General features: G+C 45.4%; 106 protein-coding genes, 1 pseudogene and 1 riboswitch (1 of these 108 running past the window's edge). Of the genes and pseudogenes, 36 read left to right on the top strand and 71 right to left on the bottom strand.

The features are described 5' to 3' along the window. The 10 genes from EV210_RS06985 to pgm form a co-directional block, all read right to left on the bottom strand. Positions 1-190: the start of a TRAP transporter substrate-binding protein gene (locus EV210_RS06985; protein ID WP_132077675.1), read on the bottom strand. 830 nt of this gene lie to the left of the window's left edge; the window shows 190 of its 1,020 coding nt (coding positions 1-190); it begins with the start codon at positions 188-190; its stop codon lies beyond the left edge, outside the window. A 36-nt stretch (positions 191-226) separates the two neighbouring features. Then, entirely contained in the window at positions 227-1,519 is a 1,293-nt protein-coding gene (locus EV210_RS06980) for a TRAP transporter large permease (protein ID WP_132077672.1), read from the bottom strand. After that, complete coding sequence (locus tag EV210_RS06975) at positions 1,519-2,019, bottom strand: TRAP transporter small permease (protein ID WP_132077669.1); 501 nt, start codon at positions 2,017-2,019, stop codon at positions 1,519-1,521. Before EV210_RS06975 ends, EV210_RS06980 begins: the two co-directional genes overlap by 1 nt. A 175-nt stretch (positions 2,020-2,194) precedes the next feature. Beyond that, positions 2,195-3,517, bottom strand: coding sequence for a TIGR00366 family protein (locus EV210_RS06970; RefSeq protein WP_132077666.1), 1,323 nt, complete (start codon positions 3,515-3,517; stop codon positions 2,195-2,197). A gap of 4 nt (positions 3,518-3,521) precedes the next feature. Beyond that, positions 3,522-4,169 carry a 3-oxoacid CoA-transferase subunit B gene (locus tag EV210_RS06965; protein WP_132077663.1) on the bottom strand — a complete coding sequence of 216 codons (648 nt, stop codon included), beginning with the start codon at positions 4,167-4,169 and terminating at the stop codon, positions 3,522-3,524. Further along, the gene (gene atoD / locus EV210_RS06960; RefSeq protein ID WP_132077660.1) at positions 4,170-4,829 is read right to left on the bottom strand and encodes an acetate CoA-transferase subunit alpha; all 660 of its coding nucleotides are present in this window, start codon (positions 4,827-4,829) and stop codon (positions 4,170-4,172) included. A 166-nt stretch (positions 4,830-4,995) separates the two neighbouring features. Further along, positions 4,996-6,366 carry a sigma 54-interacting transcriptional regulator gene (locus tag EV210_RS06955; protein WP_132077658.1) on the bottom strand — a complete coding sequence of 457 codons (1,371 nt, stop codon included), beginning with the start codon at positions 6,364-6,366 and terminating at the stop codon, positions 4,996-4,998. Next, the gene (atoS, locus tag EV210_RS06950; RefSeq protein ID WP_132077656.1) at positions 6,329-8,212 is read right to left on the bottom strand and encodes a two-component system sensor histidine kinase AtoS; all 1,884 of its coding nucleotides are present in this window, start codon (positions 8,210-8,212) and stop codon (positions 6,329-6,331) included. Before atoS ends, EV210_RS06955 begins: the two co-directional genes overlap by 38 nt. Positions 8,213-8,378: 166 nt before the next feature. Continuing rightward, entirely contained in the window at positions 8,379-9,107 is a 729-nt protein-coding gene (locus EV210_RS06945) for a DUF2225 domain-containing protein (protein WP_132077653.1), read from the bottom strand. 76 nt (positions 9,108-9,183) lie between these two features. Continuing rightward, entirely contained in the window at positions 9,184-10,836 is a 1,653-nt protein-coding gene (pgm, locus tag EV210_RS06940) for a phosphoglucomutase (alpha-D-glucose-1,6-bisphosphate-dependent) (protein ID WP_132077650.1), read from the bottom strand. A gap of 201 nt (positions 10,837-11,037) precedes the next feature. Between pgm and EV210_RS06935 the strand changes: the two genes are divergently transcribed. Then, positions 11,038-11,508, top strand: a complete 471-nt coding sequence (locus EV210_RS06935) for a universal stress protein (RefSeq protein ID WP_132077647.1) — start codon at positions 11,038-11,040, stop codon at positions 11,506-11,508. A 66-nt stretch (positions 11,509-11,574) separates the two neighbouring features. Here EV210_RS06935 and EV210_RS06930 read toward each other — a convergent pair whose 3' ends face one another. Next, a complete protein-coding gene (locus tag EV210_RS06930; RefSeq protein ID WP_132077644.1) occupies positions 11,575-12,252 on the bottom strand; it encodes a TVP38/TMEM64 family protein in 678 nt (225 codons plus the stop codon). Between the two features lie 41 nt (positions 12,253-12,293). Here EV210_RS06930 and EV210_RS06925 point away from each other — a divergent pair, with 41 nt between their 5' ends. After that, positions 12,294-13,010 (top strand): YaaW family protein, encoded by a 717-nt coding sequence (locus tag EV210_RS06925; RefSeq protein ID WP_132077641.1) that lies wholly within the window; start codon positions 12,294-12,296, stop codon positions 13,008-13,010. 95 nt (positions 13,011-13,105) lie between these two features. On the opposite strand, the gene EV210_RS06920 is transcribed toward EV210_RS06925, so the two are convergent. The 8 genes from EV210_RS06920 to EV210_RS06885 all read right to left on the bottom strand — a co-directional run bounded on the left by EV210_RS06920 (position 13,106) and on the right by EV210_RS06885 (position 22,323). Continuing rightward, positions 13,106-14,191 carry an ABC transporter ATP-binding protein gene (locus EV210_RS06920; protein WP_132077638.1) on the bottom strand — a complete coding sequence of 362 codons (1,086 nt, stop codon included), beginning with the start codon at positions 14,189-14,191 and terminating at the stop codon, positions 13,106-13,108. 32 nt (positions 14,192-14,223) lie between these two features. After that, a complete protein-coding gene (locus EV210_RS06915; protein WP_132077635.1) occupies positions 14,224-15,042 on the bottom strand; it encodes a carbohydrate ABC transporter permease in 819 nt (272 codons plus the stop codon). Positions 15,043-15,071: 29 nt separating this feature from the next. Beyond that, entirely contained in the window at positions 15,072-15,944 is an 873-nt protein-coding gene (locus tag EV210_RS06910) for a carbohydrate ABC transporter permease (RefSeq protein ID WP_207900678.1), read from the bottom strand. A 115-nt stretch (positions 15,945-16,059) separates the two neighbouring features. After that, positions 16,060-17,379 carry an ABC transporter substrate-binding protein gene (locus tag EV210_RS06905; protein ID WP_132077632.1) on the bottom strand — a complete coding sequence of 440 codons (1,320 nt, stop codon included), beginning with the start codon at positions 17,377-17,379 and terminating at the stop codon, positions 16,060-16,062. A gap of 155 nt (positions 17,380-17,534) precedes the next feature. Beyond that, on the bottom strand, positions 17,535-18,626 hold the full coding sequence (cobT, locus tag EV210_RS06900) for a nicotinate-nucleotide--dimethylbenzimidazole phosphoribosyltransferase (protein WP_132077629.1): 1,092 nt from the start codon (positions 18,624-18,626) through the stop codon (positions 17,535-17,537). A gap of 23 nt (positions 18,627-18,649) precedes the next feature. After that, positions 18,650-19,708 carry a nicotinate-nucleotide--dimethylbenzimidazole phosphoribosyltransferase gene (cobT, locus tag EV210_RS06895; RefSeq protein WP_132077626.1) on the bottom strand — a complete coding sequence of 353 codons (1,059 nt, stop codon included), beginning with the start codon at positions 19,706-19,708 and terminating at the stop codon, positions 18,650-18,652. Positions 19,709-19,806: 98 nt separating this feature from the next. Further along, positions 19,807-20,001, bottom strand: a riboswitch (cobalamin riboswitch). Positions 20,002-20,061: 60 nt separating this feature from the next. Continuing rightward, a complete protein-coding gene (locus tag EV210_RS06890; protein ID WP_132077623.1) occupies positions 20,062-20,916 on the bottom strand; it encodes a DUF6385 domain-containing protein in 855 nt (284 codons plus the stop codon). 75 nt (positions 20,917-20,991) lie between these two features. Further along, entirely contained in the window at positions 20,992-22,323 is a 1,332-nt protein-coding gene (locus tag EV210_RS06885; RefSeq protein ID WP_132077620.1) for a DUF6385 domain-containing protein, read from the bottom strand. A 177-nt stretch (positions 22,324-22,500) separates the two neighbouring features. Here EV210_RS06885 and EV210_RS06880 point away from each other — a divergent pair, with 177 nt between their 5' ends. Genes EV210_RS06880 through EV210_RS06860 form a run of 5 tightly spaced genes read left to right on the top strand, consistent with a single transcriptional unit; the run spans position 22,501 to position 29,680 of the window. Beyond that, positions 22,501-24,471, top strand: coding sequence for a TPR domain-containing glycosyltransferase (locus tag EV210_RS06880; protein WP_132077617.1), 1,971 nt, complete (start codon positions 22,501-22,503; stop codon positions 24,469-24,471). Beyond that, positions 24,468-26,198 carry a tetratricopeptide repeat-containing glycosyltransferase family 2 protein gene (locus EV210_RS06875; protein ID WP_132077614.1) on the top strand — a complete coding sequence of 577 codons (1,731 nt, stop codon included), beginning with the start codon at positions 24,468-24,470 and terminating at the stop codon, positions 26,196-26,198. Before EV210_RS06880 ends, EV210_RS06875 begins: the two co-directional genes overlap by 4 nt. After that, positions 26,195-27,721: a glycosyltransferase gene (locus EV210_RS06870; RefSeq protein WP_132077611.1), complete on the top strand. Its 1,527-nt coding sequence runs from the start codon at positions 26,195-26,197 to the stop codon at positions 27,719-27,721. The genes EV210_RS06875 and EV210_RS06870 overlap by 4 nt, the downstream gene beginning before the upstream one ends. Then, on the top strand, positions 27,690-29,240 hold the full coding sequence (locus EV210_RS06865; RefSeq protein ID WP_207900677.1) for a glycosyltransferase: 1,551 nt from the start codon (positions 27,690-27,692) through the stop codon (positions 29,238-29,240). The genes EV210_RS06870 and EV210_RS06865 overlap by 32 nt, the downstream gene beginning before the upstream one ends. Positions 29,241-29,269: 29 nt before the next feature. Further along, complete coding sequence (locus EV210_RS06860; RefSeq protein WP_132077605.1) at positions 29,270-29,680, top strand: OsmC family protein; 411 nt, start codon at positions 29,270-29,272, stop codon at positions 29,678-29,680. A 55-nt stretch (positions 29,681-29,735) separates the two neighbouring features. Here EV210_RS06860 and EV210_RS06855 read toward each other — a convergent pair whose 3' ends face one another. From EV210_RS06855 to glgB, 15 genes are all read right to left on the bottom strand, one after another. Continuing rightward, the gene (locus EV210_RS06855; RefSeq protein ID WP_132077602.1) at positions 29,736-31,163 is read right to left on the bottom strand and encodes a sodium:solute symporter family protein; all 1,428 of its coding nucleotides are present in this window, start codon (positions 31,161-31,163) and stop codon (positions 29,736-29,738) included. Between the two features lie 225 nt (positions 31,164-31,388). Next, positions 31,389-31,748 carry a hypothetical protein gene (locus EV210_RS06850; RefSeq protein ID WP_132077598.1) on the bottom strand — a complete coding sequence of 120 codons (360 nt, stop codon included), beginning with the start codon at positions 31,746-31,748 and terminating at the stop codon, positions 31,389-31,391. Positions 31,749-31,829: 81 nt separating this feature from the next. Further along, positions 31,830-32,162, bottom strand: coding sequence for a YtxH domain-containing protein (locus EV210_RS06845; protein ID WP_132077595.1), 333 nt, complete (start codon positions 32,160-32,162; stop codon positions 31,830-31,832). A gap of 165 nt (positions 32,163-32,327) precedes the next feature. Beyond that, on the bottom strand, positions 32,328-34,052 hold the full coding sequence (cydC, locus tag EV210_RS06840) for a thiol reductant ABC exporter subunit CydC (RefSeq protein WP_132077592.1): 1,725 nt from the start codon (positions 34,050-34,052) through the stop codon (positions 32,328-32,330). Then, positions 34,049-35,773 (bottom strand): thiol reductant ABC exporter subunit CydD, encoded by a 1,725-nt coding sequence (cydD, locus tag EV210_RS06835; RefSeq protein WP_132077589.1) that lies wholly within the window; start codon positions 35,771-35,773, stop codon positions 34,049-34,051. The genes cydC and cydD overlap by 4 nt, the downstream gene beginning before the upstream one ends. Positions 35,774-35,791: 18 nt before the next feature. After that, positions 35,792-36,796: a cytochrome d ubiquinol oxidase subunit II gene (gene cydB, locus EV210_RS06830; RefSeq protein ID WP_132077586.1), complete on the bottom strand. Its 1,005-nt coding sequence runs from the start codon at positions 36,794-36,796 to the stop codon at positions 35,792-35,794. After that, positions 36,787-38,169 carry a cytochrome ubiquinol oxidase subunit I gene (locus tag EV210_RS06825; RefSeq protein ID WP_132077583.1) on the bottom strand — a complete coding sequence of 461 codons (1,383 nt, stop codon included), beginning with the start codon at positions 38,167-38,169 and terminating at the stop codon, positions 36,787-36,789. Before EV210_RS06825 ends, cydB begins: the two co-directional genes overlap by 10 nt. 56 nt (positions 38,170-38,225) lie before the next feature. Beyond that, on the bottom strand, positions 38,226-38,678 hold the full coding sequence (locus tag EV210_RS06820) for an RrF2 family transcriptional regulator (RefSeq protein WP_243650461.1): 453 nt from the start codon (positions 38,676-38,678) through the stop codon (positions 38,226-38,228). Between the two features lie 171 nt (positions 38,679-38,849). Continuing rightward, entirely contained in the window at positions 38,850-40,691 is a 1,842-nt protein-coding gene (locus EV210_RS06815; RefSeq protein ID WP_132077580.1) for an APC family permease, read from the bottom strand. A 38-nt stretch (positions 40,692-40,729) separates the two neighbouring features. Next, the gene (malQ, locus tag EV210_RS06810) at positions 40,730-44,203 is read right to left on the bottom strand and encodes a 4-alpha-glucanotransferase (protein WP_132077577.1); all 3,474 of its coding nucleotides are present in this window, start codon (positions 44,201-44,203) and stop codon (positions 40,730-40,732) included. 24 nt (positions 44,204-44,227) lie between these two features. Next, positions 44,228-46,672 carry a glycogen/starch/alpha-glucan phosphorylase gene (locus EV210_RS06805; RefSeq protein ID WP_132077574.1) on the bottom strand — a complete coding sequence of 815 codons (2,445 nt, stop codon included), beginning with the start codon at positions 46,670-46,672 and terminating at the stop codon, positions 44,228-44,230. A gap of 66 nt (positions 46,673-46,738) precedes the next feature. Further along, positions 46,739-48,163 carry a glycogen synthase GlgA gene (gene glgA, locus EV210_RS06800; RefSeq protein ID WP_132077572.1) on the bottom strand — a complete coding sequence of 475 codons (1,425 nt, stop codon included), beginning with the start codon at positions 48,161-48,163 and terminating at the stop codon, positions 46,739-46,741. Between the two features lie 2 nt (positions 48,164-48,165). Beyond that, the gene (gene glgD, locus EV210_RS06795) at positions 48,166-49,287 is read right to left on the bottom strand and encodes a glucose-1-phosphate adenylyltransferase subunit GlgD (protein WP_341539049.1); all 1,122 of its coding nucleotides are present in this window, start codon (positions 49,285-49,287) and stop codon (positions 48,166-48,168) included. A gap of 13 nt (positions 49,288-49,300) precedes the next feature. Next, complete coding sequence (locus tag EV210_RS06790; RefSeq protein WP_132077569.1) at positions 49,301-50,473, bottom strand: glucose-1-phosphate adenylyltransferase; 1,173 nt, start codon at positions 50,471-50,473, stop codon at positions 49,301-49,303. Between the two features lie 27 nt (positions 50,474-50,500). Further along, complete coding sequence (glgB, locus tag EV210_RS06785; RefSeq protein WP_132077566.1) at positions 50,501-52,405, bottom strand: 1,4-alpha-glucan branching protein GlgB; 1,905 nt, start codon at positions 52,403-52,405, stop codon at positions 50,501-50,503. Positions 52,406-52,666: 261 nt separating this feature from the next. On the opposite strand from glgB, the gene EV210_RS06780 reads away from it, so the two are divergent. The 3 genes from EV210_RS06780 (at position 52,667) to EV210_RS06770 (ending at position 56,590) form a co-directional block, all read left to right on the top strand. Beyond that, positions 52,667-54,052 carry a sensor domain-containing protein gene (locus EV210_RS06780; protein ID WP_132077563.1) on the top strand — a complete coding sequence of 462 codons (1,386 nt, stop codon included), beginning with the start codon at positions 52,667-52,669 and terminating at the stop codon, positions 54,050-54,052. A 191-nt stretch (positions 54,053-54,243) separates the two neighbouring features. Next, complete coding sequence (locus EV210_RS06775) at positions 54,244-55,086, top strand: methyl-accepting chemotaxis protein (protein WP_132078271.1); 843 nt, start codon at positions 54,244-54,246, stop codon at positions 55,084-55,086. A 127-nt stretch (positions 55,087-55,213) separates the two neighbouring features. Further along, positions 55,214-56,590, top strand: a complete 1,377-nt coding sequence (locus EV210_RS06770; protein ID WP_132077560.1) for a hypothetical protein — start codon at positions 55,214-55,216, stop codon at positions 56,588-56,590. A 22-nt stretch (positions 56,591-56,612) separates the two neighbouring features. On the opposite strand, the gene EV210_RS06765 is transcribed toward EV210_RS06770, so the two are convergent. Continuing rightward, a complete protein-coding gene (locus tag EV210_RS06765) occupies positions 56,613-57,695 on the bottom strand; it encodes a M48 family metallopeptidase (protein WP_207900676.1) in 1,083 nt (360 codons plus the stop codon). A gap of 154 nt (positions 57,696-57,849) precedes the next feature. Between EV210_RS06765 and EV210_RS06760 the strand changes: the two genes are divergently transcribed. The 3 genes from EV210_RS06760 (at position 57,850) to EV210_RS06750 (ending at position 62,168) form a co-directional block, all read left to right on the top strand. Beyond that, positions 57,850-58,362 (top strand): hypothetical protein, encoded by a 513-nt coding sequence (locus tag EV210_RS06760; protein ID WP_132077554.1) that lies wholly within the window; start codon positions 57,850-57,852, stop codon positions 58,360-58,362. A 104-nt stretch (positions 58,363-58,466) separates the two neighbouring features. Beyond that, the gene (locus EV210_RS06755; RefSeq protein ID WP_132077551.1) at positions 58,467-60,266 is read left to right on the top strand and encodes an MASE3 domain-containing protein; all 1,800 of its coding nucleotides are present in this window, start codon (positions 58,467-58,469) and stop codon (positions 60,264-60,266) included. 102 nt (positions 60,267-60,368) lie between these two features. After that, complete coding sequence (locus EV210_RS06750; RefSeq protein WP_132077548.1) at positions 60,369-62,168, top strand: sensor domain-containing diguanylate cyclase; 1,800 nt, start codon at positions 60,369-60,371, stop codon at positions 62,166-62,168. Positions 62,169-62,218: 50 nt separating this feature from the next. Here the strand turns inward: EV210_RS06750 and EV210_RS23305 are convergent, their stop codons facing one another. Further along, the gene (locus EV210_RS23305) at positions 62,219-64,030 is read right to left on the bottom strand and encodes a sigma-54 interaction domain-containing protein (protein WP_279388493.1); all 1,812 of its coding nucleotides are present in this window, start codon (positions 64,028-64,030) and stop codon (positions 62,219-62,221) included. Between the two features lie 205 nt (positions 64,031-64,235). Here EV210_RS23305 and EV210_RS06740 point away from each other — a divergent pair, with 205 nt between their 5' ends. From EV210_RS06740 to EV210_RS06730, 3 genes are all read left to right on the top strand, one after another. Next, a complete protein-coding gene (locus EV210_RS06740) occupies positions 64,236-65,540 on the top strand; it encodes an L-cysteine desulfidase family protein (RefSeq protein ID WP_132077545.1) in 1,305 nt (434 codons plus the stop codon). A gap of 129 nt (positions 65,541-65,669) precedes the next feature. Beyond that, a complete protein-coding gene (locus EV210_RS06735; RefSeq protein ID WP_207900675.1) occupies positions 65,670-67,073 on the top strand; it encodes an FAD-binding oxidoreductase in 1,404 nt (467 codons plus the stop codon). 15 nt (positions 67,074-67,088) lie between these two features. Further along, positions 67,089-67,388: a putative quinol monooxygenase gene (locus EV210_RS06730; protein ID WP_132077539.1), complete on the top strand. Its 300-nt coding sequence runs from the start codon at positions 67,089-67,091 to the stop codon at positions 67,386-67,388. 51 nt (positions 67,389-67,439) lie between these two features. Here the strand turns inward: EV210_RS06730 and EV210_RS06725 are convergent, their stop codons facing one another. From EV210_RS06725 to EV210_RS06680, 10 genes are all read right to left on the bottom strand, one after another. Next, positions 67,440-68,663: a DUF438 domain-containing protein gene (locus EV210_RS06725; RefSeq protein WP_132077536.1), complete on the bottom strand. Its 1,224-nt coding sequence runs from the start codon at positions 68,661-68,663 to the stop codon at positions 67,440-67,442. 145 nt (positions 68,664-68,808) lie between these two features. Continuing rightward, complete coding sequence (locus tag EV210_RS06720; protein WP_132077533.1) at positions 68,809-69,630, bottom strand: beta-keto acid cleavage family enzyme; 822 nt, start codon at positions 69,628-69,630, stop codon at positions 68,809-68,811. Between the two features lie 18 nt (positions 69,631-69,648). After that, positions 69,649-70,881 (bottom strand): MFS transporter, encoded by a 1,233-nt coding sequence (locus EV210_RS06715; RefSeq protein WP_207900674.1) that lies wholly within the window; start codon positions 70,879-70,881, stop codon positions 69,649-69,651. 24 nt (positions 70,882-70,905) lie between these two features. Further along, positions 70,906-71,697: a cyclase family protein gene (locus EV210_RS06710; protein WP_132077530.1), complete on the bottom strand. Its 792-nt coding sequence runs from the start codon at positions 71,695-71,697 to the stop codon at positions 70,906-70,908. Between the two features lie 248 nt (positions 71,698-71,945). Then, positions 71,946-72,557, bottom strand: coding sequence for a helix-turn-helix domain-containing protein (locus EV210_RS06705; RefSeq protein WP_165898821.1), 612 nt, complete (start codon positions 72,555-72,557; stop codon positions 71,946-71,948). A 129-nt stretch (positions 72,558-72,686) separates the two neighbouring features. Further along, entirely contained in the window at positions 72,687-72,872 is a 186-nt protein-coding gene (locus tag EV210_RS06700; RefSeq protein ID WP_132077524.1) for a hypothetical protein, read from the bottom strand. Positions 72,873-72,887: 15 nt separating this feature from the next. Next, on the bottom strand, positions 72,888-73,163 hold the full coding sequence (locus EV210_RS06695; protein ID WP_132077521.1) for a metal-sensing transcriptional repressor: 276 nt from the start codon (positions 73,161-73,163) through the stop codon (positions 72,888-72,890). Positions 73,164-73,215: 52 nt separating this feature from the next. After that, positions 73,216-74,019 carry a DUF362 domain-containing protein gene (locus EV210_RS23300; protein ID WP_132077518.1) on the bottom strand — a complete coding sequence of 268 codons (804 nt, stop codon included), beginning with the start codon at positions 74,017-74,019 and terminating at the stop codon, positions 73,216-73,218. 4 nt (positions 74,020-74,023) lie between these two features. Continuing rightward, on the bottom strand, positions 74,024-74,347 hold the full coding sequence (locus EV210_RS23295; RefSeq protein WP_132077515.1) for a DUF362 domain-containing protein: 324 nt from the start codon (positions 74,345-74,347) through the stop codon (positions 74,024-74,026). Between the two features lie 184 nt (positions 74,348-74,531). Continuing rightward, entirely contained in the window at positions 74,532-74,849 is a 318-nt protein-coding gene (locus EV210_RS06680; protein ID WP_132077512.1) for a hypothetical protein, read from the bottom strand. Between the two features lie 223 nt (positions 74,850-75,072). Here EV210_RS06680 and EV210_RS06675 point away from each other — a divergent pair, with 223 nt between their 5' ends. The 6 genes from EV210_RS06675 (at position 75,073) to EV210_RS06655 (ending at position 81,180) form a co-directional block, all read left to right on the top strand. Further along, a complete protein-coding gene (locus EV210_RS06675; protein WP_165898820.1) occupies positions 75,073-76,464 on the top strand; it encodes an AAA family ATPase in 1,392 nt (463 codons plus the stop codon). Continuing rightward, the gene (locus EV210_RS06670; protein ID WP_132077506.1) at positions 76,445-77,311 is read left to right on the top strand and encodes a DUF4435 domain-containing protein; all 867 of its coding nucleotides are present in this window, start codon (positions 76,445-76,447) and stop codon (positions 77,309-77,311) included. Before EV210_RS06675 ends, EV210_RS06670 begins: the two co-directional genes overlap by 20 nt. A 549-nt stretch (positions 77,312-77,860) precedes the next feature. After that, a complete protein-coding gene (locus EV210_RS06665) occupies positions 77,861-78,187 on the top strand; it encodes a hypothetical protein (RefSeq protein ID WP_132077503.1) in 327 nt (108 codons plus the stop codon). Positions 78,188-78,568: 381 nt separating this feature from the next. Then, on the top strand, positions 78,569-79,375 hold the full coding sequence (locus EV210_RS06660) for an ABC-three component system protein (protein WP_132077500.1): 807 nt from the start codon (positions 78,569-78,571) through the stop codon (positions 79,373-79,375). After that, entirely contained in the window at positions 79,359-79,586 is a 228-nt protein-coding gene (locus tag EV210_RS23445) for an ABC-three component system middle component 7 (protein ID WP_424218035.1), read from the top strand. The genes EV210_RS06660 and EV210_RS23445 overlap by 17 nt, the downstream gene beginning before the upstream one ends. Next, a complete protein-coding gene (locus tag EV210_RS06655) occupies positions 79,576-81,180 on the top strand; it encodes a DUF2326 domain-containing protein (protein ID WP_132077497.1) in 1,605 nt (534 codons plus the stop codon). Before EV210_RS23445 ends, EV210_RS06655 begins: the two co-directional genes overlap by 11 nt. Positions 81,181-81,276: 96 nt before the next feature. On the opposite strand, the gene EV210_RS06650 is transcribed toward EV210_RS06655, so the two are convergent. Continuing rightward, positions 81,277-82,665, bottom strand: coding sequence for a recombinase family protein (locus EV210_RS06650; protein ID WP_132077494.1), 1,389 nt, complete (start codon positions 82,663-82,665; stop codon positions 81,277-81,279). A 188-nt stretch (positions 82,666-82,853) separates the two neighbouring features. Here EV210_RS06650 and EV210_RS22555 point away from each other — a divergent pair, with 188 nt between their 5' ends. Then, positions 82,854-83,030, top strand: a complete 177-nt coding sequence (locus EV210_RS22555) for a hypothetical protein (protein ID WP_165898819.1) — start codon at positions 82,854-82,856, stop codon at positions 83,028-83,030. A 179-nt stretch (positions 83,031-83,209) separates the two neighbouring features. Here the strand turns inward: EV210_RS22555 and EV210_RS06645 are convergent, their stop codons facing one another. The 4 genes from EV210_RS06645 to EV210_RS06630 form a co-directional block, all read right to left on the bottom strand. Next, entirely contained in the window at positions 83,210-84,004 is a 795-nt protein-coding gene (locus tag EV210_RS06645; RefSeq protein ID WP_243650460.1) for a penicillin-binding transpeptidase domain-containing protein, read from the bottom strand. Between the two features lie 150 nt (positions 84,005-84,154). Then, complete coding sequence (locus tag EV210_RS06640; protein WP_132077491.1) at positions 84,155-84,868, bottom strand: FHA domain-containing protein; 714 nt, start codon at positions 84,866-84,868, stop codon at positions 84,155-84,157. A gap of 421 nt (positions 84,869-85,289) precedes the next feature. Beyond that, positions 85,290-85,829, bottom strand: a complete 540-nt coding sequence (locus EV210_RS06635; protein WP_132077488.1) for a nitroreductase family protein — start codon at positions 85,827-85,829, stop codon at positions 85,290-85,292. A 49-nt stretch (positions 85,830-85,878) separates the two neighbouring features. Continuing rightward, positions 85,879-86,769 carry a LysR family transcriptional regulator gene (locus tag EV210_RS06630; protein WP_132077485.1) on the bottom strand — a complete coding sequence of 297 codons (891 nt, stop codon included), beginning with the start codon at positions 86,767-86,769 and terminating at the stop codon, positions 85,879-85,881. Between the two features lie 130 nt (positions 86,770-86,899). Between EV210_RS06630 and EV210_RS23440 the strand changes: the two are divergent. The 5 genes and pseudogenes from EV210_RS23440 to EV210_RS06605 all read left to right on the top strand — a co-directional run. Next, positions 86,900-87,261 (top strand): annotated as a pseudogene (locus EV210_RS23440) (DMT family transporter); the annotation flags it as partial. Between the two features lie 24 nt (positions 87,262-87,285). Then, positions 87,286-87,819 (top strand): DMT family transporter, encoded by a 534-nt coding sequence (locus tag EV210_RS06620; RefSeq protein ID WP_424218036.1) that lies wholly within the window; start codon positions 87,286-87,288, stop codon positions 87,817-87,819. Positions 87,820-87,934: 115 nt separating this feature from the next. Further along, positions 87,935-88,369, top strand: a complete 435-nt coding sequence (locus tag EV210_RS06615) for a MarR family winged helix-turn-helix transcriptional regulator (protein ID WP_132077475.1) — start codon at positions 87,935-87,937, stop codon at positions 88,367-88,369. 133 nt (positions 88,370-88,502) lie between these two features. Next, entirely contained in the window at positions 88,503-89,918 is a 1,416-nt protein-coding gene (locus EV210_RS06610) for a DHA2 family efflux MFS transporter permease subunit (protein WP_132077472.1), read from the top strand. Positions 89,919-89,933: 15 nt separating this feature from the next. Continuing rightward, positions 89,934-92,471, top strand: coding sequence for a PEP/pyruvate-binding domain-containing protein (locus tag EV210_RS06605; RefSeq protein WP_132077469.1), 2,538 nt, complete (start codon positions 89,934-89,936; stop codon positions 92,469-92,471). A 247-nt stretch (positions 92,472-92,718) separates the two neighbouring features. On the opposite strand, the gene EV210_RS06600 is transcribed toward EV210_RS06605, so the two are convergent. After that, positions 92,719-93,573: an NAD-dependent epimerase/dehydratase family protein gene (locus tag EV210_RS06600; RefSeq protein ID WP_132078259.1), complete on the bottom strand. Its 855-nt coding sequence runs from the start codon at positions 93,571-93,573 to the stop codon at positions 92,719-92,721. A gap of 340 nt (positions 93,574-93,913) precedes the next feature. Next, the gene (locus tag EV210_RS06595) at positions 93,914-94,501 is read right to left on the bottom strand and encodes a DJ-1/PfpI family protein (RefSeq protein ID WP_132077466.1); all 588 of its coding nucleotides are present in this window, start codon (positions 94,499-94,501) and stop codon (positions 93,914-93,916) included. A 307-nt stretch (positions 94,502-94,808) separates the two neighbouring features. Here EV210_RS06595 and EV210_RS06590 point away from each other — a divergent pair, with 307 nt between their 5' ends. Together EV210_RS06590 and EV210_RS06585 are read left to right on the top strand one after the other, a co-directional pair. Then, positions 94,809-95,159 (top strand): GIY-YIG nuclease family protein, encoded by a 351-nt coding sequence (locus tag EV210_RS06590; RefSeq protein ID WP_132077463.1) that lies wholly within the window; start codon positions 94,809-94,811, stop codon positions 95,157-95,159. A 1-nt stretch (position 95,160) separates the two neighbouring features. Further along, on the top strand, positions 95,161-95,433 hold the full coding sequence (locus EV210_RS06585; RefSeq protein ID WP_132077460.1) for a DUF2087 domain-containing protein: 273 nt from the start codon (positions 95,161-95,163) through the stop codon (positions 95,431-95,433). Between the two features lie 98 nt (positions 95,434-95,531). On the opposite strand, the gene EV210_RS06580 is transcribed toward EV210_RS06585, so the two are convergent. The 8 genes from EV210_RS06580 to EV210_RS06550 form a co-directional block, all read right to left on the bottom strand. Beyond that, the gene (locus EV210_RS06580) at positions 95,532-96,317 is read right to left on the bottom strand and encodes an amidohydrolase family protein (RefSeq protein ID WP_132077457.1); all 786 of its coding nucleotides are present in this window, start codon (positions 96,315-96,317) and stop codon (positions 95,532-95,534) included. Then, positions 96,307-96,708, bottom strand: coding sequence for a MerR family transcriptional regulator (locus EV210_RS06575; RefSeq protein ID WP_132077454.1), 402 nt, complete (start codon positions 96,706-96,708; stop codon positions 96,307-96,309). The genes EV210_RS06580 and EV210_RS06575 overlap by 11 nt, the downstream gene beginning before the upstream one ends. Positions 96,709-97,025: 317 nt before the next feature. Beyond that, positions 97,026-97,508, bottom strand: a complete 483-nt coding sequence (locus EV210_RS06570) for a DinB family protein (RefSeq protein ID WP_207900673.1) — start codon at positions 97,506-97,508, stop codon at positions 97,026-97,028. After that, on the bottom strand, positions 97,489-97,707 hold the full coding sequence (locus EV210_RS22855; protein ID WP_207900672.1) for a hypothetical protein: 219 nt from the start codon (positions 97,705-97,707) through the stop codon (positions 97,489-97,491). Before EV210_RS22855 ends, EV210_RS06570 begins: the two co-directional genes overlap by 20 nt. A gap of 51 nt (positions 97,708-97,758) precedes the next feature. Next, positions 97,759-98,289, bottom strand: a complete 531-nt coding sequence (locus tag EV210_RS06565) for a flavodoxin domain-containing protein (protein WP_132077451.1) — start codon at positions 98,287-98,289, stop codon at positions 97,759-97,761. 1 nt (position 98,290) lies between these two features. Further along, a complete protein-coding gene (locus EV210_RS06560) occupies positions 98,291-98,896 on the bottom strand; it encodes a DJ-1/PfpI family protein (RefSeq protein ID WP_132077448.1) in 606 nt (201 codons plus the stop codon). A gap of 149 nt (positions 98,897-99,045) precedes the next feature. Further along, positions 99,046-99,321, bottom strand: a complete 276-nt coding sequence (locus EV210_RS06555) for a thioredoxin domain-containing protein (protein ID WP_132077445.1) — start codon at positions 99,319-99,321, stop codon at positions 99,046-99,048. 77 nt (positions 99,322-99,398) lie between these two features. Beyond that, positions 99,399-100,031, bottom strand: a complete 633-nt coding sequence (locus EV210_RS06550) for a class I SAM-dependent methyltransferase (protein ID WP_132077442.1) — start codon at positions 100,029-100,031, stop codon at positions 99,399-99,401. A 380-nt stretch (positions 100,032-100,411) separates the two neighbouring features. Between EV210_RS06550 and EV210_RS06545 the strand changes: the two genes are divergently transcribed. Both EV210_RS06545 and EV210_RS06540 read left to right on the top strand, forming a co-directional pair. Then, entirely contained in the window at positions 100,412-100,687 is a 276-nt protein-coding gene (locus tag EV210_RS06545; RefSeq protein ID WP_132077439.1) for a CD3324 family protein, read from the top strand. Between the two features lie 134 nt (positions 100,688-100,821). Further along, the gene (locus tag EV210_RS06540; RefSeq protein WP_132077436.1) at positions 100,822-101,547 is read left to right on the top strand and encodes an SAM-dependent methyltransferase; all 726 of its coding nucleotides are present in this window, start codon (positions 100,822-100,824) and stop codon (positions 101,545-101,547) included. Between the two features lie 138 nt (positions 101,548-101,685). Here the strand turns inward: EV210_RS06540 and EV210_RS06535 are convergent, their stop codons facing one another. From EV210_RS06535 to EV210_RS23030, 10 genes are all read right to left on the bottom strand, one after another. Then, positions 101,686-102,312: an HXXEE domain-containing protein gene (locus tag EV210_RS06535; protein ID WP_132077433.1), complete on the bottom strand. Its 627-nt coding sequence runs from the start codon at positions 102,310-102,312 to the stop codon at positions 101,686-101,688. Between the two features lie 115 nt (positions 102,313-102,427). After that, on the bottom strand, positions 102,428-102,868 hold the full coding sequence (locus tag EV210_RS06530) for a MarR family winged helix-turn-helix transcriptional regulator (protein ID WP_132077430.1): 441 nt from the start codon (positions 102,866-102,868) through the stop codon (positions 102,428-102,430). Positions 102,869-103,031: 163 nt separating this feature from the next. Then, positions 103,032-104,573: a citrate lyase subunit alpha gene (gene citF / locus EV210_RS06525; RefSeq protein ID WP_132078256.1), complete on the bottom strand. Its 1,542-nt coding sequence runs from the start codon at positions 104,571-104,573 to the stop codon at positions 103,032-103,034. Next, the gene (locus EV210_RS06520; protein ID WP_132077427.1) at positions 104,573-105,445 is read right to left on the bottom strand and encodes an HpcH/HpaI aldolase/citrate lyase family protein; all 873 of its coding nucleotides are present in this window, start codon (positions 105,443-105,445) and stop codon (positions 104,573-104,575) included. The genes citF and EV210_RS06520 overlap by 1 nt, the downstream gene beginning before the upstream one ends. Then, positions 105,436-105,732, bottom strand: a complete 297-nt coding sequence (gene citD / locus EV210_RS06515; protein WP_132077424.1) for a citrate lyase acyl carrier protein — start codon at positions 105,730-105,732, stop codon at positions 105,436-105,438. Before citD ends, EV210_RS06520 begins: the two co-directional genes overlap by 10 nt. Positions 105,733-105,752: 20 nt before the next feature. Continuing rightward, a complete protein-coding gene (locus tag EV210_RS06510) occupies positions 105,753-107,069 on the bottom strand; it encodes a 2-hydroxycarboxylate transporter family protein (protein WP_132077421.1) in 1,317 nt (438 codons plus the stop codon). A 173-nt stretch (positions 107,070-107,242) separates the two neighbouring features. Beyond that, the gene (locus EV210_RS06505) at positions 107,243-107,911 is read right to left on the bottom strand and encodes a response regulator (RefSeq protein ID WP_132077418.1); all 669 of its coding nucleotides are present in this window, start codon (positions 107,909-107,911) and stop codon (positions 107,243-107,245) included. Continuing rightward, positions 107,889-109,508 carry a DcuS/MalK family sensor histidine kinase gene (gene dcuS, locus EV210_RS06500; protein WP_243650459.1) on the bottom strand — a complete coding sequence of 540 codons (1,620 nt, stop codon included), beginning with the start codon at positions 109,506-109,508 and terminating at the stop codon, positions 107,889-107,891. Before dcuS ends, EV210_RS06505 begins: the two co-directional genes overlap by 23 nt. A gap of 305 nt (positions 109,509-109,813) precedes the next feature. Beyond that, positions 109,814-110,131 carry an MFS transporter gene (locus EV210_RS23035; protein ID WP_243650458.1) on the bottom strand — a complete coding sequence of 106 codons (318 nt, stop codon included), beginning with the start codon at positions 110,129-110,131 and terminating at the stop codon, positions 109,814-109,816. Beyond that, positions 110,092-110,763, bottom strand: coding sequence for an MFS transporter (locus EV210_RS23030; RefSeq protein WP_243650457.1), 672 nt, complete (start codon positions 110,761-110,763; stop codon positions 110,092-110,094). The genes EV210_RS23035 and EV210_RS23030 overlap by 40 nt, the downstream gene beginning before the upstream one ends. 411 nt (positions 110,764-111,174) lie before the next feature. On the opposite strand from EV210_RS23030, the gene EV210_RS06490 reads away from it, so the two are divergent. From EV210_RS06490 to EV210_RS06475, 4 genes are all read left to right on the top strand, one after another. Beyond that, complete coding sequence (locus EV210_RS06490) at positions 111,175-111,729, top strand: TetR/AcrR family transcriptional regulator (protein ID WP_132077415.1); 555 nt, start codon at positions 111,175-111,177, stop codon at positions 111,727-111,729. Positions 111,730-111,916: 187 nt separating this feature from the next. Then, entirely contained in the window at positions 111,917-112,942 is a 1,026-nt protein-coding gene (locus EV210_RS06485; protein ID WP_132077412.1) for an HlyD family secretion protein, read from the top strand. Further along, positions 112,942-114,105, top strand: coding sequence for an ABC transporter permease (locus tag EV210_RS06480; RefSeq protein ID WP_132077410.1), 1,164 nt, complete (start codon positions 112,942-112,944; stop codon positions 114,103-114,105). Before EV210_RS06485 ends, EV210_RS06480 begins: the two co-directional genes overlap by 1 nt. Then, the gene (locus EV210_RS06475; RefSeq protein ID WP_132077407.1) at positions 114,102-115,274 is read left to right on the top strand and encodes an ABC transporter permease; all 1,173 of its coding nucleotides are present in this window, start codon (positions 114,102-114,104) and stop codon (positions 115,272-115,274) included. The genes EV210_RS06480 and EV210_RS06475 overlap by 4 nt, the downstream gene beginning before the upstream one ends. Positions 115,275-115,343: the final 69 nt, after the last annotated feature.

Here is a 115,343-nt window from a genome sequence, read left to right as displayed (position 1 = left end):
CGGCAAACTTTTTATCACCTAACGTAGTTGGGTAATCTGGTGGATGAGTTTCTGCCAAACGAAGCGTAAATTTAGCTCCTTCTTTTTTCTCACCAGCAGGTGCAGCTTGTTTTTGACCACAGCCGGCGAACAGCAGTGATCCGGCAACCAGTAAGGACAGGACAGCAGTTGCTAGTTTTTTTGATCTCATATATTCATCCCCCTAAGAATTTTTGGGAATATCCCCTTATTTAAACATAGTAGGCAGCCACATTGAAATTTGCGGAATATACGTTATGAGCATCAGTACAACTATCATAGCATAAAAGAACGGCAGCATGGCTTTAGTACCTGCGTGCACCGAGATTTTACCGATTGCACAGCCGACAAACAGGACCGTCCCAACCGGTGGAGTCAATAACCCCATCCCGGAATTTAAAATCAACAGAATCCCGAAGTGAACAGGATCCATTCCCAGTTTAGTTGCCACCGGCAGAAGTATGGGCGTCATGATGAGGATCATTGGCGCCATGTCCATAGGCCCGCCCAGAATGAGCAGCAAAATGTTGATGAGCAGCAAGATGACAAAAGGATTATTAGATACTTCCAGGAATATCTGCGTAATCAAATCGGGTATCTTTAAATAAGCAAGCATCCAGCCAAAAGCATTCGAGGCGGCAATCAGGAAAAATACCATCAGCACAATCCGGAAAGTCCGTTTGAGTACCGTCCACATCCGGTGAATCGGCACTTCCCGGTATCCAAGGAAGGCCAGTACAAAAGCATAAGTTGCCGCCATCGCTCCCGATTCGGTCGCGGTGAACCAGCCGGTAATGATACCGCCCAGGATAATAACCGCCGGTGTCATGGATAATATACCATGAGTCAGAATACCGGGGATTTCACTGCGGGGAACAGGGTCACTTTTTTGATAGCCCCGCTTTACGGCAATCACATAGCCTGTCACCATAAGAGAGGTGAGCAGTACAAAGCCGGGAACAATACCTGCTAAAAATAAGGCTTTAATCGAAATTCCGCCGGCAGCAATCGAGTACAGTACCAGGTTATGGCTGGGAGGCACAACGACGCCTTGAATAGCGGAAGAAATGGTTACACCTACGGAATAATCGGCATCATATCCTTTTTTCTGCATCATCGGAATCATTACAGAACCGACAGATGACGCATCAGCTACAGCCGAGCCTGAAATATTGCCGAAAAACATACAGGCTACACTGTTAACCAGCGCCAAACCGCCCCGCACCCGGCCGACCAGCAGATTGGCCATATTTACCAGCCTTAAAGCTAAGCCGCCTTCGCCCATGATTTGGCCCGTTAAGATAAAGAACGGTATTGCCAGCAGCGAATAGCTGCTGATGCCTTGAATCATTTGCTGGCCAACGACCGGCAGCGGAATATCCAAGTAGAGAACCGTAAGCATTGTTGACCCGACCAGTGTGAGCGCAATGGGAAACCGGAGCAGAATGAGTACTAAGAAGCTTACTCCCAATAAAATTGATGCTATTGCTTGATCGTCCATTATTCAGCCCCCTCTTCCAGTCCCTGATGCCGGCGGGTATCAATTCCGCAAAACTGCAATGCCGCATAGGCACACACCATCAACCCGCTTACCGGCATAACAGCGTAGACTACGCTGGAAGGCAATTTCGTTGCAGGCATTGTTGATTCATTCATCAGCAAAGTAAAATCAAAACCTTGAATAATTAAATAAAGTCCAAAAGCAAACGTACAAATTTCAATTAAACGATCCAGCACAAGAATCAGTTTAGACGGTAAAAAACTGTCGATCGTGTCCATTGCCAGATGAAGTCCTTCACGAAATCCAATAGCCATCCCCATAAAAGCAAACCAGACTAGAAGCAGCAAAGTAACTTCTTCCGACCAGAAGAATACAAAGTTAAATAATTTTCTGGTCACGACCTGCATAGTAACAATGAAGATCATTGACAGCAGCGCTAGCAAGGCGAATGTTTCCAGCCAGGTATCCACAGTCACTACAAATTTGCGCAGCAGTTGCACTCTTTCTACCCCCTTTGTTAGAATATTCTCTCCCTTACTATTGTAACGGCATGCCAGCAAAATGCGTCATATTGTTTTTTTTGAATTTTTTGTGTTTTTTTTAGATGTTTTAAAAAATAAAGCTGCTTACTTTGCCAAATGGCAAAAGTAAGCAGCTTACGGAAGTTTGTTTTACTTATAGGAAGTGCAGTCCAACGATGAAAATAATTCCTGACCAGATAAGTGACGTTACGCAATAACCCATGATATCGCGAACGCCAAGCCCGGCAATCGCCAGCGCCGGCAGAGCCCAGAACGGCTGCGCCATATTCATCCACGCTTCTCCATAGGCGATAGCCATGGCAGCTTTTCCTAAGTCGGCACCCAAAGCCTGAGCGGCCGGAATAACGAAAGGCCCCTGAACAACCCAGTGACCACCGCCGGAAGGCACTGCGAAATTAATGATACCGGAACTAAAAAATGCCAGGACTGGGAAGGTTTCCTTGGTAGCGATATTCACAAACCAGTTGGTGATAATACCTCCCAGGCCGGAATGTTCCATCATGACCTGAATAGCCGCATAAAGCGGGAATTGCACCAGAATACCGGCTGTGCCGCGGGCAGCGTTGGTCACGGCCCGCATATACGACATTGGCGTTTTGTGCAGCACAATGCCTGCCGTAAAGAAGATCAGGTTAACGGTGTTAATATTCATATTAAAGCCGTTTTTCATGAAATACATAATAAGATATACGGTGCCAAAAACGCCGATAACTAAGGATAATAACGGACTTTCTTCTAATTTCTCTGCAAAAGTGGCATCAGGACCAAGCTTTTTAGCAGTAGACGGCTCTTCTGCCAACAGAGCAGGATCAACGGCAATAACATCACTTTCCTTAGGCATCATCATACGGCATAAGAAAGGCAGCGTTACAATAAGTGCAACGGTAATAAAAATGTTATAGGGAGTAAAAATCGTTTGGGATAACGGAATAATCCCTGCCAGCTTTTCCATAGGATTGCCTTTGGTGGCAGCGACTAAAGGTACAGAGCCTGATAAGCCGCCATGCCAGGTAAGAAAACCAATATAAGCGCTTGCAATCAGCAGGCGGTAATCCGATTTCGGTACACGCCGCGCAACTTCACGGGCAAAGAGTGCACCAACAACGAGACCGAAGCCCCAGTTAATAATGCAGCAGATGGCTGACATAAACGTAACAAGCATGACTCCCTGTGCCGGAGTCTTAGCCAAAGAGGCTAAACTGCTCATGCCTCTGCGCAGCAAGGGGGAGCTGGCCAGCGCATGGCCGGTAACCAGCACCAGCGCCATTTGCATGGAAAATGCGAGCAGATTCCAGAAGCCGTCACCGAACATGTTGACCATATCCATGGGAGTGCTGGGTGTCAGCGTGATTCCCAGGATAAAGGTCAGGATAATCAGAAGGATAGCAAAAACCAGCGGGTCAGGCAAAAAGCGGCCGACAAAAGCGGTCAGGCCTCGTGATATTGCTTGTATCATCGTATTACATTCCTTTCATTGTTGCTAATTCAGAGTGAATAATAAATTCCGCATCCGTACCGGCTTTAACAGCCTCAACGTCAACACCTGGAGCAAGTTCCTCCAGAATCAGCTTGCCTTCGCTAACGCTAAAGACAGCCATTTCGGTAACAATCAGGGAAACCACACCTTTGCCAGTGAGTGGCAGCGTGCACTCCTTCAAGATTTTCGGTGCACCTTTAGCGGTATGCTCCATGGCAACGATTACTTTTTTAGCACCTGCTACCAGGTCCATTGCTCCGCCCATACCTGGTACCATTTTACCCGGCACCATCCAATTGGCTAAATTGCCATGCTGGTCAACCTGCAGTCCGCCAAGGACAGTTACATCCACATGTCCGCCCCGTACCAGCGTGAAAGACATGAGACTGTCGAAAACTGCTCCACCGGGAATAATCCCTGCCGGTTTTCCACCTGCATTCACAAGATCAGGATCAGGCTCACCCTGAACAGGGCCAAGACCGGTAAAGCCATTTTCCGAATGCAGGGTAACGGTGATTCCCGCTGGCAAATAGTTAGTTACAAGCGTGGGAAGGCCGATGCCGAGATTGACTACATCACCGTCTTTGAGTTCTGCCGCAACACGGCGGGCGATAATCTCTTTTGCTTCCATTTACTTCGCCTCCCCAGAAACGATGATTTTATCAACTAAAATGCCCGGAGTCATTACTTCATCAGGGTCTAGCTGACCGACTTCGACAAGTTCTTCCACTTCTGCAACTACCAGGTCGGCAGCCAGGGCCATTACCGGATTAAAGTTGCGGGCCGCTTTGTTGTAAATGAGATTGCCCGCTTTATCGGCCTTTTTGGCCTTAAGTAAAGCCAAATCCGCTTTCAGCGGCTTTTCCAGCAAATATTCCTTGCCGTCGACTGTCAATTTTTCTTTTCCTTCTTCCACAATCGTCCCGACACCGGTAGGGGTAAGTACTCCGCCCAGTCCCGCGCCAGCTGCCCGGATTCTTTCGGCAAGCGTGCCCTGTGGTACCAGCTCGACCTGCATTTCGCCTGCCATCATTTGCCGTCCGGTTTCAGGGTTTGTGCCGATGTGAGACACAATTGCTTTTTTCACTCGCTTATTAACGACCAATACGCCGACACCGCTGTCTGGAAAAGCCGTATCATTGCCAATGATGGTTAAATCACCGGCACCGGAATCGAGCAAGGCATTCACCAAACCGGTCGGCGTACCAACTGCCAGAAATCCCCCGATCATCACGGTCATTCCAGGCTGAAATGAGGCAGCAACTTGCTGAATGGTTGTTAACTTATCCATATACGCACCTCCTAAAATATTGTGATAATTATCGCTATTGTTCATACATTACGCAAGATTCATGCCAATAAAAGAAAACATAAAAAAACCGGCTTTTGTTGTTTTCAAAAGCCGGAAATCCAGTAAATAAGCAGCTATTTTTTGCACAGTGACTACTATTTATACACTAGCAAAGCTCATATTCTTCAATTTTATAAAGCAGCGCCCTTCGGCTCATTCCTAAATCCTTGGCCGTCTTGACCTTGTTGCCGTTATTATGGGCAAGCGCCTGCTTAATAACATTGCGCTCAACCTGTTTAATAATTTCCTTCAAGGATTGTCCCGTATAATCACTGCTTGCTTCCATGGCGACAATTTGCTGCCGGCTAAGTGCCTGCGGCAAATCTTCCGGAAAAATAACACAGCCGGTGCTCATAATAACGGCCCGTTCCACAACATTGGCCAGCTCGCGTACATTGCCGGGCCAGTTGTAGTCAGCCAGCAGCGAAGAAGTCTCCGGATCAAACATGGACATTGTCCGGTTGTTTTCCTGCGCATATTTGTGCAAAAAGTAGTCAGCCAGCAGCGGGATGTCTTCACGCCGTTCACGCAGGGGCGGCACATGGATGGATACGACATTCAGCCGGTAGTACAAGTCCTCGCGAAATGTCCCTTTGGCCACCATATCTTCTAAATTGCGGTTAGTAGCAGCAATAATACGAATATCGGTTTTTACCAGTTCCGTACCGCCTACACGCTCAAACTCCCGCTCTTGCAGCACCCTGAGCAGCTTAACCTGCAGTGACTGTGAGACTTCGCCGATTTCGTCCAGAAAAATCGTACCCTTGTTAGCTAGTTCAAAACGCCCTAGTTTACGGGCTGCCGCGCCGGTAAAGGCACCCTTCTCATGGCCGAATAATTCACTTTCCAGTAAGGACTCCGGCAAGGCACCACAATTGACTTTAACCAGCGGACCATGACTTCGCAGGCTGTTATAGTGAATGGTATTCGCGATCAGCTCCTTGCCGGTACCGCTTTCACCGGATAGTAATACGGTAGCACTGGTACTGGCAACCTTGCCGATAATCCGGTAGAGTTCCTGCATTTTCGGACTATTGGTCAAAAGCTTGTCCAGCCGGTAATTACTGTACAATTCCTCGCGGAGTACCTTTACTTCTTCCGTAAGCGTTTGCACCTGCATAGCCCGCTTAATCAACAGCTTGACTTCATCTATATTGAAAGGCTTAATGATATAATCATAAGCCCCAAGCTTAACAGCTTCCACTGCTGTTTCCACTGCGGCAAAAGCAGTCATCAGAATAACAAGGACTTCTTTGTTTTCCTCTCTGATCGCTTTGAAAGCCGATAAACCGTCCAAATTGGGCATGCGGATATCCATAATAACTAAGGCCGGTTTGATAAGCCGGGCTTTTTCAACTGCCTGGCGTCCATCCTCGGCTGTTTCTACCGTATACCCCTCTTTTTTCAACACCGCCGTCAGCAGCTTGCGCACACTTTCTTCATCGTCTACTACTAAAATCGTCCAATTCGATCGCATGATCCTCATCCTCTCCTCTCTGCCGCAGGGGAACAGTCACCGTTATCATCGTTCCCTGGCCAACGGTGCTGTCTACCTTGATTTGCCCGCCGTGAGCAGTAACGATGCGATGCACTACCGGCAAGCCCAGTCCGGTGCCTGTTTCTTTGGTCGTATAAAAGGGATCAAAAATTTTAATGGCATCTTGCTCAGCAATTCCTACTCCAGTATCTGCAAACGAAATACAGACACGGGATGCTGCCTGATTCCAGGCTGTCCTGATCGTAATAACTCCTTGCTTCGGCATTGCTTGTATGGCATTAATCACCAGGTTGAGGAAAACCTGTTTAAACTGCTCCGCATCCATTTCAACGTGCGGAAGATCGCTGGCAAGTTCCAGATTAAATTCGACCAGATTGCGGACCGTTTTGTTCTTGACTAGTACCAGCGTTTGTTCCAGCAGATTATTGACATCTACAATAGTAATGGATGCCTGATTCGGCCGGGCAAAATACAGCAATTCCTCAATAATCCGGTTAACCCGGTCCACTTCCCGGATAATAATCGGCGTATATTCACGACGCTCTTCTTCACTATCCGAATCGGCGAGATACTGAACAAACCCTTTGATACTGGTAAGCGGGTTTCGCACTTCATGAGCGACTCCTGCCATTAATTCCCCCAAGGCGGCCAGCCGGTCAGCCCGCTTAACCTGCTGCTCCAGACGATGGTTGGCAGTAAGATCGCGAAAAACAACAACTGCACCAATAATCTCCTCATTTGAATTGCGTAAGCGGGTTGTACTGGTGCTGATATGGATGGTCCCCGTCCGTACCGGATAATCCGTCTCCTGTCCGAGGTGACTCTCACCTGTCCTCAGTGTATCAAGCAGCAGACTATTGAACCGTTTGCCATGGCAGAATACCGTTTCATATGCTACACCGACAACTTCCTGCGCTGCATAACCTGTTAGGCGCTCAGCCGCCTGATTAATCGAGGTGATCACTCCGTGGTTGTCTACGGTAATAATCCCATCCGTCATGCTGTCCATGATATGCTCCGTCAATGTCCGGGCCTCCAGGAGCGACTTGGCCATATTATTAATAGCGCCGGCAATCTCACCGATTTCACCGGTCGGTCCATCTATGGGAATCCTAAGGTCCTTTTCCATTCGCCGCAAGCCATCTTTTATCGTATTTACGCCGCTCACAATCGTATCGGCAAACCACAGAATTAAGATAATGCTCAGGGCCATGCCAACACCAACCGACCAGAAAATATTGCGCTCCATATCAGCAATTTGCATTTGAATATCGTCGGTTAATTCGTTGGCCCACACATAGCCGATTACCTGCTCATTCCGGATGATCGGCACCATGGCGTTCATGATGCTGCCCCGTACTAACGGCCCTACCTCCACCCGGCTTTCACCCGTTTGCATAACCTTCATGCCCGGATGCTGTTCCCCGATCACTACACCCACCTTACCTGCATATAGACTGCTTGGCCCATAAGTTACAATGCCTTGCAGCGCCGGTGTATAAACATAATAACCGGCTCCGACCCCGGGATACACGGCAGCCACCTTATCGGTAAAACCTGCCAATGTCCTGTTCAGCACAGTGAGCTGCGTAGCACGGTCCGCCTGCTCAACTCCCTGTTCCCGCAAAATTTCTTCAAAGCCGCCGCCAAGGTATTGCTCCAGCAGCCTGGCAGCCCCAAACAGCTTGCGTTCCTTTTCCGCCAGCAAGGCTGCTTCTGCGTCAGTTTTCATAATATATCCGGCTACCATCATGGGTATCGTAACAACCAGCAGCGTAAGAATGATCATCTTGCCACGCAAATTAGCGGGCCAAAATCCCTTCATGTTTTTCTCCTTCATTCGTCTAAGCGCATTGTATAGCCTTATTGTAAGCTTATTGCAATTAGTATGCCAATGGTACAAACTTCCAAGTTATGCACAATTGGCTCTCTCCTGCTCGAATAAAAAAAGGATGACAGTTTTCCTGTCATCCTTCCACCCGGTCTTAGTATCAATTGGCAGACACCTGCTGCGCTTCCTGTCCGCTTTCTTTTGCTGTCGCAGCTAGCTGTTTCTTAGTATCCCTGGCCTGATGCCAGGCAGCTTTTGCCTGTTGCAGCACCCGGTTTTCCAGTTTTGCTAATGGATTCCCCACTACCTTGCCTAAATAAGTTAAGGCCATATCCACTTTACCGGTGCGCCGCAGCAGTTCACCAATTAAATATTCCAAAGCCATCTGGCTCATATTGCCGATCGGCAGCCGTTCCTTCAAAAGTGCCTGTTCATAATAAGTGCGGGCTTTATCGAGTGCCAGCTGCTCCTGTTCCTGCTCCTCGCCTTCCCGGTACAGCCACGCTAAGCGGAGGTACAATGCCCCTAAGCGGCTATTTTGGGCACTGCTTAGTTCAGCATAAAAAATCGCCAGCTTATAGGTGGCAATCGCCTGTTCACGGGTACGGCGGCCAGAGAAATTAACATTCACCTCTCGTCCGGTAAGAAATGCTCGTATTTTTTCAACTGCCGCAGCTGTCTGTTCGGCAAAGTACGTATCCATTGCCGCATATCCGCAATGCGGACAAACCCAAATAGCATAGAAATTAGGATTTACTTCTTTATAGTAAGTGCAATAATCGCTGTCCTGCTTAATCATGGTTAACCGGCTGCGCGCCATCGTGGCGGCGAAAGTTTTCTTGCAGATCGGACAATCCTTGTCAGTTGTAAAAATCGGCTCTACAGCCATGAAACATCCCTCCCTGGTAATATAACCATACCATAAAAGCAAATGTTTTTACAGATACCTGTCTCTTTTTTTCTTCTTAAGCATCTGCTGTCTGAAAAGCGGCACTGACAATCGCTTGTGCTTCCTGCTGAATCTGCTGCAGATGCGCCTCGCCCTTAAAGCTCTCGGCATATATTTTGTAAATATCCTCAGTTCCTGACGGACGCGCTGCAAACCAGCCGTTCTGCGTACATACTTTTAACCCGCCGATCGCCTCGCCGTTATAAGGTGCTTTCGTAAGCTTTGCGGTAATTGCTTCACCTGCAAGGTTATCTGCTTTAACCTGGTCGGGAGAAAGCTTAGCTAATACGGCCTTCTGCCTTGCATTAGCGGCAGCGTCAATCCGGGCATAAACAGGCATACCAAAACGTTCCGTCAATTGCCGGTAATGTTCACCGGGATCCCGTCCTGTTTTAGCAGTAATCTCAGCGGCCAGCAGACAAAGCTGAATTCCATCTTTGTCTGTAGTCCAGACCGAACCGTCCTTTTTAAGAAAAGCCGCTCCGGCACTCTCTTCACCGCCAAAGCCAAAAGAACCGTCCACCAGGCCGTTGACAAACCACTTAAATCCTACAGGTACTTCAGCTAAAGTCCGGTTCAGGTCTTGAGCCACACGGTCAATCATCGACGAACTGACAACTGTCTTGCCAATTGCTGCATCTTTGCGCCAGCCGGAACGCTGCCGGAACAAATAGTCAATCGCCACAGCCAAATAATGATTGGGATTCATTAGTCCGCTGCTGGGAGTAACGATGCCGTGCCGGTCAAAATCGGGATCATTGCCAAAAGCAAGGTCATACCTATCCTTTAAGTCAATTAAGCCCGCCATAGCATACGGGGAAGAACAGTCCATCCGAACTTTACCGTCACTATCCAGATTCATAAAGCTGAAGGTCGGATCGGCATACCTGTTGAGCACATCAATCGAAAGGCCGTAAACTTCGGCAATCGGCTGCCAGAAGCCAAGACCGGCCCCGCCGAGAGCATCAGCACCAATTTTCAGACCTGCCGCCTTAATACTCTCCATATCAATGCAGTTCTTTAAATCCTGTACATACGGCATAATAAAATCGTATTCCTGTACATTAGACGCTTTTATGGCTTGCGCATAAGGCCGCCGTAGTACCCCAGAATTGTCCGTCCTTAAAAACTGGTTAGCCTGTTCGGCAATCCATTTTGTCGCCCCGGCATCAGCAGGTCCTCCCTGGGGGGGATTATATTTAATACCTCCATTGTCTGGTGGATTATGTGAAGGCGTAATAACAATCCCATCTGCCAGCCCCTGTTTTCTATCCTTGTTATAGCTAAGAATTGCATGAGAAACAGCCGGTGTTGGCGTATAGTTCATTTCCTGGGAAATTCTTGTTTCCACCCCGTTGGCGGCCAGAACTTCTACTGCCGAAATAAAAGCAGGCTCCGACAAGGCATGGGTATCAAAACCAATAAACAGCGGTCCCGTAACGCCTTGCAGCTTACGATAGCAGCAGATTGCCTGCGTAATTGCATAAATATGAGCTTCATTAAAGCTGTACAAAAACGAACTGCCCCGGTGACCGGAAGTTCCAAAAGCGACTTGCTGTAACGGGTCATCGCCATCAGGCTTGTTCGTATAATAAGCGCTAATCAAACGCGGTATATTAACCAAATTAGACTTTGGTACCTTTTTGCCGGCTAATGGGTGAATTGACATACTCGCTACACCTCTTTCGTCAATTTGTATTCTTATTATGTCTTACCCGTATTTTCCATTATTTTCTATGTTATCATGCTCTCTGTATAAGAAGCAAGAGAAGATAGTTAAGAAGAATTATCCAAAAGAATCTTTCGGAAAAAGGGACCTGTCAACTTTTATCGAATAAGAATAAAAAGCAAGAATACTGGAGGATTGATTATGAAAAAAAACCTTCTGGTACCCTTTGACGGTTCAAAAAATGCGATTGAAGCACTGCAATTAGCTATCACCTGGTCAAAAGTGATGCAAGAGAAGATTATTTTACTTAATGTCCAGCATAGTTTTCGCACCGTTCATACGAAAATGTTTTTCAGCGATCACGCTATTCATGAATATCAGGAGCAGCTATTCACGGAAGCTGTAGCGCCGGCAAAAAAAATACTGGAAGAATCCGGTGTTGAATACGAGATCAAACTAAGAATCGGGGATGCCAAAGAGCAAATCTGCCTGGAAGCAACCCTTGATCAGCCTTATGAGCCGGGACAATGCCTGACAGAAGGAGTTCGGATGATCATCATGGGCTCCCGCGGTATGAACCCCGTCCTTGGCGGCTTACTGGGAAGTGTCAGCTATGGCGTTGTCAATGCTGCCCCCTGCATGGTGACGATTGTACCATACTCGTGCGAATAGCAGCGTCATATAACAAAAATAAAGAAGCATTTCTTTGCCTGGCAAAGAGTGCTTCTTTTATACTATTTACTCTTCCGTCGACGATGGTCGTCTTCGCTGCTGATAGTATTTCCACCCGCCGTACAATACGCCGGCCACTACAACCCAGAGCAGAATCCGGGTTGTATGATCCGCAGCAAATAACAAATCTCGTCCTAAATACACTTCGGCAATAATTGACGGTATTTTCCCTAATGCCGTAGCCGCAATATAATCCCGGAATGAAATCTTTCCCGCCGCTGCAGCCACATTAATCAAGCCGGATGGGGAAAATGGCAGCAGCCGGGCAATAAAGACCGCCCAGAACCCGCGCTTGGCGGTAAAATCATAGGCCTTCTGCCACCCGGGACGACCTTCCATTACCCGGGAAGTTCCCTTTTCCAGCAGTGGCCTTGCCAATAAAAAGGCTGCAACAGCCCCCAGCACCTCTGATACCCAGGACAGTACCACTCCCGGCCAAAAGCCGAAAATAAGACCATTGGCTCCGGAAAATACAACTGTCGGCAGTCCCGATATATTAATAATCGTTCCTAAAAGAATACTAACCACAATTGACCAGCTTCCATAGCTCTTAATATGTCGCGACAGCTCACTAATATCGCTGCTTGCGGCAAGTTCAATCAGCTTACTGAAAAAACCAGGATCGGCAAGATAAATACCGGCAAAGATGACTACAGCAGCAACAATAACGATGATCCTCTGCATAACAGGCTCCCTTCAAAAATAGGTAAAGGATGTGAAAATGAATGGATAAGAAAATGGTACAGTCCTCTGAGCGTCTGCTGAAACTGCTGGAGAGTGCCGATAAGCAGGATATCGATATTCTTATTCGGTATAATTACGGTGAATACCGCAATGTCTCTCCCGAAGAACTTACAAAAGCCATCTTGGCTAACGGCAGCCACGACATCGGCCGCCAGCTATGGGGACAGGCACATTACCTGGAAGTCGTACGGGATGTAGCCGACCGCTTTCAGGTAAAATGGCAGCCAAATGATGATGAACACATAATAGAAAGCCGACTGATTGCAGAGGTCTTCCAGCAATCGTGGCAAAAAATGGCCCCGGCAGACCAGGCGGCATTTCACGAGGCCTTCGGCCATTCCCGGACGGACAGCGAACGTCTAAGCCGTGCTCTGGTTGATGGAGCCTTCTACGATTTTCTGCCGGCAACCGGCTATCTGGTTATTTGGAATGTTACCAGGATGATCGCTGCTGCAGCGGCAAGAGAAGCCGGCATTTTTACCTTGGAAGGCCTGATGGGAAGCTTCGTTTCCGGGTTGCTCGGACCACTTGGAATCGTAGCAGGTGTGGTTATTCTCATGACAAGTCTGGCCGGTCCGGCCTACCGTAAGACCATTCCTTCTGTTATTCAGATCGCCTATATCCGTCAAAAAGGCATCTTACAGGAGAAAACAGATGCTGTGACTAATTCGTCACCGGAAGCCGAATCTCCTCGGTAAAATTTTTCCTGTCATCTTTTTGCTTACATACACACAAAAAAGGAGGGTGCCGCATTTGCTTTTTCATAAGCATTTTGCAGCATCCTCCTCAGCGTTTAGACAATGACAACTCCTGTTTCCTTATTAAACAAATGTGCTTTTTCCATATCAAAGTGCAGTTGAATCATTTCACCGACCGTTGGTTTATAGTCGGGAGCCGCCTTAATGATGGCCGAATCCTCACCGATTTTTACATTGATCAGCGTTTCTGAGCCTAGTACTTCCACCAGATCAACTGTCGCGGCAGCCTGGTCTTTGGTCAAGCTGCTCGGGCACATGTTTTCCGGTCTTACACCTAGTGTCACAGTCTGCCCTTCATACACAGCGATCTTGTCCGCCCACAAAGCCGGAGCAAGAACATCTACAAATTGATTAACCAGATGGAATCCATCCTGTTGTTTTTGCAGCTGGCAGGCCACAAAGTTCATTGGCGGAGTGCCAATAAAGCTGGCAACAAACTGATTTGCAGGGTGATCATACAACGTTTGCGGATCGGCAATTTGTTGGATCACGCCGTCTTTCATCACGATAATGCGATCAGCCATTGTCATTGCTTCCACCTGGTCATGCGTAACATAGATGGTGGTAATCCCCAAACGGGCCTGCAGCTTAGCGATTTCAGCCCGCATTTGCACGCGCAGCTTCGCATCCAAATTGGATAACGGTTCATCCATTAAAAATACTTCCGGTTCCCGTACGATGGACCGGCCGAGAGCAACCCGCTGCCTCTGACCGCCGGACAGCTCTTTGGGTTTGCGCTGCAAATAATTGGTGATTCCCAGTATTTCCGCCGCTTCCTTTACCTTACGGTCAATTTCCTCACTGGGGACATTGCGCAGCTTAAGGGCAAAGGCAATATTATCATATACATTCATATGCGGATACAACGCATAATTTTGAAACACCATGGCAATGTTGCGGTCCCGCGGCGGCTTATCGCTGACAAGCTGTTCGCCGATATAAATATTGCCTCCCGTCTGGCGTTCCAGTCCGGCAATCATGCGCAGCGATGTCGATTTACCGCAGCCTGAAGGCCCTACAATAACAACAAATTCCTTGTCGTTAATTTCTACATTAAAGTCATTGACGGCGATAACATCACCGAATCTTTTTTCTATGTGCTCACACACGACACGTCCCATTACTTCAAACCCCACTTTTCATAAAATACCGGCTATCCTTTTACAGCTCCCATGGTCAAGCCTTTGATTACGTAACGTTGGAATACCATTGTTAAAATAATAGCCGGTGCAATGATAACAATTGTTGCTGCCATAACCGGTCCCCAGCTGACATCGGCGTAAGACACAAAATTGTATACGGCGATTGGCAGGGTCTTTGTTTCTTCAGCACTCAGCACCAAAGAAAACATAAAATTATTCCAGGAGAAAAGGAAGGATAACGTGGAAGCGGTAATGATTCCCGGCCCTGACAGCGGCAGGACGATTTTGAAAAATGCCCCTTGCAGCGTACAGCCGTCGACCTGTGCCGCTTCTTCCAATTCATGCGGCAGTCCGTCAAAGTAATTGACCATGATCCAGACGATCAAGGGCAGCCCTACCAGCATATGGCTGGCAATCAGCGTTGTAAAGGTATCGATCATCCGCAATTTTGAAAAAAGGATATACCAGGGTATCAAATAAGAAATACCAGGCATCAGCCGGGCTATCAGGATGAAGACGCCCAGACCGTTTTGTTTATAACGGGAAATTGTATAGGCAGCCGGCAGGCCAATCAGCAAGGATAATACGGTTGAGCCAACCGCAATAATCGAGCTGTTTAACAAAAAGCGCCCAAAGTCCTGTTCAACGAAAACCCTTGCATAGTTTTCCAGGGTAGGCGTAAATATCCAGACAGGCGGCATTGCCACAATTTGTGCCTGTGTCTTAAAGGAAGCTGACAAAATCCATAAAAAGGGGAACAAGAAGGGAATCAGCACTAAAACAACGAGAATGCCCCAAAGAATCTTACTTACTAACGATTCATTTTTCATCTTACACCACCTCAGCTAATCCGATAAAATTACTGTTCTGTCCTTTTCCGCGTCCATAATACCAGCAGGTTGAAACCGAGTACCAAGGCCAAAAGAGCCACCAGCACGGAAGATGCGGCACCAAAGCGGAAATAGCCGAAGGCCAGGTTATATCCGTAAATATTGAGTGTTTCTGAAGCAAAACCCGGCCCGCCGGCCGTCATTGTATAAATAATGTCAAATGTCTTAAAGGCGTCGATACTACGCAATATAACAGCAATCAGAATCGTGGGCAGCAGTAAGGGTAGTGTTACATAACGAAGTACCTGCCAGCGGGAGGCACCATCGACTTCTGCCGCTTCAAAAGGGTCGGTCGGCAAGGAAGCCAGACCGGCAAGAACAATTAGCGTTACCATAGGTGTCCATTCCCATATATCAACAATTGCCAACGCCGGAATTACGCTATCTTTTGATGCAAGCCAGCTAGATTCAGGTAAGCCTAACAGCTTAAGGGCATAATTACCTAACCCGATTGTCGGTTCATAAAATAACGTCCAGGCCAAGCCGATTGCAACAGGTGTAGCTACCATCGGCAGCAATAGAATTGTCTTAGCAATATTTTGGCCTTTAAAGTCCCGGTTCAGGATCAAGGCAATCGCCACTCCCAGGACAGTTTCAACGCCAACAGCCAAAATAGTAAAATAGCCGGTTAACCATACTGAATTATAAAACCGTTCATCTTTCATCAACGCGATATAATTGCTTAACCCAACAAAATTTGCTTCTCCGCCCGAGGCCATCGACCAATCGGTCAAACTCACCCAAAGCGTATACAATACGGGAAACCCCATCATTGATACAACAAAGACAACAGCCGGTAGCGGGAAAATCCAATGTATATTGCGCTCTATATAGTGATTCACGCTTAACTTCCTCCTACAAGCACACTTGTCCTAAAATTTACAGTCTGCTCAAGTGCAGTGATTAAGATGGTGCGGCTAGCAAGAAGCCGCACCATCTCTATTCTTTTTAAAACAGTTATTTACCTTCGCCGGACTTTTGCAGCAACTCGTTTACTTTCGCATTTGCTTCAGCAGCCAGGCTTTGAATATCGGCAGTACCGCCGGACTCAATCGATTTGACCAGTACGTCGCCAATGGCGTCACGTGCTTCTACAACAGCCGTCATAAGCGGACGGTCATAAGGAGTTGCTGTTGCTGCCGTTTTCTTGGCAATGTCAGCAAGACCAGGTTGCAGCTTGGCAATAATTTCCGGGTCACCCCAGATGGAATTACGGGCAGTTGTATTGCCTGCTAACTGAGCTTTTTTCATGGTTTCTTTGCTGGATAACCATTTTACAAATTCCCAGGCAGCATCTTTGTTCTTAGATTGAGCCGATACAGATACGGCCCAAGGCACTACGTTGAAAGGTTTAAAGCCTGCGGGACCAGCAGGGAATGGAGCCAGTCCGACTTTGTCGGCAATCTTCGATTTTTGTGGATCAAGCAGTCCAGGCAGCAGCGTGCTGGCATCCGTCCACATGGCAACCTTACCGCTCGCCATTAAAGCTTGCGCTTGGGGCCAGCTCATATTGGTCACACCGGGAGGTCCGTATTCTTTTAGAATTTTTCCATAGAATTGAATCGCTTTTACAGCTTCCGGCGTATCAATAACGGATTTACCATCTTTCAGGAAATCCCCGCCAAATTCAAACAAATAACTGGAGAACTGCGTTACAGCCGCACCACGCTGACCACGTGAAACGATACCATAAATATCTTTTTCAGGGTTATGTAGTTTTTTTGCTGCCGCTTCTAATTCTTCCAATGTGGCAGGCGGCTTCAGGCCTGCTTGTTCAAACAGGTCTTTGCGGTAGAACAGCATTTGCCATTCGCTTACAATCGGCACAGCATACACAGTGCCATTTAAAGTAGTTGCTTCAACAGCAGACTTCTGGAAATCTGCCCAGTCCCAGGCTGCAGGAGTCTTGTTTGCATCACTGAGATACGGGTTCAGCGGCTCATACCATTTATTTTTGGAGAACAGCCGGCCTTCTTGCAGCGGCCGTGTCATAAATACGTCGATGGTGGAAGAGCCGGATGTCATTTCAACAGTCAGCTTCTGAGTCAATTGATCCTCAAAATAGCTTTCCATGTTTACTTTAATACCGGTTTGTTTCTCAAATTCAGGAATTAGAGCTTTAATTGCTTCGGGATAAGGATGGTTTGTTGCGACAAAACGAATTGTTTTGCCAGCAAATTTTTGTCCTTCCTGCTGTGCTTCCTGTTTTTTACCTCCACAGCCGGTAAATAGCAGGGCTAGCGACAGCAGCATAATCAATAATGGCCACCGTTTCATTTTGGAAATCCCTCCTGTTGTCTTTGTTGGCAAATTTACTGCTTGTCCTCCAGAAACGCAGAGAACATGCAATTTCAGAATATTATATTCTGTATTTTTTCCAACCTACCTGCTTAATGTGAAAATTAATTTCTAAAATGATGACATTTTTTTTATTAATCTATCACATTTTGTGTTTGCTTCAATGCACCTGGACCATCTTGGGCTACCGCTACCGCAGCCTCGCCAAAGGTCTTCATATCATTAATAACATGCAGCGCCGCATTAATGAGCGACATTCCTAATGCAGCACCTGTTCCTTCTCCCAGGCGCATATCCAAATGCAGATGCGCAGGAACACCAATGATATCGAGTGCAACTTGATGGGCAGGCTCAGTGGAAATATGTGACCCTATTAGATAGTCTTTGACATTTGGAGCAATTTTAACCGCAATAAGAGCGGCGGCTGTTGTAATAAGACCATCAAGGACAACTGCAGCCCCACCTGAAGCTGCCCCCAAAATCACCCCTGCCAGTCCGGCAATCTCCAGCCCGCCAACTTTGCTGACTACGTCGATAGGATCGTTAGCGTCCGGCTGATTAACTTTCAGAGCCCGTTCAATCACGCTGATTTTTGTGGCAAATATTGCATCGGATATTCCCGTCCCTCGGCCACACAATTCCTGAGGGGTTTTGCTGCTGTAGCAGGCAACTATAGCTGTGCCGGAAGTAGTATTGGCAATTCCCATTTCTCCCAGTCCCAGAACTCGCGCGCCTTTTTCAATCTCCTGCCGGGCTAGCCGGATACCCACTTCAATCGCTTTACACGCCTGCTCCCGGGTCATTGCCTGACCGGCTGCAATATTGCCTGTGCCATAGGCAATTTTTTCCTGATACAGTCCAAGCGCTGGCGGCACTTCAGTTGCTACGCCGATATCCACCAGCACAAGCTTAGCGCCCACATGGCCGGCAAATATTTCAATGGCAGTTCCACCATTTAAGTAACTCTTAACCATTTCAGCAGTTACTTGCTGCGGATAAGCGCTGACTCCCTCGGCTGCTACCCCATGATCGGCTGCCATTAGAATGATACTCTTTCCAATATTGCGCGGACGGGGATTCCCGGTAATACCTGCCATTTGCAGCGCCAAATGTTCAAAAGAATGTAGGCTGTTCAGTGGTTTCGTTAAATTATCCAGCCTAAGCTGGCATTTTTCCATCGCCTCTTTATTTAATGGCCGTATGAGTGAGACAGCTTCTTCAATCATATTTATATCCTCCTGAGGAAAAATTACATTTGTTTTGATACTCCCGCACTTTCAAATGTTTTCATGTTATTTACCATTTTAACTGAGATTGTCAGCATATCCACAACTACCGAAGCGCCTATTGCCTCACCTAAGCGGACGCCCATATTGACGCAGGCCTCAAGGTCCAGGTGCCGCAAAGCCAGAATATGCGCCGGTTCACCGGATAAATGAGACGCGAGCATGTAGTTTTTGCATACAGGGTGGATGGCATTCGCTATCAGAGCGGCAGCAGTCGTATTTAAACCGTCAATAATAACCGCACATCGATTAGCAGCAGCGCCCAGCACAACTCCGGCCAAAGCTCCGATTTCAAAACCGCCCACTTTTGCCAGGACATCAATACCATCTCGTCCGTCAGGCTGATTCACCTCCAACGCACGGCGAACAGCATTAATTTTCACCAGCATTCGCTGATCGGAGATGCCTGTGCCGCGCCCGGTAACCTGCTCGGGCGAAAAGCCGGTAAAAGCAGCAACAATTGCTGCACTGGCTGTGGTATTGCCAATGCCCATCTCCCCCAGGCTGAAACTATTATAACCCAGCTTAACCCGGTCATTCACAATTTCAATGCCTGTCTCTATCGCTTGAATCGCTTGCTGGCGCGTCATTGCCGGACCTTGCGTAAAGTCCTCCGTACCATAAGCAATTTTACGCTGTAAAAGACCGGGAACATGCGATAAATCACCGGCGACCCCCATGTCTGCGACTACCATGTCGGCGCCGCAGTAATTCGCAAAAGCATTTGCGCTGGCCCCTTTGGCTACGAGGTAATTTGCTGTCATACCCAGTGTTGTTTCTACCGGATAAGCACTGATACCCTGTCTGGCGACACCATGATCGGCACAAGTAATAACCATGCAGTTGCGGGGAAGCTCCGGCTGGGCCTGACCGATAATACCGGCATATTGTCTGACCATACTTTCCAAACGGCCAAGGCTGCCGCGAGGTTTAATAAGGCTGTCCAGACGGACTTGCACTTCTTCCATGATCTTCGTATCAGGCTGGGAAATTTTCAACAACGTATCTTGCAATAAATTCATAACTGTCCTCCATTATCCTGATTTGCTGCATGTTAAGTGGAAAAAAATAAAAGGCTCTTTTGGCAACAACTCCAAAAAAGCCTTCTTTTCCATGAAGGATTACGTACAGCAGTAAGGCAGGTCTCCTGGCTCCCGGATCATTGACTGCTTGCGCCTTCCCCTGTTACGAGTGGCATATGCAAGATCTTACCGGTACAGTGGTGGGCCCGCGCCTATGCGGAACGTTGTTATTCCGCTCAGACTTCCCTATTCTCCACCCAACTTGTTGGGCGGCACCTTAACTGCTTTTTATCCAATTGATGTCATTATAGCAGGACATGCTAAGGCCGTCAACGGACATCGTCCCGCTTAATCTAAACAGAATATCCCCGTACTGAGATCGCAAGGCAGGTACTTAGACCCGGTTCGGCCGACCGGAAGGCGATCCGGGCATATTTCGCGACACTGCCGGAAATCAGGAGTATTGTTTTCCCGGGATGAATGTCACTCAGTTCCCCTTCGGGAATCCAGTTGCTGCCGTCAGGGCTGATTTCTAAGGTCACGAAAGCCGGACTACTGCCCGAGTTACTCACAAAATACGTATATGTAAACTGCAATACCTGTAAAGTCGCCGCCGACTGAACGGTATCGCTAGTTGTTACCTTGCAGTCAAATTCCAGTGCCGCACTTGTAATCTGCGCTGCGGCAGAGTCAGCAAACGTAACTTCTATTGACGGCCAGCAGCGGGAATTACAGCAACTCCTGCTGCAAAAGCCGATAATATCAAACGGTTTTTTCGAGCTGTCGTCAGGCTTTAGCAGAATTCCTAAGTTTGCGGCCGAGCCATTGTACCACGCCTGCACCAGCGGCGTAATATCAAAGTGAATAAATTGGTTATTCCCTTTGATCAAGGTCCGGCAGACGGGTACCGGTTCAATGATAAGTTCCTTTAAGTTCACTCTGCTTTCTTTCCAGGGGGAAATAATCTGGTGAACGGCAACAGTCTTTTCCCGGAAGGGAAATAAATTTTCATACAAATAAAGAACAAGAGTCCCGTTGACAATCGTCTGAGGCAGCGGCGGCGGGCTGATATCAAAGGCAAGCAATGCTTGAAAGATCGTTAATTCCTGGCCAACCAGCAAGGTAAACTTGTCACACAACTGGCGGCCCTGCCTGCCGGAAGTTGCCGTTGTGGCGCGAATAGGCGGCTTAACCGACCTCACACCCATTCCTTGTTCCCTCCTTACTTATGTAGCTTTGTCTCCGGCAAAAATACCGGAGACAAAATGAGCATTTGACAGCAGTTAAGATGTCTGGCCCTGGAAGAATATTGTAAGATCAACTGAGCTGGCCGCATTGACGGCAGCATAATATACCCGGGCGTATTTCAAGAATACGGACGCTACCAGACATTCAGCAGTACTTGGGTTCAGCGTAACAACCGCGCTGTTATCCAGCCAGTTGATACCGTCAGGGCTGACCTGAAGTTTTGCCGTAGCCTGGCCCTCAGAAGTCGCCTGATTAACCAGTCCAAAGGAATACTGGGCAACACCCAGGACAACATACGGATTGGAAGGAGATCCGGCAACATTTATGATACCTGTTTTTGCCTCGGTTACATCTGTGGTAGCCAGAGCAGATATTACGGACAATCCCGCACTGGTAATTAATAGACCGCCGGTAGGAGGCGTTACACTAAGACCGGAAGCTGGTGCTGTTACAATCATGCCATTAGCCGGTCCGGTTACACTTAAGCCGGATGCCGGGGCCGTCACAATTAAGCCGTTAGCAGGCCCTGTTACACTGAGGCCCGCTGCCGGGGCTGTTACCAGCAAGCCATTAGCTGGTGCCGTAATGGCGAAACCATCTACAGGCGGAGTTACGCTTAAACCAGACGCCGGGGCGGTAACAATCAGGCCGTTTGCCGGACCGGTTACGCTCAGACCAGATGCTGGGGCCGTCACGATTAAGCCGTTAGCAGGCCCTGTTACACTTAAACCCGATTCTGGAGCCGTTACCAGCAAGCCATTAGCTGGTGCCGTAATGGCGAAACCATCTACAGGCGGAGTTACGCTTAAACCAGACGCCGGGGCGGTAACAATCAGGCCATTAGCCGGCCCCGTTACGCTCAGACCCGAAGCTGGTGCCGTCACAATTAAACCATTAGCAGGCCCTGTTACACTGAGACCAGACGCCGGGGCAGTAACGATCAGGCCGTTAGCCGGACCCGTTACGCTCAGGCCTGATGCCGGAGCCGTCACAATTAAACCATTGGCTGGTCCGGTTACACTTAAGCCCGATTCAGCAGCTGTTACCAGTAAGCCATTGGTTGGTGCCGTAATGGCAAAGCCGTCAACAGGAGGTGTTACACTCAGGCCCGAGGCCGGAGCCGTCACGATCAGTCCGTTAGCTGGTCCGGTCACACTTAAGCCCGAGGCTGGAGCAGTCACTATCAGACCGTTAATTGGCCCCGTTACACTGAGGCCGGTGTCGGATACGGTTACCAGCAGACCGGCAACAGGCGGTGTAATTGACAAATTACCTGCGCCATCTGTATTGATTGCTAAATTTTGCGAGCCAAAAATTTTCACTCGCGCCTGGTCGGCCACATCCTGAATAATTTTAAAATTGGGCATAACGCAAACAGTCTCCCTTCATTTTAAGCGATGCGACAGAATTCTGCCGTCTTTATAGCTTATGTTTCGCTTTATTTATGGTGACTGTTTGATTTTTTTATGTAAAATTGCTATTTTATTGAACCCCGAAAATACAATGCGCATATATTGATAGTAAAACAGCATGGGGTATGAAAAGTGAGTAAAAAAATTAGTTTATGCATGATTGCTAAAGATGAAGAATCGAATTTAACCCGTTGTTTAGCCAGTGTAAAAGACGCTGTAGATGAAATTATCATAGTGGATACGGGTTCAACCGATTTGACTACACAGGTCGCCAAAGACGCCGGCGCAATCGTCGTCTCTTTTTTATGGCAAGATGACTTTAGTGCAGCTCGCAATGCCTCTCTGGAATTAGCAACAGGTGATTGGATTCTGTTTTTAGATGCCGATGAGGCGCTGGAACCAGAGAGCGTGCAAATACTCCGCCAAGTTGTCGAAGGAGAAGAGGAAGGCTATTTCATAAAAATTATTAATCTGATTGGTTCTGAAGGAAGTATTGAAACTTCACCTGATTTAGTATTCCGCTTGTTCCGTAACAAACCGGTTTACCGTTTCAGAGGAGCAATTCATGAACAAATCGTTGATGTTATTCTCGAAAATAACCATCAGGCCCGCTTCCAGATAGCAGAAGGAGTTGCTATTAGGCATTACGGCTATTTGAACCAGCAGATTATCGAAAAAGATAAGAAAAACCGCAACCTGACGATTATAAAAAAAGAATTAGATAACGCCCCGGATAATCACATGCTTCGCTATCATTACGGCATAGAATTATATCGTTCCGACCGGTTTGCGGAAGCAGCGGAAGAATTAATTAAAGCAGCTAACAATACCGATCCGAAAACTGTTTATTACCCAAAACTGCTGCGCTACATTGCGCTGGCCCATTATAGTGCCCAAAAATATGATTGGGCCCTGGAAGCCATACACCTGGCTCTGCAGTTTTTCCCCGATTATGCGGATCTTTATTATTACGGCGGTTTGATTTATCTCGAACAAAAAAACTATGCAGCAGCTTACGAATGGTTTTATAGGGCCATATCCATGCCGGAACAGCCGGCCTATTACGCTCCGTTTAGCGGCAGCCGGGGCTTCAGGGCCTACTATCAGCTGGGACAGCTGGCAGAAACCTTTGGTAACGAAGAGGACGCCTTGCGGTTTTACTTGCTCAGCCTCCGGGATAATTCCGAGTTTACCATTGCTCTATACGCCGTTGTCCGTCTTTTAAATCCCCGCAGCAATCCGGAATATACCAAGGAGTCAATGGAAAAACTCTGTGACTTTTGTACTCCGGAATCTCAGCGTTTAATCGGCACTATTTATTTCACGGAGGGCGCTTACCGTCTGGCCTATGAATACCTGGAAAAAATCGCAGCGTCCTCTTTAGATGCTTATACCTCCATATTAAAAGCAATATGCCTGATTCAGCAAAAAAGAACCATTGAAGCATTGTATCTTCTTGAAGAAATCACGCCCGGCCAGCCTTATTTTCCACTGGCAATGCTCAATAAAATACTTTGTTTCTGGTTTGAAAACAACCGGACAAAAGTACGCGAACTTTGCGATGAATTTTTAGCTATGGGATTGTCGTCCGATACCGGCGCAGTAGTAGCGATGCTGAAGGACTCCCTTTACAAGCAAAATTCCCAGCCACCGGCCATACTGGGTGCGGAAGGAATTGCCCTCATTAAAGACATCCTGATCCGGACACTGGATCTTGGCTATGTACCGCTGGCCGAAAGCTTGCTGGCGCGCCTGGATAAGCACTGCCTGCAGCAAAATGCGCTGGAGCTTGCCCGGATTTTTAACCACTTTGACCAATTGGCGCTTGCCCTGACCTATACGGAAGCAGCCTTAGAAGAGAACGTTGACAGCGCAGGGGCCTGGTGCCAGATGGCAGAGATAGCCGCGAAGCAGGCACGCCGGGAAGAAGCCTGTCTGTGCTACCGGCGTGCCTTGTCTATTGAGCCTTGTCAGCCTCAATATTATGTAAAATTAATAAAATTGCTTAAACTCATGCGGCAAGAGTTGTTGGCAGAAGCAGCAGTCAAATACCCCAATATACCGATATTTCACCAGCTGCTCGAGGAGGAAAAAAATCTATGACTATAGAGCGCCTCGCTCTTATCATGATCGTTCGTGACGAAGCCGGCCGTCTGGCCGCATGTCTGGAGAGCGTTAGGCATGCAGTAGATGAAATCGTAATCGTTGATACCGGTTCCACAGACGACACCCTCAGTATTGCCCGGCAATATACGCCAAAAACATATACCTGCCAGTGGCAGGATGATTTTTCAGCCGCACGCAATTTTGCCATCGAACAGACTACCTGCGAATGGGTCCTTTCCCTTGATGCTGATGAACTCGTGAAAAATGCTGCCGATCTGCGCTCCAGCATCGCCGGCAGTTCCTATTCTGCCTATTGCCTGCCCCTGTGTGCTTTAAAGAATGCAGATAACGAGCTGGAATACGACCGGTTTATGGTCCTTAGGCTATTTCGCAGCAGCTTGCGTTTTCACGGCTCCATACACGAATTCGTCAAAATCGATCCCCCACTGACAATCGGTCAGCTTGAGCAGCCGGTGATCTGGCATACACCGGTTAGTGCGACCGAGCGGCGGCAGCGGCGCAAACGTAATCTCTCTCTATTGAACAAAGCGGTTGAAAAGAATAACAGCGACCCCTGTCTTCCTTATTATCTGGGTACCGAATGGCTGGGACTTGGACACATTGACCGTGCCGTCGGCTTCTTTCGAGAAGCTCTGAGCAGGCTGACACCTCAGCAGGCATCCTTCCGCACCCCTGTCATCCGCCATTTAATCAGCTGTTACAAAAATACCGGCAGGCTTGATGAAGCTCTGTGCCTCTGTCTGGAACAAAGTCAGCAATATCCCGAGTATTGCGATCTTTTGTTTGACGGCGGCGTTCTATTCGAACTAAAACAGGAATATACGATAGCCCTTAAATGGTTCCAGGCAGCCGTCAACCTCAATGACCCGCCGCTTAGTTTTTTCCATACCGATGGAACTAACAGCTATCTGGCCTATTATCATTTAGGACACTGCGCAGAAAAATTAGGCTTATACCAAGAGGCGCAGCACTATTATGAACAAGCGCTGGCCATAAACAAAACCTATTATTATCCATTGTACCCGCTTATCTTATTACGCTTAGCCTGTCAGCCAGCAGCAAGCGTACTCAGTTTTCTCCGCACCTCAGGTTATTTGGACTGCGACGAAGTGGCGGCGAAGATGGCTGAGCTATTCTGGACCGCAGGCTTGCCGGACATCGCCTTGTCCTGTTTGGAAAATACGGTCTGCCGTCAGCCTGAAATAGTGGAATTGGCTGCTCAGTGTCATTTTTATACCGGTAATACTGCTTGCGCTCTTCAGTTAATAGACGGCCTGCGCCGGGATAGTCATGAACCGGCAGCAGCTATTGCAGTTGACGAGATTTCTTTCCTGTTATTATCAGACCGTTTTGCCGAAGCACAGCAGCTATTAAGAGGCCTTTGGCAAAGGAAAGGCTGCCGCAGTGCTTTCTGGGCAGCCTATTCCTTGTATAAAAAGCTTGCTCATAACAGTCTGATTTCTTTACCTGATCGCCAGGCAGCTGCTCTGCTGCTCAATTTAGCAGACCGCTGCGCCCGCAGCAGGCCACCCACCTATGGCGCACAAAAAAACATTGCTCTTTTGGCGGCGGTAATTAGTGATTTACTTGAAACCAAAGCCGAATTTGCCGAAATGTTAGTTCGCCATTTGCAGGAGCAGGAAACAGGGCTTAAGCAGCAGCTTGCCTGCACCTTTACCGCCTGCAGGGATTTATTGCGATGAATACCGCTTGTCTCATTTCCTTGTGCCTGATTACCAAAAATGAAGAACACTGCCTTGCCGCCTGTTTAGCCAGCGCTTCTCCGGTTGTTGATGAAATTATTCTTGTCGATACCGGCTCAGAAGACAACACACTGTCAATTGCCGCCGAGTACGGAGCCCGGATTTTTCATTTTACCTGGATAGATGATTTTTCGGCGGCTCGCAACTATGCAATTAGCCAGGCTTGCGGAAAGTGGGTTCTCGTACTGGATGCTGATGAAAAGCTTACCGTTACCCGTTCCGAAATATTGCACTTTATCGCACTTAATCCCGCTGAAGGGTATTATTTCAACATTTTGAGTTATATTGGCCGCGACCGGCAGGTTGCCCGGGACCAGGTAGTACGCCTATTTAAAAACGCACCTCAGTACCGGTTCACGGGAGCCATTCACGAACAGATTGCCGGCTCAATTCTCAGTCAGCAACCGCCTGGCAGCTTGCGGGTAACCCCGTTCACCGTCGAACATTACGGCTACCTGCCGGAAGTATTAATCAACAAAAGCAAATTTAGCCGCAATACGGAATTACTGGTAAAGTCGCTGCTGAATCACCCAAAAGATCCCTTTCTTCATTATGCCCTTGCTATTGAATATCTGCAGAATAGAAATTTTGTTCAGGCAGAACAAACCCTACAAGAGGCTCTCCCTTTGCTGACAGGGACGGAAGGTTATTTGCCACAGGTGTTAGGTGCCTTGCTGTTGGTTAAACTGACTCAACCTTCCGATCAGCAGGCACAAACCCTGTTTATAAATGCGATTCAGGTACTGCCTGACAATGGTGATTATTACTGCCTGTACGGATTATGGCTTATGCAGCGGTCCCGCTACAGCGAAGCAGTTTCGATATTGGAGCAGGCCCTGCAAAAACCCCGGGAGCTGACCGCCTCGGTCAGCCTGCCTGCGCTGCTGGGAGATGCCTGCTGCCTTGCCGGGCAGCAGCAGCACGCTGTCGATTACTTTACCACAGCCGTTGCCGAAGCACCTCAGCTGTTATATCCCTGGCTGCGGCTGCTAACTGTGAGCTGCAGCGAAAATTCGCCTCAACTCTGGGATTATGTTTACAACGGCTTAACCGCCGCAATGCCACTGTCCTCGCTGCTTACGCTGCAGCCGCCGATTCACTTTGAAACCGCCTCAGCCCGTATGCTGCTGGAGGCTCAGTATGCTCTCCGGACAAATGATGCTCGTAAACTGGCAGCAGCCTGCAGCTTGCTCGGGCAGCTGCCCCATGCAGCCTATCCTGTCCTGATTGCGCCTGCTGAAGTACCAGCCCTGGTTACGCTGGGCACCGAACTGCTGCTGTTTGAAAGTCATCTCATTTTATTAGGCTCAAATCTGGCTGCCCAACATAGCCTGGAGGACAGCATTTTTCATCAGCTGCGCCTGCTTACCGCGGTAATCAGCCAGTCGTTTCCCACAAGCCCCCTGCATTTTTGGGAGGAGGTGTTTATTGGTGAAGCATGTTTTAATCGCCAGCCCGGTTAAACAAAAGCCTGCCATACTACAGGAATTTCTTACCTGTCTGGCAGCCCTGGATCAAACAAATCTCTGGCTTGAATACGTTTTTATTGATGATCATGAGCTGCCCAGTCCTGCCTTGCAGCAGTTTGCTCATACTGTGCCGGACGTTACTATACTTCATGGTAATAGTAAATCCCAGCTCTATCACTGTACCGAAAAGACACACTGCTGGCAGGAGGATATTGTCTGGAAAGTAGCAGGCTATAAAGATTACTTTATCCAACTGGCCAGGGAAAAAGCGGTGGATTTTCTTTTTCTGGTTGATTCCGATTTAGCGCTGCATCCCCAAACAATAACGCATCTTACCAGCTTAAATCAGGCAATTGTATCGGAAGTTTACTGGACAAAATGGGAGCCCGCCTTCCCCCCTTTGCCACAGGTATGGGCCGGCGGACAGTATCGGCTGCATGAAACAGACTCAGAAAAAGCACTCAGCCCCGAACAAGTTGCTCTTGGTCAGCAGCTTTTTCTGAGCAAGCTGCATTGTCCCGGCCTATATAAAGTAGGCGGTCTGGGAGCCTGCACGCTCATCAATAAAACCGCCCTGGAAAGCGGAATTTCTTTCAGTAAGATTTATAACCTCGATCTTACCGGTGAAGACCGTCACTTTTGCGTAAGAGCAGCTGTGCTGGGACTGGAACTACATGCCGATACGTGCTATCCGCCTTATCATATTTACCGTGAGTCAGAGCTGCCAGGCCTTAGCGCTCACAAGCTGAAATACGACTACGCCCAGACTAAGCCCAAACCTCGTTTAACCCTGGCAATGGTAGTTCGCAATGAGGCTGGACGCTACCTGGAAAAAGTTCTCCTTCATGCCGCCCGCTACATTGACCAGGCCGTCATACTCGATGATGCCAGCACTGATGAAACAGTGGAAATCTGCAGGCGCTGCCTGGCGCCAATCCCACACCAGATTATCAGCAACCTTGAATCAGGCTTTCATAATGAAATCGCGCTGCGTAAACAGCTGTGGAATCTGGCAGGAGCAACCCAGCCGGATTGGATACTGGTCCTTGATGCCGACGAAGTATTTGATGATGAAATAATGACCGTTTTGCCTCATTTACTGGCCAATCCTGATGCCGGCAGCTACTCGTTCCGCCTCTATGATATGTGGAGTGAGACCTGTTACCGTGAAGACAGTTACTGGCAAGCGCATAAACACTACCGGCCCTTTTTAGTCAGATACCTGCCGGATCAAGAATATACCTGGCAGGAAACACCCCTGCATTGCGGCCGGCTGCCACTCAATACCGGTATATGGCAGGAGATTTGCTGCCAGGTGCGCCTCCAGCATTGGGGCTGGTCCCGCCCGGCAGACAGACTAAAAAAATACTACCGTTACAAAGAACTTGATCCCCTTGCCGCTTACGGTATTAAGGAGCAGTATTTATCCATTCTTGATCCCAAGCCGAATTTAGTGCGCTGGCACTTTTGCCTGGAAGGAAAAAGCCAAAGCGTAGCGAAAAACCCTCTATAAAGCTTGTATATCAGCAAGGAGGGATTTACTTGGCCACTATCCAAACAACCTATCTGGGCGGCTTACGTACAGAGGCCGTGCATACCCAATCAGGCAGCTCGCTAATTACGGATGCGCCGCTTGATAATCACGGGCGCGGCGAAGCCTTTTCCCCAACCGACCTGCTGGCAGCCTCCTATGGCAGCTGCGTATTAACCATTATGGGCCTTGCTGCCCAGACGCATGGCTTCACGATTAACGGAGCGCAGGTAAAGACGACCAAAATTATGGGGACCAGCCCCCGGCGGGTTGTGGAACTGATTGCTGAATTCATCCTGCCTTCCAATGCCTACACTAGCAAAGAGCGGAAGATTATTGAGCTTGCCGCTAAGGAGTGCCCCGTATACAACAGCCTTCATCCGGATATAAAAAAGACCATTACCTTCACATATCCCGAATAATCTGCCGGCAAAAAAAATCCACCTGCCAGACCAGCAGGTGGATTTTCCTATTTCATTAGCAGCAGCTGCACGTCTCTTGTTCCTTAGCGGGACGATCAACAGCTACAATTCTTTCCTGATCAACAATCGCGACCACAAAGAAGGTAATCAGACAAACCAGCCACTCCATATAAATCGGATGCGCAAAAATCTGTACCTGCGGAAACGCCTGCCATACAAACAGGGTTATAATACCCGCCAAAGTGGTATAAAAAGCGGAATTCCGCCGGCAAAGTCCCGGCGCAAACATGGTAAACAAAAATACTAACGTAAAGGCAGTTGTCAGACTCAGCCCAATCAGCATCGTCTTGACGATACCTACCGCATTAAAAGCAAACCATAGAGTCATTGCTCCCAGCCCCAGTATCGCGTACCGGTTTACCAGCGTGTACTCCCGGTCACTAATTCCCGGTTTCAGGAAGCGCTTATAAATATCCTGGGAAAATAAGGTCCCCGCTGCCAAGAGAATATGACAGGCAGTAGCAACATCTGCCGCCCAAAGAGCGGCAAGCGTCAAGCCTGAGATTACCGGGTCAAGGCCCATAATCATTTGCGGCAAGGCGAGCGTTGCCTTCATTTCCGGGTGCGCTGCCCGGGCGGCTACCCCCATAATGGCACAGGAAAAGCCAACAGGAAACATCAGCAAGGCTCCCCATAGAAAGCCTTTTTTGGCTGCGGCTTTGTCAACAGCAGCACAAGCCACCTGTACAGGCCCCTGAGCAGTAATTGTTTGGGTCATCATAACGACAAACCAGCCAATAATGGTCGCCAGCCCAAGTCCGCCGACCGGTCCGAACCAGTCCACGCTGGGCGGCAAAGACGCTGCAATCGCATCCAGACCGCCTTGCTCATTGACAATCGTGACGGTGCTGATTAATACACCTACATAAATTAATGTAACACTGAGAATGTTGGAAAGTCCTGAAGACCACAGACCGCCGAGTATCGTCGTGCCGATAAATACGATTGCACTGACTACCATGCCGCCCTGAAAGGAGAATATGTCGGGCAGCAGTGAGGACAGGATTGCCCCGCCCGCAATATATTGAAGGGAAGTAATCACCAGTTGAATGGTAATCATGCCTAAGACGGCAATAGCCCGCCCTTTTTTATCATAATAACGTTCAAATAATTCCGGTATCGTCGTACAATTGAGTTCCCGGTATTTTCCTGCTGCTACCAGCGCCATCACGACAGCCCCTGCCGCCCAGGCAACATTGTACCAGCCTGCCGCAATCCCAAACTGAAATGCATTTTCAGCAACCCCGATAGTTGATGCAGCACCGATAGCCGTTCCGGCAATATTGGCTGCCACCAGCGTTGTTGTCAGTTTGCGTCCGGCAAACAAAAAACCGCTGCTGTTTTGTGCACGCCGCTTTACATAAATACTAATTCCAAAGAGAATACAGATGTACGCAATAATAATGACTAGTTGAATACTCAAAATAACCATCCTACCTTTCTACACTGTCTTTACTTGTCAATACATAGATACCTGTGATGCACACTACCACATTACAATATTACATGCTTATAATAGCAGTGCAAGGGTAAATGTGTCAATCACTTTCCGCAATTCCAGCAAGCATCCAGAGGCTGACTGCGAGAATTTCCCACAAAAAAGCGATTGCCGGAATCTATAAATTCCTGGCAATCGCTTTTGGTGTTCTTACTTGTAAAATACGGATTTGAATACTTCGCTGATAATTCGCGCATACAAGCCAACTGTTTCCAGACCATCCCGCAAATCATCAACCGTATCGGTAAAGTCGCTATGTAAGACTCCCACAGCATTTCCAGTCTGGTCAACAGCCCGCTTAAGGCTAACGGCAAGTTCGCTCACATTGGCTAATGTCCTTGGCAGTAGTGTCAGCGTTTCGGAAATATCCGCATTATGGGTGTGAACAATTTCTTTCACGTATACCAGGAGGCCCAGTAAGCGGTGTAAAACAGCGATTAAGTAGCCTCCACCGATAATAGCAATCGCAAAGAGAAAAAACAAGCCTAAATCGTACAATGAAATATACAAAACCGATCCCCTTCTTCATCTCAGAATTTGTTAAATAAGCGGCCGAACATTGCTGCCGACCGCTCATGGTTCATCATCATCTTATAGCTTTATATTTTCTGCTGCATGGTTAGTTTCAGTTGCACAAAATTCAGCTTTTACTTCCGCTTGTTTATCTTTTAGTTTTGCTTTGGCTTCTTCAATTTTTTCCTGTGCTTTTTCAACAAACTCTTTTGCTTTGTCAGGCAATTCTTTTGCGGTAGCCGCAATCTCCTCACGGGTCTCTTTACCTGACTTAGGCGCTAACAGGACACCGGCGGCCGCTCCGACGGTCACCCCGATGGCAGCACCAATTGCAGTATTTTTGATTGCCTTTACGCGAGCTTTCTTTTCACGGCTCTTTTTACCTTTTTCAATTAGATCCAGAATGGACATATCTGCCACCTCCAGTAAAATTTACCACTTTCCTAATGAATAATCATTTTCGACAAATATTGAAAAACTCCTTGTCCAATTTACAATTTTTCTTATTTTTCTTATAAAAATGCGGTTGAACTAAAAAGAGGCGCCTTTCGGCCCTTCGGGAGAAATCCCTTTTCACTACAATATATCCTGCTGAAGCTGCCACATGCGGTAAAAAAGTCCTGGCTTAGTTATCAACTGCCGAAATGTTCCGCGTTCAACGATTCTGCCCTGATCAAGCACCAGGATTTCATCCATCCCCTGCAGTCCTGTCAGTTGGTGTGTTATTAATATCGTAGTACGGCCAAGCATTAACCGGGAAACTTCCGCCATTACTTCCCGAGCGGTAATGGCATCAAGTCCGGCTGTTGGTTCATCCAGAATCAGCACCGGCGCATTTTTCAGCAAGGCCCGCGCAATCGACAGTCTCTGCCGCTGTCCGCCGCTTATCGCTTTCCCGTTTACTCCCACCAGCGTATCATATCCCTGCGGCAGGGTCTGAATAAAATCATCAATTGCAGCAGATTGTGCTGCTGCCCTGACCTCTTCCAGCGAAGCCTCGGGCCGGGCCAGCCGTATATTATCGCCAACCGATGCAGCAAAGAGATGCGTTTCCTGGCTGACAACCGCAAACCGGCGCCGCACTTCTTCCGGGGCAAATCCCCGCAAGTCGCGCCTGTCCAGCATAATGGCTCCGCTTTCGTACTCCCGGAACCGAAGCAGCAGGGAAACAAGGGTCGTCTTGCCTGCGCCGCTCGCACCGACAATAGCCAGCCGCTTACCGGCAGGAAGGGAAAAACAAATATCCCAAAGCGCACACTGTGCTTCCCCCGGATAAGCAAACGATAAGTGAGAAAAAGTCAGGTCAAAGCGTTCCGGAACCAGCTCGGCTGTACTGCTGCCAACCGCAGCAGGTTGAGTCTCAGTCAGAAAAAATAACCGTTCAGCCGCCGCTCTGCTTTCCTCCAGATAATAAACAGCTGCGGGAAGCGGCAGGACCGCCTCAAAGCTGGCCTGAATCGCCAATAGCAGCACAGCCAGATATACGCCGTCGATTTTACCGGCAGCTACCAGCGGTACAATCAGCACCAGTGCACACCACACGGTACCATTTACAAGGAGACTGTTCAGTCCCTCCGTCCAGGCAGCATAGGCCGCTTTTCTGCTTTGCCAGAAACTCAGCTGCCTGCCGGTTGCGGCTAGCCGGTCAGCCTGATGATTTGTTTGGCCAAAGGCGGACAACTCTGCTATTCCTTCCAGGGTATCGACTAAAGCAGTTTTCAGCTTAGCCCGTTCAGCCAGCAAGGCCAGGCTGATCTTTCTGCCGGCTCGCCGGGTGCAATAAGGAACGGCCGCTCCACTTAAAACAAACGCTGCGGCCAGCAGCATACCCAGTGCAGGTGCAAAAGCGGACAGCCACCAGCACATAACCAAAAGAATAACGACTGCGGCCAGCAATGGCCCGATAACCCGTAAATAAAAATACTGCAATGTATCAATATCCGCAATCAGCCGGCTAAGAAGATCACCGCTCTTATATGGCTGCAGGCGCGCAGGCGCAAGCGGTTCCAGGCAGGCAAAAAACCAAACTCTCAGTGAGCACAGGATATGAAAAGTGGCAGTGTGGGCAAGATAACGCTCTGCATAGCGGAAGGCCGCCCGGCTGATGCCGAAAAAACGAACACCGGTTATCGCCACGGCCAGGGCTGCCAGGGGAGGATGCAAAGCAGCAGTGGCAATCAGCAGCGCCGAAGTCCCCAGCAGTCCAATATTGGCAGCGACCGTCAATATGCTGCAGATTGCTGCCAAACTCATTGCCGGCAGGGCAGGCTTCATTATTCGCAGTAAGCCTTGTAGTCTCATTGAACACCTCTAAACGCAGCTGCCAGCCGGTAATATACCCCTTTTCGGCTGATCAGCTCGGTATGGCTGCCAACCTCAGCCACTCTGCCCCGTTCCAGCACAATAATCCGGTCAGCCCGTAGTACCGTACTCAGTCGATGGGCAATAATGATAACCGTTCTACCTGCAAACAGGTTTTCCAGTGCCTCGCTGACACTACTTTCACTCTGTGCATCAAGGCTGGCTGTAGGCTCATCAAGCAAGATCAGCGGCGCATCCAGCAAAAAAGCTCTGGCAACAGCCAGACGCTGGCGTTCGCCCCCCGACAAGCCCCGTCCACCTTCGCCTACCAGGGTTTGATAGCCTTGCGGCAACCGTTCAATAAACGAATGAGCACCCGCTTGTCTTGCAGCTCGCTGGACATCCTCCAGGCTATACGCTTTGCCAAGAGTGATGTTGTCCGCTACTGTGCCTGAAAAAAGATGCGGTGACTGAGGTACATATGCGACCTGACTACGCCAGTCCTCATCGTTTATCCCTTCCAGCAACTGTCCGTTAATTCGAATCGTGCCGGAATCCGGACGTATAAACCGCAGTAACAAATTGGCAATCGTGGTTTTCCCTGCGCCGCTTTCGCCAACCAGTGCCACTCGCTCACCTGCCTGGATAGAAAATCCTGCTTCCTGTAATGCCCACTCTCTATTCTTCTCATAGGAAAAAGACACCTGAACAAACTCAAGCTGCATACCATCAGAGCGCAAATATCGTTCTTCCCGCCCCTTTGCTTCTGCTGCCGGAATAGCCAGAACACGGTAGATCTGTTCTGCCGCGGCCACACCGGCCATCCCCGCATGAAACTGAGTTCCTAATGACCGGAGCGGCAAATAATATTCAGGAGCCAGCAGCAAAACAAAAAAAGCCTGTGTAAAGCCAATATCGGCAAACAGCAGCTTAAGGCCTACTGTAACAGCGACCAAAGCCGTACTAATCGTAGCAGTCAGCTCTAAAGCAAGGGCCGATAAAAATGCGATCCGCAGAACCTGCAGCGTAGCATCACGAAATTCACCGGATATCCGGGCAATAACAGCAATCTGTTCTTTACTGCGGCCGAAAATTTTCAAGGTAGTCAAGCCCTGTAAAACATCGAAGAAATGACTGCTTAAAAAAGCAAGCTTCTCCCATTGCTGTTTATTTCGCCTTTCTGCCGCTTTGCCAATCAATATCATGAACAACGGAATGAGCGGCGCCGTAACACAAAGCAACAGCGCCGCCACTCGATCCTGGTATAAGACAACCCCCAGAATGATCAGCGGTATCAAGGCCGCCGTAAGCAGCTGCGGCAGATACCGGGCAAAGTAGGCCTCCAGGTTCTCAATCCCTTCGGTTAGCAGGTTAACCAAACCACCGGTCGGCTGCCTGCTTAGCGCTACCGGCCCCAGCGCCAGCAAATGCTGCACCAGCCGTTGGCGCAGCTCTGTCTGAATGCGGTCAGCCAGCCGGTGCGACAGTATATCGCCATACCAGGCGGCAATGGCCCGGCACAAGATGACACCGCCAAGGATTATCAGCCAGGGCAGTATTGCCGGTACCTCAGCTTTTTCCAGAAAGACGGCATTGATACACAATGCCAGATAATAAGCCTGCAGGACTGCCAGGAGACCGCTGCCGATCCCAACACCTGTTACCAGTACCAGCAGGCGGCTATGGCCGAATGCTTCGGCTACTAATTGTTTATGCAGCATAGTTACTCCCGGTAAGCCCTAATATTCCAGTTGTTTCGCCGTTACCCGCTTGCGGAAGATCCAATAGGTCCAGCCTTGGTAGACCAGTACGACAGGCACGAAGATAAAGGCGGCAATACTCATTAACTGCAAGGTGTAAGGAGAAGATGCCGCATTCATAATAGTCAGGTCCCAGGCCTGATTCAGGCTGGATACCATCAGGCGCGGGAAAAGTCCCCAGAAATAAGCTACTGTAGTCAAAACAATGGTCAGGCTGCTGAAAACAAAGCCCCAGCCGACTTCTTTCGCCTTTGTCAGAAAATAGGACACGACAAAAGCGGTTATCGCACCCCAGAAGCTAATGCCGGCACCGGTGCTTTGGAAAAGATCGGTATTGGTGTAAGTCAGTCCAACCAGTGTCAGACAGGCAATCGCAGTTATCACGCCGCATGTGAGCGCGGCTTTTCTTGCCCGTTCAGCCAGCTCACCGGCAATTTTGAGCGACAGGTATAAAGCGCCATGATACGTAAAAACCAGGAAAAAGGCTATCCCGCCTGTCAGAGTGTATGGGCTGAGTAAATCAAAGAAAGATCCCACATAAATCATATTTGCATTGATCGGGACGCCCTTTATTAAATTGCATACCGTAACACCCCACAGCACTGCCGGTACGGCACTGCCGAAAAAAATGCACCAATCCCAGGCATTGCGCCAGGCGGGGCTGTCATCTTTGCTGCGGAATTCAAAGGCAACACCGCGCAATATTAAGGCCACCAGCATCAAGAACAATGCTAAATAGAAGCCGCTGAATAATGTGGCATATACATGGGGAAAAGCAGCAAACAATGCGCCGCCCGCGGTAATCATCCATACTTCATTCCCGTCCCATACAGGCCCGATGGAGTTGATAATCATCCGGCGCTCCGTATCCGTGCGTCCCAGAAAGCGCAGCAAAATACCCACCCCGTAATCAAAGCCCTCGAGAAAAAAGAACCCGATAAATAAAACGGTTACCAGGATAAACCACAATACGGTCAGTTCCATAATGTCGCCCCCTTTGCACCAGCAATCTGCGTCGGCCGCTGCTCAGCAGCCCCTTTTACAATTACTTTTTTAGCAAGATACACTGCTGCTGCGGCTATAATGGCATAAACAAGGGTAAATCCAATCATAGTGGTCCAGATCTCGGCAGCAGTCACATTTGGTGAAACCCCTTGCTGCGTAGTCTGCAGTCCGACTACCAGCCAGGGCTGCCGCCCGGCCTCCGCCATGTACCAGCCGGTTGCGTTGGCAATGTAGGAAACAGGCAGTGTCCAAAAAATCGCTTTGAGAACAAGCGTATTATCAAGCAGTTGATTACGCCGGGCCAGATACCAGCCGACAAGCCCGATTGCCAGCATCCACATCCCGGAAATAACCATTAGCCGGAAACTCCAGAAAATTGGCGTTACCGGGGGAATATAATCGCCAGGTCCATATTTTTGCACCATTTCGTTCTGGATGTCTTTTATCCCCTGAATCTTTCCCTGAAACGAATCATAGACCAGAAAGGATAAGGCACCAGGCACAGCCAGTTCCATCGTATTTCTTTGCTGTTTTTCATTAATTGCCGCAAAAAGAGAAAACGGGGCCGAATCAGTTGTCTCCCATAATGCTTCAGCCGCCGCCAGTTTCATTGGCTGAACTTTGGCTATATACCGCGCCTGCAAGTGGCCTACACCGGCGACCAGAACAGCACCGGCAAGCATTAAGGCAATCCCTGATTTAAGCGAAAGCTCGAAGAATGGAAGCTGATTTTTCCGTAATACCTGCCAGGCACTAATCGCGGCGATAAATGCACCGGCTGTAGTCAGTCCGGCTAATACAACATGCGGAAATTGATGTGCCACATACCCGTTTGTTAACAGGGCGCCAAAATCGGTCATTTCAGCACGTCCGTTTCTAAGCGCAAAACCGACCGGATGCTGCATAAAAGAATTGGCTACTAAAATCCAAAAAGCAGATAGATTCGTACCTATAGCCACAAGGCAGGCTGCCGCAGCATGCAGTTTAGGCGAGAGGCGCTCCCAGCCAAAAATCCAGATACCAATAAAGGTCGATTCCAGGAAAAAAGCGGTTAATGCCTCCAAAGCCAGCGGAGCACCAAAAATATCCCCCATAAAGCGGGAGTATTCCGACCAGTTCATGCCGAAGTGAAATTCCTGCACAATCCCGGTAACAACCCCCATCGCAAAGTTAATTAAAAATAATTTCCCCCAGAATTGAGCCATTTTCTTATAGATTTCTTTGCCGGTTCGAACATAAATAACTTCCATAATTGCGATAAAAACAGTCAATCCCAGCGTCAACGGCACAAACAACCAATGATAAGTCGATGTCAGTCCAAACTGCCAACGTGCCAAAAAGGCTTCACCCATGTGCGTTCCCCCCTAAATCTGCATTTCTTTGACCAGTCACTGTACACTGCTTGCTGTTAACAGACTGAGGACTCACCTCCCTCTCGTCCTGTTCTTTTGCGCGCTAATTCGGCAAAATTTATGCTGCCGAGCGACGTCACGAATTGCGCCTGAACCCCGGCCAGCGCATGATGTACGGGACATTCATGCGTACAAAATTTCGTGCACGCATCCCGCTCATTCAGGCAGCGGTGAACAGCCACTTTACCTTCCATTGCTTCAATCACTGCCAACAGCGTAATCCTATCTGCGTTTTGAGCCAAAGCAAAACCACCGTCTACCCCACGATATGATTTTATGATACCGGCCGCCGTTAATGAACGCATAATCTTCAATAAAAAGCGCTGCGGAATTTTCTCTTTTTCTGCCAGCGTCTGACCGTTGACAATCGCTCCTTGCGGCAGGCATGCCAGATGAAGCACAACCCGAAACGCATAATCAGTAGCCTGGTTGAATTGCAATACCGGCACACTCCCTCCATAATCTATACTATAATGGTATACTTTTATTTCAATTTTAGCACTGCTATTTTTGAGTGTCAACGTTTTCCAGCCACAATAGCGGAATACTCAGAAAATAATTATCCGGAAAAAAACATGAGTGTGTCAGCAGCAATATTGCTGCTGACACACTCATGTTTTTTAGCGTTTAAAATGGTAGGGCAAAGTAGAAACAACCACATTCTCCCGTAATATCAACAACGTTCTGAGTATCCAGCCGGTTTGATTATGCAAGAAGCGGTGCCACCATTTCTTTGGTTCAAATTCGGGAATGACAATTGTGATATAATCATAAATCGATTTATGCATTTCCAGCTCGCTTACATAACTTAACACAGGCTGGACGATCGACCGGTAAGGGGAGTACACAACATGCATTTCAATCCCGAGATGGAAATTTTTCCATTTTTCTTCGAACTTGATTCGTTCCTGCTCATCTGTATAAATGTGCAGGGCAATTACATCCCCGCCCATTGACTGGGCATAACGGAGCGATTCAGCCAGCACCTTGGTGATACCCGATACCGGCACGATCGTCAAACTCTTTACCGGTCCGGCAGCGAGATGCTCGGCAAAATCCTCTGGTGACAGATATAACTGCTCAGCTGTATTCAGGTAATGCTGGTGAATTTTCTTAAAGGTATAAATCATAGCCGGAATGAACACCATTACCAGCCAAGCACCGTGAAAGAACTTGGTTACAGCGATGATCATAACAACAATTCCGGTTATACAGGCACCAAAGCCATTGATGGCCGTGCGGGACATCCAGCCTTTTTCCCGTTCTCTGGTCCACTTGACCACCAGGCTGGCCTGGGCAATTGTAAAAGACAGAAATACACCGATAGCATACAGCGAAATTAAATGCTCTACATTGCCATGAAAGACAACAATCAGCACTCCGGAAATCAGGCTCAGCAGCAATATGCCGTTAGAATACCCCAGCCGCTCCCCTTTTGCCCCCAAATAACGGGGCACATAGGAATCCCGTGCCATGATGGACAGCAGCGGCGGCAGCCCATTGTAAGAGGTATTGGCCGCTAAATACAGAATCAGCATCGTCGTAATCTGAATGTAATAATACCCCCAGCCCCGTCCAAAGACTTCTTCGGCCAGTTGGGACATCATAGTAACATTCTCCAGGGGCAGTAAATGATAATGCATAAACAAAAAGGAGATGCCAAGAATCATGATCCCCAGCAGCGCCGACATCAAATATGTTGTTTTGATGGCGTTAGATACTTCGGGCTTATGAAACATGGGTACACCGTTAGAAATTGCTTCCACGCCGGTCATTGAACTGCAGCCGTTGGCAAAAGCGCGTAATGCCAGGATAACGACAGCCCAATCCGCCTGTTGTCTGACCAGAGACTGTTCGGCAATAAGCGGAGCGGTGCCGGTTAAGGCATGGTACACGCCCGTGCCGATCATCAACAGGATGCCGCCAATAAAAAAGTAAGTAGGCCAAACAAAAACATTGGACGATTCACGGATGCCCCGCAGATTAACAAGCATCAGAATTCCGAAGAGAATAACCAGGTCAATGGTTATTTCTTTGCCTATCAGCTCTGGAAATGCCGAAACCAGGGCTTGCGTCCCGGAAGAAATACTAACGGCCACCGTCAATACATAATCGGCAAACAATGCTGCAGCTGCAATCAGTGCCCACCTTTCACCCAGGTTATGCATCGCAATGGAGTAAGAACCGCCGCCGCCGGGATTAGCACGGGCAACCTGAGCATAAGACAAAGTAACAATAGCCAGGAGGGCCACTACAGCTAAGGAAGCATAGCCGAAATAGCCATAAACCAACAGTCCTGAATAAACCAACGTTACGACAATTTGCTCAGGGCCATAGCCGATGGAAGATAATGCATCGGAAGAAAATATTGATAAGGCTTTCCATTTCGGCAGCCGTTCTCCGGCAGCTTCTTCCGATCGCAAAGGTCTGCCGATTAAAAAGCGGTGAATATGACCAATCATGCTGTAACACCTGCTTGTTTCTTCATCGTAAGGACATCCTAACGGTGATATTTTTGTACAAATTCACGCAGACGGACAACGAGGCCGTCCGGGCAGCCCGCATGGCAGCGCCAGCGCCAGTTTCTGCCGCCTACCGTTCCGGGATAATTCATTCTTGCCGATGCGTCTAAATGAAGTAAGTCCTGCATGGGAATTATGACCGTTTTTGCCCGGGACTGATAGGCTAATTCAATTAGCCGCCAGCACAATTCCTCATCCGTCGGCAGGCCGGTAATCCCCAGATACTTATCGACACAGTTTCGGGTCTCGCTGTCGCCCTCCCCTTGTTCCCGGTACCAGCCGACAGTCGTATTATTGTCATGCGTACCCGTATACAATACCGTATTGTATTCGATACCGAGCGGCTGGTATTGTCCTGATAAGCCGCAGGTGAAAGAAAAGTGCAGCACCTGCATGCCTGGAAAAGCGAAAGCCTGTTTTAAATCAATGACCTGCTGGGTAATAATCCCTAAATCCTCGGCAACAATTGCCATCGGGCCCAGATACTTTTCCAGGACGGTAAAAAACGCGGCACCCGGCCCCTTGACCCAGCGGCCGTTAACGGCTGTTTTTTCCGCTGCGCTGATTTCCCAATACGACTCAAAACCACGAAAGTGATCAAGCCGTACAATATCGACCTGACGCAGCAGGCAGGCAAAGCGCTCCCGCCACCAGGTATAATCATCTTGTGCCATAACATCCCAGCGATACAGCGGATTGCCCCAAAGCTGGCCAGTCTCGGAAAAGTAATCAGGCGGCACCCCAGCCACCAAAAGGGGCTTACCATCTGCCCCCAGTTCGAAGAGCCGCTGGTTGGCCCAGACGTCACTGGAATGATGGGCAACAAAGATGGGCATATCTCCAACTATTTGAATCCCTTTATGATTCGCATACTGCTTCACAGCCTGCCATTGGCGGTAAAATACGTATTGCAGAAAGGTATGATAAGCCACATCTTCAGACAAGAGCTTCCGGTAATGTTCCATCACAGCTTCTTCCCGGGCAGCAAGCGCCGGTTCCCATTCATTCCAGGGCAGATCATTAAAATGCCTGCCGGCTGCCATAAACAGCGCATAATCAGGCAGCCAGGCCTTATTGTCCAGACAAAATTCCCGATAGGAGGCTGGCACAGTCTGCTTGGTAAATACGGTAAAGGCTTGACGCAGTACAGCTTCTTTTTCCACTTTTACCTTATCGTAATCGACATAACCGGCGTCGCTGCCGGCAAATGCGGCCGCCAGCTTAGCAATAGCTGCCTCAGTCACCAGCCCTTCGGCCGCCAGCAGCTCAGGCGACAGCAGCAGCCAGTTGCCGGCAAAGGCAGATAACGCAGCGTATGGCGAATCGCCAAACCCGACAGGGGTAAGCGGCAGGATCTGCCATAGCTTTTGCCCTGCTGCCTCCAGGAAATCAATAAAGCGGTAGGCTTCGGGGCCAAAGTCGCCAATACCGTAAGCTGAAGGCAGCGAAGTAGGATGCAGCAGCACTCCGCAGGTTTTATCACCGCAGTATAATCGTTCCAGCAAAACCTTGCTGCCAAAAGGAGGCAGCACAACAGAACACGTGCCGTCACCCACCGCTACTTCTTGTTCTTCATTCATCATGTCATAGAGCAGCCTGCCCTTAACCCATTGCCGGACGTCAATTGAAACCATTATATCCCGGTCACTCCGGTTGACCAGCACAAGTGCCGTATTATCATCCCGCTCCTGCTGAAAAACGTCTGCATTGCCGGTAATATACCGCACAAAAGCCAGCACATCATCGTTTACCTCCAGCGGAATCCAGTCGCCGGTCCGCAGTACCGCGTGAGCATTGCGCAGTCTGGTTAACTGACTGAACCACGTCAACAGCTCGCGATTTTCCCTGCCCCAGGGATAGGTTCGCCGGTTAAGCGGATCGGTATAGCCCTCCACGCCAGCTTCATCTCCATAATAGACCGAAGGCACGCCAGGGAACGTCATTTGCCATAATACTGCCGCTTTCAAGCGGGCAGCCGCTTTCTCGTACTGTTGAGAAGTAAGCCGTTTTGCCGCCAGCTGGGCAGCGGTCAGAGGCGCGCCAAATTCTTCATCTCCCAGCAAGGTCAATATGCGCGGCACATCATGGCTGCCGATCAGGTTCATCAACGAATAGAAGTGATGTTTCGGGTAATTTTCCCGGATTGACAACAGAATTTGCTGTGTCTCGCCGGCCGTTTTGCTGCCCAGCAGAAAATCGAGAACACATTTGCGGAAAGGATAATTCATTACCGAATCAAGCTGCTGTCCCAGCAAATACGGCCTCAGCCTGCCATAGCTTTCTTTATGGGAAGCATCTTCCCATACCTCGCCAATCAAGACAGCTTCCGGATCGAGCTGCTTTAGCTTTTGACGGAACTTCTCAATAAATTCATCAGGCAGCTCATCAGCCACATCCAGCCGCCAGCCTTTCGCCCCAAGTTCTGCCCACTGTTCAACTACGCTTCCCTCTTCTTCAATGATGAACTGTTGATAAGAGGCATCTGTTTCCTCTACATTCGGCAGTGTTTCAATGCCCCACCAGCTTTCATAATCGTCAGGCCAGTGTTTAAACCGGTACCAGTTATAGTAGGGTGATTGGGGTGACTGGTAAGCGCCCAGCGACGGATAGGTGCCGCTGCGGTTGAAATAGATGCTGTCACTGCCTGTATGGCTGAATACTCCGTCCAAAATAACAGCAATTCCCGCTTCTTTTGCCTTATCACACAGCAGGCGGAATAATTCATTGTCACCAAAAAGAGCATCAATCGTTTTGTAATCAGCTGTATCATATTTATGATTGCTTGGAGCCTGGAACAGGGGATTAAAGTAAATAATACCAACTCCTAATTGCTGCAAATACGGTAGTTTGTTAATAACACCCGCTAAGTTCCCTCCAAAAAAATCATACGCTAAAATGCTGCCTGTCTGCATGTCCCGGATATAGACGGGATTATTATCCCAGTGGGTATGGAGAACACTGCCTCGCGGTGCATGATCCAGCTGTTTTTCCGCATTACCATCCGCAAAACGGTCAACAAAAATCTGATACATAATCTTATCTTTGAACCAGGCCGGTGTCGACAAACCCCGTTCGTAGACAGTGATTTGATAAGATGGTGGAATTTCCGGGCTGATTTGGCCTTCACCACCAAGCTGGTTTTGATTATTTCCATAAAACCAGATTCGTCCGTCATACTCTTCGATAATAAAATAATACCATAGCCACCCCGGCTGTTCAGGTGCAGCAAAAGCTGCCTGATAATAAAGATAGCCATTCTTGACAACCGTTGCCGTCATGGGTATTCGGTCTTCTCCATGTCCGCTCTGCCACAAGCGCAGCGTGACCTTGACCGGTGGACCGCCTGCCGTGACTGCTAACGCTATGGTTACAGTACTATGACAAGAAACAGCCCCGAAGGGGCTGCGAAAGGTTGGCAACTGTGAATTATGGATAAGCCAATCTTGTTTCATATCATCACCGGCCTATGTAAAAGATTAATAGGGCTCCAGAATATCGCCAATGACTACCGGTTTGGCCTTCCAAATTCCGATGGCATATTCTGATATGGTACGGTCACTGGAAAACTTGCCGGAATGAGCAATATTAGACAAACACATCTTATTCCAGCGGCTGTTGTCGCGATAAAGCATATCAATTTTTTCCTGAGCTTCCACATAAGCAGCATAATCCTTCAGTACAAAAAACTCATCGCTGTTGACCAAAGAATCATAGAGAACGCGGAATTCCTCGCGCGGCACAGGCAAACTTCCATTTACCAACTGATCCAGCAGTTTCCGCAGGCGCGTATCGGACTGCACCAGTTCCCACGGACGATACCCGCCATTTTGATAATAATTCATCACTTCTTTGGCAGTCAGTCCAAAAATGACAATATTATCATCGCCTACTTCTTCATGAATTTCGATATTTGCCCCATCAAGCGTACCGATCGTCACCGCGCCGTTCATCATGAACTTCATGTTGCCGGTACCGCTGGCCTCTTTACTGGCAGTAGAGATTTGCTCGCTTACATCAGCAGCAGGAAAAATCATTTCTGCCAGGGATACACTATAGTTCTCCAGGAACAGGACCTTCATCTTGCCTTGAATGGTGGAGTCATTATTAATAACCGCGGCTAAGGTTGTAATAAGCTTAATTACCCGCTTTGCCAGGAAATAGCCAGGTGCCGCCTTACCAGCAAAAATAAAAGTTCGCGGTACCATTTCCAGATTAGGGTTTTCCTTTAACCGCGTATACAACTCGAGAATTCTCAGCGCATTCATTAACTGCCGTTTGTAGGCGTGAATCCGCTTGACATGAACATCAAAAATCGAACTGCCGTCAATCGTGATGCCATATTTATTGTGCACCCAGTTAGCAAAGTTCATTTTATTGGTTTCTTTAATTTTATCCAGCGCTTCTAGAAAGGCAGCGTCCTCCGAGTAGCGCAGGAGCGTACTCAGATACTGGGGATAGTATATCCAGCTGGGGCTGATTGAATTAGTAATTAACCGCGCTAAATCAGGATTGGCTTTCAGCAGCCAGCGGCGGTGAGTAATCCCGTTTGTTTTATTATTAAACTTGTAGGGATAGAAATGATAGAAGTTTTTCATAACATCCTGTTTCAGGATGTTCGTGTGAATTTTGGCAACTCCATTAATGCTGTAGCTGCCAACCACGGCCAGATGGGCCATGTGTACATAGTTATCAGCAATAATGGCCATAGAAGCAATGCGCTGCCAGTCTCCGGGATAATGACTCCACAGATGACTGCAGAACTGCTTGTTCAGTTCTTCAATAATCATAAAGATTCGCGGCAGCAATGACTTCATGATATCAACCGGCCACTTTTCCAAAGCCTCCGGCAATATGGTATGGTTGGTATAAGCAATGGTATTTTTGGTAATTTGCCAGGCTTCATTCCAGGACAGCCCTTCTTCATCCATTAAGATGCGCATCAGCTCCGGTATTGCCATTGCCGGATGAGTATCATTAATGTGAATCGAAATTTTCTCGGCAAAGTCCAGGATCGAGCCGTGTTTTTTCTTAAAGCGGCGCACAATACTCTGCAGGCCGGCGGAAACCAGAAAATACTGCTGTTTTAAGCGCAGCACACGGCCTTCATAGTGGCTGTCATCAGGATACAAAATTTCCGAAATTGATTCTATCGAATATTTGTACTCTACTGCTTTGACATAGTTGCCCTGATTAAATGCCAGTAAGTCAAAATCCTCCTGAACCGTCTCGGCACTCCACAGCCTTAACGTATTCACCGTACTGTTTTGATAGCCGATTACCGGAATATCGTAGGGAACAGCCAGAACGGTCTGCGCATTGTCATGGTGAAAAACCAGTTTGCCGTTTTTTTCCTCTGACCAGACAGTTCCGCCGAATTTAACTTGTACCGCCTTATCAAACTTACGGATTTCCCACATACAGCCGTTTTTCAGCCAGTTATCCGGATGTTCCACCTGGTAGCCGTCCAGGATCTTTTGTTCAAAAAGCCCGTATTTATAGCGGATGCCGCAGCCGTGACAGGGAAGCTGCAGTGATGCCATCGAATCAAGGAAACAAGCGGCCAGACGACCTAAGCCGCCATTGCCCAGACCGGCATCCGGTTCCTCGTTTTCCAACTGGTTTAAGTCAATCCCTAATTCTGCCAGCCACTTTTCCCACTCGGAGCGGACGCCAATATTGAGTAGATTGGCACCAAGCAGCCGTCCGATCAAAAATTCAATGGAAAAATAATAGACTTGCTTTTCCCCTTTGTTTTCATAGTGCTTATTCGTTTGGACCCAGGCATTGCTGATATATTCCCGCACCATTACAGCCAAAGCCGTATACTTATCCTCAGGGGAAGCTTCTTCAAGGCTTTTGCCGTGCATCGACTGTAATTGATTCAGAAAGGCTGCCCGAAAGGCTTGCCAGTCAGTAAACATAAACTCCCCCCATTATAAAAGCATTCTCTTATACTTACTGTCAGGCATTCATCTATTTTGATCAATTCAAACGAGTTGATGGTAAAGCTCCCGGTACTGTTGCGCCGACTGACTCCAACTATAGTCACTGCGCATTGCGTTGCGGATAATCCGTTCCCAAACATCCCCCTGCCGATAAACAGCAAGTGCCCGCCTCAGAGTATCCAGCATATCGTGTGCATTATAATTAGCAAAACTAAAGCCGTTTCCCTCGCCAGTATATTCATTGTAAGGCTGAACGGTGTCTTTCAGCCCTCCCGTTTCCCTTACAACAGGCAGTGTGCCGTACCGGAGCGCAATCAGTTGACCAATTCCACAAGGTTCAAAGCAAGAAGGCATCAGGAAAATATCGGCACCGGCATAGATCTTATGCGCTAATTCTTCGCCAAAAAAGATATTGGCTGATACCTTGTCAGGATACCGGTGCGCTGCCAGCCGGAACATACCTTCATAACGCTCCTCACCTGTGCCAAGTACAATTAACTGAATATCTTCCGCTATTATTTCTTCAATTACATGGGCCACTAAATCAAGCCCCTTAGCCGCTACCAGTCTGGATACGATCGCCACGACAGGCACATCAGCTCTTACCGGTAAACCCACATGCTCCTGCAGCTTCATTTTATTTTTTAATTTCCGGCCGCTAGACCGCCAGGTATAAGGAACAGCAATGCAGTCGTCAATGCGCGGATTGTACAAGTCATAATCGAGTCCGTTAATAATGCCATACAGGTCATTGCCACGGCTCTGCAGCAAGCTATCCAGCTTTTCGCCAAAATACGGCGTTTTAATTTCTTCCGCATAAGTGGGACTCACGGTCGTTAACCGGTCAGCAAACACCAGTCCGCCCTTCATGTAGTTTACTGCGCCGAAAAACTCCAGTCTGCCCGCGGTAAAATATTCATCTCCTAAGCTAAGCAGATCACCAAGTACTTCCTTGGCAAAGACCCCCTGATAGAGCAGATTGTGAATAGTAAATACCGTGCGCAGCTCAGGATACGCTTCCCGGTAGTGTGCAGCAAGCAATACCGGAATAACTGCGGTATGCCAGTCGTGGCAATGCAGGATATCCGGTGTAAAATCCAGATACGGCAGGGACTCGAGCACAGCCCGGCAGAAATAGGCAAAGCGCTCGCCGTCATCATAATGCCCGTACAGTCCCTTGCGTTTAAAGTAATATTCATTGTCGATAAAGTAAAAGGTGATCCCCTGGTACTCCAGTTTTTCGATACCACAATACTGACGGCGCCAGCCAACCGGAACCTCAAGAGTATGGACCGGTTCCATTATTTCCCGGTAATGACTGGGTATTTCACTGTATTTCGGCAGGATAACCCGGGCATCAACCCCTTCTTTTACAAGCTCTTTCGGCAGTGATCCGATAACATCGGCCAAACCGCCGGTCTTGATAAAGGGAACTGCTTCGGCAGCGACAAACAGTACTTTCGGCATTCCTATATCACCATCCCTTTCTCTATAACAAGCAGGTAATTTCGATCTCCTTTCAAACTGCGGCCGGCAGTAATATGTACGTCCTTGTCACAAATTACACTGTCCAACATGGCGTTTTCGCCAATTTCACCTTTTTGCATAATGATGCTGTCTTTGATATACGCTCCTTTATGCACCCTGACTCCCCGGAAGATAATACTGTTCTCCACCCGGCCTTCAATTACGCAGCCATTGGCAATCAGAGAATTAGCCACCTGGGCCGTCTGACGGTAGTTGGTAGGAGCCTCATCCTTTACTTTTGTATAAACCGGACCGCTCTTGGCAAATAACTCTTCCCACACATTAGAGTTCAGCAAATTCATATTATGCTTGAAATAGCTCTGGATTGAATTAATCTTGGCCACATATTGGTGATGCGGAAAACCATTAATTTTTAAGCGGCTGATATTTTTTATAATACCGTCTTTAACAAAATCGAATTCGCCGCGGGATACACAATTCTCGACAATTTCAATTAACCGTTCTTTTGACATAATATACATTTCCATCGAAATATCGCTGCAGGTTGTTTTCCCCGGATTCACTTCCATATCAACAATCCGGCTGCCCTCCAGACGAACTGCGGTCGCCCGGGGAAAATCGCCGGCACATTCCGCTTCCGGCTTATAAATAACGGTAACATCAGCCTGCTCATCAACATGAAATTGAAAGGCGGCACAAAAATTCAGGTTGCAAACCATATGACTGCCGGCAATCAGGACATATTGCTGGGCGCTGCGCTTAATGTAGTCCAAATGGTTATAAAAATGCTGCATATCCCCTTTATAAATCCCCATTGCGTAATGCGCATGAGTAGGCGGCAGAATAAACAATCCATCCCGCTTGCGCGCCAAATCCCACTCTTTGCCGGAGCGGAGATGATCCATTAAAGACCGGTATTTGTTGGGAACCAGAATTCCTACATTGTATATGCCCGAATTCACCATGTTGGAAAGAATAAAGTCAATCAGCCGGTACCGTCCGGCAAAAGGCACGGCGGCCAGACTGCGGTGTCGGGTAATTTCTTTCAGAAACTCTTCATTTTCATGTAAGTTGATTAGACCAAGAACATTTTTCATCTGCATCCTGCCCTCCTTCTTACTCGATTACAGCACTTCGCGGAACCTGCGTACCTGCCGGTACGAATGCACCTTCGCCAACAACCGTGACATCTACGCCTTCTCCCTGGCAGCCAATTTCACAATCGTCGGCCAGCACAGCGTCATGGCCGATAATGGTGCGCTCCACCCGGCAGTTGCGTCCGACATTCACCCCTGGCATTAAAACTGAATCACGGATAACGGCGCCTTCTCCAATGTGAACTCCCGGAAAAAGAACCGAGTGATCAACCTCGCCAAATACCTGGCAGCCTTCACTGACCAGCGAGCAGCGTACCTGGGCGGTAGCAGCAATGTAATGCGGCGGTTGAGTAGGGTTAACGGAATAAATGCGCCAGTTATAATCGTGCAGATTTAAAGCAGGCTCTTCAGTCAGCAAATCCATATTTGCTTCCCAGAGGCTTTCTACCGTTCCTACATCCCGCCAATAGCCCCGGAAAGGATACGCAAACAGCTTTTGACTGCCTTTCAGCATTTTCGGGATAACATTTTTCCCAAAGTCATGGCTGGAGCCTTTATCCTGATCATCTTCCTCCATATATTTTTTCAGCAGACTCCAGTTAAATATATATACACCCATGGAAGCCAGATTACTCTTCGGTTTCCTCGGTTTTTCCTCAAATTCAAGGATATGATGTGCTTCGTCGGTATTCATAATGCCATAACGGCTTGCATCTTCCCAGGGAACCTCAATTACAGCTATGGTCGCCTCAGCGCCCTTTTGCTTATGATACTCCAGCATCTGGCAGTAATCCATTTTGTAAATGTGATCGCCCGACAGAATCAGCACATATTCAGGATTAAACTGATCGATAAAATTTGCGTTCTGGTGAATGGCATTTGCGGTGCCTTTGTACCACTCGCCGCCGCGTGCTTTCACGAAGGGGGGCAGTACAAAGACACCGCCCGTTTTGCGGTCTAAATCCCAGGCACTGCCGATTCCCAGATAATTGTGCAGTGCAAATGGCTGATACTGTGTCAACACACCAACCGTATCCAAGCCGGAGTTATGACAATTACTGAGCGGAAAGTCAATAATGCGGTATTTACCACCAAAGGGTACGGCTGGCTTTGCCAGGCTTTTGGTCAGTACACCCAGCCGGCTGCCTTGGCCTCCGGCAAGGATCATTGCTACACATTCTTTTTTCATCATACTCGTCACACCCTCCCCTACTAACAATCAATCACTAGCAAGCTCTGCTGTCCACTGCAAATAGATGCAGGCCAGTGGCGGCAGCTTCAACTCCAGCGAATATGGCTGATCATGCCATTCTTTAGTCTCCGTCGACACAACTGCATTTACCTGGCCTGAACCACCGTAAATTGCTGCATCGCTATTCATAATTTCCTTATACCAACCGCTCTTGGGTACACCAATCCGGTACTGATACCGAACTACCGGTGTAAAATTAGCAACCACAATGATAAAATGATTCTCCACATCAGTTCGGCAAAAGCTGATTACACTTTGCCGGTAATCATCGCAGTCAATCCACTGAAAGCCCTGCCAGTCATGGTCCAGCTGCCATAAAGGCATCTGGCTGCGGTATAGTTGATTGAGATTTTGTACGTACCCTTTCAGTTTTCCATGCATTTCGTAATCAAGTAAATGCCAGTCCAACGATTGCGCTTCATTCCATTCGATGAACTGCCCAAACTCGCCGCCCATGAATAGCAATTTTTTACCCGGATGAGCCATCCAGTAACCATAGAAAGCTCTGAGGTTCGCAAATTTCTGCCAGTAATCACCGGGCATTTTATCAAGCAATGACTTTTTGCCATGTACAACCTCATCATGCGATAAAGGCAAAACGAAGTTTTCCGAAAAAGCGTACATAAGCGAAAAAGTAAGCAGCTGATGCTCCCGCTGGCGGTGAATGGGATCAAGTGCCATATACCGCAGCGTATCGTTCATCCAGCCCATATTCCATTTATAGTTAAAGCCCAGGCCACCCAGATAGGCAGGCTTTGTAACCAGCGGCCAGGCAGTTGACTCTTCAGCCATGACCAGGGCATCGGGAAATTCGGCAAATACTGCTTCATTCAACTGGCGAATAAAACTAATGGCTTCCACATTCTCTCTGCCGCCAAATTCATTAGGCGACCATTGTCCCGTCTCTTTGCCATAATCAAGGTATAGCATGCTGGCGACAGCATCTACCCGCAGCCCGTCAACATGATAGATCTGCATCCAGAATAACGCATTCGAGATAAGAAAGCTGCGCACTTCAGGTGTTTTGTAATCAAAGTTCAACGTTCCCCAGCCATAGTTCTCGGCCCGGTCGCGCTGCCAGTGCTCATATAAAGGCGTACCATCAAATTGCCGCAAGCCGTGGTCATCCTTGCAAAAATGCCCGGGAACCCAATCCATGATGACTCCTATCTCCTGCTGGTGACAACAGTCTATCAAATACATCAAATCAGCGGGGTCGCCGTAGCGGCTGGTCGCCGCATAATAGCCTGTTGCCTGATATCCCCAGGACTCATCGAGCGGATGCTCAGCCAGCGGCAAGAGCTCAATGTGCGTATAGCCCATAGCAGCAACATAGGGCACTAACTGTTCTGCCAGTTGCCGGTAAGTCAGAAAGGAGCCGTCGCTGTTACGCTGCCAGGAACCGGCGTGAACTTCGTAAATAACCATCGGACTGCGGTAGCTGACCGTGCGCTGCCGGCTGCGCCATTCGTCATCACCCCACTGATAGCGGTTAACAGCAGTGACTTTTGAGGCAGTGCCAGGCCTGAGTTCAGCAGCATACGCATAAGGATCAGCTTTCAGCAGCACTCTGCCGTCCGTGGTATGAATTTCGTATTTGTACAGCATTCCCTCACAAACATCCGGTACGAACAAGGTCCACATTCCTGAATCACTGATTCGGTTTAGCCAGTGCGTGTTACCCTGCCACTGGTTAAAATCGCCGATCACACAAACTGCGGCTGCATTAGGAGCCCATACGGTAAACTGCACTCCCTGCTTGTTTTCAATGCTCCGGATATGGGAACCCATAAAGCGATAACTATGGAAGTGCCGTCCTTCGTGAAATAGATACAGGTCAAAATCACTGGCTTCATTGCTTGTCATCGCCATGTTCACGTCCCTTACCTAAATATATCGCTTATTACTGGAAAAATTCGCCGCTTGAATGATAAAAGTCCTTTGTTTTTATATTCACTTATTTATAAATTTTCAATCGAGCGGTTCTTGTGCTGATTGATTTGCATAGGATAGTAAAGAAGCGAATATTCCTCCTTATGATTGGAAATTGTCTTCCAATTTTAGGGAGAGCGTGATAGAATAACCTTAGCCATGCCGCAGTATTTCCCTATACTGCACCCGAGGTGAATAGTCATGTCTCCCCAAAGTATAATGAAATTAGAGAATCAGGCCAATCAACGCCTGGAGCTAAGCAGCGCTGAACTGGCAGCCAGCCTTAACCATCTGGACTGCGCGCTTTTGCTGGAAGACAGCCGCCACAATGTGCTGTTTATTAATGATTCTTTTTGTCATATGTGGCATTTACCGGCAACAGATACTTTCGTTGGTATAAACGGGCAGGAACTGCTTAAGCGGTTTCATCCCCTGGTAGGCAGCAGCAGAAGCTTTAGCAGACATATCACTAAAGTCAGTGGCTGCCGCACAAAAGCAACGAACTTAGAATACCGTCTTACTGATGGCCGGGTACTCGGCTATAATTATATGCCCGTCTTTATAAAAAATGAATTTTATGGCCATTTATGGCAGGTGTCGGATATAACCGAACGCAAGAAAACAGAAGCAGGGCTCTATCAAAAGCAGCAGCTGCTTGAGCTGTTTTTCTCCCAATCGCTGGATGGCTGTTTTGTTATGACACTTGATCAGCCTGTTCGGTGGAATGATGAGATTGATAAGGATGCCGTGCTTGATTATGTCATGCACCACGAACGGCTGACACGGATTAATCCGGCTTTAATTAACCAGTATAAAACCACCCATGAACAGCTTATCGGCAAGACACCGGCTGAGCTGTTTACGAATAATCTGGACTACGCCAAATCCGTGTGGCGCCAGTTTTTTGACGCCGGACGCCTGCGTATCGATATGCAGCACAGCCTCTCTATCGGGACTGAGCTGTGGATTGAAGGCGATTATATCTGCCTGTACGACGACGCCGGAAATATTACCGGTCACTTTGGCATTCAACGGGATATTACCGTTCACAAAAAGGCAGAAGAGAGAATTCGCTATCAGGCTCATCACGACTCGCTTACCAACCTGCCTAACCGGCTGCTTTTTTGGGACCGCCTGACTATTGCCCTTTCTCAGGCCGAGCAGGAAGAAACAATGATGGCGCTCCTGTTCCTCGACTGTTATCAGTTCAAGCAGGTTAACGATAATTTTGGTCATGCCAATGGTGACCGTATGCTCCAATTATTAGCAGCCCGGCTGCTGGAAATTGTCCGCAAAGGCGATACGGTAGCACGCCTGGGCGGCGACGAATTCGTCATCATTCTGCCCCGCATTCGCAGCTACGATGAAGCACAGCTGGTTTCCCAACGGATATTAGAAGCCTTTCGCAGTCCGATGCGCATCAACGATAACATTGTGCAAATCGGTGTGAGCATCGGCATCAGTATTTATCCCTTCGACGGAGACAATGCCGAGGAAATGCTTCTTTCCGCCGATAAAGCGATGTACCAGGCAAAATCCTCCGGCTCCCATGCCTTTCGTTTCTATGGTCTCCCCGCCACGACTTAGTATAGAAAAGACCACATACCGCCAGCAGTGCCGGCGGTATGTGGTCTTTTTTACAGCTTTACCAGTTCTGACGGAAATTATCGAATTTTTGGGAATATTAGGAGGATTTTATAGGCCTTTACAGAACTACTAAGTATGAGAATTCTGCAAACGTTTTCATGAAGATTGTTATCGGGAGGATTTAAATTTTGATGATGAATGACACTATCGATCCTGCTCTACAGAGACTCATTGATTGTGCGCCATTATTGCCTAATTTATTACTCGATGATGCCGGTATCTGCATTACTGACAGAGAAAAAATTATTTACTACCTGCCCGGCAAAACGTTAAATCTCCATCACACAATTGGTGAGGCGGTAAAAAAAGGACTGCCTATTGATCGCTGTATGCAAGAGAAGAAACGTTTCTTTTCCAAGGTCGACAAGGAAAGATTCGGTCAGGCTTTTATGGCCCTGGCTTGCCCCGTTGCCGGTGAAAATGGACAGGTAGTCGGAGCGATCAGTGTATCACAATCCATTGAGCGTTATGAGGCCTTATCCCATATGGCTCTTAATTTAAATACCGCCGTTCACAACCTGACCAATACAACACAGGAAATATCAGCACAGACGGAAGAATTAGCTTCTATTGTGGCAAGTGTTGCTCATACCTCGAAAGAATCGCAAGCCCGTGCTAATGAAACCGATCAGGTCCTGGATATGATCCGCAATATTTCGGTGCAAACCAACTTGCTTGGCTTGAACGCCGCCATCGAAGCGGCCAGAGTAGGTGAACAGGGACGCGGCTTCGGCGTCGTTGCGGAGGAAATACGAAAACTAGCCAGTTACAGTGCCGAATCAATCAGCAAGATTGATTCGATTATTAAAACAATCCGGCGGGATAATGACCAGACCTGTACGCAGATAACGAATGTTAATACCATCATCGGACAAATTGTGGGCGCTACTCAGGAAATAGCAAGCACTACTCAGTCAACAAATACTATGGCTGCCGAGCTTACTGATATGGCCAAAAAAATAACCGAACACTAACTGCTTCAGCTTGCCAGGTAACTCTGGCAGCTTTTTTTGCAGCCGAACCAGTTACTTTTCTGTCCAACCAGCGTTATATTCAGAGAGAGAACTTTTACTATTTATATTTGCTGCAGGAGGACTTGCTATGAGAAAACAATTTGCTGCCGCTGTTGCCGTTACCTTACTGGCTATTCCAATGGCACTTTCCTGGGCGGCCTCCAATAACCCCGCCAAAACCATACCACTGGCCGCCTTGCCTGCCAATACTTATCCACTTGACAACACAAACGCCGATGTAACCGGCGACGGCATTGCCGATTCGATTGTTCTTGCCGGCTACAAAGAGAATCCAACTGAACGGTATGCCAAAAAAATGCTGCTAGCCGTTCGTGACGGTAAGACAGGTCAGACTCAGACAACAGAGCTGGATATGGGTGGGTACGAAGGCAAACTGTTTGTCGGCGACTTTACCGGTGACCACGTAGCGGATGTTATGGTCTCTGCGCCCACAGGAGGAAGCGGTGGCATAGTGGACCACCGGATCACCACATTTACTGGCGGCAGCCCTGCTATTATCTTTGCCAGCGACAATAACCGGGGAGCTAATTTCACCGGAAAGTTTCTGGAAGGCTTTAAAACAGAGATTACCAATATCGAGACAGGAAAATCCATCATTATTGACAACGGACGCAACCGTGCCGATTATGTCCGGCTGGGAATTTATGATGAGACCGGCCATATCCTCAAAGATCAACGCCCCTGGCATTACCCCTTTTCGCTGCTTGAGCCAACCGACACCGACCGGGATGGAGTTTATGAATTAAAAGGATATCAGCGCATTGTAGGCGCTTATAACGCCGATCCGATTGCCGAAGTGGAAACGTTGTGGAAATACCAGGACTCCGCCTGGGAAGTACGAAAAATTAAAATCTCCACCAATTTATTAAACAATCCCCTGCCCCTGCCTGCTGTCAATTCTGCCTATACCATTAAACGTCAGTATGTCCACGCTGAAAGCGGCGACATCTATTATCCGCAATTCGAGCAGCTGGAAAGCATCCTCACGCAGGGTGTTTTGAATAATGAAGTGGAAGAAGCAGCGCTGAAATATACCAGCCAGTCTGATCCTGGCTCCCGGTTTGCTGTTGATTATGAAATAGCCCGCCAGGATAATGCAATCGTCAGTGTTATTTTTAAAGGCCTGCGGCAAGGTGACGGCAAGCAGGAAATCCTTTCTTCCGTTAACCTGGATCTTAACTCCCGCCAGCCAATCGTAGTATCCAACTTGGTTAAAAACAATGAGGAATCCCGTCAGGCGTTAACCGCGCTGCTGCAGCAGGCTGCCGCGGCCAACCCTGCCGTAAGCAAGCCGCCTGTACTGGGGGATTGGATGGGCGTATACTTTACGAAGACAGACGTTGTGTTCTACTATCTCGAAAATGACCACGCCACAAGCTATGTAAAAATTGCCGTTCCGCTCGACAAAGTTGCCCCTTATCTCAATGAGGGATTTCAGCTATAGTACGATAAATTGAAAGAGGCAGTCATTTGACTGCCTCTTTTGGCGGTTCTTCTGTTTTATGTTGTAAACGGCTTTGCTGCGCGGCCCATTCCTGTAGTTTTGGTATAAATGAACCGGCCAGCTCCGCTGCCGTTGTGCCGGCAATTGCCGCTTGCTGGGCAGTGACGGTGAGAATCATAATATCATCATAATAGATCCTTACATTGTCTCCATCCCTATCCAAAACAAACCAATCGGGTCTGATCTCCGCCTTCTGGGAAACCCGGTAAAGCGCTCCGGCCAGTTGATAAGCATACAACTCCGTTTTTCGCTCACCGCTCAATGCAGCAAAAGCATCAAAAGTCCATTCCCCGTCAATAAGACGGACTGATGTGGCGTCAGTTACAACCTGAGGATGAATCTTGCTTTTCTGTATGTAGCCCTTCAGCCGCTTAATTCTGACCTCTGGCTCCGGATGAGAAGCGAACATGCCGAAATCAGAGCCGCCGCTTACTTCAGCCAGCCTTTGCATCCCCATCAGCATGCTGTAGGGATTAAAACCAGCCTTAAGAGTCAGCGCATAACCATGATGATCGGCTTCTTCCTCTGCCTCCCGGCTATTGCGGGCCATCAGCGCCTGCTGAAGAACGCTCTGCAGCGGCAGCCCCCTGTCCCCAAGCAGAACTAACATCAATAAGGTCATTCCCATGTTTTTTTCCATTTGCTTAATGGAGTGGCGCTTGACAATATGTCCGATTTCATGGCCGATTACTCCGGCCAGCTCATCATCATTCATAAAATCCACCAGGCCTTTGAATACATATACCGGCCCGCCGGGCAGTGCCAGCGCATTGACTTCATTTACATTAAGGACTTTAAAGGTATACGGCAAATCAGGCCGGTCGGAATAGGCAGCCAAAGTCCTCCCCAACCGCTCTACCCGTTCTTGCACGGCAGCATCCTCAACAAGCTTATATTCATTTTCCAGTGCCTTGCCAATCTTCTTACCTATCTCAATCTCATCATTTACACTGTAAGCCTCGGCAACAGGCAGGGCAAGCGTCGATGCCAGCAGGGTAATACAAAGAATAACAGCCAGCAGACGGCGCAAATTAAGCAGCACCATAATCTGTTCACTCCAAGTTTTCATAAATCAAAAACACAATTTGTTAAAGGGTATATTCGCGCTTGTTAGCTGCTATTCCTTTCCAGCAGCCGCCACATAGAACCGCCAATGTTTGGGAATACTAGCCAATATCACCACTTTAAGGAGAGTTATCATGACCAGTCAACGCATTCTGCTTGCCGGCGGGCTGCTGCTTTTTCTCTTAAGCGCCTTTGCCGGCCTATATTATGACCTTGTTTTACGTCCTGAACAGCATATTGCCGCATCCTATACACTGGACATGGCTCTCAATATGGCAACAAAAGGTGATCCGGCTATGGCAGCTGCTTTTGCTGGTGAGTTTGCTACTTTGAGCCTGCTGCAGGAAATTTATGCCCGCTTACCGCTGCACCTTGCTTTCGCTGGTGCAGCAGCGATAGCACCTGTCTGGATTACCGCCAGACTGGATGCCAGCGAACGGTTGAAAAAACTGCTGGCCTTACTTATTGTTGCAGGCGGCCTGCTGCTGGGAGCAGGCGATCTGGTGCAGATAATGGGACACACGCTGCCGGGCAGATATATCGTACTTAGCGGCTATTCCTGGATTGCACTCGGTCTTGGCGCTTTCTCACTGTACGGCGGGCTGTTCATCTGGCTGAATATGGAGCCTCAGGCCAAACGGCGATAAGTGATTTATAGAATTACATATTATGGATTTTCCAATTTATGACCCCTTATCTGGCTGCTTCATATAATAAAGTATGACAGCACGCCGGAAAGGGGGTTTTTACTATGCAACAGCTCGAAAAAGATTTCTGGCGCAGTTTGCTTTGGGCCTGTGGCGGTTTTTTATTTATAGGCTCCATTCTGTCTCAGTTTTATGTCGTTGACAGCACAGATCACTATTTATATATTCACACTGTTTTAGAGTTTATTTCCGTCTTCGTCTCTTTTGCTGTTTTTACAATGGCCTGGCTGACGCGCGACGGCCTCGAGGACCGGCAGGGACGCTTTATTCTCTGCCTGGGCTTAGGATTCTTTGCCGTAGGCGTTATCGATTTCCTCCATGCCATGGCTTATGATGGCATGCCCGTTCTCTTAACCCCCGGTTCGGAACAAAAAGCCGCCTTCCTTTGGCTGTATGGCCGTTATGTAGGTGCCCTCACCTTTCTAGCCGCGATATTTCTACTGGAAAGGGAAAGACTGCCGCTTGTCCGTTCGGCAATCGCCGGTTTGTTCTTTGTAGTCAGCCTCGCAGCCCTGGCGCTGGTGCTATCCACCTACTACCTCTATTTGATACCTCCCTTATCTACCGAACAATATGGTCTTACCAGCTTAAAAATCAAGCTCGAATATGGCGTAATCGCGCTCTACCTGCTAAGCTTCAAACTATTATGGAACCGCCGTGGTACTATTCAGGAAACGATTTCTTCCCAGCTTATCTGGTATCTGGTTTTTAGTATGTTTTCGGAAGCAGCCTTTATTTCCTATGCAAGTCTTTATGACACCTTCAATATGGCCGGTTCTGTCTACAAAGCAATAGCTTACTATTTTCTCTTCCGCGCTGTTTATTTTTCCGGGTTAGTCGACTATTTCTATACGCTGAGCGAAATGGCGAAAATGAGTGCAGAGTTTTTAAGTGACGATATTACCCTGGAGACAATGCTGGATGTACAGATGAGCAAATTAAGAAAACTCATGCCTCAGGCCGAACGGATCAGCGTTTATTTTAAAAAACCGTGTGACTGCTACCGGGCCGTTTATGTTTGGGGCCGTTACAGTGATCTGCTCTACCGGGGCCGGGAAATTCATTTTGTTAATATTGAGGAAAAACTCGGCTGCCGGCTGACACTTATCTCTCAGCCCAAAAAGCTTCCCGAACATATCGGCACTGACGCATATACAGCTGAAATTGGTGTGGCTTTCCTGGCAGCTCATCAAATGCTCTATGTACCGCTCATGTCCAAGGGGACTTATCTAGGCTACATTTTCATTTATACCTTCAGCCGTACCCGCAGCTTCAGTCATGAAGACCTGGAGAAAGCTGCTGTTTTTCAAAAATTTGCCGCTCTTGCTATTGCGCAGGCGATCAACCGGGAAACAGTAACCCGCCTGTCCTATCAGGATACGCTGACCGGACTGCCTAACCGGCGCCGTTTTTTTGAAGAATTAAGCAAGATTAAATATGATGCCGACCAATATGACATCCCCTTCACCCTGATTTACCTGGATATGAACAATTTAAAATTCATTAACGACAATATCGGTCATCACGCTGGCGACAGCGCCTTAAAGCGGATTGGCGAAGAGCTCGGCCTGGTAGCGCGGCAAAGCGATGTACCAGCGCGCCTGGGCGGCGATGAATTTGCCATTATCTTCCGCCATACCGGCCTGGCAGATGGCTGTCAGATCATTGAAGATCTCCGGCACCGTTTCAGTTCCTTAACGGTAAACGGCGAAAGTTATACTTTTTCCCTGGCCGTGGGCGGAGCTTGTTATCCGGAAGAAGCCGATAATGAAGAACAGCTCTTAAAACTGGCCGATGACCGTATGTACGAAGCGAAACGGATTATGAAACAACAGCAGAAATAAAGGTAAAGACTGCAATTAGCAGTCTTTACCTTTATTTCATGATTACTATTGAATAATCATTATCGATAGCTTACAATTAAAGAAAAAAAGGGACGGGATATTATGCATTATGTAACGCGTAAAGCACTTATTGCAATATTTGCCGCCGCGTCAGGTTTGTTGGCACTCGTCTGGCTGCAGCCTTTTCTGCCCACTGCCTTTAGTGACGGAAATTATCTTGGCATCCACTCCTTTTTAGAACTCATCTCGATCATCGTCTCCTTTTCGCTGTTCAATATCGTCTGGATTAGCAGGGATGCCCTGGAAGGCAGTCTCGGACAATCGCTGATCATTGTCGGAATTTCCTTCTTTGCCGTAGGTTCAATGGATCTATTGCACGTATTTACCTATCAGGGTGCCACCGGCTATTCCGGTACCTTTCCTCAGATGAAATCGATCTTTCTTTGCCTATACGCGCGTTACCTGTCTGTTGCGGCAGTTGCAGCCATGCTGATCTGGCCCGGCAGATTAAATGTAGACAACAATAAGCTGGCCAAAATTGCACTGTCCACAGCCATTGCCGCTATCGGGCTGGCCCTGGCTGTAACCTATTACTGGCCCGCAGCCTGGCGGCCGCAAAACCTGCCGCTCCTTAAAAGCTCCATGGAGCTTTTGCTCATTCTTTTGTATATTGTGACCCTTGGGCTGGTTCGTGCAAAGAGCAGCACCTTAAAAGACAGTGTGGCTGGGAAAATTGCTTATTTTCTAATCTTCTCGCTTTGTTCTCAAGCCTCGTTCACATTTTTCAACAGCGAGTTTGTCACGTACAGCTTATTAGGCCATATTTATAAATTTATCTCCTTTCTTTTCCTCTATCAGGCCGTTTATTTATCAGGCGTATTTAATCATTTCTACAACTTAAGTGAAATGGCCAAAATGAGCGCTGAATTGCTGAAAGAGTCGATTTCTCTCAAGCCGATTATGGAAATCCAGGCAAAAAAATTAAAACAGATCCTGCCTAAGGCCCAAAGGATCTCATTTTATACTACCGGAAAAGACCCGAATCATTTTATACCAAGCTATCAATGGGGAAAATACGGGGAAATCTTCTCGCATAGCGAAGGGGTCTATATTAATAATTTTCAGAAGTTGTTTGGTCAAAAGGTCGCCATTTACAATTCTCCTATTGATTTGCTGCTGAACAACTTATCCGGCGACTATTCTCTCCAGCTTGTTCCCTTATTCAAAGAAGCTAAGCAAGTCCTCTATTTGCCATTAGCAGTAGAAGGGCGGTTTCATGGCTTTATCATGGTGTACATCTTCTGCAAAGCGAACAGCTTCGATGAGGACGACATGGAAAGGGCCGAACTGTTTCAGACTTTTGCCGCCTTGGCAGTTGCCCAATTACGGCATCAGGAGCTGGTTACCAAGCTTTCCTATGAAGATGGTATGACAGGCCTGCCCAACCGGCGCCGCTTTTTTGAGGAAATTGAAAAAGCCGTCTATGCCTATGACCGGTACAAAACCCCTTTTACCGTCATTTATCTGGACATGAACAACTTAAAATATATTAATGATACCTTTGGCCATGATGCCGGTGACGAAGCGCTGCTTACCATCGCTGCCTATTTGAAGAAAGCAACGCGCCAAAGCGATCTGCCTGCCCGTCTGGGCGGCGATGAATTTGCCATCCTCTACCCTTATATGGATCACAAAAGTGCCCAAACCAAAATTGCCGAGCTGAAACTGCTCTTCGCCAATCTTCAGCTAAAGCAGGCAGACGCAGCCTTTTCGCTGGCGGTAGGCGGTGCCAGTTATCCCGACGAAGCTGCCGATGCTGATACGCTGCTCAGCCTGGCAGATGACCGCATGTATAAGCACAAAAGAGAAATGAAAAGTCTCATGGAACGCACTGCCGGGTAATCCCTGCAGCCACTAGGCGGCACTATGCCGCCTATTTTTTTGTGCCTCGGTTAAAGCTGGTATTTTTTCAGCTTGCGATAGAGCGTGGCAATCCCCATGCCTAAGTGAGCCGCTGCCTGTTTTTTCCCCTCAACGGTAAACCCGAACAGCTGCAAAGCCGCTGTAATTGCCTGACGCTCCATTTCCTCCGCAGGTAAGACTGCAACTGGCAGCTTAGCCTGCCTGGGGCGTTCCCCTGTCTGACAGCTGACTTTCAGCGGCAGGTCAGCCTTGGTAATCCTGCTGCCTTCCGCCCGGATAACCGTACATTCTACCGCATTTTCCAGCTCCCGGATATTGCCCGGCCAGTCATACTGCTCCAGCGTCCCATATGCCTCGTCAGTAAAGCCGCTGACGTCCTTACCCGCAGAAGCGGCATGTTTCCGCAGCAAATAATCCGCCAGCTCGCGAATATCCTCCTTCCGTTCACGCAAGGGAGGAATCTCCAGGACAAACACATGGAGCCGGTAAAATAAATCCTCGCGGAACTGCCCGGCTGCGACCAACTGTTCCAGATTGCGATTGGTAGCGGCAATAATGCGCACATCGACAGGCAGGACGCGCATACAGCCTACCGGCTCTACCGCTCTTTCCTGCAGCACCCGCAGCATTTTGGCCTGCAAGGACAGCGGCATATCGCCAATCTCGTCCAGGAATAAGGTACCGCCGTTAGCAAGTTGAAATTTTCCGGGTTTCCCTCCCTTTCTGGCCCCCGTAAAGGAGCCTTCCTCATAGCCGAACAATTCACTTTCCAGCAGATTTTCGGGGATAGCCGCACAGTTAACAGCAATAAACGGCCCGCTGCCCCGGCTGCTCTCACCGTGAATCGCTTGTGCAAAGAGCTCTTTGCCTGTACCACTTTCACCGGTAATCAGTACGGTCGAGGCCGTTGCCGCCGCTTTACGGGCCTGAGCCTTAACGCCTTCCATCATCGCACTGCTCCCGAGGATATCCGCAAAAGCAAGCACCTGTTTGCGGCAGCTCCCGGTTATATCCGTTCCTGAAGTTATCAAACGCAGGCTGGCAACCGTGCCCTGGATGCGTCCATCGACAATCATCGGCTTGGCATTGATCATATAGTGATGCTGTCTGCCCTGCTGCCAGATGTTGACCTCCCGGTTGGCAAAACCGGCGCCATCCCGCAATACATCAGGAATCGGACTGCCAGGAAAAACCTCATTGATGTGAAAACCGATCACATCTTGTGCCTTTACCCGAAACATCGTCTCGGCAGCATAATTAATACTGATGATTCTGGCAGTATTATCAATGGCCAAAACACCTTCGGTTATAAAATTCAATACTGTCTGAAGCTGATTCTTCATAAACAGCAGTCTGTTCATACTGTCAGCTTCCGCCGCTTTCGCGGCCAGCAATTCTCCCATACGCCGGATAAAGGTCAGCAGCCGTTCATTCTTTGCAATAATTTCCTGACGGTGCTCTGCCGAGAAGGCAATCAGGCCGATGATGCCAATAACCTCCGTGCCGATGAGGATGGGACAGCATAATTCCGCCAGCTGTTTGCAGACAGGCTGTCTGTCGCAATCGCGGCATTGCGCATCGGTCGTAACATCTGTAATAATAATTTCTTTTTTCTCTTGCAGTACTTTCTGATATAACGATCTGCCGGCAACCACCTGGCCAATCGTCTGTTTATGATCACCCGTGCCGGCAATCCGCGTCAAAGTATCATCAACGATTGTCACCTCAATACCCAGAACGCTGGAAATTGCCTCAGCAACCTGCTGGGCCGTAATTTGAATTTGCTGCAGCAGCGACACATCCATCACCTCATAACGATAATTATCATATCTTTCTTTCACAAAGCCGAAAAATCCTGTTTGCATCGGTTATTCAACAGGAATCGAAGTCTGTTTACTCATTCCAAAGGCAAAACGGTGATAAATTTATCACGATGCGATAAATTTATCACCGTTTTCTTGATAAAAACGATTTCAGGCCCATTATCCGCTGAAAAATCACCTGGCACAGGATTTGCATTAGCATTGGTAAAGAGGAGGGAAAGCGATGGATAGCAGACTATTGATTACTCTATTGAAAGCGGAAGTAATCCCCGCTATGGGTTGTACCGAGCCGGGCGCAGTGGCACTGGCTGCCGCGCAGGCAGGCAAGGTGCTCAATAAACCGGTTGATTCCATAGAAATCGTTGTCAATGCCAACATTTATAAAAATGGTATGGCAGTCGGGATACCCGGAACGGGCAGCACCGGCCTGGAAATCGCTGCTGCCTTAGGAGCAATCAAACAGCAGCCGGAGCAACGCTTATCCGTACTGGCTGCCGTTTCACCGGAAGAATTAGCTGGCGCACGGCAGCTGCTGTCTGAGGGCCGCGTCCGGATTACGGTAGATGACGACAAAAGCAATTTGTGGATATGCGCGCTCGTAAAAACAGGTGTTGACTGGAGCCGGGTCATTATCGCAGACCATCATACCAATATTATCAGCATTGAACGTAATGGTGAGGTCTTATTCAGCAAACTGACTGATTCTGCCCGTGAGACGGTAGACAACCGGCAGATTTTGCGCGGCGATATCACCATTGCCGGCTTGATCGCTGCAGTTGAACAGATTCCCAGCCAAGAGCTGGCATTTTTGCTGGATGGCGTTGAGATGAACCTGGCCGCTGCCCGGTTAGGCAGCACGAGACAGCTGGGGATGGGTATCGGTAATGTATTTGCTGAAATGCAGGCCCAGGGCATCGTGGCAGATGATATCATCAACTACGCCAAACGCCTGACAGCCGCTGCCGCGGACGTACGTATGTCCGGTGAAACCGTTCCGATCATGAGCAGCGCCGGCAGCGGCAATCACGGCATAACCGTTATTTTACCGGTGTATGCGGTAGCCGAAAGAATGAATTGTTCCAGGGAACGCCTGTCACAGGCGATTGCCATCAGCCATTTAGTCACCATTTATATCAAAATCCACACCGGCAGCCTGTCAGCGCTGTGCGGCTGCGCAGTCGCTGCCGCGACCGGCGCCAGTGCCGCAATTACCTGGCTGCTGGGTGAAGATATTGTAAAAATTGAAGCGGCAATGAAAAATGTCATTGCCAATCTTACCGGTATGATTTGCGACGGCGGCAAAGTAGGCTGTGCGCTTAAGCTCTCCACGGCTGCTGCAGCTGCCGTGGAAAGTGCCCTGTTAGCACAACGGCAAATCATCGTGCCCAGCACCAACGGCATTATCGCGTCAACAATAGAGGAAACCATCCGCAATTTAGGTAAAATCAGCAACCCCGGCATGATCGAAACGGACAAAGTTATTCTTAGGGTAATGCTGGCGAAAGGCGAACAACAAACCGCCTCCTGACAGGCAGCCACACAAAGACAACCATCTCCCCTGCAGATACAGATATATCTTAATTTCAATAGAAAAAGTCAATGCATTATGTTATACTGTATACAATATTCTTTACTATCCTTGAGGAGGTCCTGTGTTTTGTCTACTTATCAGCCCGTAACTACTGCAATTATCAATGAACTTAAACAGCTGCTTGGTGAAAAAAATGTGATCACCGATGCGGATAAACTTGTTGTCTATAGCCACGATGAAGTAACTGATCCCCACTACCACCATGCACCGGAAGTTGTTGTTTTTCCAGCCAGTACGGAAGAGGTGGCCGAGGTCCTGCGCCTGGCAAACCGGGAGTTAATTTCCGTAGTTCCCCGCGGAGCAGGTACAGGTCTTGCCTGTGGAGCAGTGTCTCTGTATGGCGGCATCGTCCTGTCCCTGGAAAAGTTAAACCAGATTATCAAGGTTGACACGGAGAATATGTACATTACCGTTCAAGCCGGAGTCCGTACCGAAGAAGTGCAGCAAACCGCCAAGGCAGCAGGCTTGTTCTACGCCGGCGATCCCTGCAGCGGCGACAGCTGTTTTATCGGCGGCAATGCTGCCACAAATGCTGGCGGAAATAAAGCGGTAAAATACGGTACCACCCGTCACCAAATCTATGAAATGGAAGTTGTGACTCCCCAAGGGGCCATTACCACCTTGGGCGGCCGCCTGGCCAAAAGCAGTACCGGCTACAATCTTGACCAGCTGCTTATCGGCTCGGAAGGCACACTGGGCATTATTACCCAGCTCACCCTGAAATTAATTCCCCTGCCCCAAAACTCCATGGATTTGTTAGCCGTTTTTACGGATATTCATACACCGATCGCCATGGTATCTAAGATCATCAAAGAAGTCACCACGCCTACCTGTATTGAATTCATGGACAATACCGCCATTCAGAGCGTAGAAAACTTCCTGAATGAAAAGCTGCCCCACAGTGATAACGGGCATTATCTCATCATCCAGCTGGAAGGAAACAACATCGACGAGCTGGAAGACTTCGCGGTCGCAATTGATGAAATCTGTATGGCCAATGGGGCGCTGGCCGTCATGATGCCCGATCCCCAGAAAATCTGGCGGGCCCGCAAATCAGCTGCCGAGGCCTTCCGTCATGAAACATTGATCCACAGTAACGAGGATATTGTCGTGCCACTCGATAAGCTGCCGCTTGCCATGCACACTATGGCAGATATTTGCGAGAAGCACCAGGCAGTAACCCGCTTTGTCAGTCATGCCGGAGACGGCAATATTCACATTTCCATTCTGCAAGGTGACATCCCGGAAGATCGTTGGCAGCAGAAACTCGCTGATATTCATCAGGATATCTTTGATTTTGTTTACCCCCTGGGCGGTAAACTTTCCGGCGAGCACGGAATTGGCTACAAGAAAAAAGATTTGATGGAAAAGTACACAGACCCGGTCCAGCTGGAAATGATGCGAGCAATAAAAAAGGCGCTTGATCCTAATAATATATTAAATCCCGGCAAAATCTTTGACGTAAAATAAAGGAGGCTTATTCGGATGGTAGTATTAATCGCCACCCTGCAGGCTAAACCAGGCAAAGAGCAGGAGCTGGAAACGGCGTTAAAATCGGTGTTGCCACAGGTAGAAACGGAGCAAGGCACCGTCCAGTACATCCTGCACCGCTCCGAAAAACAAACCGGTAAGTTTATGTTCTACGAGAAATATGCCGATAAAGCCGCCCTGAACCATCACAGCACTACGCCCTATTTAAAAGAGCTGTTTGCAACAATCCCCGGCCTGCTGGCCGAGAAACCAGTCATTGAGCTGTATGAGGATATTGCCGCAATTAAGCGCTAAAGAAAGGACTGCATGCAACCCCGCATGCAGTCCTTTTTTCTTATCATATGCCTAATCGGCAATCCGCTTCTCGCCGGTTATTTTTTGCAGCTCGGCAATATCCTGGGTTACTTCCAAAGTCCCCTGGTACTCTCCCTGCTCATTACGGACAGCAAAATACCGGATCAAAACATATTTTTCTCCCATCGGAATCCAAAAATCCTCCTGCTCCTTCTTGCCTGACTTGAAATCCGCTACCAATTGATCCACAATGTGCACACTGGCCGGTGGGTGGCAGTTCTCTACCTTACGGCCGATAATGGTGCGCGTACGCGGGAAGATGCGGTCTTTCGTTGCCGAAAAGAACTTCACTGTATCATGCTTATCAACAAAAGTAAGGTCTACCGGTAAGTGACTGAAAATCAGCTCTAATTCATTGATAGAAAGTACACCGGTATTCATTTTTATTGAGCTGCCTCTGCCTGTTTCGGTATGCATCCCAACAGAATCTGCCGAACTCTTGACAGGCTTCCAGCCTATATCGGGCTCAATTAGGCAATAGCCAATCTCATCACTATCCATCAAAATCTGATGCCACTCATCTTCAGCAAGCGTTTCTAATGCCATTGGCAAGAGGATTTTTTCCTCTTTAAAGATCATTTCATTGATGCGTTCCAATGCATCTTCCGCTTTGCTGATTAGATCCCCCTGCAAGTCAGACTGATAGGCTGCAGCTAATTTTTTAGTCTCTTTCAGCTGAGTTCTTATCTCATCATCGACGCCCCACATAACCTGTGGCGGTGCGGTAATGCCGTACTTCTCTAAGTAGGGAAAAAGCAAGTTTTCCTTACGGCTGTAATGCTTGTCGATATCCCACAGCAAATTAAGCCTTTCGGTAATGCTCAAAGCAATGGCTTTCTGTTTATCTGCTGGTGCTCGCCGCAATTCGCTTAGTAATGGCTTGATTTCACTATTGATTAGTTTTTCCAGGGCACGGTTTTCCTGTTGAAAGGTATAAACCGGATGACCTGAAGTGACCGGCATATCCGGAGATTTCTCCAAGGCATCCCGGAATACGGCTGAATGAACATCACATAATCTTTGTACTTCAGTGATAGGTAAGCCTTCATCAATCAATGATTGTTCCACTGCCGACAATTCACCGGGTGCTAAATCCTTGACCACTCCATCAAAACGGGCCTTAACGGCAGCTAACGGTTTCCCATCATGGAGGTCAGTGATGATCTCACGGAGTACTTTTTTACGCTGCTCCCGATTATTAATTAATTCGCTCAAACTGAGTCCCTCCTGCACGCATGTAATTTTTCCCAGTTAGTATGTGCAGTTCAGTCGTATTTACGCTCAATTATGCAAATAGCTGCAATAAAAAAGGCGCAGAACAACGTGTTCTACGTCTTTTTCTTAATTTTAGCCTTACTAATTACTTGCTAAGACCAAGGATCAAACGTGCTTCATCAGCGCTAGCTACTTCCTTGTTGCTATCGCGAATGATCCGGGCTGTCCGGGCCACCAGCTCGGCATTAGACTTAGCTAAGCGTCCTTTAGCATAATACACATTATCTTCCATGCCAACCCGCACATGGCCGCCCATTGCGATAGCCGCCAGCATGATGGGAACATGACCGCTGCCAATCCCCAGGGCTGACCACGTTGACTCAGCCGGAATAAGGCCTTTGAGGTAAACAAGGTTTTCTACTGTTGCTGCTGTACCGCCGGCAGCTCCCAATACAAATTGGTAATGGATTGGCGCTTTCAGGACACCTTTCTTCTGATAATAAAAGGAGTTATAAATCATACCGGCATCAAATATTTCAATTTCCGGCTTTACGTTATTTTCTTGCATAACAATGCCTAATTTTTCTAAAAAGGCTGGCGGATTGAGAAAAAGACCGCTGTGCATCCAGTTCATAGAACCAGCATCGTAAGAAGCCATTTCAGGCTTTAGCTCAATCAAATGGGCCATTCGGGTCTCGTCAGTTGCATTCAAATCGCCTGAGGTCGTGCAGTTGATAACAATGTTGCATTTACTGCGAATAAGCTCAACCGTTTCCCGGAACTTATCCTTGTCCATCGTACCTTTCCCTTGATCATCCCTCATATGCAAGTGGGCAATTGCAGCTCCCGCTTGCCAGCAATCATATACATCATTAGCAATCTCTATCGGCGTAAGCGGTATATTGGGATTATCCTTTTTTCCTGGCCACGCACCAGTGGTGGCTACAGTAATCATTACTTTCTCCATTTTCCTCACCTCAGTTAGTTAATTCGACTCAGCTTCATTCACCGCAAAACTCTTCTTTGTTGCCTGTGTTTCCGGCAAAAACATCATGGTAACCGCTGCCAGGAAGAAAAAGCCGGCACATAAGCTAATTCCTGCAGCCAAACTATACTTTGCCGCAATATGACCCAATATAAAAGGAGCAAGTGCGGACAGGCCACGTCCAACATTGAAACAGAAGCCTGCGCCTATCGTACGTACCCTTGTCGGATATAACTCAGCAAAATAAGAGCCAAACAGCCCCGCAAAAGAGATAAAGAACGCGTATACAGGTCCAAGCCAAAGCAGCGCTGTCGTATTTGTTGTAAATACATAAATAGGCAATGTAATTGTAGTGCCAATAAAAGAAAGTATCAGCGCTTTTTTCCGTCCAATTTTATCCGCTAAATACCCAAAGATATTGTACCCGACAAACATGCCGATGTTGAGGATGACCATAAACATCGCCATTGTCGTCATATCCAATCCCCGTTCTTTTACCAAAAAAGTCGGAAGCCAAGTAGTAGATCCCCAATATGCCATTAAGGCAAAGCTAGCTGCTGCAGTACCGAAAAGCGTATTTCCCAACAACCCTTGTGAGAATATTTCGGAAATTGAGACTGTACTTTGCCCTCCACCTTCCTCTAACCGCTTAGCCTTTTGCTGTTTCCAAACCTCCGACTCGGGAACAAAAAAGTAAATATACACTGCTGCCAGAATAGCGCCTGCTCCTGTAAGAAATAGAACCCTCCAGCCATAATAGGGTAATATAATCGCGGCCAGGAAGGACGCTATGCCTGCTCCAGCCGGGAAAGAACTCAATACAAAAGCTGCAGCTCTCCCACGTTGTGACACTGGCCACGTCTCATTAATGTAGGCAGCAGCAATTCCCCAAACTCCACCCAAACCCAGACCGGCTAGAAAACGCAGGATCAGCACCTCGGCCCAACTGCTGGTAAAAGCAATTGCCGCCGTCAAAACACCAAAACTCACCAAGCTCCACAACAACGATTTTCTTCTGCCATAATTATCTGCATACCAGCCGACAATAATGCTGCTAATTCCTACTCCCAACAAAGTCGCAGTCCCTAATAAGCCTGCTTCTGTCATGGATAGTCCTAAGTCTTTAATAATAGCGGGCAACGCTACGGCTAGCAGTACAATATCCATAGCATCAAAGGTATAACTCAGGAAACCACCTATAAGGACATGCCATTTTACATCCAGTTTCGCCACTACCAACAGCCCCTTTTTATTGATTTATTCACACTCAGGAATGATCAAATCTGGGAGGATAGCTACAGGACGAACCCAACCGGCACTTGCCGCTTTAATTTTTATAGGGAAGCAAGCTACTTGAAAACCATAGGGAGGCAGTTGATCTAAATTCGTCATTTTCTCCATATGGTAGTATTCTTTTTCAATACCCGCAAAATGGCCTTCCCAAATGATAGAGGCATCCTTCGTGCGAGCAAACTCTTCAGCAATCAGCCCTAACGGCCGGTCCCAGCTCCAGGCATCAGTACCTACAATCTTTATACCTTGTTCTAGCAGCCATAAGGTTGCGTCCCGGCTCATACCGCAGCCTCGCACCAAATACTCAGCTGTCCCCCAATATTTGGCCGCACCAGAACGAACTAGCACAATATCCAGCGGTTTTAAACAATATCCTATTGCTTGAAAATACTTCGCAAAGTCCTCTGCTGTTACACGATAACCATCTGGCTTATCACTAAAATCAACAACAACCCCATCAGACAGGCACCATTCTAAGGGTGCCTGATCAATAGTGCGCGCCGGTCTTCCCTTATCCATAGTCGGATGGTAATGCCACGGAGCATCAAGATGCGTTCCACTATGGGTTGTTAACCTAACGTATTCTATTGCCCAACCTAATCCCTGCGGTAAATCAGTGTCGGTAGCGCCTACAAAAACATCCTTTATTTGTTTAGCGCCTTTGCCGTGTTCCCAGTAGTCAATCTCTGTTGCCATATATGGCGGGTCACAGGGCGTTTGATTCTCAATCGTAACCGCTAAATCAATTATTTTCATTTTTTATCTCCTTTTCCTTACTGGCTTTTGCCTTCAGCAGGAATCCGCTCTCCTTCCTCACCTGCTGTTATTTATGCGATACCGTTGGACTATTAAAATTTCTGAATACTTTAAAATACGTAAATATTTTATTAATTTAGATATTAACACGCTATAATTACGTTGTCAACGTAATTACGCAGAAAAATGTATAATAAATTAACAAAAAAACCTCTTACAGCATTCACTGTAAGAGGTTTTTTATTGATTTAAAATCCCGGTGGTGTTAAAACTAAAATCAGCTCAGTCGGGTAATCAGACAAACATTTAAAAAAGACAGGCGCATCTGCCGGATAAGAAATGCTGTCTCCGGCATTTAATATATGGATTTCTCCGCTGATGGTAATTTGATAATGCCCCTTCATCACCAGAATAAACTTTTCTCCTGGTGGGTCGATAATTGGTTCAGGACCTGTTTCAAAGCCCGGATCTAATTTGACATACAACACTTCCAATTCACGGTTAAAATCAGGAGTCAGCAGTTCGTAGTAGCCGGGACGATCAGGGTACCCCAGCTTCTTGCGTTGACCGGCCCGAACAACTTTGGCAGTGTTTATGTATTTGCTCCTTATCACCTGATTAGGCATATTAGCCAGTCTCATCGGATTAGCCCCCTGAGAGTCCTGCGAATCAGTAAAACTCAACAAGCTAATGCTCAAGGACTGGGCAATTTTACGCAACGAATCCATCGAAGGTTTAGCTACACCCCGTTCAATTTCGCTTAAAAAACTAATAGAAAGTTTAGTTTTCTCTGCTAATTGTTTCAAAGTAACGCCGTTATGTTTACGCTGTTTGCGAATTAAAGCGCCTAGATTATCCATATAGTGCCCCCATCTGCTCGTCATAGCACGGGTAAATTAATAGTACGATGTTAGCACACTAACGTTTTGCTGTCAATAAATTCACGTTACCTATTGCCTATTCACTTCATTGCGAATTAGGTCCCTACTTTATTCATTGCGTTTCTTCCAATAAAAAATCTTTTTAATTAATTCGGTGAAGCGATTAAACAGAATTGAGGCAACTATCACCAGCATCGGCACAAAGCTTATTGCTGTTTTGAAGACTGATCCGGTGTGCGCAAACGCCACAGACGGAGCTGCCAGCAAAGCCAAGGTTACCAGCAATGCCCGCATGATTTCGACCCCCTATCATCGGATATAGTGGTCTATAGCATCCTGTAGGTTTTTCAAAAATTTCTCCTGCTCACCTTCATTAACCGCATGAATCAAGCAATGTTCCAGATGATCCTTCAAAATGAGCTTTGCCGTGTTATCCAGCGCTTTTCTCACTGCCGCAATTTGCAGTAAAACCTCCGGACAATCCCGCCCTTCTGCAGACATCTGCTTGATTGCTCTAACATGGCCTTCTATTCTAGCCAGCCGGTTAACGACTTGCTTCTGATGAGCATGCATATGATTATGCACTATACCACTCCTTATATATTACATCCCCCCAGGGGGGTTATGCAAGAACAAATTAGCGAAGTTTACCGATCTGTTTGACCATCGTAAGCAAAAAGCTATCCTCAAGCTGTACAGCATCACAGGGACAAAGCTCCTGACAGCAGTAACAGCGAATACATTTTTGATAGTCAATTTCAACCCGGCCTCCTGCCAAGGTCATAGCCTGCGGTGGGCAATGTCTGGCACAGCGCCCGCAGCCAATACAGGTTTCCCTGATCTCGGGCCGGGCAGTTAACTGACTGCGGCCAAAGGCCGCCAGCCATTTCGGTATCCGGTCCTCCAGCGACTGCAGGCTGCGCGGTTCCACGAACTTGCACCTAATCTCACGGCCATTACCAATCAGCTCAACCTCCTGAAAGGCCGGTGTCAGCCCTCGCTGCAAGGCAAGCGCCGTCACCGGCAGTATTTCCGCCCGAAAGCCCATTAATTCTGCCATGACTACGTCTACAGCAAAACAGTTTGCCCCAGCCAGCAGCAGTCCGGCCTTTACCGGGTTCCCATTGCGCGGCCCGTTGCCTTCCATGCCTTCAATCCCATCAACGATAGACAAAACCGGCTTTACGCAATTTGCCAAATCAATAAGCATAGCCGCAAACTCCCGGCGTGCTTGCATGCGCAAATGAAATTGGGCTTTCTGCATACCTACAATAAAGCCAAATAAATTCTTCGTGGCCCCTGTGGTCCCCATAAAAGTATGCGTCTTCATCTTCGCAAGCGAAATAACCTTATCGACCTCTGTCAAACGCCGGGCAACCGTAAACTTTTTCAAATTTATTCCCTCAGGAAAAGCAACCTCAGCAGTCTCTTCAAAGGGCACCAGTTCAACCTGCTCTTCCTGGCGAAACGGCCAGAATGCCGCACTTTTCAGCAGCCTTCACCGTTGTACTTGTCCCTGGTGAATCCCCCACCACCGGTACCGCGCCAGCTTGCCGCACCTCACGGATAACAGCTTTAACCACTTCTGGATGGGTAGTTACACAGAGACCCTTTTCCACCGCCTCCAGCATGTTTGGCTTCACTAATACTCTATCACCAGGGTTAACAAACTGCGACATACCGCCTAAATGGGTAAGTAAGTCTGATATAGCTTGTCCGACTATATGTGGATCGTAGGAATCAGCTTTGACGGCTGCTACTTTTGTCATGAGTGTAGCACCTCCTTTGCCTATACTCTGAGTATCTGGCTCTTATAAAGATTCTTATTAATAATATCGATGCAAATCACATAATTAGCACCAATTATTGAATACAGTGGAGCCTATATTATCGAAACAATTTCGTAATCAAATATATTATTCGCGGAACCGTCCCTCGACTAATATATTCGCTTTAGATATTTTTATAATACTTAAAATCTATGTCAATAGTCCCAGATGCTGTCTTGCACCATTTTGCTAACACGTACGAATCGGCAAAGTTTTTGTAGTGCATATCTGACTCCCTCGCGGCTATAAAATGTATTATTTCAGAAGGTTCAATTAGCCATCCACTTAAATCTTCAATATACCATCCAGAAGCTTCATCTTCCAAATCATTTCCTTCTCCAGTATCCAACATGAATATCTTACCGATACTTTTCGCTATTTGTTGAACATGTTCCAAATAATTGTCCACTAAATCAGCTCTGACAGCTGCTACTTTTGTCATAAGGAGCACCTCATGCTTATTACAAATTGCATTTTACTTTTCCACTCACTACATCTTCTACGACTGTAGGACATCTGATAAGTCCCCTTCTCTATTTATATTTTATCATTTCGCTCCTTATGGTCTATTGAGCGGACAAGCAAAATATAATAAGCAATGTAAAATATGGTAATAATATAAAGAGCGTGTTAAGATAAAGGAGGACTTTATGAGGGGGAAAACCATGAAATTATTAGATTTGACAATCCAAAAATTGTATGACTGTTATAATTATAATATAATTTTTAACACTGACGTTACTTTTATTTATGGTGCAAATGGCTGTGGTAAAACAACGATATTAAATATTACAGAAGCAATTATAACGGGGCAGCTTTTTAAGCTATTTGATTATACATTTAAAAAAATTGAATTAAGATATGCTTCAAGCTCAAATTTAGAGGAAATAAAGTACATTCAAATTGTTTATAATAAAGAGAATTTATCTATTAAATTTGATGGTGAAGAATATAAATTTAATAATGCTAATGGCGGTGAAGAACTGCGACTCTCAGAAAGAAACTCAAGGGATATTATTAATTATTATTTTAATCGATATGAGTTTCTAATTAAAATTAAAAACACATTTAATTATGTTTACTTACCATTAAATCGTTCATCTGTGTTATACGATTACGATGACAATTCTTTTTTTACGCGTAGATATAAAACTCGCATGTCTTTAAGCGCTGATTCTTCTTATACACATTCAGAGACTAGGGATCTTGCTATGATGCAGATAGAAACACTAATCAACTACAATTATTCACGTATAAACTCTACTATCACAAAGATTAGTGATACTTTTAGAAACGATATTTTTAAGTCACTTTTAGAAGTTAATCGAAAATATAATGATGACGAACTAATTGAAGCTGTAATCAAACAGCGAAATACAGTGTCTACCCTTCAAAAAACTAAAACAGCATACATAAAAATGCTTAAAGAACTTGATCTTATTAACAAAACTGAAGAGGAAAATTACACTAATTTTTTTGCAGGTTTTATCGAAGAGTTTAAGGTTTTCCAGACCAACAGTCTTAAAGGCTTTAAATTAGACTTCTTTTGGAAATTTCAAGAGATTTCTAAAATTAAAAATCTCATTACACTTGCAGAAAAGATGGAGCAGCGTAAATCTATTGCACGAAAGCCAATTGAGGTTTTCCTTAAAACCATGAATGACTTCGTTGGGAATGGAGAAGATGGCAAAGAAATCAAAATAAATTCTATGGGAACGGTTTTTTTTACAACGAAATATTGCACAAACCCTATTAGTATCCAACATCTTTCTTCTGGTGAGAAGCAGCTAATCACGTTCTTTGCAAACTTGATTTTCAATGTAAAAAGTGGCACTTCCGGAATTTTTGTAGTTGACGAGCCAGAACTTTCCCTTCATTTGTCGTGGCAGAAAATATTTGTCGAAAAAACACTTAATATAAATAAAAACATTCAATTAGTTTTTGCTACTCATTCCCCTGAGATTATAGGACGAAATAGAAGTAAAATGTACAAACTGGAAAAGCAATACATAGAAGTAGAAGTAGGTGAACAAGAAAATGAATGCTTCAGAAGATGAATTAGTGTATTCTTCCGAAGCATCTGCCACCCGATATTTATACTATCAAGAATTAAATGATATAAATATATTTGTAGAAGATGCCGGTAAGGAATACGAATATGAAACTATCTTTAAACGTTTATTGGGAGATCAATATTCAATATCTACCATATTTGCGTTGGGAGGAAAATCTAACGTAAGGCGACGTTACGAGGAGTTTGGATCTGAAACTCCAGGAAACTCTCTAATAAAAAACTTCTATATTGTAGATGGAGATTTTGATCGATATATTAATCCAGACGAATTGATTAATGATCCGTGTTTTATATATTTGGAAACGTATAATATTGAAAACTATTTTTTAGACGAAAACGCGTGTACTCAATTTGCTAAAGGGAGATTAAGATGTTTTGATAGTGTGGTAAAAAATAAAATAAACTTTTGCTTCTGGAAAGACACTATTGTCGAACAAGCTTCAAAGCTTTTTCTTTGTTATTGTTTTGTTAAAAAGTATTTCCCATCTAATGAGTCAGTCAAAAGATCAGCCTATTTATTTATTGACTATAAAACAGGATTTGAACGGAGTGATGGCGCGTATCAGCAATACTGGGAATTTATTCTGGAACTAGATAGTGATGCGGAGAAAAAAATATCTGAGATTGCAAATAACTATGAACAAATCAACGGAAACAATTATTATAATTTAATTTGTGGTAAATTCCTAATTGATAGTCTTTATAGTTACATTCGATCTATAATAACAAGTAAGTTTGATAAAGATGATTTTAAATGGCATCTTATAAATCATTTTGATATTTCTCAATTAAATTACATTAAATCTATTATAACTAGAATTTCAGCATAAGATATGAAGTTTAGCATTTATTTCATTTTTAATGAATGAATGGACCGTTTCTTTTTCGTCAACCTTTGTAATAGATCCTGTGTTATACCGGTCAGCTTTTAATCCAATGCGAGCACTTTTACTCTTTTTTATAAAAAATTTGTTTATAAACAAAAAGATCCTGCTATATTTACACGAATATAACAGGATCTTTTTATGTGAACTAACAATTCAATTATATTGAATCCTCAAATACACATTATTGGATTCTCGATTATATATAATCTTGCCTACAATCCTCTTCAGCAGCCTATTCCGTCCCTGCACACTTTCATAATACCGCTATTTTGTTTGAACACTTCTATCCTCTACCTGAGTTTGTCCAACTATGGAATATCCTTTCGATGATCTTGATATATAAAGTCGTTAACTTTGCAATCAATAATTAAATCAAAACAACTATCTGAAATCCTTATGAAAGAAGGATTTCAACCTAAACAAAATAATAGGAATAAACTGTGGCTGGCCCACCTTTCAGTAATCTCTCTTAAAATCTCAGGAGGTAAATATATGAACTATACCCTTGCAGACCTTGAAAAAGCTAAAGTAAACATTGAACGACTAGAAAAAGCTTGGGACAACTATTCGGGCAACAATCCCAACAAGCACCATACTAGCATTTCAATGGCTAGGGAAGAAGTCTCTCGAATAACATACTGTCTGAAACTCCAAGGCGACATTTCTAAAACAGAGCAAGAAATTTTAGAAGACAAACTCAATAGAGCTTTCCCAAATGCTCAAAGTAAATTAGTAATCAATTTTGAAGAAGCCAAATACCAGCGACAATATTGTAAAATAGGTGGCTTCTGGGAAGACAGCTGGCGAAAACTAGATTAAATATAAAGCATTAACTTGCCAAGGCCTTGAAAAACGTTATTTAATCCATACTATAATTATTATTTAGACTATAAAAGCCAGATTGGAACACATTTGTGGCCTCCTGGCTTTTATCCTATTATGTAACCCTTCAAATAACATATTCTATCATCCAATACATATTTTTCATATTCAATATTATTGCATCCTTGGAATAGGACATCTGTCATTTAAGTAAACCAAAATTGGATATGCATTTATTCTAATGAAGCAATAGCTCAGCCCCCCCTTAATGCAGCATTGTTAAATCCGGAAAAAAGTCGTATAGTGTAAATAGTCTTAATACTCATGAAACTTTATAGATTCTATTCAGCCACTCATAAATAGCGGAAGGGAGCATAAATGATGGAGCAAAACCAAGATATATCTGTAGATAGTTATTTGCAGGAAAGGAAAGACCCTACTGACGCTGAACTTAGACTTTTTCTTTTGGAAGTTGACAATCATTGTCCGCTGTGTGGAAAAGAGTTACAAGCGCGTTCACAAAAAAAGTTACGAGAAAAAAAGTTTCAAATTGCACACATCTATCCTAATAAACCTACTAAAGAACAGTCAGCGGTACTCAATGGGTTGGAACGATTAGGCAATAATTCGGAGTCATTCGAAAATCGCATTGCTCTCTGCAAAGATTGTCATGGTACCCAAGACTACCATACAACATCCGAAGAATACTCTCATCTAGCAGATATTAAAAAAGCATTGCTCCTAAAATCAACATTACATGCTTCGACTATGACTTTAGGATTAGAAACTGAAATTGAAGAAATTATTAATAAAATTGTCGCCCTATCTGAAAATGAATTTACAGATTTAAACTATTTAGCAGTTCCTTTGGCAAATAAGTTTTATCCTAATGAAGTTTTATTAAAAATAAAAGTTAATGGATATGTAACAACGTATTTTACATATATACACGAGCTATTTCGTACTTTAGAAAGAACCAGTAACTTTGATTTTGAAGTACTTAGTATGCAGATACGTGCGGCCTTTCAGAAAATGAATAATACAGGTGCAAATAAAAATGAAATTTTTGAAGCAATGAATTCCTGGATCGGTAGAAAAACAACAAATACATGTCGTTCGGCATGCGAAGCAATAACATCTTTTTTTGTACAGAATTGTGAGGTATTTCATGAGATTCCCAAATAAAGTTATATCATATAAAGAGAGTACGATTGGAAAGTTAGATATAATTTTAGAAATCACTATAAAACGTGACATTTCTCCGTTTGAGTTATATGAAAAAACAAAAGCAAATTTTGAGGACATAGGAGATTATATCGAAACATTAGTGTGTTTATATGCTCTTAAGCGAATATCGTTTAACTCTAAAACCGGGAGGATAACTTATGTTATTTGAAATAATTTGCAACGAATTTCGCCAACAAAGAATAGAATTCCATAGTGGCCTAAATACGGTTCTTGGCACAACAACTGGTAATAATTCTATTGGAAAATCATCATTTTTAATGATTGTAGATTTCGTATTCGGTGGAAATACATATGCACATGCAACAGATATTATACGAAGTGTAGGCCATCATGATATTTATTTTTCTTTTGTATTTGAGGAAAAACAGTTTTGGTTTATAAGAGATACATTAGATCACCAAAAAGTTTGGAAGTGTAACAATACTTATAAAAAAGAAGAAGAATTAGCACTTGATGAATATTGTACCTGGCTCAATAAGAAATATGAGCTAGAATTACCTTATTTATCTTTTCGTGATGCAGTTGGGCGTTATATCCGAGTTTATGGTAAGGAAAATTTAAATGAAAAGCAACCATTACATGCCGCAAGTAATGAGAAATCCCAAAAAGCTAGTTATGCTCTTTTAAAACTCTTTGATTTATATATGTCTATTCATAATCTTGAAAAGCAGCATAATATTTCAAAAGAAGCTGTAGATACATTTAAAAAGGCTCAAAAGCATCATTTTGTAGCTAGTGTCACAAAGCGGCAAGTTGATTACAATATCAAGGAAATAGAAGTCCTTACAACGGAAATTGAACAGATAGCTGTAGGATTAGAAAAAGGTTTTACTGATTTGGATGCTGAACTATCCGATGAAGCAATCAGAATTAAGCAACTGCTTTCCAGAGCCAGGAGGCAAAGGAGCAGTATAACTGCAAAATTAAAGGTGATCGAAGAAAATCTTTCATATCGTTTTTCGACTGCAACCGATGATTTTAATAAACTAAAAAAGTTCTTCCCTGACACTAATTTAGCTGCCTTATCAGAAGTTGAAACGTTTCATAGGCAAATTTCATCTGTATTTTCAACTGAACTTCAATCTGAAAAAAGACGATTACAAAAAGAAGTTACAGATATTTCGTTAGTTATCTCAGAATATGAACTACAATTAGAAAATTTAATTCAAAACCCTAAATTATCAAAGACAATCTTGTCCAGGCATGCAGACCTTCAAAGACAAATTCGTGTTCTAAAAGAGCAAAATGACTCTTACTCTAAACTGACACAATTGAAACAGACTGAAAAAGAAGATAATGAGCGCTTGAAAACAGTCGAAATCGAACAATTTGCATGTCTTGAAAAAGAAATGAATAGTAAAATGGAGCAAATTAACAACACAATATATTCAGGTACTTACAATGCTCCTATATTAAAGTTCGGAGAAAACAAGTATACTTTTTTTACGCCGGACGACACAGGAACAGGTATTGCTTATAAGGGACTAATTGTATTCGATTTATCTGTCTTGGCCTTAACAAAGCTTCCATTACTTGTACATGATTCTGTATTACTCAAACAAATTTCAGATGAGGCTATTGAAAAAATACTTGAATTATACGAAAATCAAAAAAAGCAGGTAATTATAGCCTTGGATAAACAAGATTCCTATACCAAGGCGTCACAATCGATTTTAAATAAAAATGCTGTTCTCAAGTTAAGTACGAATGGTGAGCAACTATTCGGCCGTTCGTGGGGATAACAGTTTATTGTGATCTAATTATCAATTTACCTAATTTTAAAAAGCTCCTGCCGGGGTGAGTTAACTGGCAGGAGCTTTCATTATTTCTAAAATCATTTAGTTATACTGAATCCCCAAATATACATTATTGGCTTCCCTGTGATACGTAATCTTACCTACAACCCGTTTCAACAGCCTATTCTGCTCTTGCACACTCTCTATATAACGCCACCTTTCCTTAAATACTTTTATCTGCTGCCTCAGCTTGTCTAGCGAAGGCATATCTTTTTGTTCCTGAATAATCAGCCGCAAATTACCAATTTCCTTCTTTAAAGCTTGAATCTGCTCATCCCGTACAGTTTTACGTTCAACAAATGATATTTTATCAATATTATCTTCTTCCCGCATTTCATATAGCCTATCAACCGCTTGCTTATGCTTTTCTAGTTCTTTTTCTTTAACAGCTAATAATTGCTTATATTTCGTTAACGCTCTGTTTTGCTCATGCATCTGCCATTGAATATTATCATCAACGTGCAACACTCGCTGATACAGTCCAGCAAAGAAGTCTTCATTCAACACGCTGCTTTTTTGATTACAACTTTTATCTGCTTGCCGGCCAGAACAATCTGCATACCAGCATTTCTTGCCGTTTTTGTATATAACCGTCTTAATTATCATTCGAGATCCGCATTGCTCACAATACAACATACCTGATAAAGGCAATACTTCTCGATTCTTTGTATTTTGCTCTTTAGATAATGCTAACCTTGCCATAATCTTTTTATGTTCTTCTTCGGTCTTTAATGGCTCATGCTTCCCTTTACTCTTGATCCATTGCTCTTGCGGCACTACCTGTCTAATCCCCCTTTTCCTTTTATGCTTACCAAAAATCACATAGCCGAGATGCACTTCACTACTTAAAATACGCTTTACAACAACCAGCGACCATTTTTTCTGCTTCCCCATTGTATTTTTTCGCTGCCTGGGCAAATGCTCTGTTAACCAGTCTGCAATTTCCGTTAAACCCGCACCATTAATAAAGCGTTCAACCATTTCCCGATAGTAATATCGTTTTGTTTCGTCTACCAAAACGCTTTTGTTCAATCGATCATAGTAATAGGGAAATGATGGCTGACCGCTTGTCCACATCCCTTTTCTAGCTCCGTTGATCTTCCCGTCCCGCAATCGCTTTTTGATTAGTTTATATTCTTCTTTGGAAACAAAGGATTTAATACCAATTGTCATTTCGTCACTGTCATCTTCTAGATCGTACGTTCTCTGGGGAGTAATGATTAATGTCCCTGTAGATTTAAAAGCTTCCTCAATCATCCCCAGGTCAGCATAGCTGCCACGACTTAGCCGGTCAAAGTCTACTACGACCACGCCATCGTAACAGCCATCCTCTACCTGACTGAGTAAAATTTGCATTTGCGGTCTTTTAATAATCGATTCACCAGAAGCAATCTCTTCTAAGATTACATAGCTCCATCCCTTACTTTCCACAAGAAGTCAACATATCTCGATGCTTGGCCAATACGTCTTCATATTCTCCATCATCCAGAGACTTACGTAAATAAATTGCCACATGTTTTATCGTCTTAACTATCAATATATTCATCCTTTCAAATACATGTTAAGTTCTACCTCCTGAATCCGTATGATACTTCAAAAATTCAGGAGGTTTTTATTAAATGCCTAAAATTACTTTTACTTTCAAAGAAATTAATCAACCCTCGCCTACCGCTTTGATGGATTTTAATCAACATGTTCATCAACTCCTTAGCAATCCAATGTATTACCAAGCGAAAAAAGGGCATAATCTCGCGGAAGTAACACATAGTACCAAAAGCAAGCCACAAGTTAACTAAAATAGAAAACAAAAAAACCGGAGCGTAAATGCTCCGATTTTTTTATGCTTATTGTTTTATTATCATCTTCAATTATGTACCCTTTTAAATATCCATCAATTAAGAACCTTTGGCAATCGCCTGACAAAGGTCTGATATATGCACTAGGCATAATCCCTCTGTCTAACACAACTATGCTGTTATAATATTTGAAGTTCTTTAAGAATTGCTTTGGAAATTTCTCTAGCCTTACCACCCGTTGCTCCATCTGGTGCTTGAATATTAGTGGCAAAATAATATCGGCTTCCTTGTTTTTCTATACAGCCAACAAACCAACCCAGTTTCCATTTCCCGTCTTCAAAACCAGACCCCGTTTTTCCCATAAATCGAATCCCATCACTTTCGGACAACGTAATATTTCGCTTTACTACTTCTATGTTATCTCGAGAAACCTGTAATTTACCGGAATACAACTTATATAATAAATCAACCTGCTCACGAGCTGAAATTTGAAGTGATGAACGTAACCAAAATGTGGTTAATCCGCCTGAAATATCTCTATTCCCATATCCTATTTTATCGAGGTTTTCCTGCATTCTTTCTGCACCAATATTGGCAGCAAGCCTCTGGAAATACCAAACTACTGAATCCCTAGTTGCCGATGCAAGTGTTTGATCATGATTCCATGCAGGAAAAGTATACTGTGTACCATCCCACTTATATAAAGTATATACATCTTCGCCATCTAAAACTCCCGTTTCCAATCCGATAAGCGAATTATAAATCTTAAATGTGGAACATGGTGATAATCGTTCTGTGCTTCGTGACTTATCAAACACAACATATTGATCCTTTGTTTCATCGTACAATATAAATGTGCCGGTAAAGCCAGAAGCATATTTTTCAAAATCCCCGCGTTCCAGTATTTTTGATGCATTCACGCTAGTAACATTAATTAGCATAATACACAGTAACACTAACATCACTTTTTTCACTTATAATCCCCTCCGCTTTCTATTGACTATACCGCTCATAGCCTACGTTTAAATATTACTTAAACTAGTTTCTAAAAAGAATAGCATTTCCCTTACAGATTCATTACAAATTAATAAAAAGCTTTCGCCAATATCTAGGCAAAAGCTCTACTACAAATCCAATATACACCCATGCCCTCTAATTGTTTTTATTATTTTGCTATATTTACCAAATTTTTTACGCAAGCGATAACTCATCATGTTAACCTCTTCAAAACCTACAACCGAAAAGTTATTATGGACCATATATCTTTCAGGCCATACAGCTCTCTTTATATCCTCATAACTTACAACTTTTCCACGTCTTCTATACAGAGTTTCTAAAAATAGCCATTCCTTAACTGATAAAGATATTACTTGATTATCAACCAGCAATTTCATTCTGTCCAAATCAATATTCACATAAGGATCAAAAGTTAACTCATCCTCTATTTTTATAGAGTGAGTTCGATCAAAATCCAAAGTTTTGTCAAATTCTACTGGCATCACAAAACTAAAAATTACTATACCTGAAGAAAGTATTACTTTATCGCCCGATTTAAGAACATATTCTTCTTGCTCCGCAATAGACTCCTCATTTACCCTAGTACCATGCTTGCTCCCCAAATCAGAAATAATCCACTCGCTATTAGAATATTTAACATAACAATGTTTGCGTGATATCAGAAAACTCCCGAAACTAATGTCTACTGAAAAAGCAGTTGTGGACCTTCCAATCATGAAAGTATTTCCATCTAGTGGAATACGAGTTCCTTTTTTATAGGGCACACCTTGCTCAATTTGCAAATATGAAAAAGCTTTTTTACCACTTGCCATTTTATGCATAAATTCACCGCCCAATAATAGAAAGAATACTCATATACCCATGAAATCCATCAACCATTTATAAATATATTCACACTTATCTAAAAAAAACCTGCCAATTAAACAAAGGAGTCTCTTTATTAATTAAAGCGATCCAAAAGCCAACTAAAATAGAAAGCAAAAAATCGGAGCATAATGCTCCGATTTTTTTTATTGTAGTTTGGTAGCAATATAATACTTGTTTGTTTAGTGTGATGCCTAACGCTGCTACCATCTCCACTCTTACCTTATCTCAGAATAACAGCCAGCTAATAAGGCTCTAGTAGGAAAAGAATTACAATATAACGGTTCTGGAAGTTCCCTTCGTGTCGTTAAAAATTGCTACGCCATCTTCGATATAAAAGAGTAGAATGCTATCCACTTACCCACCTGAACTATTCGTTTACCATTGTTCATAATGTAATATTTCTCCCATCTTTTTACGCGGACGGGGCGCTGGTTGCTCATCTGCATAACCAAGTGTAATGATACCAACTACGTATTTATCGAAAGGAATGTTTAGGACTGGTCTAATCTCATTTTGCGTAAACCAAGCAACCCAACAAGAACCTAGCCCTAAACTACTGGCAGTAAGCATAATATGTTCTGTCGCAATCGAAGTGTCTCTTATTATTTGCTTAACCTCTTCTTCTGAGCTATTTTCATCCAAGATAAACTGAATTTCCTCTTTTATTCTTGAACGAATGTCTGCAACACATACAATAAAAACAGGAGCAGCTACCATCCATTTTTGATTATGAGATACTTCCGCTATTCGTTGTTTCATGAGCTTATCTTTAACAACAATAAAGTGCCAAGGCTGGGTATTGCTCCCTGATGGTGCCAGTCTCGCACTCTCAATCAGCCGCAGAATATCTTGATCCGGTACAGCATCACCTTTATATTTTCTAATACTTCTCCGCATTTCAATTGCTTCAATCATATCCATTCTCCTTTCATAAAAGCCATTTTTATTCGCCAAAATAGGCGAACTAAGTCCAGTTTTTTGAATACTTCTGTGTAATTTCAATCCAAGCACGCATTGGCTTAGAAAGCCATTTATTTTTATGGTATATCAAATGCGTTGTTATAGTATTTGTTTGCGAATTGCAATCAATTACCTTCAACTTGCCATCTTCAATATCTTTTTTCACTGCGATTAAAGGCAACATAGATATTCCCAGGCCATTCATTACCCCATTCTTAATTGCTTCAATACTCCAAAGCTCTAGAGAATTTCGGGGTACTAGCATCTTAGACTTTAAATACTCTTCAAAAACTTTTCTATATATACATCCCCTTGCGTTATATATTATCGTTTCATTGACAAGCTGATTAGGCTCGGATTCTAAATCATCGAGCTTACAATCTGGGTTGCCCACAAGAACAAAAGATTCATATGCCAAATGGATTACGGGGTAATCCTTATATTCACATTCTACTGCAATTTGAAAGGCCAAATCAATTTCTCCACGACTTAACATTTCGTACATTGGAGCGTTTGAGTCATTGATTAAAACAATATCGACCAGGGGGAACAGCTGTCGATATTCCCGCAAAATCGGTTCCAGGCGATATATGGTCAGCGTTTCTGGTGCCCCAATTATTAGTTTACCTCTTATTACCTCCTGGTCTTTTACCGTATCTTCAATTTGCTTATAGATATCGGTAATTTGAGACACATATTGAATTAATTGATTACCAGCATCGGTAAGTACAACTTTTCTCCCGATCCTGTCAAAAAGCTTTACTCCCAAATGTTCTTCCAGCGCATGAATCTGAGAGGTTACAGTTGGCTGGCTATATCCAAGGTGCTCAGCTGCCTTCGTAAAACTTTGCAGTTCTACAATCTTTTTAAAAGTAAATAGCTGGCGAAACTCCACTTCATTTCTCCTAAATACACATAATATATTCCATTATAAATTTCTATCGATCAGATTTATTATTTCAATTTTTCAAATGAGTTTACCTTCAATATACTGTTATTAAATAAAAACATTGGAGGTAAGGGTTATGACTGCTAAGCTCCCCCACGCTAAAGTTGTGCTTGCCATTTCCACAACGATTATCCTTTGGGCATCAGCATTTGTAGGTATTCGTGCCGCCATACAAGACTATCCACCGATTGAATTGGCAACCTTTCGCTATATCGTTGCTTCTATTATCCTTTTCCCTTTAGCGATATTCGCGGGATACAGCTTCCGAAAACAAAGGACCTTGTCACCATTACCTTGACTGGTATCTTTGGTTTTACGTTATACAATATCTCCCTTAACTACGGTGAACAACTAGTTACTGCCGCTTCATCCTGTTTTATTGTAAATGGCGGCAATTTAATTACTGCACTACTGGCGGCTTTCATCCTAAAGGAAAAAATATCTATTGCCACATGGTTGGGTATGGGAATCAGCTTGTTGGGTATAGGGTTCATCACATGGGGCGAATCCGGCTCACTCATTGTTTTAAATAACGGCACCTTTATCCTATTTCTTGCTGCTTTTTCACAAAGCATCTATTTTATCCTGCAAAAATCCCTGCTATTACAATATTCTAGTTTCGATCTTATCTGTTATTCAATATGGATTGGCACTATTGCGCTGCTCCCCATAAGCAGTGATTTGATTTTTATCATCAAGACAAGTTCTATACAATCGACACTTTCTGTTATTTATTTAGGCATCTTCCCAGCTGTTGCTGCCTATTTTTGTTGGTCCTATGTACTATCAAAGCTAGATGCTTCTAGTGCCTCTGCTTATCTTTTTCTCGTACCAATTGTTACTCTATTAATGGGATATCTTTGGATGAATGAAATTCCCTCAGCTATCGCAGTTGCAGGTGGCATGATAACTGTTTCAGGAGTTCTCCTGGCTAAATATGAAAAAAAGTCCGGCAAATGCTGGCTAATACTAAAAAAAAGAATTCAAAGAATGTAATAAAACAGTAACATTTTCCCACTTATAATCACTCTATTGACATTTAGAATTCTAACTGTTAGAATGAGTTCATAAATTCATTTGGATTATCACCACATTTGAAAGGAACTGAAAAATGACAGAAAACAATTCTTGGGCAAATCAACCTTTTTCTTATCTACTCAGAGTGATAAGCATTAAAATGAAAAATAAAGCTGACAAGAGTCTTGCAGAATTCGGCTTGAATTCGCAACAAGGGCATACCCTCGGGTACATTAATTCCCATGAAGGAATTATCCAGAAGGAGTTAGCCGATTTTTTTAAGAAACGGGACGCCAGTATAACCAGCATGCTTCAAGGCCTTGAAAAGAAAGGTTTTATTGAAAGAAGAATTCCTAAGGATAATGAAAGAGAAAAAAAAGTTTACCTCTTGCCAAAAGGAAAAGAATTAATCGAAGACTTCGATAAAAAATTTCAGGAAATAGAAAATGATATTACAAAATGTCTAACTGATGATGAGATTCAAACCTTGCTGCGCCTTTTAACAAAAATCAACAGCAGCCTCGAGTAAAATTCAGCCCATAATTTCCCTGTAATTTTTTACCCTAATTATTAGATTTCTAATTGTTAGTTATCAATGTTTTAGAAAACTAATTTTTTATTCTTATCATTCAACAATTTATTTTTATGCGGAGGGATTAAAAATGAAGAACAATAAATGGCTGGCTCTGGCAGTCATTATATTAGGTACTTTTATGACGATGCTGGATACAAGTATTGTGAATATAGCAATTCCAAAACTCATGGAGATATTCCATGTTGACCTAAGTAACGTAAAGTGGGTATTAAGTGCTTATTCCCTAGCACTAGCAGCAGTAATTCCCTTGACGGGATTTTTGATTGACACCTTCGGAACGAAAAGAGTATTCATTTTTGCTTTATCCATGTTTACCTTGGGATCGATGTTATGCGGATTATCCTGGAGTAATAGTTCGCTGGTAATGTTTCGAATCATTCAGGCAATCGGTGGCGGTATGATAATGCCGGTTGCAGTCACCATTATCTTTACCGTCTTCCCCCATGAAGAACGGGGGGCAGCGATGGGATACTGGGGAATTGTAGGCATGTTTGGTCCGGCTCTGGGACCAACTATCGGTGGTTATATCATTGCAAACATGGATTGGGGGATGATGTTTCTTGTAAACGTTCCGCTTGGAATCTTAGGCTTAATTATAGCAAGTAATGCATTGGAAAATTCTCCGACCAAGCCATTTCAACGTTTTGACATAGTCGGATTTATTTCTTCAGTGATTGGGATTGTGAGCTTACTCTATGTCCTTAGCGAAGGCGCCTCGATAGACTGGGGTAATACAAAAAACTGGATACTGCTTTCTGTTGGAATCATCAGTACAGTGGTTTTCATTGCAAATGAACTAACCGTCAAAGAGCCCTTGCTTGATTTGCGCGTTATTAAAATTTACAACTATACCGTGAGCCAGATCGTTCAGACTTTACACGGACTTGCCTTTATGGGAGGCGTGCTCATCCTTCCTTTATACTTGCAGCAAGTAAGAGGGTTTAGTGCACTAGACACAGGTTTCTTGCTTTTTCCTTCAGCCATAGCCGCTGGCGTTACATCAGCCATCAGCGGCAGATTACTAGTCAAGGTTGGACTTAGAAAATTGACAGTACCTGGTCTTTTCATTGTCGCAGTTACCACTTATCAGCTCAGTCTTCTCGATATGAACACTTCTGTTCAAACCATTCTATTGCTATCCACATTAAGAGGGCTTGGTATGGGATTTTGTATGCAGCCGGTTGGAACTGCTGGGATATACGCGGTCCCCAGTCATCTCGTAGGCAGAGCCTCGGCACTGCAAAATACCATCAAACAGATCAATCAGGCACTATGTATAACCGTTTTAACAACACTGATCCAAAGTCACCGCTTACAGTTTGCTGACCGCATCACTGAGCAAGCAAGTGGTATTTTGCAGCAGCAGGCTTATAATGAGGCCTTGAATTACGCGATGATGTTAACCCTAATTACCATTCTCTTATCTATTATCGCGGTCATGTTTATGAAAGATCAAAAAATAATAAAAGCTCAAAAAGCATAAAAAGGAGTGAGTTATATGTCAAAGTATACAAATAATTTAAAGAGATTAAATAAAGACTCTTTATCAATTGCAGGCGGCAAGGGTGCTAATCTAGGGGTGTTAATCCAGGCGGGGCTTCCCGTTCCACCTGGATTCGTCATCACAGCAGCAGCTTATCGCAAGCACCTGGAAGCTGCAAATCTAAAAGAGCTGATAGAAGCCAAACTGGAGAACATTGCTGAGAATGATATTGCTGCTATAACTGAGGCCAGTCAATGCATTTCTACCTGGATTGAAGAGTCTCCTATGCCTAGTGAGGTGCAGGAAGACGTAAAAAGGGCATACGCTGGTTTTTCTCAAGAACTGAGCAGCCGCTCCGATGTATTGGTTGCAGTCCGTTCGAGCGCTACAGCCGAAGATTTACCTTCTGCATCTTTTGCGGGACAGCATGAAACCTATCTCGGTATTTGCGGAATCGACGGGATCATTAGGTATATAAAAAAGTGTTGGGCCAGCCTCTGGTCGTCGCAGGCCATATCCTATCGCATTAGCATGGGTTTTGAACATCTCAAGGTAGACTTGGCTGTTGTTATCCAATTAATGATCGATGCTGAGGCTGCCGGGGTCATGTTCACGGCAAATCCGGTCAATGGCAGACAGGATGAAATGCTGATTAGCGCCGGATACGGGTTGGGAGAATCGATTGTAAGCGGACAAATAACACCAGATACATTCATCTTATCAAAATCCGGAAGCGTCAAGGAACAAATTTTAGGTTCCAAAGAAATAAGCATTTTGCTAAGCAAAAACGGCACGGTGTTAGAAGAAGTTCCCATGAAAAAGCGGCAAGAATACTGCCTTGGCAACCGTGAGTTTCAGCAATTGACAGACCTTGCTAAAGCGGTCGAACAGCATTACGGATGCCCAATGGACACAGAGTGGGCTCTTTCCCAAGGGCAAATCTATATGCTGCAAGCCCGACCAATCACCACTGCGTTATCCGACTCTGAAGCTACGGATATTTTAGGCCCTGATGATCCAATCATTTTCCAGGGTAAAAAAGCTCCTTGGGGCTTGCAAAGCGCTATGGAACATTGTTCAGAACCTCCGACACCCTTGGATTTCGCTTATATTTGTTCCTGTTATCAAGGCTTTGATCGTTATTTGCACAACGAGGTCGGCTTTAGTCTGCCTAAGAGTCCGATGAGACCTATTGAAAGAGAGAGTGGCTGTGTTGCTATTGATCTTCAACAAGCAGAATTCTCCCCTGCTATGCTATGTAAAATACCAAAATTACTCATTAGAGAATACACCATGGACATCCGGCTTTTTTGGCAATCCTTATCTAGCGAAATAGATTTGTGGATTAAAAAAACGGATGATGCGGGAAAGACTACAACGGATGCAGTCAAACTAGCAAAGCTGATGGAACAGGCAGTAGCCGAAATGGGCGTTCTTTTTCAAAAAAGGATATCTGACTTCGTACCGAATATCGTTATCGACTTAAAATTTGACTATTTAATCAAAAAAGCGGTAGGAAAAAAGCGGAAAGAAGAAGTGAAAGAAAACCTCCTTAAAGCATTGCCTTTTCGAACTGCTCTGCAGAATAAAGCATTGGTAAAAGTTGCACATGCAGCAGCTTTGTATGGAAAAGACAGCTCTGAATTTAAAAATGAATTTGATGCATTTTTAGCAGAATACGGCGACAGACCTTCGGCAAGTATGGCTCCTACCCTATCAGCCTATACATGGCGAGAAAAGCCGGAAGTCATTTATGACCTCATTGATTCATTAGTGAGTGACAACGAACTGTTCAATTCCGAGGCAAGCTTTAAAAAGCAAGAACTTGCCCTTGAAGAGGCAAAGAATGAAATCAAGAACGTGCTAAGTAAAAAACAATATGACAACTTCCTTACAATCCTTGATTTAGCCAGAGAAGGAGTGATCATACGGGAAGAAGGTTTGTTTTATATAGAAAAGCTCACATCCTGTGTGCGCAGATTAAGTTTAAAACTTGGAACTATGCTTGAAGAAAAGGGCATCCTAAGCGAAGCGAATGATATATTCTTTCTTTTCCTGGAAGAATTAGAGCCTGTTGCAGCGGGACAATTAGATCTAAAAGGAAAGATTGCCAAAAGGCAAAGTGCTTATAAAAAGGTCTATGCTGCCCATGAAAAAGGTATTCACTGGATGATATCCACCGGATCGTTTCCTGTATTTAATAAAAAAGAAAAGCAAACGAAAAGTATTGGTGATCCAAACGAAATTAAGGGAATTTCTGCAAGTCGTGGAGTGTATGAAGGTCCAGTCTGCATCGTAAGAGGACCATCTGAATTTCATAAATTAAAAAAGGGAGATATTCTTGTGTCACCCTATACCGCTCCAGTTTGGACGCCACTTTTTAGGTTAGCCTCCGCAGTAGTCACTGAAATCGGAAGTGCAGGTTCCCATGCTGCAATTGTCTCACGGGAATATGGCCTGCCCTGCGTAGTAGATATACCGGGCATCACAACTAGATTAAAAGATGGCCAAATGGTACGTGTAGATGGCACCAAAGGAATAATAACTGTCTAGATGGACGGCGGGGACGAGCAACATCCTTCCATGTATTAAAACTTCAGGTATTTCACTATCTAGAGTAAATACAAAATACCCATTATATCCAAATTTCTACTCAGTGCGCTTAATGAACTCATATCTGGCGCTGAGCAATCTAACTTTTCCTGGATTAAAATACTCCTGCTATATTTATACAAATATAGCAAGAGTATTTTTAAAGCAATTATACTAATTCCTGAATACATATTAGTTTTGTACTACACTACAATGCTGCCATATCCCTTGCCACATAAACGGAGGGATATTGTGGTTGGAAATTCAACTCTTTTTTAATACGCGCTGTATCTACTGTCAATTCCCATAGGTTAGACATTAGCCACCCATCTTTAGTAGGAACTTGCTCCGGTCCCCCTTGTAGTTTATATAATTCACCTATAGTAATCGGATTATCATCTGCAACATTGTATATACGACTGCTAACAGAGGGTGTACTGGCAGCAAGCAGTAGTGCTTGACTGACATCAGCATGATGAACCATAGATAGTTTCTTTAAAGGGTTCCAGTTAATCATATAAGGCAAAGTTTCTTCAATGTGTGGATCATGATCACCATAAACAAATGCCAGCCTCAGAATGCGAATATCGAGTCCTTGTTCACGATATAGTTGCAGTAAGGCTTCTTCTGCTGCAATTTTTGTTTTGGGATATACCTCTTTCGCCGGTACAAGAACATCGTCTTCTCGGCAGGGTCTATCTACATCCAAGTCACGATATACATTGCTGGTGCTGGTAAAAACAAATCTGGTGACGCCTGCCTCAAGCGCTGCTCTCGCTAAGGTAATCGTTGCATCCAGGTTCAACGACCGAGCGATCTTCTCACTCACACCACCACGAAATTGAGCGGCTGCATGCACTACAGCATCAACACCCCGGATGGCTTCCGTTAGATTCAGATTATCCAATAGATCACCTAAGACCACTTCTGCCCCTTGTTCTTTCAATGCGGATGCGCGCTCAGCATTTCTTACTAGAATACGAACGGCATGGCCTTGTTTCAATAAATAGGGTACGAGGCGACTCCCAACCTTGCCTGTTGCGCCTGTCACAAATATCTTCATCACGCAATTCACCCCAATCTAGCTAGTTTTGTTGTCAGTTATTTTTATGTTATATTACTAATATAGCAAGATGAAAAGAATTTAACCACATGGTGGTTGTCCTAAGGGACGCGGGGACGTTCCTTTTTTGTCCACTTTTTAGATACAAGGGGACGGTTCTCTTGTATCCTGAAGAATAACATTAGTAAATATGGTCTTCGAAATTGATCCGTCACCAATGCGAGATAGGCCTTGCGAAATATGGGATAATAAAAAATGATGCCAGCTTTTTTAAAAAGTCGGCATCATTTTTATGCAGTAGGACAAATGAAGACTCCGCTTTGACGGCTGCTACTTTTGTTCAAAAGTTTTTCCAATCTCCATACTCCATATAAGCCGCTGCTTTATTGGCAACTTCTTTGCCAAACAACTTTGCCACTACGTAAAGTGAAAGCTCAATCCCCGCAGAAATACCAGCAGAAGTTAATATTTTTCCATTATCAACAAATTTCACATTTTCTTCAATCATTGCACTTGGAACAATCATTCTCATATCAGCGATCACTTCGTGGTGAGTAGTAATTTTTAAATTATCCAGCAATCCTATTTTCCCAAGTAATCTTGTGCCGGAACAAACTGACATTGTAATTTGCGAATGAGTATATTGCTCTTTCAGCCACTGTAAAACCGTTTCTTTAGTCATTTCAATCTTGGTTCCATTTCCTCCAGGTACAACAAGGACATCTATCTGTGGATGATTCTTAAAATCATAATCCGGCATGACTTTTAGTCCATTTACTGATCGAATCCCCGCTCCATCTTCAGTAATGGTAAAAACGTTAAACAATGGATTATCCTGTAATTCTGTAGCAACCGAAAAAACTTCATATGGGCCAGCAAAATCCAGCAATTCTACATCATTAAAAAGAAAAATTCCAATATTCAACATTGAAAAACACCTCTCCCGTATATTTGAGCTTCACTAATCTTACTAGTATTAATCAACAATTATTCAATCTTTCTGCCGCATTTCTTTTGTTCCGATTATGTACCACCTTTCATCTTTTGTTGGCATTGGCTAACTTGCTTTTGGTGATATAAAGTTGGCATCATTTTTTATGCAGCCGTGTTATACCCCGCTACCTCTACGGAGCGTTTATTGAAGTATAGCTAAAGTTTCGCTACAGTTATACACAGGGGAAGTCCTAATGAACATTAGTGACAAAGTTAATTCTAAAAAGGGTGGTGCTTAAGCGATGAACAAGCTATCAAAAAAAGATTTGAAAGAGCAGTACAAAAATAGAGTGATCATCGGCGGGGTATATTGCGTGGAATGCAGCGCTGCCGGTAACCGTTGGCTACGCGCAACAACAGATATGCAAGGGGCAAAAAATCGTTTCGCCTTCTCCGTATCAACGAATTCTTGCCCTGAGACGTGTATGATGGAAGCATGGAAACAGTTTGGCGCAACTGCATTTTCCTTCACAATACTGGAAGAGCTAGAAAAGAAAGAAATTCAAACAGCGCAGGAGTTTTCAGATGATGTAAATACTTTGCTGGAACTTTGGACTGAAAAACAAAATAGCAACCAGAAAGGAGCGATTTAAATTGGAACAGAAAATTAATATAACGAGATTTCTTGATAATTACGGCAAAATCACACAGTTACCTCAAAAGCACAAAATTAGAGTTGCGACACTCCGCTATTTAGTAGAGAAATTTGAATCAAACCGCAACTATACTGAAAAAGAGGTAAATGAGATATGCAGCGAATGGCATACTTTTGGAGATTATTTTTTACTAAGACGAGAGCTTATTGATAACGGGTTATTATGCCGCGAGTTAAACTGCTCTCGTTATTGGAAACCAAAAAATGATTAGGAAAGTTGACAAAGGGGGACGTTCCTTTTTTGTCAACTTTTTGTTTAATACTTCGCGTATACCGTGAGATTTTAAAAGCATGAATACTTTTATTTCTATTAGATCCGTAGAAGCCTCGCTATGTTCTCCCCAAAAACCTGATCGAAAACATAGCGGTCTGCTATCAATTTTTCAATAATCATTTTTGCGATTGATGGCGAAGCATACGGAGCGTCTGAACTAAAAAAGGTCCTTTCAGGCAATTCCCGAATGACAAAGGAAGGGCCTATTGTCGTAGGGGCGGCAGATAGATCTAAATACGTATTGGGGATTTCTTTGACCGCTTTTAGTGTATCGAGCCAATATATACCGCCCATATGTCCCAAGATTGTCGGGACTTGCGGATAACGCTTTGCTAACGTTAGTAACACCTTAATATCACTGCTATTTAAAGGAAAAAAAGTATGCACCCATAATGGCAGATTATCAAACTCCTGAGCGGCACGAAATAACTCCTCCAGCTTCTCCACCTGGCCCGATCCAGGTGTTAACTCCCCTATCCCCCGGAACTTATTGGCTATTATATACCGCTCGATCCACTCCAGGTTTTCTGAATAAGATAATCCAAGCGGGATTGATCCAAAGCCAATATATCGTTCAGGGTTTGCCTGGATTACTCCGGCAAGCTCTTCAATAGCCCGAATCCTTTCCTGCAGGGGATTTTTTACTCCGTTTAAAATATCATATAGAAAATTCAATTCTGTTTCAAACGCCTGCAGCGTGGTGGCTGTCTCTGGGTGTATCGTAGTAGTAAAAAGAACGGTCAGATCAATCCCAGCCTCATCCATCCATTGTATTTGCCGCTCTGGTGGGAGTACGACATGAGCATGACTGTCAATAATCATCGGTAGACGGCCTCCTAATGTCCTGATTTTGCGACTCCATCGACTGCTCAAAATCCTCTATTCTTTGCTGCAACCGCCCCCTGATAAAATGCAGCAGATTTATTTGCTCATCGATTTGGCGCAATTTCGTTTGATACAATTGATAAGCTTCCTGACATAAGGGACGATCACTGTGTTGCAAAGTGGGACAAGCAATAATTTCGGCAATATTGTCAGTCGTAAGCCCCAAGCTAAGATAGAACTGGATGGTTTTTACCCGCGAAATTGCATCATCATCATATTCACGGTAGCCATTCGGCAAACGTCCTGCCGTCAGCAGCCCTTTTGCTTCGTAGTGCCTTATTGAGCGTATACTCGCACCTGTTTTACGTGATAATTCTCTAATTAACACAGGATAAACTCCTTTCCATCTTTCTCTGGCTTCATTATAAACTATGACACTTATGTTACAGTCAAGAATTATTATATTGGCTTAAAATCAACTGATTATTTCTTAAAAGCAAAACACTCCTCATTCTGATAAGATATGTTCTCATTAACCGGGGGAAGAATAGCTGACCTCCTGTTATGTATCTTGAGAAAAAAATAAAACTCTATCAACGACACTGATTTACTTTCCAATTAAAGCCCGTTAATATAGCAGAAGAACAGACATAATTATGTCTGTTCTTTTTATGGAGCCAATGCCACCTAAGACGGTAAGCAGGCTTATTGCAGTTGGCATTTCTTTTTAAGATGCATAGCGGCATTAAGATGTACCATTTGATGCCGGGTCACGGGCATAAGCAAAATTCCTGCCACATTTTTTCTGCCCCAAAAGTCAATTAACCAATTGGCGCCCACAACATTTAAAACAGCACCTTCATCTAAAATTCTTTGCAGCCGGTCAGATTTAATCTTGCCTTTTAAGTCTGCTGGCTGAAGGCTAGTAATGATTTCACGTGTCGTCCTGCCAACTGCGATTCTGTATTGACGCAGTTCTTGCATACTCAACCTGGAACTTAAGTCAATTATTTCTTCATCCGTCATCGAATTACCCGTATCACAGACTGTCACACCGAGCTTTTCCAGCCAGTTTCCTTTATAGATGATCTGCGTCTCATTGGCAACTAAGATATTCATCGTTATATCTTCTATTCTCGTGATATGCCATAAACACCAGGCAATCGTTTCATCTTTTATCGTCGGCATCGTACAAAGTATCTTTGTGCAAACCCTCCCATAATTCATCTTCAAAAGTGACTACATTTGACTGTGACATTTCAGAAGTATGAACCATAGCATGCTGCTCTAAGCATAGATGAATAGCCTCGGGAAATTTATCGGCCTTTACGAAAATATCCCTCAGTCGCTTTTGGTTGAATCCCCATAGCGCTTTTTTATCATCCACTTAAACCTGCCTCCAATATAAGATTACTAGCACACTGCTAAAGACAATAAATTAGCACGAATTCGCCCAATCTACCAGCGGTTTTATATATTCTTTTTTAGTGAAGTCGGCAGGGTTGTGATAAGCCGCCAACATGCCCTTTTCATCGGAAGTCAATTCATGCTGTTTTTTCATTTTTAGTTTTACCCAAAGAATCGTCATAAGAAGCTTGTCCAAGAGTTTTAGTTTGCTGAAATCAAAACCGCCCCTAAGATAAAAGAATTTGATCTGTTCCTGTTCTTGGGGAGTAAAGTTTTTATCCCGCACTTCTTTTATCGTTTCTTCCCGGTAAGGCGTTGCGCCGGCAGCAAAAACAATCACCTTTTTATCTTTAAGCTTAGCGAGATTTTCCTTTAAAAAATTAAGTCCTATAATCCCAACTGCATGTAAGCTGCCACCGTAAATTATAGTATCATAAGAGCACAGCATGGCCGGATTAGCCATTGATACCTCAATCATATCGGCTGATAAATCTTGAGAAATCCATTCGGCATACTTTTTTACAAAACCAGTATTTGATTTATATATCACAAGAGTTTTCATCTTATCGTATTCCCAGGTCCTCTTTCACTTTAAATCCCATTGCATGTTTTACAATGCTCATTTTCTCGTTCGAAGTCAACTTCTCTAAAAGCTTAAAAGCTACACCGGCAGCAGTCTCCGGGCAATACGAGGTAATGATGTTTTGATCCACTACAATTGGCTCATTTACTACCTCAACCTGAAACTCTTTCAACTGTTTTTGGCGAAATGCACCTCCGAGATGATAGGTTGTGGCCTTTCGCCCCCTTAATACTCCGCTCTTCCCCACAGGCAGTGCAGCTACGCAAATGGCTGCAATTATTTTTTGCTGCCTATCAAACTCCCTGATTAGATGTAAAAATCGTTCATCGTAGGCTTCTTCATAAAATCCGAATTCCTCAAACCCGCCTGGAATTGCCAGCGCAGCATAGTCGTCAACGTTTATCTCGTCAATCGTCTTATCAACCAAAATGGGAACGTTAAAAGTACTGATCACTTCTTTTTGAAATCCACATGTGACAACCGGCACATCATACTTATAATCGTGCCTCGCCCATCCCAAAACATCGACAAAAACACTAAACTCCATGGTTTCAAACCCTTTTAACGCGAATAGTAATGTTTTCATTCTATCCTCCTCCGCAAACCTGCTTTGACGGCTGCAACATTGGTCCTATATCACTTTTATATCCTTAATTCCTATATAAAAGAAAAACTCCTGCCATATTCATCCAGAATTTAGCAAGGAGCTTCTTTTACTGTTTATATTCTTGGCAATCAAGAAACGTCATCTGTTTTAATGGCTTCCTCAAATACTTTCCGTACAGCCTCTTTAGTCGTGCCACCCTCAACAATTTTACGTTTTTCGATATAATAAGTTGGCACATAATAATAATCATATTGCTTGGCAACGGCAGGAGCCTTCTCTTCATCAATGAATTCCACTTTAATATCTTTATACTTCGGGTTTTCTTGCTTTACTTCATCAATCCAATCAATCGCTCTTTTACAATGTGGACACCAATCTGTTATCAGTACAGTAACACTTTTCATCCTTCTAGCACCTTCCTTTTATTTGCATTCTTGTCTTCTAACTGTAAAAAACTAACTGATGCCAGCTACTTTCATCCTTAATTATCTTTCTTTAAGTATATTGTATATGCCAGCTTATTTCCAATAAAACCGACTTGCGTAAAACCCATTGATTTGACCAGCTCTAAGATGGTTTGCTTGCTTTGGTAATGGGGATCAAACATAGTTTCTGAAATCGCAAGTATTCCACCGGGCTTTAATGAGTCGTATATTTCTCTGAGCGCAATCGTTCTGTTTGGTATCTCACCAAGAACTGCAGCTAATACTGCTCTATCAGCTTGAAACCCTATAAGCTTTCCTGCGCCCATGGGAACATTCACAACAGTAATATTTTGGATATTCTCCTTCGCTGCCTTTCTTTTAACAATATCCAGCATCTCTTGCTGAATATCAACTGCAATAATTGTCCCTAGCTCACCAACTATCTTTGCCAAAGGTATACTTACCCGGCCTGGCCCACAGCCAATATCAAGTATCGTCATTCCTTCTTCAGCATTAAGTCCGGAAATAATGCTTTTCGACTGACTGCCTCTCGCCAAAGGGTTTTCGAGTTCAACTGCCCAGTAAAGCCATGAAGGACAAGGAATACTTTTATTTCTGGAGAGTACTCTCCAGAAAAACCAAATAAAAAGCAACAAAATAATTATTCCGCTTGCATATAATAGCTGCATCTTTCACCTTCCTAAGTAACCCTAGCATATTCTCATAATCATTCTTATCCGTATCTTTAGCGTCGCCATCTAATGCTATACACACCAGCATTGCATCCCTCCCATATTTTCTAGCTGCTGCTAATTAGCTTATCAGGTCTAAGCCTTCATATACAAATATAGCGAAAAAGCGGCGGCACGGCACGCTTTTCTTTGCAGCTTTTTTGTGGTAAACTGCTGATGAAACATACTATTTATCGTAAAGGAGATATGAGTTTATGTTTAAATATGGTATGTATGATTCGGAGTCGGTGTTATGCGGGGCCAGGGCTATCGCATAACAAACATGCAGTAAGATAGCCTTTGCCCCATCCTAAAACTACAATTTTAGGAGGAGCATAATGGGCTACAAGAACGCCGTTAGTGTAATTCCCGCCGATCTATTAGCAGCAATACAACAATATATTGACGGAGAATATATTTATATTCCCCGAAAGGCAGAGCATAAAAAGCGGTGGGGAGAAGTAAAAAGCAGCAGGCAATATGTTCAGGATCGCAACGAGGTCATTTTTTCCCAGTATCAAAACGGTATCTCGGTTGATGATATCGCTTGTTGTAATTATTTATCACCCAAAACAATCTATAAAATAGTGGCTGCTAAAAAAAACCAATGCTAAAGCGAGAACGACACGGTAAATTTGCCGTGTCGCTTTTTTGTTTCTGAGTTATCTTGCAGGGTGTATGGTAATCCTATAACTATTATACTTGATTTATACCAATAAGCGAAAAGACTTCATGGAGGAAAACCAGTATGTTTACATTTACAAATCAATTTAATTCCAATCAGAATAACATGGAGTTTTTAAAAGCTGCCATGATGGGGCCTAATGCCATGCGGGTAGCCGAAGAATTAGCCTCCTACCTAACCATCAATGAGAATATGCGTATCCTTGACCTTGGCTGCGGGTGCGGTCTTTCCACACTTTTGCTGACACAAAAATACGGTGCAAAAGTTTTCGCCGCCGACTTGTGGATTTCTCCAACTGAAAACTATGAGCGGTTCCAAGCTATCGGGATTGACGATAAAGTAGTGCCGATTTCAGTAGACGCGACCAAAGGCTTGCCTTTCGCAAACAGATATTTCGACCTGTTATTTTCTGTTGATGCTTATCATTATTTCGGTGATACAGTTCAGATGCTCCCGTCGCTCATTCCTTTTGTGAAAAAAGGGGGGTATATCGCGGTGGCTATTCCCGGCTTAACATACGAGTTCGGGAAAAATGTCCCCGAGGAAATGCAGCCATTTTGGAATAGCGAGATAGAAAGAACCCTGCACTCTCTTGCTTGGTGGAAAGATCTGTGGAACAAGGCCGAGGGCATTGAACTAGTAGACAGCCGCGAGATGTCCTGCTGCAGCCAGGCGTGGAAAGAATGGCTGACCGCATATCATCCCATTGTCGCGGAGGACATCAAAATGATGAAAGCTGAGGGCGGAAAGTATTTTAATCTGATTCAGTTGATTGCTAAAGTGATTTGATAGCTGACACCTAAAACAGCAGGCGGCAAAATTGTTTTTTTTATCCGGCTGGCAAGCAGCCTCCGCCGGACGGATTGCCTATTGCAGAAACTAATAAACTGACGCAGTTAGTCTGCGTCAGTTTATTAGTTTCTAGCTTTACCGTGAACGATAAGGCCCTAGTTGTTTTTGGCTAAAACGGAAAATGGACTTCTCATTTTTCATCCATAAGTTACCTTTCACAATTAATACATAGGTAGCTGCAATAAAATAGGCAATTCCCAGTATCCAATCATACGTTGTTACTAATTTGTGAGCCGTAATATAATGAATATACCAGCCCCCTACCGGCACATGCAACAAGATTACAGCAGCGAGACCAGGATTATAAATCCCCTTTATTTTTGAATTGGCAAATACACCATGCCATAGCAATTGGAAAAACCCCATAAATATTGGTGCTAATCCCAACCATATTTGATTGGGAAAAATAACCGGAAGCAAATAAAAACCATAGGCAATTAATAGATTAATGACCATTGCAGAGTGGCTGTTTAATGGATACTGCTCCGGATTGGCGCTTTTAAATATGATGATATTAAAAACACCGGGGAAATATCCTGGCCAGCGATACTCCTCAAACTGATGAAAAAGAATTGCAACAAAACTCAGCCATAAAATCACTTGGAGTTCTGGCATATGTTGATGATAAAAAAGTAAAATAACACATACTCCTACCCCTATAATACCACCAATATCTTGCCAATACTGCCTTACATAATTCATAACCTTACACCTCTCTTATTCACTTATTCTCATCATCAACGTACTACCTACAGTAATTGTACCGCCCATATAATTGTCATTGACAACTATATGCGTAAAAAATAAAGCAAATGTTTTAACTGTCCCGACTATGCGATTGGATATTACTGTGCATTCTATGCAATAAAACCTTCAGACTTTTTACTTCTTGTTCGTCCATGTTCTCAACTAACCATTCATTAATTTTATCAGCGAGGGGAATAATCTCTTTTTTTATTTCTGCGCCTTGTTGTGTTAGATAAATGAATATCGACCGCTTGTCAACCTTACTTTCTTCCTTAAAAATTAAGCCATTTTCCGCTAACCGGTCGATCAGTCTCGTCGTATAGGGCTTATCCCTAAGTGATACCAAAGATAAATCAGTTGGTGAAATTCCTTCCTTTTCCGAAAGCTGAGCAAGCAACACCCATTGCTCAAGAGTAATCCCATATTTTTTCAACTCTTTTAGAAATAGGTTTTTCATTTTTGAATATGTTCTACTAAGAATAAAACTAATAGCATCATTTAGAATATACATCGTTTTCACCTTCTCAAATTTAATTGTCATTGACAATTAAATAATATGATAAGTTTGTTTAAAAGTCAATAGCTGTGTCCCTTATCGCTAAACCGAAATAGGCTCACAACCTGTAAAGGTGCGAGCCTATTTTGGCAATCTCCTGACGCTTCGGGTCTTAGTACTAGTCGTTTACTTGCCGTACAACATCGATAATGGTTCCATCCCGGTATTCGACTACGGCCACAATCCGCTCCCTGGTCTTGATGGGCTTGGGAACACCTGCCATTTTTTCTGCTTTGCGCTTAAGATCATGAATATCTTCCACCAGCAATCCGGCCGCCAATAGTTTTTCAGCTAAATCCGTCCGCAGCGGATTCACGGCTATTCCTCGTTCCGTTACCAATACGTCTACCGTTTCACCGGGTGTCGTAGCAGTCAGAACTTTGTCCCTGACAGTCGGCAGGCGCCCTCTCAGTAGATTGGCAACAATGAGCGTTAGCTTGGCACCTGCCGCCGCATCGCTGTGCCCGCCCGATCCACCCATGATTACTCCGTTGGAGCCGGTAGTGACATTAACATTAAAATCTGTATCAATTTCAGTTGCCCCAAGAAAAACGGTATCAAGTTTGTTTACAATACAGCCGGAATTAAAAGGATTAGCATAAACACCAGCACTGACTTCAATGTGATTTGGATTGGTCCCAATCGAGCGGACCGCCTCTAAATCAAACCCTTGCACATCGGTAATTTTACGCAGTAACCCCCGATTGAGCATATCAACCAGATAGCTTGTAATCCCCCCCATGGCAAAACTAGCCGTTACGCCTTGCTGTTCCATCATTTTCCCAATATAATGAGCCGTGGCCAGCGAGGCCCCACCTGCTCCCGTCTGGAAGGACAAGCCTTCTTTTATTAATCCGGCTGCTTTTATAACCTGGGCTGCCGTTTGCGCTATTTTTAACCCTACGGGGTCTTTTGTTACTTTGGTACTGCCCGAAACTATGCCCGCAGGATCACCAATGACGTCTACAGCTACTACATAGTCCACCCTGGTCTGCGATATGGAGGCAGGTGATAGCGGATATTCACAAAGGTAGTCCGTTACCGCTACTACATGGTCGGCGTATTCGGCATCAGGTATTGCATAGCCAAGCGATCCACAAGCCGTGGGGCCCATTGTTCCATTGATATTACCATAATCATCGGCGGCAGGCGCCGCTATAAAGGCAACATCAATCTTAAGCTGGCCGCACTCAATAGCGCGGGCGCGCCCGCCGTGTGTTCTCATGATTACAGGCCGGCTGAGTATCCCGTGGGAAACAGCCTCGGCAACCGGCCCTGACATATAGTTTGTGTCAAGTCCGGTGACAACTCCATTTTTAATGTGCTCTAGTAAAGGTGCATGCACCGGAAATACTGAGCTGACAGCAATATTCAGGTTCTTGATACCAAGTTTAGCCGCCGTCGCCAGTACCAGATTCAGTACTCCATCACCATTACGGAAGTGGTGATGAAAAGATAAGGTCATGCCGTCTTTTACCGGAATGCGGCGAAAGACTTCCTCCAGGCCGCCAACCAGCTTGCTGTCAGAAGGTGTGCGCATCTTAACAGCAGGCGCCCGGCGAAGCATATTAGGGAGCGTTTGAAAGGCGCCGGTAAATAGTCTTATATCCCCATATCCTTCGACATAGCCCGGCACTGTGCGGCCAATTCCATTTTGCATCATTCCCGTCCTCCTTCCAGACCCAGTGCCTGAGCCAGTTGTAGGAGTCTTTCCGCCCGGTCAACAATGGGCTTATCGATCATTTTTCCGTCCAATGCAATTGCTCCGGCCCCTTGCTCTTCTGCTTCCCGTATAGCTGCAACCACCCGGTGAGCCCATTGAATCTCGGCAGCACTCGGACTAAAGCCGGCGTGAATGGCATCCACCTGCCGGGGATTAATCACGAGCTTTCCCTTGAAACCTACTTTTTTCGCAAAAGCGATATCTGCCGCGAGCCCCTCTTCATCAAGGACATCCGTAAAAGGGGTATCAATTGCCTGAACTCCGGCAGCAGCCGCAGCGTTTACCAAAATGGCTCGTGCAGTGAAGATTTCCTGCCCGTCCCCGGTTCGCGAAGTACCAAGACCAGCCGTGTAATCTTCCGCGCCCAGCGCCACCGCGACAACACGCGGATGAGCTGCGGCAATCGAATAACAATTTACAATCCCGAGTGGCGTTTCAATAAGGGCGATAATTTTCACCGGCTGCTGGCCGCTGTTCTCACTTGCTTCAATCCAGCGTACGACCTGGTGAATATCTGCAGCACAGTTGACCTTGGGAACAAGCAGCGTGTCCGGATGGCAAGGAACTACGGCCGCCACATCCTCCTGGGCCGAAATATCAATAGGGTTGATACGCACTACCTTCTCGCAACTGCCAAAGTCAGTCATCTTTAAGGCATGGCATACCAGCAAGCGGGCCGCATCTTTCTCATGTGGCGCAACTGCATCCTCCAGATCGAGGATAACCGAATCAGCACCAAGAATCCCCCCATTTTGCAGCATTCCAGGGTTGTTGCCAGGGATAAACAGCAGTGTTCTTCTCATCTCCATAAGCTTTCCTCCTTTAGCACAACCCCGGCACGGGATAAGGCAGTTAAAATACGTGCTCTTACCGTGCAGTCCAGCGCACCTCTGTCAACGGCCTTTATGTAGATATCGCGGATACCTTGTTCTTTTACCGTATCCTGAATCACTTTTTTAATTTGCTCCCCATACTGGGCGAACACCAGGCTCTGCAGCTCAATTTGTATGCCGCACCCTGTATCACGAGGCTCAACGGTGACAAGAATGTCACTCGATTCTAACGTCCCTGCCAGCGATACTTTTAATTGGCTCATCTTCCTTCCTCCTTGCTTGATTAATTCAACATCCGCATTAATATCGCAGCGATAACGACCATGCAGGCCCCGCCAATTCGGGTTGATATTTGGGCAAAAGGCATCAGTTCCATCCGGTTAGAAGCCGAAAGGATGGCAACATCACCGGTTCCGCCTAACCCGCTATGGCAGGCGGTAACAATAGCAGATTCAATTGGATACATTTTCAGATACTTGGCAATGCAAAAACCGGAGGTGATCATAGCTGCCACCGTAGCGAAGCAAGTTGCAATATATGCCGGCGTAATTGCAGCTATTACGTCTTTCCATGGAGTATACAATACGCCTACACCTACCAGCAGCGGCCAGGTCAAACTGCTGGTAATAAAGCGATATAAATGATAAGCGCCTTGCTCCATCTTGGCAGGCATGATACCAAAAGCTTTGATAAGTGCTGCTGAAAAAATCATAATAATAGGTGCTGGAATAGGAACAAATAAGTTTAGTAACTGTCCAAAGACGAAGAAGCTCATTGCCAGCACCAGCCCTGCTCCCATTAAAGAGAAGTCCACTGGTTTTTCTGTTGACTGAGCAGCCCGGATGAGCTCATCATCACCCGATTTGACAAGTACACCGTTACCGGAAAGTTCCGGACGCCTTTCCGCCAGTCGCCGCAAATAGCCGGCAGCCATAATGGCAAACACGTTGCCAAGCATTGCTGCAGGAACAAGCTGAGGGATAAATTTATCATTAGTCAGTCCGGTAATTTCTGCATAAGCCATTGACAGCGGCAATATTCCTTCCCCAACACCACCGGAAACAATGGGAATCACTACATAAAAAAACGAGCGGTATGCACCGATACCTGTCAGCGTGCCAACGGCTACGCCGGCCGCAATGCAGGCTGCCGTTCCTACCAATAGGGGTACGAACATCCGGAGAAAACCTTGTATCAGGACTACCCGCTGCATCCCCAATATACTGCCGGTTACTAAGCAGGAAATATAGAAGTAAAGGAAATTGGAACCCTTCATAAATGCGGTGATGGCCTTCATAGCAGCCGGATTAATAAGATTGTAAAAAACCATAACAGAGGGAATAAAAATAGATAGTATTGCCGGACCACCGATCTCCTTTAGTACGGGCACCCGCAAGCCGATATCCCCCAGCAGCATACCCATGACCATCATTACGGCTATGCCGCCGATCATGTCTGCCGGGAGTTTCCCATAAACCGACGCCGCAAAGATAATAGCAGCTAAAATAAGATAGATAGGAAGCGGAAGCGGGCCGATTTTAAAGGCCATCAGGGGATGCGTTTCCTTGGTGGAAACAGCGTTTTGGAGTTCTGTTTTCATCGAAATTCTCCTCTTTGCTTAATTTGCTCCTCATCTGCCGGTTTTGAAAATTATGCAGATTAAGGATTTTCTGAATTCAGAATAACCGAAGCTCCAAAATCTTTAACCTTTTTTAAAGTTTTTAAAACTTATTGCAAATAAAAACTGCGGGCAGCAGCCCGCAGTCAATTATTCTATTCAGTTTTACAGGGCACATACCGATTAACCGGTCTGCCTACAGGACCATAAACTAACTCAATCGTTAAACTGCCGTTATCAACCAGATAATCAAGATACTTTCTGAGCGTAACTCTCGAAATACCGGCGTGTTTGGCCATCTCCTCAATTGTAAATGCCCCCGACTTATTAATCAGCCCTTTAATCATCTGCAGCGTATTCTTATCTAACCCTTTTGGCAGGCTGCAGCACGCAGGGCGTTCCAGAAACTGAGTATCAATATCACGCTGGCATACAAGCTCCCGACTGTGAATGGCATCTACCCGGGCTTTATATTTTTGTAAAGCCATTGCCAGCCGTTCAAATTCGAATGGTTTGATTAAGTAATCTACTGCTCCAAGACGTAATGCCTGCTTTACACTATCAGTATCCCTCGCGGCCGTCACCATAATAATATCCACGCCATGCCCAACTTCTCTTATTTTGGCAAGCAGCTCCAAGCCATTTAGTCCTGGCATAAAAATATCCACTAAAACTAAATCAATGCCGCCAAACGCCAGCATTTCAAGTGCTTGTTGATAGCTGCCAGCAATCCCTTTCGTCTTGAATCCCTCAATTTTTGCCAGATAACGACGGTTAAGATCGGCGACCATGGGATCATCTTCAACAATAAGTACCTGAATCATATTCTTCTCCTTCTTGCCCGGCAGGAATGATTACAACAACCTCCGTACCAGTAGTGGATGTTTTGAATTCTATCTGGCCATTTAGCCTTTGTATGCTGTTATTTACCAAATACAGGCCAAAGCCACGGTTCTCGGATTTTGTAGAGAAACCCTTTTGGAAAATATGGGCCTTTACATCGGGCTCCAGGCCGGGACCGCTGTCGAAGACCTGAATAGTAATCGCGGCATGATCGGCCCGTATACTTAAGGACACCTTCTTTTCACCGGCAGCCTGAACCGCTTCCAGTGAATTATCAATAAGGTTTCCTAAAATGGTGACTAATTCATGATTAACAACCGCTGCGGGCTCGGACAGCATACAGGTATTCTCTTCAACTGTCATCGAGACGCCCATTTCTCTTGATTTACTGAGTTTGCTCAGCACAAGACCTGCTACAACCGGATTCTTAATTCGCTTGCTTATAAAGGACACTTCTGCTTCCTGGTCGTCGGCGATACGTTTAATGTAGTTCGTAAGCTGATCATAGCTCTCCAGTCGTACTAGCCCCAGAATAACATGCAGCTTATTCATAAATTCATGGGCCTGTGAACGTAAAGCTTCTACATAAACTCTTACGCCAGTTAGCTCCTCTGCTAGCTGGTTAATTTCTGTTTTATCCCGGAACGTAGCAATCGCACCAACAATTTTACCATTAACCAGGATTGGTACCCTGTTGGTAATAATGTGGATACCATTTAAGTCTTGTTCTTTATGCAGCTCCGGCAGGCCCGTCTTTAAAATACGGGTTAACTCGCTATTCGGTACAAAGCTATCGATTTCCCGGCCAATGGGGTTACCGGTAGTCCCACCGGCAGAAAGCATAGCAATTGCCGCCTCATTAACCAAAGTAATTTTTCCTGACAAATCAACTGCCAGAATACCTTCCTTTACCGAGTGCAGCATAGCATTTTGTTCTTCCAGCAGCTTCGCTATGCCCGCCGGCTCAAGCCCGAACAAGGTTTGCTTCACACTGCGGGCCAGCAAAATAGCTCCCGCGATCCCAATTGCCATTCCCAGCAGCATCGTAATAAAAATCCGTTTACGATTCTCATCCACCGCGTGCTCAATGTCGTCCACACGGATACCTACGACTACACCCCCTACCTGTTGTCCATGATAGTTTATTGGTGCAAAGGCTCGGAGCGAGGGCCCAACCGTTCCGGTGGCAAAAGAAAGGTACTCCTCACCTCTGAGCACCGCCTCTTCATCACCACCGATAATGTGGGTACCTAACAGCGTTTCGTCAGGGTGGGATTTGCGAATTCCCTGCATATCAAAAACAACAACAATCGCCGATTCGGTAAGACTTCGTATGGAGTCAGCATAAACTTGAATATCACTTTCCTTGCGCACACCGGCTAACCCTTCGGCAACAACATTCGAATGCGCAATAGTACGGGCTATATATAATACCGTTCGTCCCATTTGTTCCGTTATGTTTTCCGCAACACTCTTAGAAATGAGCCAATTGGTAGCCAAGAGCGCCAGTAACACGACACTGCAAACGAGGAGAACGATTTTTCCTTGTAAATTCAGTGAATAGCGTATAGGAATCACCTCCGTGCCACTTGGGTTTATCCAAACTGTTTAGACTTTTACGGTCATTAGGTTATGAATAAAGCATTTCTGTTACTAGTTATAATTCCTATAAAAATGAAAAGATCCTGCGATATTTATGTAAAATATTGCAGGATCTTTCTTGACTCTTTCTGTTGTTATCCTCGTGGTTATCACTTGAGTGCTTCAGAGTTGGGGCAAGATTCCCCCCAATATTTAACTGGACATCCTCCATTCTCTTATGGCTATTGGCCTCAGCACTCCTTTTCCATTTCGGCTTGTGCGCAGGCATATTGCACTTACTTCTATACCTTTTGGGAGGGCACAAAGATAGTCACCAAAAGTGCTATACCAACGATAACTGCAGTAAAAATATAAGCATCATTTATGCCAAGTATAGAAGCCTGGCTAACAATCTGAGCTTGGGACAGCATATCGCCAGACTGAAGTAATTCATCGCTATGATTTTGTGTTCTTATTGTCATAATCGTTACAGGAAGGGCGGTTCCAATCGAACCGGCTACTTGTCGAACCGTATTGCTAACAGCTGTTCCGTCTGCGTTTAAGTGCTGAGGAAGCGCATTCAATCCCCCAGTATTAATCGGCATCGTAATGAGAGACATGCCAATGCGCAATATGAAAACACACCGACAATTAAACAACTTATCACGATTGTACTTCCCCAGCCTTTGTCGCCGGCGCTGCTAAACCCATAAAGAATTCCCCCGAACCCAAGCGTAGATAGAATAATACTGGTGACATCTAATTGGGGCTTAGACGGTTCCGATACATTTACCAGATATTTCGCTGATAAAACAATTACGCTGACGACCAGCGGAAACATGCCAATAAATATCCATCGCCATGAAAAATGTTCGATAATGAACCCGGCCAGGGTTGGGGCAATGGCTGGCGCGACTATCATTACAAGGCCAATTGTGCCCATTGCGGTTCCACGGCCATTCTCAGGAAATATCGCAAGGATGACTACCATTAATAGCGGCATAATGATACCGGCACCAACAGCTTGAATTAATCGCCCTGTTAATAAAAAAGCAAAGGTGGGTGCAATTGCGTTAATGAAAGTACCCACTAACAATAAGCTCATTGAGCTGATAAATAGCTGCCTAGTAGTAAATCTTTTCATGAAATAAGCCGTTGCAGGAACTATAATACCATTCACCAACATAAAGCCAGTGGATAACCATTGGATAGTTGTTGTAGTAACCTCAAATTGCCTCATCAAATCGGGCAAGGCAACATTTAATATCGTCTGATTTAAAAGCGATAAAAAGGCCCCTAAAATTAAAATGAAAAGGAGTATACCTTTCTGTACCTGTTGATTAGATGGATTCCTGTTCAGCTTTCACAGCCCCTTCACAGTGTAATTTAGTGCTTCAAAGCACAGCTGTCATTTATATCTTTGCCAAAGTCGATTAGCCTGAACCTGAAGCTTAACTGTATAATTTTTCCGGTTCCGCCTATCTTACCAGGACTTTCACAAATACGAACAATTGCCGTCCCTTAAATTCCGGCAGAAATAAAAATGTTCCAACAGTTTCTCCGGCACCTTGGTATTGACACAAGAAAGCAATTGGTATATTATGCACTTGTAAGACGGGTACCAAATCGGTTCTATTCGGTACAAAGCTAATGAGGTGATGATTTGCGCAATCGAATTATTCTGGCAACCGTAGAAGAAATTAATTTACGGGGTTTCAAATTTACAATGAGTGATCTTACTAAACGGCTAAGTATCAGCAAATCATCACTGTATGAACATTTTTCTTCCAAGGATGAATTGATTGCCACCATCCTGGATATGGTTTTACAGGATCTGCGGGAGCAAGAGGAAAAACTATATAATTCCGATTTGCCGGTTGTTGAGAAGTTAAAAGCCGCACTACTGATTTCACCGAAGGCTTTCGAGCCGTTTCATGACCGTGTATATGACGATTTGCGCCTAACCTATCCGGAGGAATGGAAAAAGGTAATCCAATTCCGCCAGGAACGGATGAACCGTCTGTCTGACCTCCTTTCGCAAGGAATGGATGCTGCTATTATCCGGCCGGTGAATATAAAGATCGTTCAGCAAATGATCATCAGCACGATGAATGACTTGAACAGTTACCGTTTTCTCAGTGAAAACAACATGACCTACCCGGATGCCATGTCGGCGATGCTGGATGTAATCATTCAAGGAATTTCCGTAAGAAAGTAATTTAAGAGTTTCGATTGATAAGTACATGCGCTATTGCAGCGCTTTACTTATACCCCGCCAGTACCATAAATACTATTTCAGTACATAAAGGTACAAAATTCTCGCCGATCTCTGTTTTCCAGTACCGGCTCCCTGCGTGAATTTCGATTTCATCTAAGATATCAGGTATTAACAAGGAGGAAAGAACATGTCCCTAATCAGAATCAGGCACAACCGCTCCTGGAACTGGCCCATCTATATCCTATTATCAGTTGTATCGATTTCTATGCTGACCGGCTGTGGAAACAGCATGGCAACTACTGAAATATGGGGCAGGGCTGAAGCCAAGGAGGTCGATATTAACTCAAAAATACCGGGACGTGTCGTCAGCCTGCTCGTAAAAGAAGGCGACAAAGTAAGTCAAGGACAGCTTTTGGCGCGTATCGACAACCGGGATATTGTCGCTCAAGTCAGTCAGGCAAAAGCCAATATCAATGCGTTACAGGCCCAAACAGCCCAGGCAGCTACCGTTACCATACTGCAGGATCAAACGTCCAAAGCCGCCTTGCATACCGCCCAAGCCCAATTAGAAAAAGCCCGGTCCGATTTAGCGTTAGCCGAAAATGATTATAACCGGTACAGTGAGCTGCTGGCGTCGGGTGCCATTTCCAAACAATTATTTGATACGTACCGGACTAAATATCAAGTGGCTCAGGCTGCGTACAGTCAGGCCCAGGCCGGTTTAAAGGCAGCTCAGGCCGGGCTGTTGCAAACCGATGTAAATACGGCCAATGAAGCCACCATGCATAGCAAGGTGGCGCAGGCACAAGCTACCTTGCAGCAGGTGGAGGTATCTCTGGACGAAACAGAAATACGCGCGCCTTTTGACGGTATCATCACCGCCAAGTATATAGAAGAAGGCGCCATGGTATCGCAGGGTATGCCCTTAGTAGCCATCCAGGACCCGTTGGACAACTGGGTCAATTTAAAAGTAAAGGAGACCGACCTTTCCCGCTACTCTGTTCAGCAGCAGGTTAAGGTCCAGGGGCGGGACAGCAATCTTATCTTAGCTGGAACCGTCGTCGATATTAGCAAGAAGGCGGAATTTGCCACCTACCGGGCCACCAACGAACGCGGTGACAATGATATTATTACCTTTAATGTCAAGATCCAGGTCAATTCCGAGAAAATCCGCCCCGGCATGCGCTTCAAATTAATGGACGGTGTCAACTGATGAAACTAAAAGAAGTGCTGCTGCTGGAACTGCGCAGGCTCTTTGCTCCTACAGCCCCCACCGTTTTGCTGCTTATTGGCCTGCCTATTCTGTATACCATCCTGTTTGGCTTCACTTACAGCAACAATGTCGTTAAATATATCCCCACTGTCATCTACGACCAGGATCAGACAACGGTTAGCCGGTCATTAGCTCAGGCGTATATGGACTCAGAACGCTATAAAGTTGTTGCTCAAGTTACTACGCAGGAAGAAATGGAACGCTGGCTCCGGGAAGATAAGGCGTTGGTTGCCGTCTCTATTCCAGCCAGGTTTTCTCAGCAGATCAAACTGGGCATGTCCTCCGAAATTCTGATTGAAACAAACTCGACCAACGTGATGTTTGCCAATGCCGTGATTTCCTCCTGTCAGGAGATTGTACAGACTTTCTCGGCAGCCACCGGCCAGAAATTGCTGGAAGCGCTCAATCAACTGCCGGCTCCGGCACTGCGGACTACCGCTCCGGTTAAATTGGGGATCAGAATTATTAACAACCCGACTACCGCCTACACCAATTTTATGCTGCCTGGTTTAGCAGCCAACGGCTTGCAAATCGCCATCCTGTTGGTGGCAGGCCCGCTTATCGTCCGGGAATACAGCCGGCTTTCCCGCTGGCGGCAGACCTCCGCATCGACGCTTGTCCTCGGCAAGCTGTTACCCGTCTGGGGCTGCGCCACAGCAGCCTTTATCATCTGCCTGGCTATCATGAATTTGGGCTTCGGGGTACCGGTTCGCACAAATGCGCTGAGCCTCCTGCTCCTGGTCAGTGCATTTACCTTTCTCGTCATTAATCTCAGCTTTTTCTTTTCGGCCATTACCAGCAGTGAAGTTGCCGCTCTGCAGGTACCGCTGCTGTATATTATGCCCGGCCTGTTATACAGCGGCCTCAGTTGGCCTTCTTGGGCCATGAATGCTGTGGCGCGATTTTTTTCCTCGCTTATGCCGCTTACTTATATGGCAGATACACTGCGCGATATGTTATTAGCAGGTTATTCCCCATCCCTGTTGTCAAACAGTCTTAGCATGTTTGCCGGAGGGCTCGGCCTCCAGCTAACCACGCTGCTGGTGTTCACCCTTCGCCGGAAAAAGTTTGAGCTGCAACCTACAAAGGAGGTTTCCCCATGAATTGGCGACAGATATGCAAACGGGAAATCGGCCAACTATTTATTACAGACCGCCGGCGAGCCGTTTTCCTGTTCGGTGCATCCCTGGCCTATCTGATTTTATTCAGTCTATTATATAGTACTCACACGATAAAAGCAGTTCCTTTGATTGTCTGCGATGAAGACCAAACGCAATTCAGCCGCACACTGATTCAGAATTTTGACGACTCCGAGCGCTTTCAAATCGTTGACTATGTCTCAACACAGATCGAGATGGAGCAGGCACTGCAGGAAAAAGAAGGCTACGCTGCCGTACATATTCCCAAGAAGTTTGCCCAGGATGCCAAAGCCGGGCGCTCTTCCACAGTTCTTCTAATGGCTGACGGCGCCAATATTCTTATCGCTAATACGGTAACTTCAGCTGCCCAGGAGATTATTGCGGCCTTTTCCCGGGAAACAGGCACCAGGTTAACGGAAACAAACGCCGGTCAAATGCCTGCTATGGCTGAAAACAAGACTGTTCCGGCTGAATTCCGGTTGCGGGTACTTAACAATCCGACGCAAAGCTATCTCTACTTTTTTGTTCTGGGCTTGTCTATGGCCGCTTTTCAACAAGGTATCTTCCTGGCAATCGGTGCCAGCGTCCAGAATGAATACCGGCATCCGGGAGAATTAAGCCAGGCCCACCCGCTAAGCATCATGGCAGGAAAATTATTGCCCTATTGGATTTCAGGCACACTGACCTTTTTTCTTACCATATCAGCCGCCATATACCTTTTTAACATTCCCGGCAGAGCTTCTTTACCCAGTTTATTATTGCTCTCCTCTACTTTTATTTTTGCAGCCGTTTCGCTGGGAGCTTTCCTTGCTTCCCTCTGCCATTCCGAACTGACCTTTACCAGGCTATCCATCGCTTACACCGTTCCGGCCTTTGTATTATCAGGCTATACCTGGCCGCGGGAAGCTATGGATATAGTCGGAACGGTCGTCTCTTATACCTTCCCCTTATCTTATTTTTCCAACACTCTTCGCGAGTTGATGCTTGCCGGCTATTCACCGGTTCTTTACCAAAACAGTATGATTTTATTCCTGATAGGAACCAGCCTCTTCAGTATGACAACCATATGCTGCTCCTACAGAAAAAACCACGATAAACGAACAAAACAAAAAGGGGCTGTCGCACTAAGATAGTTCTGAAAACAAAAAAATGGCACCGGCAGTAGCCGGGAGCCATTTTTTTGTTGTAAAATCAAGTTTGTC

Source organism: Anaerospora hongkongensis (assembly GCF_004339805.1).
GTDB classification, from domain to species: Bacteria; Bacillota; Negativicutes; order Sporomusales; family DSM-15969; genus Anaerospora; species Anaerospora hongkongensis.
The sequence above is the reverse complement of the archived record's forward strand: the minus strand, read 5'-3'. Positions and strand labels throughout refer to the sequence as shown.

Excerpts from the sequence above, each read along its gene's own strand:
- EV210_RS06980 (WP_132077672.1), bottom strand. The coding sequence starts at position 1,519 with ATGGACGATCAAGCAATAGCATCAATTTTATTGGGAGTAAGCTTCTTA.
- EV210_RS06970 (WP_132077666.1), bottom strand. The coding sequence starts at position 3,517 with ATGATACAAGCAATATCACGAGGCCTGACCGCTTTTGTCGGCCGCTTT.
- EV210_RS06965 (WP_132077663.1), bottom strand. The coding sequence starts at position 4,169 with ATGGAAGCAAAAGAGATTATCGCCCGCCGTGTTGCGGCAGAACTCAAA.
- atoD (WP_132077660.1), bottom strand. The coding sequence starts at position 4,829 with ATGGATAAGTTAACAACCATTCAGCAAGTTGCTGCCTCATTTCAGCCT.
- EV210_RS06955 (WP_132077658.1), bottom strand. The coding sequence starts at position 6,366 with ATGCGATCGAATTGGACGATTTTAGTAGTAGACGATGAAGAAAGTGTG.
- atoS (WP_132077656.1), bottom strand. The coding sequence starts at position 8,212 with ATGAAGGGATTTTGGCCCGCTAATTTGCGTGGCAAGATGATCATTCTT.
- EV210_RS06945 (WP_132077653.1), bottom strand. The coding sequence starts at position 9,107 with ATGGCTGTAGAGCCGATTTTTACAACTGACAAGGATTGTCCGATCTGC.
- pgm (WP_132077650.1), bottom strand. The coding sequence starts at position 10,836 with ATGTCAATTCACCCATTAGCCGGCAAAAAGGTACCAAAGTCTAATTTG.
- EV210_RS06935 (WP_132077647.1), top strand. The coding sequence starts at position 11,038 with ATGAAAAAAAACCTTCTGGTACCCTTTGACGGTTCAAAAAATGCGATT.
- EV210_RS06930 (WP_132077644.1), bottom strand. The coding sequence starts at position 12,252 with ATGCAGAGGATCATCGTTATTGTTGCTGCTGTAGTCATCTTTGCCGGT.
- EV210_RS06925 (WP_132077641.1), top strand. The coding sequence starts at position 12,294 with ATGGATAAGAAAATGGTACAGTCCTCTGAGCGTCTGCTGAAACTGCTG.
- EV210_RS06920 (WP_132077638.1), bottom strand. The coding sequence starts at position 14,191 with ATGGGACGTGTCGTGTGTGAGCACATAGAAAAAAGATTCGGTGATGTT.
- EV210_RS06915 (WP_132077635.1), bottom strand. The coding sequence starts at position 15,042 with ATGAAAAATGAATCGTTAGTAAGTAAGATTCTTTGGGGCATTCTCGTT.
- EV210_RS06905 (WP_132077632.1), bottom strand. The coding sequence starts at position 17,379 with ATGAAACGGTGGCCATTATTGATTATGCTGCTGTCGCTAGCCCTGCTA.
- cobT (WP_132077629.1), bottom strand. The coding sequence starts at position 18,626 with ATGATTGAAGAAGCTGTCTCACTCATACGGCCATTAAATAAAGAGGCG.
- cobT (WP_132077626.1), bottom strand. The coding sequence starts at position 19,708 with ATGAATTTATTGCAAGATACGTTGTTGAAAATTTCCCAGCCTGATACG.
- EV210_RS06890 (WP_132077623.1), bottom strand. The coding sequence starts at position 20,916 with ATGGGTGTGAGGTCGGTTAAGCCGCCTATTCGCGCCACAACGGCAACT.
- EV210_RS06885 (WP_132077620.1), bottom strand. The coding sequence starts at position 22,323 with ATGCCCAATTTTAAAATTATTCAGGATGTGGCCGACCAGGCGCGAGTG.
- EV210_RS06875 (WP_132077614.1), top strand. The coding sequence starts at position 24,468 with ATGACTATAGAGCGCCTCGCTCTTATCATGATCGTTCGTGACGAAGCC.
- EV210_RS06870 (WP_132077611.1), top strand. The coding sequence starts at position 26,195 with ATGAATACCGCTTGTCTCATTTCCTTGTGCCTGATTACCAAAAATGAA.
- EV210_RS06845 (WP_132077595.1), bottom strand. The coding sequence starts at position 32,162 with ATGTCCATTCTGGATCTAATTGAAAAAGGTAAAAAGAGCCGTGAAAAG.
- cydC (WP_132077592.1), bottom strand. The coding sequence starts at position 34,052 with ATGAGACTACAAGGCTTACTGCGAATAATGAAGCCTGCCCTGCCGGCA.
- cydD (WP_132077589.1), bottom strand. The coding sequence starts at position 35,773 with ATGCTGCATAAACAATTAGTAGCCGAAGCATTCGGCCATAGCCGCCTG.
- cydB (WP_132077586.1), bottom strand. The coding sequence starts at position 36,796 with ATGGAACTGACCGTATTGTGGTTTATCCTGGTAACCGTTTTATTTATC.
- EV210_RS06825 (WP_132077583.1), bottom strand. The coding sequence starts at position 38,169 with ATGGGTGAAGCCTTTTTGGCACGTTGGCAGTTTGGACTGACATCGACT.
- EV210_RS06815 (WP_132077580.1), bottom strand. The coding sequence starts at position 40,691 with ATGATTGGTCATATTCACCGCTTTTTAATCGGCAGACCTTTGCGATCG.
- malQ (WP_132077577.1), bottom strand. The coding sequence starts at position 44,203 with ATGAAACAAGATTGGCTTATCCATAATTCACAGTTGCCAACCTTTCGC.
- EV210_RS06805 (WP_132077574.1), bottom strand. The coding sequence starts at position 46,672 with ATGTTTACTGACTGGCAAGCCTTTCGGGCAGCCTTTCTGAATCAATTA.
- glgA (WP_132077572.1), bottom strand. The coding sequence starts at position 48,163 with ATGCCGAAAGTACTGTTTGTCGCTGCCGAAGCAGTTCCCTTTATCAAG.
- glgD (WP_341539049.1), bottom strand. The coding sequence starts at position 49,287 with ATGCAGATGAAAAATGTTCTTGGTCTAATCAACTTACATGAAAATGAA.
- EV210_RS06790 (WP_132077569.1), bottom strand. The coding sequence starts at position 50,473 with ATGATGAAAAAAGAATGTGTAGCAATGATCCTTGCCGGAGGCCAAGGC.
- glgB (WP_132077566.1), bottom strand. The coding sequence starts at position 52,405 with ATGGCGATGACAAGCAATGAAGCCAGTGATTTTGACCTGTATCTATTT.
- EV210_RS06780 (WP_132077563.1), top strand. The coding sequence starts at position 52,667 with ATGTCTCCCCAAAGTATAATGAAATTAGAGAATCAGGCCAATCAACGC.
- EV210_RS06775 (WP_132078271.1), top strand. The coding sequence starts at position 54,244 with ATGATGAATGACACTATCGATCCTGCTCTACAGAGACTCATTGATTGT.
- EV210_RS06770 (WP_132077560.1), top strand. The coding sequence starts at position 55,214 with ATGAGAAAACAATTTGCTGCCGCTGTTGCCGTTACCTTACTGGCTATT.
- EV210_RS06765 (WP_207900676.1), bottom strand. The coding sequence starts at position 57,695 with ATGGTGCTGCTTAATTTGCGCCGTCTGCTGGCTGTTATTCTTTGTATT.
- EV210_RS06760 (WP_132077554.1), top strand. The coding sequence starts at position 57,850 with ATGACCAGTCAACGCATTCTGCTTGCCGGCGGGCTGCTGCTTTTTCTC.
- EV210_RS06755 (WP_132077551.1), top strand. The coding sequence starts at position 58,467 with ATGCAACAGCTCGAAAAAGATTTCTGGCGCAGTTTGCTTTGGGCCTGT.
- EV210_RS06750 (WP_132077548.1), top strand. The coding sequence starts at position 60,369 with ATGCATTATGTAACGCGTAAAGCACTTATTGCAATATTTGCCGCCGCG.
- EV210_RS06740 (WP_132077545.1), top strand. The coding sequence starts at position 64,236 with ATGGATAGCAGACTATTGATTACTCTATTGAAAGCGGAAGTAATCCCC.
- EV210_RS06730 (WP_132077539.1), top strand. The coding sequence starts at position 67,089 with ATGGTAGTATTAATCGCCACCCTGCAGGCTAAACCAGGCAAAGAGCAG.
- EV210_RS06720 (WP_132077533.1), bottom strand. The coding sequence starts at position 69,630 with ATGGAGAAAGTAATGATTACTGTAGCCACCACTGGTGCGTGGCCAGGA.
- EV210_RS06710 (WP_132077530.1), bottom strand. The coding sequence starts at position 71,697 with ATGAAAATAATTGATTTAGCGGTTACGATTGAGAATCAAACGCCCTGT.
- EV210_RS06705 (WP_165898821.1), bottom strand. The coding sequence starts at position 72,557 with ATGGATAATCTAGGCGCTTTAATTCGCAAACAGCGTAAACATAACGGC.
- EV210_RS06700 (WP_132077524.1), bottom strand. The coding sequence starts at position 72,872 with ATGCGGGCATTGCTGGTAACCTTGGCTTTGCTGGCAGCTCCGTCTGTG.
- EV210_RS23295 (WP_132077515.1), bottom strand. The coding sequence starts at position 74,347 with ATGACAAAAGTAGCAGCCGTCAAAGCTGATTCCTACGATCCACATATA.
- EV210_RS06680 (WP_132077512.1), bottom strand. The coding sequence starts at position 74,849 with ATGACAAAAGTAGCAGCTGTCAGAGCTGATTTAGTGGACAATTATTTG.
- EV210_RS06675 (WP_165898820.1), top strand. The coding sequence starts at position 75,073 with ATGAAATTATTAGATTTGACAATCCAAAAATTGTATGACTGTTATAAT.
- EV210_RS06670 (WP_132077506.1), top strand. The coding sequence starts at position 76,445 with ATGAATGCTTCAGAAGATGAATTAGTGTATTCTTCCGAAGCATCTGCC.
- EV210_RS06665 (WP_132077503.1), top strand. The coding sequence starts at position 77,861 with ATGAACTATACCCTTGCAGACCTTGAAAAAGCTAAAGTAAACATTGAA.
- EV210_RS06660 (WP_132077500.1), top strand. The coding sequence starts at position 78,569 with ATGATGGAGCAAAACCAAGATATATCTGTAGATAGTTATTTGCAGGAA.
- EV210_RS23445 (WP_424218035.1), top strand. The coding sequence starts at position 79,359 with ATGAGATTCCCAAATAAAGTTATATCATATAAAGAGAGTACGATTGGA.
- EV210_RS06655 (WP_132077497.1), top strand. The coding sequence starts at position 79,576 with ATGTTATTTGAAATAATTTGCAACGAATTTCGCCAACAAAGAATAGAA.
- EV210_RS22555 (WP_165898819.1), top strand. The coding sequence starts at position 82,854 with ATGCCTAAAATTACTTTTACTTTCAAAGAAATTAATCAACCCTCGCCT.
- EV210_RS06640 (WP_132077491.1), bottom strand. The coding sequence starts at position 84,868 with ATGCATAAAATGGCAAGTGGTAAAAAAGCTTTTTCATATTTGCAAATT.
- EV210_RS06635 (WP_132077488.1), bottom strand. The coding sequence starts at position 85,829 with ATGATTGAAGCAATTGAAATGCGGAGAAGTATTAGAAAATATAAAGGT.
- EV210_RS06620 (WP_424218036.1), top strand. The coding sequence starts at position 87,286 with ATGGGAATCAGCTTGTTGGGTATAGGGTTCATCACATGGGGCGAATCC.
- EV210_RS06615 (WP_132077475.1), top strand. The coding sequence starts at position 87,935 with ATGACAGAAAACAATTCTTGGGCAAATCAACCTTTTTCTTATCTACTC.
- EV210_RS06610 (WP_132077472.1), top strand. The coding sequence starts at position 88,503 with ATGAAGAACAATAAATGGCTGGCTCTGGCAGTCATTATATTAGGTACT.
- EV210_RS06605 (WP_132077469.1), top strand. The coding sequence starts at position 89,934 with ATGTCAAAGTATACAAATAATTTAAAGAGATTAAATAAAGACTCTTTA.
- EV210_RS06600 (WP_132078259.1), bottom strand. The coding sequence starts at position 93,573 with ATGAAGATATTTGTGACAGGCGCAACAGGCAAGGTTGGGAGTCGCCTC.
- EV210_RS06595 (WP_132077466.1), bottom strand. The coding sequence starts at position 94,501 with ATGTTGAATATTGGAATTTTTCTTTTTAATGATGTAGAATTGCTGGAT.
- EV210_RS06590 (WP_132077463.1), top strand. The coding sequence starts at position 94,809 with ATGAACAAGCTATCAAAAAAAGATTTGAAAGAGCAGTACAAAAATAGA.
- EV210_RS06580 (WP_132077457.1), bottom strand. The coding sequence starts at position 96,317 with ATGATTATTGACAGTCATGCTCATGTCGTACTCCCACCAGAGCGGCAA.
- EV210_RS06570 (WP_207900673.1), bottom strand. The coding sequence starts at position 97,508 with ATGCCGACGATAAAAGATGAAACGATTGCCTGGTGTTTATGGCATATC.
- EV210_RS06565 (WP_132077451.1), bottom strand. The coding sequence starts at position 98,289 with ATGAAAACTCTTGTGATATATAAATCAAATACTGGTTTTGTAAAAAAG.
- EV210_RS06560 (WP_132077448.1), bottom strand. The coding sequence starts at position 98,896 with ATGAAAACATTACTATTCGCGTTAAAAGGGTTTGAAACCATGGAGTTT.
- EV210_RS06555 (WP_132077445.1), bottom strand. The coding sequence starts at position 99,321 with ATGAAAAGTGTTACTGTACTGATAACAGATTGGTGTCCACATTGTAAA.
- EV210_RS06550 (WP_132077442.1), bottom strand. The coding sequence starts at position 100,031 with ATGCAGCTATTATATGCAAGCGGAATAATTATTTTGTTGCTTTTTATT.
- EV210_RS06545 (WP_132077439.1), top strand. The coding sequence starts at position 100,412 with ATGGGCTACAAGAACGCCGTTAGTGTAATTCCCGCCGATCTATTAGCA.
- EV210_RS06540 (WP_132077436.1), top strand. The coding sequence starts at position 100,822 with ATGTTTACATTTACAAATCAATTTAATTCCAATCAGAATAACATGGAG.
- EV210_RS06535 (WP_132077433.1), bottom strand. The coding sequence starts at position 102,312 with ATGAATTATGTAAGGCAGTATTGGCAAGATATTGGTGGTATTATAGGG.
- EV210_RS06530 (WP_132077430.1), bottom strand. The coding sequence starts at position 102,868 with ATGTATATTCTAAATGATGCTATTAGTTTTATTCTTAGTAGAACATAT.
- citF (WP_132078256.1), bottom strand. The coding sequence starts at position 104,573 with ATGCAAAATGGAATTGGCCGCACAGTGCCGGGCTATGTCGAAGGATAT.
- EV210_RS06520 (WP_132077427.1), bottom strand. The coding sequence starts at position 105,445 with ATGGAGATGAGAAGAACACTGCTGTTTATCCCTGGCAACAACCCTGGA.
- citD (WP_132077424.1), bottom strand. The coding sequence starts at position 105,732 with ATGAGCCAATTAAAAGTATCGCTGGCAGGGACGTTAGAATCGAGTGAC.
- EV210_RS06510 (WP_132077421.1), bottom strand. The coding sequence starts at position 107,069 with ATGAAAACAGAACTCCAAAACGCTGTTTCCACCAAGGAAACGCATCCC.
- EV210_RS06505 (WP_132077418.1), bottom strand. The coding sequence starts at position 107,911 with ATGATTCAGGTACTTATTGTTGAAGATGATCCCATGGTCGCCGATCTT.
- EV210_RS23035 (WP_243650458.1), bottom strand. The coding sequence starts at position 110,131 with ATGTCTCTCATTACGATGCCGATTAATACTGGGGGATTGAATGCGCTT.
- EV210_RS06485 (WP_132077412.1), top strand. The coding sequence starts at position 111,917 with ATGTCCCTAATCAGAATCAGGCACAACCGCTCCTGGAACTGGCCCATC.
- EV210_RS06480 (WP_132077410.1), top strand. The coding sequence starts at position 112,942 with ATGAAACTAAAAGAAGTGCTGCTGCTGGAACTGCGCAGGCTCTTTGCT.
- EV210_RS06475 (WP_132077407.1), top strand. The coding sequence starts at position 114,102 with ATGAATTGGCGACAGATATGCAAACGGGAAATCGGCCAACTATTTATT.